The organism is Mesorhizobium sp. LNHC229A00 (genome assembly GCF_000502415.1).
Classification (GTDB): domain Bacteria; phylum Pseudomonadota; class Alphaproteobacteria; order Rhizobiales; family Rhizobiaceae; genus Mesorhizobium.
Window position 1 is genome coordinate 702501 of sequence record NZ_AYWQ01000002.1, and the last position, 112498, is coordinate 814998.

107 protein-coding genes, 1 tRNA gene, 7 pseudogenes and 1 riboswitch (2 of these 116 only partly in view) are annotated in these 112498 nt (G+C 63.5%); of the genes and pseudogenes, 56 read left to right on the forward strand and 59 right to left on the reverse strand.

Translation table 11 applies throughout. From position 1 onward, the window contains the following. Positions 1-1761, forward strand: the 3' portion of a protein-coding gene (locus X742_RS163150) for a M23 family metallopeptidase (protein ID WP_023770721.1). It extends 210 nt beyond the left edge of the window; the window shows 1761 of its 1971 coding nt (coding positions 211-1971); the start codon falls outside the window, past its left edge; it ends in the stop codon at positions 1759-1761. Between the two features lie 3 nt (positions 1762-1764). Here X742_RS163150 and X742_RS163145 read toward each other — a convergent pair whose 3' ends face one another. Next, the gene (locus tag X742_RS163145; RefSeq protein WP_023770722.1) at positions 1765-3330 is read right to left on the reverse strand and encodes an MFS transporter; all 1566 of its coding nucleotides are present in this window, start codon (positions 3328-3330) and stop codon (positions 1765-1767) included. A gap of 254 nt (positions 3331-3584) precedes the next feature. On the opposite strand from X742_RS163145, the gene X742_RS163140 reads away from it, so the two are divergent. Next, the gene (locus tag X742_RS163140; RefSeq protein WP_023770723.1) at positions 3585-4217 is read left to right on the forward strand and encodes a TMEM175 family protein; all 633 of its coding nucleotides are present in this window, start codon (positions 3585-3587) and stop codon (positions 4215-4217) included. Positions 4218-4258: 41 nt separating this feature from the next. On the opposite strand, the gene X742_RS163135 is transcribed toward X742_RS163140, so the two are convergent. The 8 genes and pseudogenes from X742_RS163135 to X742_RS01000000169715 all read right to left on the reverse strand — a co-directional run bounded on the left by X742_RS163135 (position 4259) and on the right by X742_RS01000000169715 (position 15976). After that, complete coding sequence (locus X742_RS163135; protein ID WP_023770724.1) at positions 4259-5752, reverse strand: L,D-transpeptidase family protein; 1494 nt, start codon at positions 5750-5752, stop codon at positions 4259-4261. A gap of 148 nt (positions 5753-5900) precedes the next feature. Next, positions 5901-6266: an MmcQ/YjbR family DNA-binding protein gene (locus tag X742_RS163130; protein ID WP_023770725.1), complete on the reverse strand. Its 366-nt coding sequence runs from the start codon at positions 6264-6266 to the stop codon at positions 5901-5903. 57 nt (positions 6267-6323) lie between these two features. Beyond that, positions 6324-8930: an ATP-dependent chaperone ClpB gene (clpB, locus tag X742_RS163125; protein WP_023770726.1), complete on the reverse strand. Its 2607-nt coding sequence runs from the start codon at positions 8928-8930 to the stop codon at positions 6324-6326. A 218-nt stretch (positions 8931-9148) separates the two neighbouring features. Further along, positions 9149-10201, reverse strand: a complete 1053-nt coding sequence (locus tag X742_RS163120) for a DUF4167 domain-containing protein (RefSeq protein ID WP_023770727.1) — start codon at positions 10199-10201, stop codon at positions 9149-9151. Positions 10202-10506: 305 nt separating this feature from the next. Beyond that, positions 10507-11385 carry a peptide chain release factor N(5)-glutamine methyltransferase gene (prmC, locus tag X742_RS163115; protein ID WP_023770728.1) on the reverse strand — a complete coding sequence of 293 codons (879 nt, stop codon included), beginning with the start codon at positions 11383-11385 and terminating at the stop codon, positions 10507-10509. Next, the gene (prfA, locus tag X742_RS163110; RefSeq protein WP_023770729.1) at positions 11378-12457 is read right to left on the reverse strand and encodes a peptide chain release factor 1; all 1080 of its coding nucleotides are present in this window, start codon (positions 12455-12457) and stop codon (positions 11378-11380) included. The genes prmC and prfA overlap by 8 nt, the downstream gene beginning before the upstream one ends. Continuing rightward, positions 12358-14676 (reverse strand): phosphoenolpyruvate--protein phosphotransferase, encoded by a 2319-nt coding sequence (ptsP, locus tag X742_RS0136080; RefSeq protein WP_348524166.1) that lies wholly within the window; start codon positions 14674-14676, stop codon positions 12358-12360. Before ptsP ends, prfA begins: the two co-directional genes overlap by 100 nt. An 81-nt stretch (positions 14677-14757) precedes the next feature. Next, positions 14758-15976 (reverse strand): annotated as a pseudogene (locus X742_RS01000000169715) (aspartate kinase). A 242-nt stretch (positions 15977-16218) separates the two neighbouring features. On the opposite strand from X742_RS01000000169715, the gene X742_RS163105 reads away from it, so the two are divergent. After that, entirely contained in the window at positions 16219-18057 is a 1839-nt protein-coding gene (locus tag X742_RS163105; RefSeq protein WP_023770731.1) for a CHASE3 domain-containing protein, read from the forward strand. 201 nt (positions 18058-18258) lie between these two features. Next, the gene (ubiG, locus tag X742_RS163100; protein ID WP_023770732.1) at positions 18259-19008 is read left to right on the forward strand and encodes a bifunctional 2-polyprenyl-6-hydroxyphenol methylase/3-demethylubiquinol 3-O-methyltransferase UbiG; all 750 of its coding nucleotides are present in this window, start codon (positions 18259-18261) and stop codon (positions 19006-19008) included. 75 nt (positions 19009-19083) lie between these two features. On the opposite strand, the gene X742_RS163095 is transcribed toward ubiG, so the two are convergent. Next, positions 19084-19974, reverse strand: a complete 891-nt coding sequence (locus tag X742_RS163095; protein ID WP_023770733.1) for a DMT family transporter — start codon at positions 19972-19974, stop codon at positions 19084-19086. Between the two features lie 96 nt (positions 19975-20070). Here X742_RS163095 and X742_RS163090 point away from each other — a divergent pair, with 96 nt between their 5' ends. Then, positions 20071-20556 carry a MarR family transcriptional regulator gene (locus tag X742_RS163090; protein ID WP_023770734.1) on the forward strand — a complete coding sequence of 162 codons (486 nt, stop codon included), beginning with the start codon at positions 20071-20073 and terminating at the stop codon, positions 20554-20556. Positions 20557-20560: 4 nt separating this feature from the next. Here X742_RS163090 and X742_RS163085 read toward each other — a convergent pair whose 3' ends face one another. The 4 genes from X742_RS163085 to X742_RS163070 are packed head-to-tail and all read right to left on the reverse strand — an operon-like array spanning position 20561 to position 22973. Next, the gene (locus X742_RS163085) at positions 20561-20986 is read right to left on the reverse strand and encodes a DUF1178 family protein (RefSeq protein ID WP_023770735.1); all 426 of its coding nucleotides are present in this window, start codon (positions 20984-20986) and stop codon (positions 20561-20563) included. Next, the gene (locus X742_RS163080; RefSeq protein WP_023770736.1) at positions 20983-21843 is read right to left on the reverse strand and encodes a carbon-nitrogen hydrolase family protein; all 861 of its coding nucleotides are present in this window, start codon (positions 21841-21843) and stop codon (positions 20983-20985) included. Before X742_RS163080 ends, X742_RS163085 begins: the two co-directional genes overlap by 4 nt. Positions 21844-21853: 10 nt before the next feature. Next, positions 21854-22123: a glutaredoxin 3 gene (gene grxC, locus X742_RS163075; protein ID WP_023770737.1), complete on the reverse strand. Its 270-nt coding sequence runs from the start codon at positions 22121-22123 to the stop codon at positions 21854-21856. A gap of 25 nt (positions 22124-22148) precedes the next feature. Continuing rightward, a complete protein-coding gene (locus X742_RS163070) occupies positions 22149-22973 on the reverse strand; it encodes a ComF family protein (RefSeq protein ID WP_023770738.1) in 825 nt (274 codons plus the stop codon). Between the two features lie 65 nt (positions 22974-23038). On the opposite strand from X742_RS163070, the gene X742_RS163065 reads away from it, so the two are divergent. Then, positions 23039-23911 carry a methyltransferase domain-containing protein gene (locus tag X742_RS163065; protein WP_023770739.1) on the forward strand — a complete coding sequence of 291 codons (873 nt, stop codon included), beginning with the start codon at positions 23039-23041 and terminating at the stop codon, positions 23909-23911. Between the two features lie 20 nt (positions 23912-23931). Here X742_RS163065 and X742_RS163060 read toward each other — a convergent pair whose 3' ends face one another. The 5 genes from X742_RS163060 to argJ form a co-directional block, all read right to left on the reverse strand. Next, entirely contained in the window at positions 23932-24111 is a 180-nt protein-coding gene (locus X742_RS163060; protein WP_023770740.1) for a Flp family type IVb pilin, read from the reverse strand. 109 nt (positions 24112-24220) lie between these two features. Continuing rightward, positions 24221-24535 carry a hypothetical protein gene (locus X742_RS163055; protein WP_023770741.1) on the reverse strand — a complete coding sequence of 105 codons (315 nt, stop codon included), beginning with the start codon at positions 24533-24535 and terminating at the stop codon, positions 24221-24223. A 120-nt stretch (positions 24536-24655) separates the two neighbouring features. Continuing rightward, positions 24656-25078, reverse strand: coding sequence for a (deoxy)nucleoside triphosphate pyrophosphohydrolase (locus X742_RS163050; RefSeq protein ID WP_023770742.1), 423 nt, complete (start codon positions 25076-25078; stop codon positions 24656-24658). A gap of 8 nt (positions 25079-25086) precedes the next feature. Next, a complete protein-coding gene (locus X742_RS163045; protein ID WP_031241090.1) occupies positions 25087-25839 on the reverse strand; it encodes a GNAT family N-acetyltransferase in 753 nt (250 codons plus the stop codon). Between the two features lie 29 nt (positions 25840-25868). Further along, complete coding sequence (argJ, locus tag X742_RS163040; protein ID WP_023770744.1) at positions 25869-27110, reverse strand: bifunctional glutamate N-acetyltransferase/amino-acid acetyltransferase ArgJ; 1242 nt, start codon at positions 27108-27110, stop codon at positions 25869-25871. A gap of 113 nt (positions 27111-27223) precedes the next feature. On the opposite strand from argJ, the gene X742_RS1000000176450 reads away from it, so the two are divergent. From X742_RS1000000176450 to X742_RS163035, 4 genes are all read left to right on the forward strand, one after another. After that, positions 27224-27751, forward strand: a complete 528-nt coding sequence (locus X742_RS1000000176450; protein ID WP_280800179.1) for a caspase family protein — start codon at positions 27224-27226, stop codon at positions 27749-27751. Continuing rightward, a complete protein-coding gene (locus tag X742_RS1000000176455) occupies positions 27679-27933 on the forward strand; it encodes a caspase family protein (protein WP_280790483.1) in 255 nt (84 codons plus the stop codon). The genes X742_RS1000000176450 and X742_RS1000000176455 overlap by 73 nt, the downstream gene beginning before the upstream one ends. Then, entirely contained in the window at positions 27930-28502 is a 573-nt protein-coding gene (locus X742_RS1000000175485) for a hypothetical protein (RefSeq protein ID WP_245275492.1), read from the forward strand. Before X742_RS1000000176455 ends, X742_RS1000000175485 begins: the two co-directional genes overlap by 4 nt. A gap of 106 nt (positions 28503-28608) precedes the next feature. Continuing rightward, positions 28609-29208, forward strand: a complete 600-nt coding sequence (locus tag X742_RS163035) for a TetR/AcrR family transcriptional regulator (RefSeq protein ID WP_023770745.1) — start codon at positions 28609-28611, stop codon at positions 29206-29208. 61 nt (positions 29209-29269) lie between these two features. Here the strand turns inward: X742_RS163035 and X742_RS163030 are convergent, their stop codons facing one another. Next, positions 29270-30196: a peptidylprolyl isomerase gene (locus tag X742_RS163030; RefSeq protein ID WP_023770746.1), complete on the reverse strand. Its 927-nt coding sequence runs from the start codon at positions 30194-30196 to the stop codon at positions 29270-29272. A gap of 261 nt (positions 30197-30457) precedes the next feature. On the opposite strand from X742_RS163030, the gene secA reads away from it, so the two are divergent. Beyond that, positions 30458-33190, forward strand: coding sequence for a preprotein translocase subunit SecA (secA, locus tag X742_RS163025; RefSeq protein ID WP_023770747.1), 2733 nt, complete (start codon positions 30458-30460; stop codon positions 33188-33190). 53 nt (positions 33191-33243) lie between these two features. On the opposite strand, the gene X742_RS163020 is transcribed toward secA, so the two are convergent. Further along, positions 33244-35880 (reverse strand): AAA family ATPase, encoded by a 2637-nt coding sequence (locus X742_RS163020; RefSeq protein ID WP_245275493.1) that lies wholly within the window; start codon positions 35878-35880, stop codon positions 33244-33246. A gap of 162 nt (positions 35881-36042) precedes the next feature. On the opposite strand from X742_RS163020, the gene X742_RS163015 reads away from it, so the two are divergent. The 5 genes from X742_RS163015 to X742_RS162995 all read left to right on the forward strand — a co-directional run bounded on the left by X742_RS163015 (position 36043) and on the right by X742_RS162995 (position 40363). After that, positions 36043-36315: a DUF4242 domain-containing protein gene (locus X742_RS163015; protein WP_023770749.1), complete on the forward strand. Its 273-nt coding sequence runs from the start codon at positions 36043-36045 to the stop codon at positions 36313-36315. 429 nt (positions 36316-36744) lie between these two features. Continuing rightward, entirely contained in the window at positions 36745-37242 is a 498-nt protein-coding gene (locus X742_RS163010) for a hypothetical protein (protein ID WP_023770751.1), read from the forward strand. A gap of 62 nt (positions 37243-37304) precedes the next feature. Beyond that, positions 37305-37511: a DUF1127 domain-containing protein gene (locus tag X742_RS163005; protein WP_023770752.1), complete on the forward strand. Its 207-nt coding sequence runs from the start codon at positions 37305-37307 to the stop codon at positions 37509-37511. Positions 37512-37682: 171 nt separating this feature from the next. Beyond that, positions 37683-39083: a lipopolysaccharide biosynthesis protein gene (locus tag X742_RS163000; RefSeq protein ID WP_023770753.1), complete on the forward strand. Its 1401-nt coding sequence runs from the start codon at positions 37683-37685 to the stop codon at positions 39081-39083. Beyond that, positions 39083-40363, forward strand: coding sequence for a GNAT family N-acetyltransferase (locus tag X742_RS162995; RefSeq protein ID WP_023770754.1), 1281 nt, complete (start codon positions 39083-39085; stop codon positions 40361-40363). Before X742_RS163000 ends, X742_RS162995 begins: the two co-directional genes overlap by 1 nt. A gap of 204 nt (positions 40364-40567) precedes the next feature. Here the strand turns inward: X742_RS162995 and X742_RS162990 are convergent, their stop codons facing one another. Beyond that, entirely contained in the window at positions 40568-41110 is a 543-nt protein-coding gene (locus tag X742_RS162990; protein ID WP_023770755.1) for a phosphatase PAP2 family protein, read from the reverse strand. Between the two features lie 36 nt (positions 41111-41146). Between X742_RS162990 and X742_RS162985 the strand changes: the two genes are divergently transcribed. Continuing rightward, positions 41147-41629 (forward strand): DUF2127 domain-containing protein, encoded by a 483-nt coding sequence (locus X742_RS162985; protein ID WP_031241093.1) that lies wholly within the window; start codon positions 41147-41149, stop codon positions 41627-41629. Between the two features lie 102 nt (positions 41630-41731). On the opposite strand, the gene X742_RS162980 is transcribed toward X742_RS162985, so the two are convergent. Next, positions 41732-41816 (reverse strand) — tRNA-Leu (locus tag X742_RS162980). Positions 41817-41995: 179 nt separating this feature from the next. On the opposite strand from X742_RS162980, the gene X742_RS162975 reads away from it, so the two are divergent. Both X742_RS162975 and X742_RS162970 read left to right on the forward strand, forming a co-directional pair. Beyond that, on the forward strand, positions 41996-42589 hold the full coding sequence (locus tag X742_RS162975; RefSeq protein ID WP_023770757.1) for a YqaA family protein: 594 nt from the start codon (positions 41996-41998) through the stop codon (positions 42587-42589). Positions 42590-42674: 85 nt separating this feature from the next. Continuing rightward, positions 42675-43193 carry a disulfide bond formation protein B gene (locus tag X742_RS162970; protein WP_023770758.1) on the forward strand — a complete coding sequence of 173 codons (519 nt, stop codon included), beginning with the start codon at positions 42675-42677 and terminating at the stop codon, positions 43191-43193. Between the two features lie 160 nt (positions 43194-43353). On the opposite strand, the gene X742_RS162965 is transcribed toward X742_RS162970, so the two are convergent. Together X742_RS162965 and X742_RS162960 are read right to left on the reverse strand one after the other, a co-directional pair. Then, positions 43354-43911 (reverse strand): HNH endonuclease, encoded by a 558-nt coding sequence (locus X742_RS162965; RefSeq protein WP_006328497.1) that lies wholly within the window; start codon positions 43909-43911, stop codon positions 43354-43356. A 128-nt stretch (positions 43912-44039) separates the two neighbouring features. Next, complete coding sequence (locus X742_RS162960) at positions 44040-44681, reverse strand: DNA-3-methyladenine glycosylase (protein ID WP_023770759.1); 642 nt, start codon at positions 44679-44681, stop codon at positions 44040-44042. A gap of 75 nt (positions 44682-44756) precedes the next feature. Between X742_RS162960 and gluQRS the strand changes: the two genes are divergently transcribed. Then, positions 44757-45632 (forward strand): tRNA glutamyl-Q(34) synthetase GluQRS, encoded by an 876-nt coding sequence (gene gluQRS, locus X742_RS162955; protein ID WP_023770760.1) that lies wholly within the window; start codon positions 44757-44759, stop codon positions 45630-45632. 149 nt (positions 45633-45781) lie between these two features. After that, the gene (locus X742_RS162950) at positions 45782-46684 is read left to right on the forward strand and encodes a DMT family transporter (protein WP_023770761.1); all 903 of its coding nucleotides are present in this window, start codon (positions 45782-45784) and stop codon (positions 46682-46684) included. Here the strand turns inward: X742_RS162950 and X742_RS01000000169725 are convergent. Beyond that, a pseudogene (locus X742_RS01000000169725) lies at positions 46654-47515 on the reverse strand (YihY/virulence factor BrkB family protein). The gene X742_RS162950 and the pseudogene X742_RS01000000169725 overlap by 31 nt on opposite strands. Positions 47516-47573: 58 nt before the next feature. On the opposite strand from X742_RS01000000169725, the gene X742_RS162945 reads away from it, so the two are divergent. The 7 genes from X742_RS162945 (at position 47574) to X742_RS162915 (ending at position 53106) form a co-directional block, all read left to right on the forward strand. After that, positions 47574-48440 carry an SDR family oxidoreductase gene (locus X742_RS162945; RefSeq protein WP_084569480.1) on the forward strand — a complete coding sequence of 289 codons (867 nt, stop codon included), beginning with the start codon at positions 47574-47576 and terminating at the stop codon, positions 48438-48440. Positions 48441-48466: 26 nt separating this feature from the next. Continuing rightward, positions 48467-48658 (forward strand): twin transmembrane helix small protein, encoded by a 192-nt coding sequence (locus X742_RS162940; RefSeq protein ID WP_023770763.1) that lies wholly within the window; start codon positions 48467-48469, stop codon positions 48656-48658. An 18-nt stretch (positions 48659-48676) separates the two neighbouring features. Further along, the gene (locus tag X742_RS162935; RefSeq protein ID WP_023770764.1) at positions 48677-49258 is read left to right on the forward strand and encodes a cob(I)yrinic acid a,c-diamide adenosyltransferase; all 582 of its coding nucleotides are present in this window, start codon (positions 48677-48679) and stop codon (positions 49256-49258) included. A 32-nt stretch (positions 49259-49290) separates the two neighbouring features. Then, positions 49291-50088 carry a rhomboid family intramembrane serine protease gene (locus X742_RS162930; RefSeq protein ID WP_023770765.1) on the forward strand — a complete coding sequence of 266 codons (798 nt, stop codon included), beginning with the start codon at positions 49291-49293 and terminating at the stop codon, positions 50086-50088. A gap of 233 nt (positions 50089-50321) precedes the next feature. Further along, positions 50322-51071 (forward strand): electron transfer flavoprotein subunit beta/FixA family protein, encoded by a 750-nt coding sequence (locus X742_RS162925; protein WP_023770766.1) that lies wholly within the window; start codon positions 50322-50324, stop codon positions 51069-51071. A gap of 20 nt (positions 51072-51091) precedes the next feature. Beyond that, positions 51092-52021: an electron transfer flavoprotein subunit alpha/FixB family protein gene (locus X742_RS162920; protein ID WP_023770767.1), complete on the forward strand. Its 930-nt coding sequence runs from the start codon at positions 51092-51094 to the stop codon at positions 52019-52021. A 206-nt stretch (positions 52022-52227) separates the two neighbouring features. Next, positions 52228-53106 (forward strand): 3-hydroxybutyryl-CoA dehydrogenase, encoded by an 879-nt coding sequence (locus tag X742_RS162915; RefSeq protein WP_015315562.1) that lies wholly within the window; start codon positions 52228-52230, stop codon positions 53104-53106. Positions 53107-53118: 12 nt separating this feature from the next. Here X742_RS162915 and X742_RS162910 read toward each other — a convergent pair whose 3' ends face one another. The 3 genes from X742_RS162910 to X742_RS162900 all read right to left on the reverse strand — a co-directional run bounded on the left by X742_RS162910 (position 53119) and on the right by X742_RS162900 (position 56455). Continuing rightward, positions 53119-55125: a PAS domain S-box protein gene (locus X742_RS162910; protein WP_245273884.1), complete on the reverse strand. Its 2007-nt coding sequence runs from the start codon at positions 55123-55125 to the stop codon at positions 53119-53121. 138 nt (positions 55126-55263) lie between these two features. Further along, positions 55264-55902, reverse strand: a complete 639-nt coding sequence (locus tag X742_RS162905; protein ID WP_023770769.1) for an NrsF family protein — start codon at positions 55900-55902, stop codon at positions 55264-55266. Position 55903: 1 nt separating this feature from the next. Further along, complete coding sequence (locus X742_RS162900) at positions 55904-56455, reverse strand: sigma-70 family RNA polymerase sigma factor (RefSeq protein WP_015315559.1); 552 nt, start codon at positions 56453-56455, stop codon at positions 55904-55906. A gap of 444 nt (positions 56456-56899) precedes the next feature. Between X742_RS162900 and X742_RS162895 the strand changes: the two genes are divergently transcribed. From X742_RS162895 to X742_RS162880, 5 genes are all read left to right on the forward strand, one after another. After that, positions 56900-57949: a hypothetical protein gene (locus tag X742_RS162895; RefSeq protein ID WP_023770770.1), complete on the forward strand. Its 1050-nt coding sequence runs from the start codon at positions 56900-56902 to the stop codon at positions 57947-57949. 10 nt (positions 57950-57959) lie between these two features. Further along, positions 57960-59312 (forward strand): hypothetical protein, encoded by a 1353-nt coding sequence (locus X742_RS01000000169730; RefSeq protein WP_032924732.1) that lies wholly within the window; start codon positions 57960-57962, stop codon positions 59310-59312. A gap of 118 nt (positions 59313-59430) precedes the next feature. Beyond that, entirely contained in the window at positions 59431-60438 is a 1008-nt protein-coding gene (locus X742_RS162890; RefSeq protein WP_023770772.1) for an iron ABC transporter substrate-binding protein, read from the forward strand. A 171-nt stretch (positions 60439-60609) separates the two neighbouring features. Next, positions 60610-62190, forward strand: a complete 1581-nt coding sequence (locus X742_RS162885; RefSeq protein ID WP_023770773.1) for an iron ABC transporter permease — start codon at positions 60610-60612, stop codon at positions 62188-62190. Continuing rightward, positions 62187-63269, forward strand: a complete 1083-nt coding sequence (locus tag X742_RS162880) for an ABC transporter ATP-binding protein (RefSeq protein ID WP_023770774.1) — start codon at positions 62187-62189, stop codon at positions 63267-63269. Before X742_RS162885 ends, X742_RS162880 begins: the two co-directional genes overlap by 4 nt. Before the next feature lie 37 nt (positions 63270-63306). Here X742_RS162880 and X742_RS1000000176460 read toward each other — a convergent pair whose 3' ends face one another. The 6 genes and pseudogenes from X742_RS1000000176460 to X742_RS162865 all read right to left on the reverse strand — a co-directional run bounded on the left by X742_RS1000000176460 (position 63307) and on the right by X742_RS162865 (position 68095). Beyond that, the gene (locus tag X742_RS1000000176460) at positions 63307-63435 is read right to left on the reverse strand and encodes a hypothetical protein (protein WP_280800182.1); all 129 of its coding nucleotides are present in this window, start codon (positions 63433-63435) and stop codon (positions 63307-63309) included. A 123-nt stretch (positions 63436-63558) separates the two neighbouring features. Next, positions 63559-64209, reverse strand: a pseudogene (locus tag X742_RS1000000176695) (TOBE domain-containing protein); the annotation flags it as partial. A gap of 10 nt (positions 64210-64219) precedes the next feature. Further along, positions 64220-64768: pseudogene (locus X742_RS1000000176700) on the reverse strand (ATP-binding cassette domain-containing protein); the annotation flags it as partial. 14 nt (positions 64769-64782) lie between these two features. Continuing rightward, positions 64783-65697 carry an ABC transporter permease subunit gene (locus X742_RS162875; RefSeq protein WP_023770776.1) on the reverse strand — a complete coding sequence of 305 codons (915 nt, stop codon included), beginning with the start codon at positions 65695-65697 and terminating at the stop codon, positions 64783-64785. Positions 65698-65704: 7 nt separating this feature from the next. Then, positions 65705-66589 carry a sugar ABC transporter permease gene (locus X742_RS162870; RefSeq protein WP_023770777.1) on the reverse strand — a complete coding sequence of 295 codons (885 nt, stop codon included), beginning with the start codon at positions 66587-66589 and terminating at the stop codon, positions 65705-65707. Between the two features lie 153 nt (positions 66590-66742). Beyond that, complete coding sequence (locus X742_RS162865; protein WP_023770778.1) at positions 66743-68095, reverse strand: extracellular solute-binding protein; 1353 nt, start codon at positions 68093-68095, stop codon at positions 66743-66745. Positions 68096-68589: 494 nt separating this feature from the next. Here X742_RS162865 and X742_RS01000000169735 point away from each other — a divergent pair. Beyond that, a pseudogene (locus X742_RS01000000169735) lies at positions 68590-71029 on the forward strand (EAL domain-containing protein). Positions 71030-71095: 66 nt separating this feature from the next. Here X742_RS01000000169735 and X742_RS162860 read toward each other — a convergent pair. Continuing rightward, the gene (locus X742_RS162860) at positions 71096-71776 is read right to left on the reverse strand and encodes a TlpA disulfide reductase family protein (protein ID WP_023770780.1); all 681 of its coding nucleotides are present in this window, start codon (positions 71774-71776) and stop codon (positions 71096-71098) included. 35 nt (positions 71777-71811) lie between these two features. Here X742_RS162860 and argH point away from each other — a divergent pair, with 35 nt between their 5' ends. From argH to lysA, 3 genes are all read left to right on the forward strand, one after another. Further along, positions 71812-73212, forward strand: a complete 1401-nt coding sequence (gene argH, locus X742_RS162855; RefSeq protein ID WP_023770781.1) for an argininosuccinate lyase — start codon at positions 71812-71814, stop codon at positions 73210-73212. A 93-nt stretch (positions 73213-73305) separates the two neighbouring features. Continuing rightward, positions 73306-73512: a lipoprotein gene (locus tag X742_RS162850; protein ID WP_023770782.1), complete on the forward strand. Its 207-nt coding sequence runs from the start codon at positions 73306-73308 to the stop codon at positions 73510-73512. A 69-nt stretch (positions 73513-73581) separates the two neighbouring features. Further along, positions 73582-74850 (forward strand): diaminopimelate decarboxylase, encoded by a 1269-nt coding sequence (lysA, locus tag X742_RS162845; protein ID WP_023770783.1) that lies wholly within the window; start codon positions 73582-73584, stop codon positions 74848-74850. A 17-nt stretch (positions 74851-74867) separates the two neighbouring features. Here lysA and X742_RS162840 read toward each other — a convergent pair whose 3' ends face one another. Beyond that, positions 74868-75170, reverse strand: coding sequence for a metalloregulator ArsR/SmtB family transcription factor (locus X742_RS162840; RefSeq protein ID WP_023770784.1), 303 nt, complete (start codon positions 75168-75170; stop codon positions 74868-74870). Between the two features lie 50 nt (positions 75171-75220). On the opposite strand from X742_RS162840, the gene X742_RS162835 reads away from it, so the two are divergent. Both X742_RS162835 and X742_RS162830 read left to right on the forward strand, forming a co-directional pair. After that, positions 75221-76162, forward strand: coding sequence for a threonine/serine dehydratase (locus X742_RS162835; protein ID WP_023770785.1), 942 nt, complete (start codon positions 75221-75223; stop codon positions 76160-76162). 134 nt (positions 76163-76296) lie between these two features. Then, positions 76297-78807, forward strand: a complete 2511-nt coding sequence (locus X742_RS162830; RefSeq protein ID WP_023770786.1) for a TIGR02302 family protein — start codon at positions 76297-76299, stop codon at positions 78805-78807. 41 nt (positions 78808-78848) lie between these two features. On the opposite strand, the gene X742_RS162825 is transcribed toward X742_RS162830, so the two are convergent. Then, positions 78849-79706 (reverse strand): LysR substrate-binding domain-containing protein, encoded by an 858-nt coding sequence (locus X742_RS162825; RefSeq protein WP_023770787.1) that lies wholly within the window; start codon positions 79704-79706, stop codon positions 78849-78851. A 219-nt stretch (positions 79707-79925) separates the two neighbouring features. Here X742_RS162825 and X742_RS162820 point away from each other — a divergent pair, with 219 nt between their 5' ends. Then, complete coding sequence (locus tag X742_RS162820; protein ID WP_023770788.1) at positions 79926-80873, forward strand: DMT family transporter; 948 nt, start codon at positions 79926-79928, stop codon at positions 80871-80873. On the opposite strand, the gene X742_RS162815 is transcribed toward X742_RS162820, so the two are convergent. The 3 genes from X742_RS162815 to X742_RS162805 all read right to left on the reverse strand — a co-directional run bounded on the left by X742_RS162815 (position 80874) and on the right by X742_RS162805 (position 82732). Continuing rightward, positions 80874-81245, reverse strand: coding sequence for a response regulator (locus tag X742_RS162815; protein ID WP_023770789.1), 372 nt, complete (start codon positions 81243-81245; stop codon positions 80874-80876). Positions 81246-81364: 119 nt separating this feature from the next. Then, a complete protein-coding gene (gene hpt, locus X742_RS162810) occupies positions 81365-81907 on the reverse strand; it encodes a hypoxanthine phosphoribosyltransferase (RefSeq protein WP_023770790.1) in 543 nt (180 codons plus the stop codon). 180 nt (positions 81908-82087) lie between these two features. Further along, positions 82088-82732, reverse strand: coding sequence for a hypothetical protein (locus X742_RS162805; protein ID WP_023770791.1), 645 nt, complete (start codon positions 82730-82732; stop codon positions 82088-82090). A gap of 189 nt (positions 82733-82921) precedes the next feature. On the opposite strand from X742_RS162805, the pseudogene X742_RS1000000173820 reads away from it, so the two are divergent. From X742_RS1000000173820 to X742_RS162790, 4 genes and pseudogenes are all read left to right on the forward strand, one after another. After that, positions 82922-83056 (forward strand): annotated as a pseudogene (locus X742_RS1000000173820) (cell division ATP-binding protein FtsE); the annotation flags it as partial. Between the two features lie 149 nt (positions 83057-83205). Then, positions 83206-83865: a cell division ATP-binding protein FtsE gene (ftsE, locus tag X742_RS162800; RefSeq protein ID WP_010911739.1), complete on the forward strand. Its 660-nt coding sequence runs from the start codon at positions 83206-83208 to the stop codon at positions 83863-83865. Beyond that, positions 83858-84844 carry an ABC transporter permease gene (locus X742_RS162795; RefSeq protein ID WP_023770793.1) on the forward strand — a complete coding sequence of 329 codons (987 nt, stop codon included), beginning with the start codon at positions 83858-83860 and terminating at the stop codon, positions 84842-84844. The genes ftsE and X742_RS162795 overlap by 8 nt, the downstream gene beginning before the upstream one ends. Positions 84845-84953: 109 nt before the next feature. Then, a complete protein-coding gene (locus tag X742_RS162790; protein ID WP_023770794.1) occupies positions 84954-85679 on the forward strand; it encodes a YdcF family protein in 726 nt (241 codons plus the stop codon). Positions 85680-85685: 6 nt separating this feature from the next. Here X742_RS162790 and X742_RS0136125 read toward each other — a convergent pair. The 4 genes and pseudogenes from X742_RS0136125 to X742_RS162780 all read right to left on the reverse strand — a co-directional run. Beyond that, positions 85686-86084: pseudogene (locus tag X742_RS0136125) on the reverse strand (pyridoxamine 5'-phosphate oxidase family protein); the annotation flags it as partial. Beyond that, positions 85976-86467: a pyridoxamine 5'-phosphate oxidase family protein gene (locus tag X742_RS1000000175495; protein WP_348524167.1), complete on the reverse strand. Its 492-nt coding sequence runs from the start codon at positions 86465-86467 to the stop codon at positions 85976-85978. The pseudogene X742_RS0136125 and the gene X742_RS1000000175495, both read right to left, overlap by 109 nt. Positions 86468-86491: 24 nt before the next feature. After that, complete coding sequence (locus tag X742_RS162785; RefSeq protein ID WP_023770795.1) at positions 86492-86962, reverse strand: DUF1348 family protein; 471 nt, start codon at positions 86960-86962, stop codon at positions 86492-86494. 58 nt (positions 86963-87020) lie between these two features. Further along, entirely contained in the window at positions 87021-87572 is a 552-nt protein-coding gene (locus tag X742_RS162780; RefSeq protein ID WP_023770796.1) for a carboxymuconolactone decarboxylase family protein, read from the reverse strand. A gap of 103 nt (positions 87573-87675) precedes the next feature. On the opposite strand from X742_RS162780, the gene X742_RS162775 reads away from it, so the two are divergent. After that, positions 87676-88581: a LysR family transcriptional regulator gene (locus tag X742_RS162775; protein ID WP_023770797.1), complete on the forward strand. Its 906-nt coding sequence runs from the start codon at positions 87676-87678 to the stop codon at positions 88579-88581. Between the two features lie 77 nt (positions 88582-88658). Next, positions 88659-89447: a 1-acyl-sn-glycerol-3-phosphate acyltransferase gene (locus X742_RS162770; protein ID WP_023770798.1), complete on the forward strand. Its 789-nt coding sequence runs from the start codon at positions 88659-88661 to the stop codon at positions 89445-89447. Positions 89448-89695: 248 nt separating this feature from the next. Here X742_RS162770 and X742_RS162765 read toward each other — a convergent pair whose 3' ends face one another. Both X742_RS162765 and X742_RS162760 read right to left on the reverse strand, forming a co-directional pair. Continuing rightward, positions 89696-90643, reverse strand: coding sequence for an aldo/keto reductase (locus X742_RS162765; RefSeq protein ID WP_023770799.1), 948 nt, complete (start codon positions 90641-90643; stop codon positions 89696-89698). Between the two features lie 121 nt (positions 90644-90764). Continuing rightward, entirely contained in the window at positions 90765-91286 is a 522-nt protein-coding gene (locus X742_RS162760; protein ID WP_023770800.1) for a gamma-glutamylcyclotransferase, read from the reverse strand. Positions 91287-91420: 134 nt separating this feature from the next. Between X742_RS162760 and X742_RS162755 the strand changes: the two genes are divergently transcribed. Further along, on the forward strand, positions 91421-92419 hold the full coding sequence (locus tag X742_RS162755) for a DUF2125 domain-containing protein (protein WP_023770801.1): 999 nt from the start codon (positions 91421-91423) through the stop codon (positions 92417-92419). A gap of 3 nt (positions 92420-92422) precedes the next feature. Further along, positions 92423-93355, forward strand: coding sequence for a sugar kinase (locus X742_RS162750; protein WP_023770802.1), 933 nt, complete (start codon positions 92423-92425; stop codon positions 93353-93355). Here the strand turns inward: X742_RS162750 and X742_RS162745 are convergent. Together X742_RS162745 and hisC are read right to left on the reverse strand one after the other, a co-directional pair. Further along, positions 93352-94287: a prephenate/arogenate dehydrogenase family protein gene (locus X742_RS162745; RefSeq protein WP_023770803.1), complete on the reverse strand. Its 936-nt coding sequence runs from the start codon at positions 94285-94287 to the stop codon at positions 93352-93354. The two genes, X742_RS162750 and X742_RS162745, sit on opposite strands and share 4 nt — an antisense overlap. A gap of 23 nt (positions 94288-94310) precedes the next feature. Continuing rightward, positions 94311-95420, reverse strand: coding sequence for a histidinol-phosphate transaminase (gene hisC, locus X742_RS162740; RefSeq protein WP_023770804.1), 1110 nt, complete (start codon positions 95418-95420; stop codon positions 94311-94313). Positions 95421-95557: 137 nt separating this feature from the next. Next, a riboswitch (SAM riboswitch) is annotated at positions 95558-95635 on the forward strand. A 117-nt stretch (positions 95636-95752) separates the two neighbouring features. On the opposite strand from hisC, the gene X742_RS162735 reads away from it, so the two are divergent. From X742_RS162735 to X742_RS162725, 3 genes are all read left to right on the forward strand, one after another. Beyond that, complete coding sequence (locus X742_RS162735) at positions 95753-96922, forward strand: homoserine O-acetyltransferase (RefSeq protein ID WP_023770805.1); 1170 nt, start codon at positions 95753-95755, stop codon at positions 96920-96922. A 152-nt stretch (positions 96923-97074) separates the two neighbouring features. Then, entirely contained in the window at positions 97075-97689 is a 615-nt protein-coding gene (gene metW, locus X742_RS162730) for a methionine biosynthesis protein MetW (RefSeq protein ID WP_015315519.1), read from the forward strand. 278 nt (positions 97690-97967) lie between these two features. Beyond that, positions 97968-98903 (forward strand): glycosyltransferase family A protein, encoded by a 936-nt coding sequence (locus tag X742_RS162725; protein WP_023770806.1) that lies wholly within the window; start codon positions 97968-97970, stop codon positions 98901-98903. A gap of 123 nt (positions 98904-99026) precedes the next feature. Here X742_RS162725 and X742_RS162720 read toward each other — a convergent pair whose 3' ends face one another. Both X742_RS162720 and X742_RS162715 read right to left on the reverse strand, forming a co-directional pair. Further along, positions 99027-100934, reverse strand: coding sequence for an ABC transporter ATP-binding protein/permease (locus X742_RS162720; RefSeq protein ID WP_023770808.1), 1908 nt, complete (start codon positions 100932-100934; stop codon positions 99027-99029). Between the two features lie 137 nt (positions 100935-101071). After that, the gene (locus X742_RS162715; protein WP_023770809.1) at positions 101072-101857 is read right to left on the reverse strand and encodes a methyltransferase domain-containing protein; all 786 of its coding nucleotides are present in this window, start codon (positions 101855-101857) and stop codon (positions 101072-101074) included. 189 nt (positions 101858-102046) lie between these two features. Between X742_RS162715 and gloB the strand changes: the two genes are divergently transcribed. Beyond that, a complete protein-coding gene (gene gloB, locus X742_RS162710; protein WP_023770810.1) occupies positions 102047-102814 on the forward strand; it encodes a hydroxyacylglutathione hydrolase in 768 nt (255 codons plus the stop codon). A gap of 22 nt (positions 102815-102836) precedes the next feature. Further along, the gene (locus tag X742_RS162705; RefSeq protein ID WP_023770811.1) at positions 102837-103265 is read left to right on the forward strand and encodes a cupin domain-containing protein; all 429 of its coding nucleotides are present in this window, start codon (positions 102837-102839) and stop codon (positions 103263-103265) included. Here the strand turns inward: X742_RS162705 and X742_RS162700 are convergent. From X742_RS162700 to X742_RS162690, 3 genes are read right to left on the reverse strand one after another with little or no spacing between them, the layout of a single operon-like run. Then, positions 103262-103936, reverse strand: a complete 675-nt coding sequence (locus X742_RS162700; RefSeq protein ID WP_023770812.1) for a lysoplasmalogenase family protein — start codon at positions 103934-103936, stop codon at positions 103262-103264. The genes X742_RS162705 and X742_RS162700 overlap by 4 nt on opposite strands. After that, positions 103933-104907: an EamA family transporter gene (locus tag X742_RS162695; protein ID WP_023770813.1), complete on the reverse strand. Its 975-nt coding sequence runs from the start codon at positions 104905-104907 to the stop codon at positions 103933-103935. Before X742_RS162695 ends, X742_RS162700 begins: the two co-directional genes overlap by 4 nt. A 42-nt stretch (positions 104908-104949) precedes the next feature. Further along, the gene (locus X742_RS162690) at positions 104950-105738 is read right to left on the reverse strand and encodes a DUF3108 domain-containing protein (protein ID WP_023770814.1); all 789 of its coding nucleotides are present in this window, start codon (positions 105736-105738) and stop codon (positions 104950-104952) included. 258 nt (positions 105739-105996) lie between these two features. On the opposite strand from X742_RS162690, the gene rpmB reads away from it, so the two are divergent. From rpmB to X742_RS162675, 3 genes are all read left to right on the forward strand, one after another. Beyond that, positions 105997-106293, forward strand: coding sequence for a 50S ribosomal protein L28 (gene rpmB / locus X742_RS162685; RefSeq protein ID WP_010911765.1), 297 nt, complete (start codon positions 105997-105999; stop codon positions 106291-106293). A gap of 157 nt (positions 106294-106450) precedes the next feature. Then, positions 106451-107134 (forward strand): queuosine precursor transporter, encoded by a 684-nt coding sequence (locus X742_RS162680; protein WP_023770815.1) that lies wholly within the window; start codon positions 106451-106453, stop codon positions 107132-107134. A 2-nt stretch (positions 107135-107136) separates the two neighbouring features. Continuing rightward, positions 107137-107811: a spermidine synthase gene (locus X742_RS162675; protein WP_023770816.1), complete on the forward strand. Its 675-nt coding sequence runs from the start codon at positions 107137-107139 to the stop codon at positions 107809-107811. On the opposite strand, the gene X742_RS1000000175500 is transcribed toward X742_RS162675, so the two are convergent. The 5 genes from X742_RS1000000175500 to cobS form a co-directional block, all read right to left on the reverse strand. Further along, complete coding sequence (locus X742_RS1000000175500; protein ID WP_031252107.1) at positions 107783-108127, reverse strand: SRPBCC domain-containing protein; 345 nt, start codon at positions 108125-108127, stop codon at positions 107783-107785. The two genes, X742_RS162675 and X742_RS1000000175500, sit on opposite strands and share 29 nt — an antisense overlap. Before the next feature lie 193 nt (positions 108128-108320). Then, positions 108321-108683 carry a metalloregulator ArsR/SmtB family transcription factor gene (locus X742_RS162665; protein ID WP_023770818.1) on the reverse strand — a complete coding sequence of 121 codons (363 nt, stop codon included), beginning with the start codon at positions 108681-108683 and terminating at the stop codon, positions 108321-108323. A gap of 180 nt (positions 108684-108863) precedes the next feature. Beyond that, positions 108864-109883: an esterase-like activity of phytase family protein gene (locus tag X742_RS162660; RefSeq protein ID WP_023770819.1), complete on the reverse strand. Its 1020-nt coding sequence runs from the start codon at positions 109881-109883 to the stop codon at positions 108864-108866. Next, on the reverse strand, positions 109880-111778 hold the full coding sequence (gene cobT, locus X742_RS162655) for a cobaltochelatase subunit CobT (RefSeq protein WP_023770820.1): 1899 nt from the start codon (positions 111776-111778) through the stop codon (positions 109880-109882). The genes X742_RS162660 and cobT overlap by 4 nt, the downstream gene beginning before the upstream one ends. Positions 111779-111789: 11 nt before the next feature. Next, positions 111790-112498 carry the 3' portion of a cobaltochelatase subunit CobS gene (gene cobS, locus X742_RS162650; protein ID WP_015315506.1) on the reverse strand. The gene runs 278 nt beyond the window's last position, so 709 of the gene's 987 nt are visible here — the last part of the coding sequence; the start codon falls outside the window, past its right edge; its stop codon occupies positions 111790-111792.

A 112498-nucleotide genomic window follows, 5' to 3' on the forward strand; every position in this document is an offset into this window, starting at 1 on the left:
GCCGAACTGATCGGCCTTGCCAGCAACGGCGATTCCGGCGAGGTGGCAAAGACCACCAGGCTGGTGGCGCCGCGCCAGATCGCCAAGGCCAAGGATCGCCGCCGCATGGAAGTGTCGATGGTCACCAAGGTCGGCGACCGCGATGTCATCCACACCATGCCTTTCGTTCAGATCAAGATGGCACTCGCAGCCGGCCATACCACCAGCCGGGCCTACCCCCCTTTCGACCCGATGCAGGTGTTCGGCGACGACGGCGACGATGTATCGGCACAGCCTGCGACAGCGTCGGCCGCCTCCGGCCAGATCTATGGCGCCAAGGTCGAAAGCGAAATGAGCCTGAAGACCGTCGACTTCCCAATCGCGACGGCTTCCTTCGACGAGAAGAGTGACCTGTCGGCCGACGAAGTCGAAAAAGTGGTACGCGAGGCCGGCACCGACCTCAGCGACGGCGCCGTGCAGGTGGCTTCGCTTCATTATGTCGATCCGCAGCGATTCGGCGAAGCCTTTGCCGAGAGCATGGCCGGCTCCTACGATGTGAAGATCGTGCCGGAAAATGTCTCCGTATCGCCACGCGCCAACGCGGACGACCAGGCACCGGCTTTCGCCGAGGAAATCATCCCCTTTACCAAGGACACCGACCTCACGGAGGCTTTCGCCGATTCGGGCTACACGGGCGATGATGCCACCGGCATGGCCGAAGCGATCGCCAAGTTGCTCAACGCGCCGGCGCTCAAGGCCGGAACGGTGCTGCGTGTTGGCCTCGAGGTCCACGGCGACGCCGCCAAGGTCGTGCGGACAAGCGTCTATGACAAGACCACGCATATCGTCACCATCGCGCTCGACGATCGCGGCCAGTACGTGCCGGCCCAGGAGCCCGAGCCCAATCCCGAATTGCTGACCGCGTTCGACGATTCGTCGGCACCGGTGGTTGTGCGCGGCAACCTGCCCAACGTCTATGACGGCATCTACCGCGCCGCCTATTCCTACGGCATGTCCAAGGCGATGACCCAGCGGCTGATCAAGCTCCTGGCATCCGATGTCGATTTCCAGTCCCGCCTCAATCCCTCCGACCGCCTTGAAGTGCTGTTCTCACAGCCTGATGGCGACGACCAGACCTCGGACAATTCCGAGCTTCTCTATGTCTCGGCGACCTTCGGCGGCACGACCCGCAATTTCTACCGCTTCCAGATGCAGGACGGCAGCACGGACTATTTCGACGAAGACGGCTCGAGCGCCCAGCAGTTCCTGCTGCGCAATCCGCTGCCCGCCGGAAAATTCCGCTCCGGCTTCGGCGCCCGCAAGCATCCGATCCTCGGCTATGTCCGCATGCACACAGGCGTCGACTGGGCAGCCCCGATCGGCACGCCGATCATCGCCGCCGGCAATGGCGTCATCGAGAAGGTCGGCTGGGCCGGCGGCTATGGCAAGCAGATCATCATTCGCCATGCCAATGGCTACGAGACCTCGTACAATCACCAGAGCGCCTTTGCCAAAGGTATGGAGCCGGGCATGCACGTGCGCCAGGGCCAGACCATTGGCTATCTCGGCCAGACCGGCCTCGCCACAGGCCCGCACCTGCACTACGAGGTGATCGTCAATGGCACCAAAGTCGATCCGATGCGCGTCCGTCTACCGGTCGGCAAGGTGCTGAAGGGCGACGATCTCGTCGCCTTCAAGCGCGAACGCGAGCGCATCGACGATCTGCTGAAACAGGAAGATGGCAATTCGCTGAAGGTCGCCAGCGCCAAGATCGAAGGCTGAGTCTCAGCCTTCGTCCTGCCGAGGTTCGGCGCGCCGCGACCACGGTAGCGCTTCGCCCGAAATCGTCGTCCAGGCAATGACAGCGGAAAGCAGGCATAGCAGCGCCGTCACCAACGAGACGGCGGAAAAGGCTACGTCGCTGGCGGCGATCCTCGCCGTATCGAGTGCCGGCGAAAGTCCTGCTGGTGGCGGTTCGCCGAAGCCAGGCAGGCCAGGGGTGGCATTTACCTCCAGGGCATTGGCGTAGATCCAGGCAGCCAGGGACCCCATCGCCGCCACCGCGATCAAGCCGCCGATGCGTGAGACGGCGTTGTTGATGCCGGAAGCGGCGCCGGTGTCCTTGTCTTCCACCGCCGTCATGATCGCGGTGGACAATGGCGATACGACCAACGCCATGCCGAGCCCCATCAGCGCCATCAAGGGGAAGATGCCGGTCCAGAAATGGTGAAAGCCGGCATAGGCGAGGAAGGCCAGCCCGGCGAAGGCAACCGCCACGATCAGGCTGCCGCAGGCAATGGGAAAACGCGGCCCGATCCGGTCCGACAGCTTGCCGACGGGTCCCGACAGAAGCGCGATCGCCGCCGACAACGGCAGGAAGATGAAGCCTACCTCGGCGGTGCTCAGTCCCCAGCCTGCGATCAGCAGCATCGGCAGATAAAAAAGATTGGCTGACAGTGCGAAATAGAGAAAGAACGTCGCGACGTTGGCGCCGGCGAAAGCACCGATGCGAAACAGGCTGAGATCTATCATCGGCTCGCGCTGCCGCCGCTCAAACAGGATGAAGACGACAAGCAGCACGGCGCCGGCGGCAACGCTTGGACCGGCCATGTGGCTCTCGCCGCTGGCGCTCATTGAAGTCAGCCCATAGGCGAGCCCCCCGAAGGCCACCGTCGCAAGCGCCCCGCCGGCAAGGTCAAGGCTGCGTTTCTCCGTCGGCGCATCGGCCGGAATCTTGGCGAGCAGCAGATAGATCGAGATCAGGCCGAGCGGCAGATTGACGGCAAAGATCGCCCGCCAGATGCCGCCGCCGAAAGCCGAGAGCACCAGGCCACCGAGCACGGGGCCGAGAGCGGTGGTCAGCGCCGACGCCGCCGCCCAGATGCCGATCGCCCTGCCGCGTTCCTTCTTGGGATAGGCCTTGGCGATAATGGCGAGACTGCCCGGCACCATGATCGCGGCGCCGATGCCCTGGAGCGCGCGAAATGCGATCAGCACGACAGCGTTCGGCGCCAGCGCACAGGCAAGCGAGGTCACGACGAACAGCGCAATGCCGGCCACGAAAGCATGGCGCAGCCCGAACCGATCGCCTGCGGCACCGCCGGCAAGGATCAGCGCCGAGAGTGTCAGCGCATAGGCATTGGAAATCCACTGCGCCTCGGCAAGGCTGGCGCCGAGGTCGACGCGGATCGCCGGCATGGCGATCGCCAGGATCGATCCGTCGATGAAGCCGAGCGCCGAGGCCAGGATCGCCGCGATCAAGACATAACGCCGCTGCGATTGCGGGCAGAACGTGCCATTCGCGACCGGAGCGGTCAGCGGAACGGCGGCGGCTCGATTGGGCGCATGCATGTCAGCCTCATTAGACCGTCGGCGCGGCGGCAACAACCGGCCAGCGGCTTGTTGTCCTTGAAACCAGCCATATTGCCAGGGATCGCATCTGCCCCGATGCAAACCGCGGCAGTCATGCTAATTCATGTCGCGCGGAAGTGACCTCGGTTTTGCGACAACGACATGCATCAGGCAAGATTTAAAAGCGCGTCGCACGGATCCGTTTCGACGAGACGCGCTTTAGGTTTGTCAGGACCCGCGGGCAGGAGAAATCGATGAAGCGTCCGCTCGAAGCATCGGTTGAGGGGCGCGGCCGTATTGTCGGTATCACCGATGGCGTGTTCGCCATCGCGCTCACCCTGATCGTGATCGAGATCAGGGTGCCGGCGCATGAGGTGGTCCACTCCGAACATGATCTGCTCGCCGCCATCGCGGCACTCGCGCCACGCTTCCTCACCTATGCCTTGAGCTTTCTGACCCTGACCATCTTCTGGTTCGGCCAGCAGGCCCAGCATGGTCTGGTCGCCAAATCCGACAGACGGCTGGCCACGCTGAACCTCTGCTTTCTCGCCTTCATCGCGCTCTTGCCGTTCTCGACCGACCTTCTCGCCGATTTTCTGGAATTCAGGACCGCGGTGCTGGTTTACTGGCTCAACCTCTTGATGCTTGGCATCACGCTGTTCGTCAGCTGGTGGTATGCGGAGAGGAGCGGCCTTGTCGCGGAGGACGTCGACCCGGAAACGAAACGCACGGTCTACCTGCGCATCGTCAAGGCGCAGATCCTGTGGGCCGTCGGCGCCGCACTTTGCCTGATCACCCCGTTGGCGAGCGTCGGCTTCATTCTTGTGGTGCAGTTGATCTACGCGGCAACGCCGAATGTGAAGTGGGTGCGCAGGATCATTGGTTGAGAATTCACGTCAGGCCGGCATCGCCCAAATATCGACATACCCTATTCGACGAACTCCACCGGGACACCCGGCGAGACCAGCTTGGCCAGTTCACGCGCGTCCCAATTGGTCAAGCGCACGCAGCCATGGCTCTCGGTCTTGCCTATCTTCGAGGGCTCCGGCGTCCCGTGAATGCCGTAAGTCGGCTTGTCCAGCGCGATCCACACCGATCCGACCGGGCCATTCGGCCCAGGCGGAATGGTCAGGATCTTGTTGTTCTCGCCCTGCTTGAAGTTGATGTTGGGATTATAGGTGTAGTTCGGATCGAGCGCGACACGCGACACGGCATGAATGCCGGTCGGGGATGGCGTGTCCGACGAGCCGATTGTGGCGGGGTAGGCCGCGACCAGCTTGCCCGACCCGTCATAGGCAAAGACTTCCTTCTTGCCTTTGTCGGCGACGATGCGGGTCACGGGGGTAGAAACCAGTTTGCCGAAATTCGCGACCTTGATGATCGTGCCGGGACGATTGAAGTTGGCGTCCGGATTGAGCGCCTTGAGATAGTTCTCGTCCATGTGGAAGCGCTCGGCCAGCGCCTCGGTGACGGAGGTGAAGCCCATGCGGTCGAGTTGCGCCTTCTGGCTATAATCTTCCGGGATCGACGCGACATAGGGGCCGGCCGCATCCTCCGCGGTGATGGTGTAGTTGGCGAACGGGTCGCCACCGGATTGCGACAATGCGGCCTGGATGCCGACCGAATCGGTCGATTTGAGGCTGCTGCCGTTGATCTGATTGTAGGCCGCCAGCGCCTTGTCGACATTCGAACCGAAGCGCCCGTCGATGACGCCAGGCGAAGCCCCGCCCCGGTCGAGCAGCACCTGCAGGGCCGCGACATCCTGGCGTGCCCCCAGCGAAAGCGCCGGATCGACTGACGTCTTGTCGCCGGCCTTCGGCGGCAATGCCGCCTGGTCGGAGGGCGCTGCTTGGTCCGTCGGGTCTGCCGGCCGGTCGGGGTCTATCGACGCCTCGTTCAGCGGTTGGCGCTTGATTGTACCCGGCTTTGCCGGCTGCGGCGCATCGGGATAATTGTTGTCATAACTGCCGTCGTCCTGCGGTGCCGGCGGATAGGCATCGACTGAACCACTTCCGTCAGGATCGTATTCGTCGGCGGGCGGTGGAATGACCCGGCCCTCCTCTTCCAACTGTCTGCGGCGGAAGCGGGCCATGTCCTGGGGATCGTCGAGATAGTAACGATCATCGTCGGCCGGTGCGCGGCCAAGTTCACGCATCCGGCTCTCGCGGCGCAGCACCCGCCGGTCGAGCCGTGTCTGTGGCGGCTGGATGGCGATCACCTTGCCGGTGTCCGAATCGACGATGACGCGATTGCCCCTGGCATCGTAATAAATGTCGAGATTGCCGTCCTGGGCGAGCAGAATGCCGCCGCTCCCGGACGCACGGACAGGCTGGGCGGCACCGTCATGCGTCGGCGCGGCGAACGCATTGGAAAACACCAGTCCCGCGGCAAGCGCCGAAAGGGTGAAGATAGTGCGCAGCATCGTGCGAAACTCTCCGGTCCGTATGTGCCGCCGCTCGGCATTGTTCAGGTCGGCGAACCCTTCGCCAGCAAACCAGTTACCCACCATATGGTTCCAACATGAACCGGGCATGAAGATGGCGGTTTTCCGGCGCCTCGGGGAATATTGGCTAGCTTGCGCCAAGCCCCAATTCCTTGCGCGCCTGCTTCGTCAGCTTAAGGGCAACAAGGCGGTGGCTCTCGCGCAAATAGTCCTTCAGCGCACCATCATCCATGCTCTGGCTTGTCCGACGCTGGATCCACTTCATGCCGCGGGAGGCAAGATAGGGAGCGGGGCGCAGGCCGGGCTGCTCCTTGAGCACGTCATAGGCGATGTCGGAGCATTTGAAGGTGACGAAGAGCTGCTGACCCTGATCCCAGCCACCGATCGCAAACACCTTGGTCCCGACCTTCCAGACATGGGCGCCGCCCCATTGCACAACGTGGTTCGTTGCGGGCAGCGAGGCGCAGAAGCCGTTGTAATCGTCCAGCGTCATCAATCCCCGCCAATTGCATGAAAAAGCCGCGCGTCCGGTGGACGCGCGGCTTCTGAATCAGGCCGCAACCTCGGCCGCGACGATCGCCGGCTTGGAGCGGAAATTAAGCCGGTCGGACCCGGCCGTGACCTTGACCGTCGAGCCGTCCAGGATCTCGCCGAGCAGGATCTTTTCCGCCAGCGGATCCTGCAGCTCCTTCTGCATCACCCGCTTCAGCGGCCGGGCACCATAAGCGGGGTCGTAGCCCTTGGCCGCCAGCCACTCGATCGCCTCAGGATCCAGCGACAGCGTGATCTTGCGATCGGTCAGCAGGCTCTCGAGCCGCTTGAGCTGGATCTCGACGATACGGTCCATGTCCTTGCGGCGCAGCCGGTGGAACAGGATCACCTCGTCGACGCGATTGAGGAACTCCGGCCGGAACGATGCCCTGACCACGCCCATCACTTCGTCTCGTACGGCATCGACATCCTGGTCCTCGCCGAGAGCGACGAGATATTCGGCGCCCAGATTAGACGTCATGATGATCAGTGTGTTGCGGAAGTCGACGGTACGGCCCTGCCCGTCGGTGAGCCGCCCGTCATCGAGCACCTGCAACAGCACGTTGAAGACATCCGGATGCGCCTTCTCGATCTCATCGAACAGCACGACCTGATAGGGCCGGCGCCGCACCGCTTCGGTCAGCGCACCGCCTTCCTCATAGCCGACATAGCCGGGAGGCGCGCCGATCAGCCGGGCGACAGAGTGCTTCTCCATGTATTCGGACATGTCGATGCGCGCCAGCGCCGTCTCATCGTCGAACAGGAAATTGGCCAAAGCCTTGGTCAGCTCCGTCTTGCCGACGCCGGTAGGCCCGAGGAACATGAACGAGCCGATCGGCCGGTTCGGATCCTGCAAGCCCGCACGGGCACGCCGCACTGCCTTGGAAACGGCCTGCACCGCTTCGCCCTGGCCGACGACACGCTTGCCGATCTCGTCTTCCATGCGCAACAGCTTATCACGCTCGCCCTGCAGCATCTTGTCGACCGGAATGCCGGTCCACCGCGACACGATATGGGCGACGTGGTCGGGCGTGACCACTTCCTCGACCATGCCGGCCTTGCCGTCCTGGGCTTCGGCCTCCTTCAGCTTCTTTTCCAGGTCCGGGATCTTGCCATAGGCAAGCTCGCCGGCGCGCTGGAACTCACCCTTGCGCTGGGCAATGGCAAGGTCGTTGCGCGCCTCGTCGAGCTGCTTCTTCAAGTCGGCCGCTAGCCCGAGCTTCTGCTTCTCGGCCTGCCACTTCGCGGTGATCTCTGTCGATTCCTCTTCCAGGCCGACGAGTTCCTTTTCCAGGCGGGCAAGCCGGTCCTTCGAGGCATCGTCCGTCTCGACCTTCAACGCTTCGCGTTCAATCTTGAGCTGCATGATGCGGCGGTCGATCTCGTCCAGCGCTTCGGGCTTGGAATCGACCTGCATCCTGAGCCGCGAGGCGGCTTCGTCGACGAGATCGATCGCCTTGTCCGGCAGGAAGCGGTCGGCGATGTAGCGGTTGGACAATGTCGCCGCCGCCACCAGTGCCGAATCGGAGATACGCACCTTGTGGTGCTGCTCGTACTTCTCCTTCAGGCCGCGCAGGATCGAGACCGTGTCCTCCACTGTCGGCTCGTCGACGAAGACGGGCTGGAAACGGCGGGCAAGGGCCGGATCCTTCTCGACATGCTTCCTGTATTCATCGAGCGTGGTGGCGCCGACGCAGTGCAGTTCGCCGCGCGCCAGCGCCGGCTTCAGAAGGTTCGAGGCATCCATGGCGCCATCGGCCTTGCCGGCGCCGACCAGCGTGTGCATCTCATCGATGAACAGGATGATGTTGCCACTGGCCGAAGTGACTTCCGAAAGCACGGCCTTCAGCCGCTCCTCGAATTCGCCGCGATATTTGGCACCCGCAATCAGCGCGCCCATGTCGAGCGCCATCAACTGCTTCTCCTTCAGCGATTCCGGCACGTCGCCATTGACGATGCGCAGCGCCAGGCCTTCGGCGATCGCCGTCTTGCCGACGCCCGGCTCGCCGATCAGCACCGGGTTGTTCTTGGTGCGGCGCGACAGCACCTGGATGGTGCGTCGAATCTCGTCGTCGCGGCCAATCACGGGATCGAGCTTGCCCGCGCGGGCGTCTGCGGTGAGGTCGCGGGCGTATTTCTTCAGTGCGTCATAGCCCTGTTCGGCACTCGCCGAATCGGCGGTGCGGCCCTTGCGGACGTCGTTGATGACCTGGTTCAGCGCCTGCGCGGTGACGCCGGCCTTGGCCAGGATTTCGGCGGTCTTGGCCGATTTCTCCATGGCAAGCGCCTGCAGCAGCCGCTCGACGGTGACAAAGCTGTCGCCGGCCTTCTTGGCCAGTTCTTCGGCGGTCGAGAACACCTTGGCCAGCGGCTGCGCCAGATAGAGCTGGCCATTGCCGCCCTCCACCTTGGGCATCGCCTCGAGCGCCGTCTCGACGCCGAGCTTGACATCGCGGACATTGCCGCCGGCGCGCTCGATCAACGACGCGGCCAAGCCTTCGTCATCGTCGACGAGGACTTTCAGAATGTGTTCGGGGGTGAATTGCTGGTGGTTGCGCGAGAGGGCCATGGTCTGCGCGGACTGGATAAAGCCGCGCACGCGTTCTGAGTATTTCTCAAGGTTCATATTTGTCTCCTTCCATCACCGGCCCGCTTTGCGGCACCGGATCAGATTGCGGTGACGGACCCGCTCATTCGAGCCGGATCCTGTTCAAGCCAGATATGGTGCATGGGCCCTTGCCCCTCAAGATGTCGCAATATGGCAGGTGCATAATATTCCACGTCAGTCCAAACAAAAACGGCGGAGATTTCTCTCCGCCGCTCAAGGCCTTGAATGCCGTTCGCTCAGTTGTCGATGTCGGAAACCACGGGTTCGGCACCGCCGCTGTCGACCGGAGCCGCCGCTGTCTCGGCCGCATCCTCATTTTCGCTGCCGCTCTCGACTTGATCGGCATTGGTGCGCGGACGGCGCGGACGCCGTGGACGCCGGGCAGCACCGCTTTCGGCGGCCGCCTCATTGAGTTCGGCCTGGGCGGCCAGACCTGCCGGTGAAAAATTCTCGAACCGCGGAGCCGGCTCGACCGCCGTGACGGTCTCGGGCGGTGAAGCGGCCTCTGCCTGGACTTCCGTCTGCCCCGGGGCCTCGTTGCGCTGTTGCTGGCCGCCCTGTTCGGGTGAAGCGTAGTCGCGCTGGCCGTAGCCGCCATTGGGGCGGCGATCTCGATGGCGTCCGCCACTGTTGTCGCGGCCGCCATTGTTGCGCCCGTTATTGTCGCGCCCGCTATTGTCGCGCCCGCTATTGTCGCGATTGTCGCGACCGTTTTCCCGGTTGAGCGCAACCTCCGCCGGCATGCCCTCGATCACCGGCTGCGGACCTGCGCCATGGTTGATTACGGGAAGTTGTGGATCGGAACCGGCATTGCCGCTGCTATTGCCCGCCCCACTGTTGCCCGCCCCACTGTTGCCGGCCCCACTGTTGCCGGCCCCACTGTTGGCGGCCCCACTGTTGGCGGCATTGTCGAACTCGTCGCGATCGTCATCGCCGTCCTCGTCGAACTCGTCGCGTGCCTGCTGGACGTTCTGGATCGGCATCTGCGCCTGCGCGGCGGCAATGATGCGATTGTAGTGTTCAGCGTGCTGGAGGTAGTTCTCCGCCATAACCCGGTCGCCGGAGCTGTGCGAGTCACGGGCGAGCGTGGCATATTTTTCGGCAATCTGCTGAGCCGATCCACGGATTTTCACGTCCGGGCCGTTGCTCTCGTAATTGCGCGTAAGCGGATTCGGCCCCTTGCGGTTGTTGTTATTGTTGTTGTTGTTGTTATTGTTATTGTTATTGCCACCGCCGCCGCCATTGTTGTTGCGACCGCGCATGCGCCTGTTCTGCTGTTGTGGCCTCATTCGACTCTCTTCATCTCTGAAATTTTGAAAAACTCTTCACGAACGGAGGCGCTCATGCAGCCAGCCGTTTCGTTTCTTCACCGGCGTTCGCCCGCATCGATTGCGTTGGCGCCACGTGTCATCCTGTTTCCGGTTACATCACTTGCCGGACGATTCCCGCACGAAGCTTGGGCGTCGTTTGCGCAAGAAGGCAGCTATTTCCAAGGAAAAACCGAATCGCTAAGAGCACTGCCTGCTTCGTCTCATCCGGTTAGGCGACCCTAGCCGCATTCCCCGGTATTGCCAAGCGCTTTTTTTGCACTGCGTCAAGACGTTGCCCGTTGAAAAACAAGAACCCTGTCGTTTCCGCCGAGATCGCCAAACAGCTCGCCAGCCGCGTAACCGGCTGCGCGAAATATATCGTTGACGTCGTTGCTTTGTGTGTGGCCGATCTCGACCGCAATCCTGCCTTCGGCTTCCAGAAATCTTGCCGCCTCGGCGGCGATGATCCTGTAGGGGTTCAGCCCATCCACACCGCCATCAAGGGCAAGCCGCGGGTCGAAATCGCGGACTTCGTCCTGCAGATTCCCAATCTCGTGAGTCGGTATATAGGGAGGGTTTGCGGCAATTACATGGTACCGGCCGGAAACTTTTTCGAACCAATCCGACTGAACCGCGGTGAACCGGCCGCCGAGCCCGAATTGCCCGGCATTGCGGGCCGCCGTAGCCAGAGCGCCGGCGGAGATATCGACACCGGTGGCGGTCGCGGCCGGCACGGCGCTCAGCAACGCCAGGGCGATCGCGCCCGTGCCGGTGCCGAGATCGAGGATGCGGCATGTGCCCTCCCGCGCGGCTATTGCCTTTACGAAGGGCAGCACCGCCTCGACCAGCGTTTCGGTGTCAGGTCGCGGCTCCAGCGTCTCAGGCGACAGCCGCAAGCGCAAACCGTAAAACTCGCGATACCCGAGGATGCGATGCACCGGCTCGCCGCTGGCTCGCCGTCTCAGGGCGCCATCGATCGCGGCCATGACGTCCCCGTCGATCTTGCACTCGGGGTCGGCGATGGCCTGGGTGCGCGTCAAGCCGGAATAGTGCTCGACGATCAGCCGCGCATCGAGCGCGGGATCATCGATACCGGCTGCGGCAAGCCGGGTCCGCGCTTCCCGCAGCAGCGGCCCCAGCGTCGCGGGCGGATGGTCAGCCATCGATACCGATATCGGCCAGCAGCTTCGACTGATGATCGGCGATCAGCGCGTCGACGATTTCGTCGAGTTCACCCATCATCACCCGGTCGAGTTTGTAGAGCGTCAGGTTGATGCGATGGTCGGTGACCCGGCCCTGCGGAAAATTGTAGGTGCGGATGCGCTCGGAGCGGTCGCCGGAACCGACCTGCGACTTGCGCGACTCGGAACGCTCCTCATCCGCCTTGCTGCGCTCCATGTCATAGAGCCGGGCGCGCAGGATCTGCATGGCCTTGGCCCGGTTCTGGTGCTGCGACTTCTCCGCCTGCACCACCATGATGCCGGTCGGCAGATGGGTGATGCGGACCGCGGAATCGGTGGTGTTGACGTGCTGGCCGCCGGAGCCGGAGGCACGCATCGTGTCGATGCGGATGTCCTCGGCCCTGATATCGATGTCGACCTCTTCGGCTTCCGGCAGCACCGCGACGGTGGCGGCTGACGTGTGGATGCGGCCGCTGGCCTCGGTGGCCGGCACGCGCTGGACGCGATGCACCCCGGATTCGAATTTCAGATGGGCGAACACACCTTTACCGGAGATCGTGGCGATGATTTCCTTGAAGCCGCCGGCATCGCCGTTGCTGGCCGATACCGTTTCGAACCGCCAGCCGCGTTCGGCGGCGTAGCGCTCGTACATGCGAAACAGGTCGCCGGCGAAGAGTGCCGCCTCATCGCCACCGGTGCCGGCGCGGATTTCAAGAATGGCGTTCTTGTCGTCAGCGGCATCCCTAGGCAGAAGCAGGATCTGGATGTCCTTTTGCAGCACCTCGATGCGCTCCTCGACGCCGGGCAGATCGGCCTCGGCAAGCGCCCGCATCTCGGCGTCGGTGCCCTTGTCGGCGAGCATTGCTTCGAGGTCGGCCTGCTCGTGCTCGGCCGAGCGCAATTCCCTGACCTTGGCCACCATCTCCTGCAACTCGGCATATTCCGATGCCATCCTCACATAGGCATCCGGCGCCGGCCCGGCCGACATCTGCGCTTCGAGCATCTCGAAACGCTTGACGACTTGATCCATACGATCGCGGGGCAAATTGACCATGATGAGGCTGCTACAACGGGATCGAGCGGTCGTCGGCGAAGGCCTGCAGCAACGCCCGCATCGGCAGCCCTTGCGCCGGCGCCATGAGATTGTCGTCGAAGAAAGCCTTCAGCTCCTCCAGCGGCAGNGAGGCCGATCAGCGCCATCGCCGAGATCGGCTTGCCGGCGAGTTCACCGCACAGGGTGACCGGCGTATGATTGCGGGCGCCGGCGTCGGCGATCTGCTTGAGCACGCGCAGGAACGGCGCCGACAACGTATCGAAGCGGTTCGCCAACTGCGTGTTGCCGCGGTCGACCGCCATGACGAACTGGAACAGGTCGTTCGATCCGACCGAGACGAAGTCGACCGCCTTCATCAGTTCGTCGAGTTGGAACAGCAGCGACGGCACTTCCAGCATGGCGCCCAGCTTGAGACTGGTCGGCAGATGATGGGCGAAGCGTGAGAGATGCCGCACCTCGCGGTCGATGATTTCGCGCGCCTGGGCGATTTCGCCGAGCTCGGTCACCATCGGCAGCATCAGCTTGAGCTCGCGCCCGCCGCTGGCCTTGAGCAAGGCGCGGATCTGGGTGCGCAGCAAGCCCGGCCGATCTAGCGTCAGGCGGATTGCCCGCCAGCCGAGCGCCGGATTCTCTTCCTGGATCGCACCCTTGAAATAGGGCAGCACCTTGTCGCCACCAATGTCGATGGTGCGGAAGGTGACCGGCTTGCCGCGCGCGGCCTCGAGCACGTCGCGGTAGAGTTTTTCCTGGGCTTCGGCGCGTGGAAAGGTCGAGGCGACCATGAACTGCAGTTCCGTGCGGAAAAGGCCGATGCCGGCAGCGCCCGCCTCCGCCAACTGCGGCAGGTCGACGGCAAGCCCGGCATTCATCAGCAGGTCGACCTGGACCCCGTCCCGGGTTGTCGACGGCTTCTTGCGCAGTTCGCGGTAGACCTCCTGCCGGCGCGCCCGGAACCGCACCTTCTCGGCATAGGCGGCTTCGAGATCGGATTGCGGCCGCAGATGGATCGCGCCTTCCTCGCCGTCGACGATGATGGCATCGCCGTTTTCCGCCATGGAAACGGCGCCCTTCATCTGGCCGGCGACGGGAATGCCCATGGCGCGCGCGACGATGACGACATGGCTGGTCGCCGCGCCATCCTCCAGCACCAGCCCGCGCAGCTTGTCGCGAGGATAGTCGAGCAGTTCGGCAGCGCCCATCGAGCGGGCGACGATGATGGCGTCCTTGGGCAGCGAGGCCGCGACATCCTCGGGCCCACGTCCCATCAGCTGGCGCAACAGCCGGTTGGCGAGATCGTCGAAATCGCTCATCCGCTCGCGCAGATAAGGATCGGTCATGTGCAGCATGCGGGCGCGCATGTCGCTCTGAACTTTTTCGACCGCTGCCTCGGCCGTTAGGCCGTTACGGATCGCCTCTTCCAGGCGCCGTACCCAGCCCCGGTCGTTGGCGAACATGCGGTAGGCTTCCAGCACCTGGCGATGCTCGCCCTCGAAGGCGACATCGCGGCGCTCCAGCATGTCGTCGATGGAAAGCCGCAGAGAACCAAGCGAGGCCTCGAGCCGCCGGACCTCTTCCTCGCTGTCCTCGTTGAACAAATTGGTGACGACGATACGCGGCTCGTGCAGCACGACGTGACCGAGCCCGACGCCGTCGTTGAAGGACAGGCCGGTGAAGCTGACAGGCCGGCGCAGGTCGAGTTCGAGGCCTGGCCGGGTCAGCCGCGCCAGATCGCCGGTGGCGATCATCTCGGCGATGACCATGGCCGTGGTTTCCAGCGCCTCGACCTCGTCGTCGCGGTAGTGGCGCATTGTCTTGTTCTGGACGACCAGGACGCCCAGCGTGCGCCCTGCCCTGAGCACCGGCACGCCGAGGAAGGAATTGTAGATCTCCTCCCCGGTCTCCGGCAGGTAGGCGAAGGCCGGGTGTTCTTGCGCGTTGGACAGGTTGAGCGGCCTGGCACTCGCGGCAATGGTGCCGACCAGGCCTTGCCCAAGCCGCAGCTGCGCCAGGTGGACGGCGTTCGGGTTCAGACCCTCGGTGGCGTAGAGCTCCAGCACCGAATCGGCGCGCAGCACGTAGAGCGAGCAGACTTCTGCCACCATGTTGGAGGCGATGTCGCGCACAATCCGGTCGAGCCGCTCCTGCGGCTCCAGCGGCTCCTGCATGAGCTCGCGGAGCCGTTTCAGCAAAACGCGCGGGCCAACGGCCGTGTCACGCATCGCGGCTTCTTCTCCAATAGACTTCTTGCCGAGGCAGTTTCCGCCGCGCCCGGCAAGTGCGCAACAGCTGATTCAGTCCTGCTACTGCTTATCCAGACCGTAGACGGAATGCAAAGTGCGAACCGCAAGTTCCGTATAAGGACCGTCGATCAGTATCGAAATCTTGATCTCGGATGTGGTGATGGCACGGATGTTGATCGCCTTGTCGGCCAGCGCCTTGAAGGCGGTGGCGGCGACGCCCGCATGGCTCCTCATGCCGATTCCGATGACCGAAACCTTCGACATGCCGGCTTCCGACTGCACGACATCGTAGCCGATCTCGGCTTTCAGCCGGTCGAGCACGGCCAGCGCCTTGTCGACATCGCCCGACGGCACGGTGAAGGTCATGTCGGTCAGCTTGCCGTCCTCGGAAATGTTCTGGACGATCATGTCGACATTGATGTTGGCCTCGGCCAACGGCCCAAAAATGCCGGCGGCGACGCCCGGCCGGTCGCCGACGCGGCGCAGCGAAATCTGGGCCTCGTCCTTGGCGTAGGCAATTCCGGTGACGACCTGCTGTTCCACGATCTCTTCCTCGTCGCAAATGAGCGTTCCCGGAGGATTGAGCAAATCCCCCATTCCGGGCGCATCGGGATCGTCGAAGGACGACCGCACGAAGGTACGCACCCTGTGCACCATGGCAAGTTCGACCGAACGCACCTGCAGAACCTTGGCGCCGAGCGAGGCCATTTCAAGCATTTCCTCGAACGATATCTTGGCCAGCCGCCGCGCTTTGGGCTCGATGCGCGGGTCGGTGGTGTAGACCCCGTCGACGTCGGTGTAGATGTCGCAGCGGNGTATCGGAGCCGCCACGTCCGAGCGTGGCGATGCGGTTGTCCGGCCCGATGCCTTGGAAACCGGCGATGACAGCCACCTGGCCTTCGCCGAAGCGCTTGACCAGGAAGGCGCCGTCGATGTCGAGGATGCGCGCCGCGCCATGCGCGTTGTCGGTCTTGATCGGAATCTGCCATCCCTGCCAGGAGCGCGCATGCACGCCCATGTTCTGCAAGGTGATGGCGAGAAGGCCAGCCGTGACCTGTTCGCCGGAAGCGACGACCGCGTCATATTCGCGCGCATCGTGCATCGGTGAGGCCTCGCGGGTCCAGCCGACCAGCTCGTTGGTCTTGCCGGCCATCGCCGAAACCACCACAGCCACCTCGTGACCGGCGTCGACCTCGCGTTTGACGTGACGTGCCACGTTGCGGATGCGAGCGATGTCGGCGACGGAGGTCCCGCCGAATTTCATCACGATACGCGCCATGGAAGCGAAATGCCTTTGACTGGAGCCGGCCCGCGGCCGAAAATGGAAGAAAGCGCCCGGCTGCCGCCGGCCACTGAATGCGCGGCCTCCATAGCCAAATGAGGAAGGTTTCGCAAGGCTGACGGCGGATTGCGTAGCAGCACGACATATTGCCTTCCGGCCCGGCGCCGCTTACCAAATGCTGCCTGCGGGAAATTGCTTTTGGTTCGGCATAACAGATGATTGCTCGGCTTCGGCGCGCCATGCGATTGCAATCGCTCCCGCTTGTCGCGGGCTTTGCAGTGCTGGCACTGATCGTTGGCACCCGTGCGGTGCTCGTCGAGAGCCAAAGGGCCAATCGTGCCGCCGCACGCGAGACAATCGAATACCAGGAACAGCTTTCCGGGCTGCTTTCATTGGCGCAGGAGGCCCAGAGTGGTCAGCGCGGCTACTTGCTGACCGGGGAAAAATCCTATCTGGAGCCTTACCGGAAGGCCGTCGAGGCAATTCCGGGACAATTGGCGCGGGTCGACAGCGCGACCGCTCCCGACGACCAGATCGGCCAGCAGATCGGCCACATCAAGGACGCGCTTTCGCAACAGCAGGCCGACCTGGCGGAAACCATAGCTCTCTACGAGCGAGGCGATGCGGCACAGGCCCTGCAACTGGTTCGCAGCGGCCATGGCAAGGCCGCCATGGACGAGATGCGGGGCAGCATGGACACAATCAGGCGTATCGGCGCAGCCGCGGTGGCCGCGCGCGACGAGCATACCGACCGGGTCGAGGCCTGGTTGCGCATCGGCTCACTGGCGGCGTTGCTGGCGATTTTCCTGCTTGCCGCCTACACCATCCGTCAATCCCATCGCCGCTTCCACGAGGTGGTCGTCGCCCAGCAAGAGCTGATGCGCAAGAACATCGAACTCGGCAACGAGATCCAGACGCGCGAAAAAGCCGAATCCCAGATGCGCCAGATGCAGAAGATGGAGGCTGTCGGACAGCTGACAGGCGGCATCGCCCACGACTTCAACAACATGCTGGCGGTGATCCTCAGCGCCATGAACCTTGCCCAGCGCAAGCTGAAGCGGGGCGAGCATGACATCGAAAAGCTCGTCGAGGCCGCGACCGACGCGGCCAGCCGTGCCGCCGACCTGACCTCCCGCCTGCTTGCCTTCTCCCGCCTGCAGCCTCTGGCGCCGCAGGTTGTCGACATCAACGGGCTGTTGACCGGCATGTCCGATCTTCTGCGCCGCACCTTGGGTGAAGGCATCCGCATCGAGACAGTGTTAGCGGGCGGCCTATGGAAAACCCGGGCCGATCCCAGCCAGATCGAGAACGCGATCCTCAATCTGGCCGTCAATTCCCGTGACGCCATGGACAATGAGGGCAAGCTGACCATCGAGACTGTCAACAGCCACCTCGACGACGGCTATGCATCGACGCACGCCGAAGTCACGCCTGGCCAATATGTGATGATCGCGGTAACCGACACCGGCGCGGGCATGTCGCCTGAGACCATCGCCAGGGCTTTCGAACCCTTCTTCACGACCAAGCCGGTCAACAAGGGCACGGGACTTGGGCTGAGCCAGGTGTTCGGCTTCGTCAAACAATCGGGCGGCCACGTCAAGATCTACTCCGAGCCCGGCGAAGGCACGACGATCAAGGTCTACCTGCCCCGGTTTTTCGGAGCCGAGGAGCCGGCAACGCCCGTCGGGCGGGACAAGAGCACGGCCAAGGTCACCGAGACGATCCTCGTCGTCGAGGATGACGCCCGCGTGCGGGCTTCCACGACGGATATCATGCGCGAACTCGGCTACATCGTCATCCATGCGGGGAGCGGACCGGAGGCCCTTCAGAAGCTCGCCGCGACACCAGGCATCGCTTTGCTTTTCACCGACATCGTCATGCCGGTGATGAACGGCCGCAAGCTCGCCGAGGAAGCGCTCGCGCGCCAGCCCGGGCTGAAAGTGGTCTTTACCACCGGCTTCACCAGGAACGCCGTGGTCCACAACGGCGTGCTCGATCATGACGTCCACTTCCTGGCCAAGCCGTTCACCATCGAGCAGCTGGCGGCCAAGCTGCGCGACGTGCTGGACACGAAATAAGCCGGCCTTTGATCGCCCGGCCCTTTGTCAGCAGAGGAAAATGTTGCCTTGACATTCGATGCCTCACGCCCGACTTCCTAGCGCATGACCCCGAAATGGACTTCGATTTCGGAAAGGGATCATGCGCAGAATTAAAGTGCTACAGCGTCCTTTGCGCGTCCGAAGGACGCGCGGCGCTATAGCGTCCGAGGAGACCAACCGATGCCTGAGCCCCGACGATCGACGATCGATGCCGGAGAGGTGGAACGCTTTTCCGCCCTCGCCGCCGAATGGTGGAACCCAAACGGCAAGTTTCGTCCGCTGCACAAATTCAATCCGGTCCGGCTTTCGTATATCCGCGACCAGATCGCGACGCGCTTCGGCCGCGACCCGCGGGCGGCGCGGCCGTTCGAGGGCCTGCGCATCCTCGACATCGGCTGTGGCGGTGGCCTTTTGTGCGAGCCGATGGCGCGGCTCGGTGCCGAGGTGGTCGGAGCGGACGCCTCCGAAACAAACATCGAAGTGGCGAAACTGCATGCCGCCGAGGGCAATGTCAGCGTCGACTATCGTGCCACGACGGCGGAAGATCTCGCCGAGGCCGGCGAAAAATTCGATGTCGTCCTCAATATGGAAGTGGTCGAACATGTCGCCGATATCGACCTGTTCGTCGCCAAATGCGGCGAGGTGGTCAAACCGGGCGGCATCATGTTCGTGGCCACCATCAACCGCACGCTCAAGGCGCTCGGCCTCGCCATCATCGGCGCCGAATATGTGTTGCGCTGGCTACCGCGCGGCACCCACCAATTCGGCAAGCTGGTGCGCCCGGAAGAGCTGGAAAAGGCGCTACGCGGCGCCGGTCTGACCGTCATCGACCGCACCGGCGTCACCTACAATCCGCTTGCCGACCGCTGGGCGCGGTCGAAGGACATGGATGTCAATTACATGGTGCTGGCGGAAAAGGATTCGGTCTGACAGCCAATCCTCAGCCAGCCGAGGCCGGAGCCCGGCGGTGACGCTGACGGCGGTGCGACGTGAGCCTCGAAGCCGTCAGGCTTTCTGGCTCTGCGCCTTGGTGGTGATGAACACGCCCGCGGTGATGATGACGGCGCCGACCCAGGTCAGCAGTTGATAGTGTTCACCAAGGAAGATCGTGCCGGCAAACAGCCCGACCGCTGCCGCGACATAGCCGATCTGGCTGAGATAGACCGGACCGCCAACCGCCTGCAGCCGGAAGAAGAAAGCAAACATCGCCGATGCCGAGGCCATCTGCGCCACGACGATGAGCGGCACGGCGCCAAGCTGGACGAAGGCCTTGCCTCCGAGCAAGATCAGGATGCCGACGAGCAGCATCGCCGCGGACGCCAGATGGCTGCCGACCGCGAGTTCGATCGGACCAGTTCCTTCCGGCCAGTCGATGGTGCGGTAGATGTTGCCGGCGGCAAGGCTGACCGGGATCAGCAGCCCCATCACCACCCAGAACAGATCGGCCGGCTGGCCAGCCTCGCCGCGCGTCACCGCCACCATGACGGCGCCGACGAAACCAACTGCAATGCCTGATATGCCCAGCATGTTGGGGCGCCGGACGCCGAGCAGGATCGAAAACACCAGTGTGATCACCGGCGACAGCGTGAACATGATGCCGGTGTAGCCGGCGCCCAGATGCGGAATGGCCGAAAACATCAGGAGATTGGGGACGGCATAGGACACTGCCGCGGTGACGAAGAAATAGCGCAGTTTGTGCGGGGTGAGCCGGATGCGCTGACCACGCGCCAAGAGCACGCCCAAAAGCACTCCGCCGGCGCCGAGCGAGATTACAAAGGCCCAGACCGTGGCTGGCACGCCGGCCGCAGTGGCGAGCTTGCCGAAAGGCAGCGTCAGGCCCAGCAGGCCGCCGGTGACAACCAGCAAGCCGAGCGCCGAATCCCAGAGATATTTCATGATGAACCCTATGGGTGCACAGCCTCTTGGCCGGCGTTGAATATTGAGATAAGATAATGGAAAGATTCTTAACGTCAAGATACTATGGTGAGATAGATGGACCGCGCTGGGAAAGCCATCGAGCAATGGCAGCGGGAACGGCCGGACCTGGATGTGTCGCCGATGGCCGTGATTGGGCGCTTGAATGAGGTCTCCTCGCTGATAGCACGTGATCGCCTCGCCCCGCTGTTTGCCCGTTTTGGACTGCAGGCGGGAGAGTTCGATGTGCTGGCGACGCTGCGCCGCTCCGGCTCACCGTACGCACTGACCCCGACAGCGCTCTACGAGGCCACCATGGTGACCTCCGGCGCCATGACCAACCGGCTCGACCGGTTGGAAAAGGCCGGATTGATCCTGCGTGCACCGCACCCCAACGATCGGCGCGGCATCGTCGTGCGGCTGACCGAAAAGGGGCTCGCTTTGATCGACGAGGCCGTTGCGGCACATGTGGCGAACGAGCATCAGATCCTGTCCGGCCTTACACTGGCCGAACGGGAAACGCTTTCGCAACTGCTGGAAAAGTTGATCGGCAGCGTCAGCTGATCGCTCAGTTCCGGTCGTCCGGAAACACCGGGATCGGCATGAACTCGACGCCGTCCTCGGCCAGGCCCTTGGCCTCTTCAAGCGTCGCCTCGCCATAGATGCCGCGCGCATCGGTTTCGCCGAAATGGATCTTGCGCGCTTCCTCGGCGAACTTGTCGCCGACATAGTCGGCGTTTTCGCGCACCTTCTCGGCCATCGCCTTCAGCTGCGCCAGCGCCTGCTTCTGCGCCTCGCCCATGGCAAGCGCTATGGTTTCCTGCTTGCGGGCCGTGGAAACGGCCGGGGCCATCAGCGCCTTCTCGACCTTGTGCGAGCCGCAGCTGGGGCAATCGACAAAACCGCGCTTCTTCTGCGTGTCGAAATCGTCATTGCTGCGAAACCAACCCTCGAACTCATGCTCGTTTTCGCAGATCAGGGAAAAGCGGATCAAGATGCGGCGCCCCTGAGACGCGGCGCCTCGCCGGCATTGATGGTGAAATCCCGCGCATTCCTGAGATTGGGGATTTTCTTGCGCGCGGCAAGCGACTGCGCCGGGTCGATCTCGGCGACAATCACCGCTGGCTCGTCATGCGCGGCCTCGGCGATGATGCGACCCCACGGATCGACGATCAGCGAATGTCCATAGGTCTCGCGGCCGTCCTCGTGCAGGCCGCCTTGCGCGGCGGCGACGACATAGGCGCCGTTCTCAATGGCGCGTGCCCTGAGCAGCACATGCCAATGCGCTTCGCCGGTCTGGCGGGTGAAGGCCGCGGGCACGGTCAGCACCTCGGCGCCGGACATCGCTTCGGCACGGAACAATTGCGGAAAACGCAGGTCGTAGCAGACGGCAAAGCCTAGTTTCGCATCGTTGATCGGAATAATGACGGCTTCGGTCCCCGGCTCATAGGCGGCGGATTCGCGCCAGCTTTCGCCGTTATCGAGGTCGACGTCGAACATGTGGATCTTGTCGTAGGTGGCGAGCGTCGCGCCATCGGGTCCGAACAGGAGCGCGCGGTTGGCGAGTTTGCCGTCGGCGCGCAGTATGGCGGTCGAGCCAACGTGCAGGAAGATGCCAAGCTCACTGGCGAGCTTCCGCGCGGTTGCGACAACGATGTCCTTGTCCTGCGAGGTGAAGGAGGCGGCACGCGCTTCCTTGTCGCGGATCAGCGCGCCGGTCATCTCCGGCGTCTGGATGTAGATGGCGCCCTGGGCCGCGGCCTCGCGCACCAGCCGCTCCATATCGGCCGCATTGCGCTCGGGACTCTCGCCTGAACGCATCTGCACTGCCGCCGCCCTGAAAACACTCATTGTCATCCCCTCAGTTCGACGAGCCGTTGGCGAGCAGTTTGTCCAGTCGGCCTTCTGCCTCCAGATCATGGAGGTCGTCGCAGCCGCCGACATGCGTGTCGCCTATGAAAATCTGCGGAAAGGTCGTGCGCCCGTGAGCCCGCGACATCATCTCCTGGCGCAGTTCCGGAGAGAAGGAAGCGTCGTGCTCGGTGTAGGGGACGCCTTTGCGCTCCAGCAACCGCTTGGCCGCCGTGCAGTAGCCGCACATCATGCGCGTATAGATCGTGACATCGACCATGACGAATTCCGCTTCTGTTGACGACTTATATAGTCACGGACTCGTCCGCCCGGAAGTCCCCCGGCAACACACGGGCAAAGGTCAGCACGTCGACGGCGGCCGCACCTCCCCTTTTCAGCGCCTTGGTGGCGGCACGCACGGTGGCGCCGGTGGTGTAGACATCGTCGATCAGAAGCACCCTTCGGCCGGCAATCTCGATCTCGGCCTCTGCCGGCACGCGAAAGGCGGCGCGCACGTTCTCCTCGCGCTCCTGCCGCTCCAGTCCGACCTGCTGGCGGGTGAGTTTTATACGCCGCATGGCGGAGGGCGCGAAAGGCAGCCCGCTAAGTTCGCAAACCGCGCGCGCCAGTTCCGCCGACTGGTTGAACCGCCGCCTGAAAAAACGGCGCCAATGCAGCGGCACCGGCACCACCACATGCGCGTCGGCGATCAGGTCGGCGCCCACACGGACCATCCAGCGCGCCATCCAGCGCGCCATCCAGGGTGCGAGATCCGTACGGTCCTGGTATTTCAGCCCTTGCACCATCTGGCGGGCAACGCCGGAGTAGACGACCGCGGCCCGTGCCCGTTCGAAGGGCGGCGGATCCGCGATCGCCTCCGCCGACAGAAAACCATCGCCCATGTGATGGGTGAACGGCGTGCCCATCACCGGACACCAGGGCCGCTCCAACAGCCGCAGCTTCGGCCAGCAGGCGCCGCACAACACACCAGGCTGCGAGACCTGCCGGCGGCAACCGGCGCAGACCGGCGGAAACAGGATGCGCGCCGGCCAGCCCAGAGCCGACCGGGCAGCAGACCCGGCCAGCTTGCTGATCTCGACGGACTTGATCTTGGGCATCGGATCGGCCACGTGATTGGTTCCTCGGCGCCACCATACCAATCACATCAAGGGGCCGACATACAAGGATCAATCCCTTGCAGCCGATAATGGACACCTCTCTGTGGCTGGCGCACAAGCGGCGCGCGCTCATCCATCCGGTTGACGGCGCCGACTTCCTCATGCGCCGTGCCGCCGACGATCTCGCCGACCGGCTGGGCGCCGTCGAGCGAAAGTTCGCCAAGGCGGCGGTGCTGTTTTGCCAGACATCGGCCGCGGCCGGCGTCCTTGCGCGGAGCGGCAAGGTGGAGGATATCGCCCGTGTCGAGACGGCCGCGGCTTTCCTGAATGGTGCCGCCGGCCTGATTGCACCGCCGGAGACCGTCCCGTTCGAGCCGCAAAGTCTTGATCTGGTGGTATCGCTTTTGTCGCTGCAGGCGATGAACGACATCCCGGGCATGTTGATCCAGATCCGCCGCGCGCTGCGGCCGGACGGACTTTTCCTCGGCGCGTTCGCAGGAGCAGGCACGCTCGCGGAACTGCGCGAAAGCCTGCTTGCCGCGGAGACAGAGCTCTACGGCGGCGTCAGCCCTCGCGTCATCCCCTTCACCGACGTACGTGATGCCGGTGCGTTGCTGCAGCGCGCCGGTTTCGCGCTGCCGGTCGCCGACGTCGAGACGGTGACGGTGCGCTATGCCAACCTGTTTGCCCTGATGGCGGATCTGCGTGCCATGGGCGAAACCAGCGCGCTGGCCGACCGCAGCCGGCGGCCGGGCACGCGCCAGCTGTTTGCCCGCGCCGCGGAAATCTACGCCGAACGTTTTTCCGACCCCGACGGTCGTATCAGGGCAAGCTTCTCGACGGTCTGGATGTCCGGCTGGGCGCCCGATGCATCGCAGCAAAAGCCGCTGAAACCCGGTTCAGCCAAGGTTTCGCTGAAGACTATATTGGAGGGGCCTGATGGGCATTGACCTTTTCGCAGGCACCAGCCTCATTGCGCAAAGGCGTTGGCAAGCCTGCTGGAGTTGTCGCTGAACAACCAGGTCAGCGTGTTGAAGACCTGGCTGATACCCCCGATGATCGTCAGCGACAGTACGCAGATGATCAGGGCGTATTCGACGACCGTGGTGCCGTTTTCGTCCTCCAGAAAACGCAGCAGCACTGTTTTCATGGCCTCGATCCCCGTTGCGGAAACTTTACCGCGGACGTGTTAAGAAAGGTTAACGGCAAAGGCTTAACAGGCGGTGAAGCCGCCGACCGTCGGAAAGGTCCTGGCCTTGTCAGCAGTCGCCACTGCTTTTGCCATCGGAACGGATAATGCAGACGCCACCCGGATCGGCCTGCAGCACGCTGCGGCGTACCGTATAGGTGCTGCGATGGCTGATCGAACCGGTAGCCGTCATGTCCAGGCCAGGGAAACCGTCGCGGGCCGTTTGCGAACGCGTCTGGCCGTCCAGGAAAGGCGTCGCGATCAACGCCAGCGCCACGGCGGCCGATCCGAACAGCAGCGTGAGGCGCAGGACGCCCATGCCCGCTTCGGCGGCACGAAAGCCGCGCTCGGGCCGGATCGAATCCCAATCCCTGTCCAGGCTCATTCTATCGCTCCCCAGCGAAATGACGGCTGCCGCACGAAAACGGCCATGCGTCAACTTTTTCATGATGAGATAAATCTTCCATTAACGCTGGCTGATATGGACGGTGGTCCAATCGGATCCTCAAAGGAGATCGATCAGGAAGGGGATCAATGGCGTATCGGCCGGCGGCATCGGATAATCGCGCATCTGTTTGGGCCGCACCCATTTCAGCGCCTGCCCTTCCCTCGGCTGGGCGATGCCGCGGAAGCGGCGGCAGACAAAAAGCGGCATCAGCAAGTGGAAGTCGTCATAGGAATGGCTGGCGAAGGTCAGCGGCGCCAGGCATGGGATATCGGTCTCGATACCGATCTCCTCGTGCAGTTCACGGACAAGGCATTGTTCCGGCGTCTCGCCGGCCTCGACCTTGCCGCCGGGAAACTCCCACAGGCCGGCGAGTTGCTTGCCTTGCGGCCGCTGCGCCAGCAGCACGCGGCCATCGGCATCGACCAGCGCGCAAGCGGCGACCAGAAGCAGGCGCTTGCCGGCGATCGTCACATCATTCATGCCCGATTTCACCCATGACCAGGCGGCCGGCGGTAGTGATAGCGATAGACTTCCTCGAAGCCGAGCGCGCGGTAGAGCGCCAGCGCCGGCGCGTTGCCGGCCTCGACCTGCAGCCAGGCTTCCCGTGCGCCGCGCAGCCTCGCCCATTTCAGTGCTGACAGGATCAGGTTGCGGCCGTGGCCCTTGTTGCGCGCCGCCTTGTCGGTAGCGACCTCGAACAGGCCGGCGAGATCGCCGTCATGCACACAGATCAGCGTCGCCAGCGGCTCCGTCCCATCCTCGAGCGCGAACAGCCCGGCTTCAGGCTGGATGGCTCCGATGATCTCCGACAGGCCCGGCCGCAGCGACACGTCCGAGCCGCTGACCTTGAGCAATGCGCCGATGAAGCGGCTGATGTCCTTGAGCGGGATCTGGTCCATGGCGGCGTCGAGTTGCGCATCGGCCAGCGGCAGCCGCATGACCAGCGATTCGTCGAACCGGCTCCACCCCTCCTTGTCGAGATGGCTGGCAAGATCGGGACCCGACAATGGCGACATGCGGAACGTCAGCGGCCGGCCGTACGCGTCGAAACGGCGGCTCGCGCGACCGATGCGGTCGGCGATGTGCTGGATGTCGCCGGGATCGAGCGGATTGACCGAGTTCAGCCGCTTGGCCGGATGACCGGCGGTCAGGCGCACCACCCAGGTGCCGTCATAGTGGACGGCGGCCGCGGGCCAGGCGCGAAAGCCGGCCGCCTCGTAGCGGCGCACGGTCGCGAGCATGCTTGCGGGATGACGCGAAACCAAGGCGATCAGCTCCGGTAGTCGCCATTGATGGCGACATATTCCTTGGTGAGATCGCAGGTCCACACCGTCGCCTTGCCGCGGCCGATGCCGATATCGGCGCGGATGCGGATGTCGTCGCGCTTCATATAGGCCGAGGTCTTTTCTTCCGAATAGCTGGGGTCGCGCTCACCCTCATGCGCCAGCCTGTTGTCGCCGAACCAGATCGACAGCCGGTCGCGATCCGCGGGCTCGCCGGCCTTGCCGACGGCCATGACGACGCGGCCCCAATTGGCGTCCTCGCCGGCGACCGCCGTCTTGACCAGCGGCGAATTGGCGATCGACAGCGCGATGCGTTTGGCCGAGCGGGCCGACTTGGCCCCGGTGACGGTGACCTCGACCTGCTTGCGGGCGCCCTCGCCGTCGCGAACCACCTGCAACGCCAGCGACTTCAGCACCTTGCCGAGCGCCCGGCGGAACTGACCAAGGCGGGCATCCCTGGGATCGGTGATCTCGGGCGCGCCGCGCTTTGCCGCCTTGCCGGTGGCAAACAACAGCAGCGTGTCGCTGGTCGAGGTATCGCTGTCGACGGTTACAGCATTGAACGTCTTGGCCGTGCCGCGCGACAACAGGTCCTGCAGGACAGGAGCCGCGATCGGCGCGTCGGTGGCGATGAAGGACAGCATCGTCGCCATGTCGGGCGCGATCATGCCGGCGCCCTTGGAAATGCCATTGATGGTCACATCGGCGTCGCCGAGCTTGACCGTCGCCGTCGCCACTTTCGGATATGTATCCGTGGTCATGATGGCCTTCGCCGCCTCTGTCCACAGGTCCGGTTTGCCGTCGCTGACCAGCCCGGCGAGCAGATGGCTGAACTTGGTCGTGTCGAGCGGTTCGCCGATGACGCCAGTCGATGCCAGGAAAACCTCGCCTGCCGTGCAGCCCGCGGCCTTCGCCGCCGCTTCGCCCGTCAGCGCGGTGGACTCGCGGCCCTTCTGCCCGGTGAAGGCGTTGGCGTTGCCGGAATTGACGACCAGCACCCGCGCCTTGCCGGAGCCAAGGTTCTGGCGGCAGAAATCAACCGGCGCCGAGGGACATTTCGACTTGGTGAACACGCCGGCGACCGCTGTGCCGGCATCGAACACCATGGCCAGCAGGTCGGTGCGGCCCTTGTACTTTATCCCCGCTTCGGCGGTGGCGATGCGGACCCCTTCGATGGCGGGCATTTTTGGATATTTCTTCGGCGCAAGCGGGGAAATCGTCGTGGACATGCAGACCTCGGGCGGGAAAATCGCAAGGGGAAGGCCGGTTTGCCCGATACGGCGCGCCGGTGCAAGCGCGTTTTCATCGCGCCCGCGGAGGCCAAACCCGTTGAGGATTAAGCTTGCATTTCAAATCTGTTGGCGTCGCCGGGGTGCGTGGCGCTATGATCTTCCTCATGGGCAGGCTTGCAATCCTCGCTTGGGCGTTTCTGGGACTTTTGCTGCTGGGCCCCGATGCCGGGCCGGGGCGGCGGGTGGCGCTCGTCATCGGCAACGGTACTTATGCCGAGGCCGGCACGCTGGCCAATCCGGTCAACGACGCCCTCGACATCGCCGACAATCTGCGTACCATCGGCTTCGAAGTCATTGAAGGCAACGATCTTGGCAAGCGCGAGGTTGAACGCAGCATCGGCGAGTTCTCCGATGCGCTCGAAGGCGCCGGCGTCGGGCTTTTCTACTATGCCGGCCATGGCCTGCAGGTCGAAGGCCGCAACTATATCGTGCCGGTCGACGCCAGGCTGGACGTGCCGGTAAGCTGCAGCTCGAAGCGGTGCCGATCGACGAAGTCCTCGACATCATGGAACAGCAGGCCAAGGTCAGCCTGGTGTTCCTCGACGCCTGCCGCAACAACCCGTTTGCCCGCAGCTTGAGCCGCACCGCCACCACCCGCTCGGCAACGGCGCTGGCGGGACCGGCGCAGTTCGATTCGACACGCGGCTCCTTCATTGCCTTCGCGACGGCGCCGGGCGCGGTCGCCATGGACGGATCGGGGCGCAACTCACCCTTCGCCCAGGCCCTGCTGCGCCACATCCCGAGCCCGGACAAAGCATGAACGACATGATGATAACGGTGCGCCGCGACGTGGTCTCCCAAACCCGCGAGGCCCAGCGCCCATGGGAGCAGGGATCGCTGCTCGAACGCTTCGAGTTCGTACCGGGCGCGGGACCGGTAACGGCACCGGAACCGGCGGCCGCGCCGGCGCTTTCGACGCAGGTGGCGACGCTCGAGCGTTCGGTCGGCGACGACAAAAGCGCGATCGAGAAATTCCTGCGCGACGATTACCTGTCGCCGGAGGTCAAGGACATGCGCGCCGCCGTCAAACGGCTTTATGGCCCATCGGCCACCGTCTTCGGCACGCCCTACGATGCCGAGACGCTTGTGAGAGTGAAGAGCGACTGGTTCGTGCAATGGGCCTCTTGGTCGCTTGGCCTGGAACCCGGCAGCCTGGAGGTTACCCCGCACGGCGAGAGCAGCGCTCAAGCGGTCTTTGCCATGAGCTACGACTACACGCCAAAGGACAAGTCGGCGGCGCGCGTAGCCGGCAAGGCGCGGCTGACGCTGGAATTGGTCAAGACCGAGAAGGGATCACGCATCGTGTCGGAGACGTCGCGGGCGATGTGACGACCACCGTCGGATGACGGCGCCGGCACCTCGCCAAAAAACGGGTCGTTTCGTTTCATCGCGGGATCGCTTATCATTGCCGCGAATTGAAACGGGGACGACAGGCATGGCCGAGGAGGCGGATACGGCGCGCAGATCGATCGGTGCGCGGCGCAATCCCGACAGTGCGGACGCCATTCTGGAGGCTGCCGAGGCAGTGCTGGTCGAAGGCGGCTATGCCGGCTTCTCGATCGAGGCCGTGGCGCGCCGCGCGCGCGCCGGCAAGCCGACCATCTATCGCTGGTGGCCAAGCAAGGCGGCATTGCTGCTCGAAGTCTATCAGCGCCAGAAGCGCGTCGACATTCCAGACAGCGGAAGCTTGGAAGAAGACCTCGTCGGCTTCCTGAAAAACCTGTTCGCGCATTGGCGCGACACGCCTTCGGGCAGCGTGTACAGGTCGCTGATTGCCGAGGCGCAATCGGATGAGACCGCCGGCGCGGCGCTCGCCGGCTATGCCACCGGGCGCCGGACTCACAACAGCCAGATCGTGGACCGCGCCAAGGCAAGGGGTGAGATTGCCGACGATATCGATTCAGAGGTGGTGGCCGATCTGATCGGGTCCTTCGCCTGGAAACATCTTTTGACCAACCGCCTCGATGTGGACGAAACCACGATACGAACCGCTGTTGGCTATGTCACGCGAGGCATCGTCACGCCCAAGCCCTAAAGAACGGCAAAAAAATAGGCGCGGCGAGCAATCACTCGCCGCGCCTTCGCGATTGCGTGTCCTACTTGGCGCTTTCCAGCGTGTCGACGGCCTTCTTCAGATTGGCGTCGGGGATCTCGACCTTGGCGCCGCCGCGCAGCGACTTGACCAGCGCGAAATACTTGTCGCGGATGACGGCCTGCTTGGCCTGATCCTTGACGTCGTCGAAGGCCGGCGGCTGCTTGGCGCGCTTGTCCTCGAGCTTGATGACATGCCAGCCGAACTGCGTCTGCACCGGCTCCTTGGTGTATTTGCCGACCTCGAGCGCGGAGGCCGCCTTGTCGAACTCCGGCACCATCTGGCCAGGTCCGAACCAGCCGAGATCGCCGCCATTGGACTTGCCCGAGGGATCGCTGGTGTGCTCGTTGGCGAGCTTCTGGAAATCGCCGCCGCTGTCGAGCTGCTTGATGATCGCCTCGGCCTCTTCCTTCGTCTTCACGAGGATGTGACGGGCATGCACCTCGTTGACCGGCGGCGTGTTGGCGATTTCCTGGTCGTAGCGGGCGCGAACCTCGGCGTCGGTGACCTTGTCGACCACACCCTTCTCGACCATCTCGCCATGCAGCGCGCGCTGCTGCAGGAAAGCCATGCGGCGCTGGAAGTCAGGATCCTTATCGAGACCGTCGGTGACCGCCTTGGCTGCCATGACGCGGATTTCGATGGCCGCCGAAAGTGCCGCGGCGCGGCGCTGCTCGGGCGGCAACTGCGCGAACTGCTGCGATAGCTCGCCTTCGGCAAGCACCAGATCGGCCTCGGTCAAAGGCTGGCCGTTGACGGTGGCGATCACGGTATTCGGGTCGACGGGCGCCGCGGCCGGGGCGGCCGCGTCCGCCGGGGCGGCCGGAGCGGGAGCGGTCTCCTGCGCGGTGACAGGCGACAGGCAAAGAGCCGACAGGCCGAGGGCCAGGCCAAGGCTGGCAAACGACGCACGGCTGAACAACAAGGACATAAGGATGACTCCGGTGAGGGATTGTAGGGAGGGTGGCTTCCAGATCAGCCAGATTGTGGCGGAATTTGGCGCGACCGGCAGGGCCAGCGCGGCGTTGACATCAGTTGAGCCCCCTCTTATCTGTCCATCGACTTGGCGTCCAGAACCGTTTTCCGGGCGCTTTTTGTGTTTGCCCGTATTCAGGCGGTGCGTTCACGTGGATGTGATGGGGCCGGCCGGCGCCTGTCTCAAGTTTGAGAATTCTATCGAAAGGACCATTGGATGGTCAGTCTCGGCGGTCTCGCCCGTAAGGTTTTCGGTTCCTCCAACGACCGTCGGGTCAAATCGACCCGCCCCCGTGTCGAGGCGATCAACGCCATGGAAAACGAGATGCGGGCGCTCTCCGATGCCGAGCTTGCCGGCCGCACGGAAAAATTTCGCCAGGATATCGCCAACGGCGCCAGCCTCGACGATCTGCTGGTCCCGGCCTTCGCAACCGCCCGCGAGGCCGCGCGCCGCGTGCTTGGCATGCGCCCCTTCGACGTCCAGCTGATCGGCGGCATGGTGCTGCACAATGGCGGCATCGCCGAGATGCGCACCGGCGAGGGCAAGACCCTGGTCGCGACGCTGCCGGTCTATCTCAACGCGCTCGCCGGCAACGGCGTCCATGTCGTGACCGTCAACGACTATCTCGCCACCCGCGACTCCGAATGGATGGGCCGCGTCTATAAATTCCTCGGCCTCTCGGTCGGCGTTATCGTCCACGGCCTATCGGACGAGGAGCGTCGCGTCGCCTACGCCTCCGACGTCACCTACGCCACCAACAACGAACTCGGCTTCGATTATCTGCGTGACAACATGAAGTACGAGCGCGTCCAGATGGTGCAGCGCGGTCACAATTACGCGATCGTCGACGAGGTCGATTCCATTCTGGTCGACGAAGCGCGCACGCCGCTGATCATTTCCGGTCCGCTCGAGGACCGTTCGGAAATGTACAACACCATCGACACCTTCATCATCCAGCTGCAGCCGCAGGATTATGAGATCGACGAGAAGCAGAAGACCTCGATCTTTACCGAGGAAGGCACCGAGAAGCTGGAGAACATGCTGCGCGATGCCGACCTCCTCAAGGGCGAGTCGCTCTACGACGTAGAGAACGTCGCCATCGTCCACCACGTCAACAACGCGCTGAAGGCGCACCGGCTGTTCCAGCGCGACAAGGACTACATCGTGCGCAACGGCGAGATCGTCATCATCGACGAGTTCACCGGCCGCATGATGCCCGGCCGCCGCTATTCGGAAGGCCTGCACCAGGCGCTGGAAGCCAAGGAGCACGTGGCGATCCAGCCGGAGAACCAGACGCTCGCTTCCGTCACCTTCCAGAACTACTTCCGCCTCTACAAGAAGCTTTCCGGCATGACCGGCACGGCGCTGACCGAAGCCGAGGAATTCGGCAACATCTACGGTCTCGAAGTCACCGAGATCCCGACCAACCTGCCGGTCATCCGCAAGGACGAGGACGACGAGGTCTACCGGACGGTCGAGGAGAAGTACAAGGCGATCGTCAGGGAGATCCGCGAAGCCAGCGCCAAGGGTCAACCGACACTGGTCGGCACGACCTCGATCGAAAAGTCCGAGCAGTTGGCCGAGCGCCTGCGCAAGGAAGGCTTCACGGATTTCGAGGTTCTGAACGCCCGCCATCACGAGCGGGAAGCGGCAATCGTGGCCCAGGCAGGCAAGCCCGGCGCCATCACCATCGCCACCAACATGGCCGGCCGCGGTACCGACATCAAGCTCGGCGGCAATGCCGAGATGCGCATCGCCGACGAACTGGGCGACATGCCCGAAGGCCCCGAACGCGAGGCGCGCGAAAAGGAAATCAATGCCGACATCGAGCGCCTGAAGGAAAAGGCGCTGGCCGCCGGCGGCCTATACGTGCTTGCCACCGAGCGCCATGAATCGCGCCGCATCGACAATCAGCTCAGAGGCCGCTCTGGCCGCCAGGGCGACCCCGGCCGCTCGAAATTCTTCCTGTCGCTGCAGGACGATCTGATGCGCATCTTCGGCTCCGAGCGCATGGACGGCATGCTGCAGAAGCTCGGCCTCAAGGAAGACGAGGCCATCATCCATCCATGGATCAACAAGGCGCTGGAAAAGGCGCAGAAGAAGGTCGAGGCGCGCAACTTCGACATCCGCAAGAACCTGTTGAAATATGACGACGTCTCCAACGACCAGCGCAAGGTGGTGTTCGAGCAGCGCATCGAGCTGATGGACGGCGAGGGCCTTTCGGAGACCATCGGCGAGATGCGCGCGGGCGTCATCGACGAGATCGTCGCCAAGGCCATTCCCGAAAACGCCTACGCCGAACAGTGGGATGTCGCCGGCCTGAAGGCCGAGGTCGCCGAATTCCTCAATCTCGACCTGCCGATCGAGGACTGGGTGAAGGAAGAAGGCATCGCCGAGGACGACATCCGCGAGCGCATCTCTCAAGCCGCCGACGCCGCCGCACAAGAACGCGCCGACCGTTTCGGTCCCGAGGTGATGAACTATGTCGAGCGCTCCGTGGTGCTGCAGACGCTCGACCATCTGTGGCGCGAGCATATCGTCAATCTCGACCATCTGCGTTCGGTCGTCGGCTTCCGCGGCTACGCCCAGCGCGATCCGCTGCAGGAATACAAGAGCGAGGCGTTCGAGCTGTTCCAGGCGATGCTCGGCAATCTGCGCCAGGCCGTCACCGCGCAGCTGATGCGCGTCGAACTGGTCCGCCAGGCCGCCGAAGCGCCGCCGCCGGAAGCGCCCGACATGTTCGGCACGCATATTGACGGCACCACCGGCGAGAATGATTTCGAAGATGGCGAAACGGCCCTTCTGGTACGCCAGGAAAGCACCGCCATCGTCGCTCCCGAGGATCGCGACCCAAACAACCCCGAGACCTGGGGCAAGGTCGGCCGCAACGAAGCCTGCCCCTGCGGCTCCGGCAAGAAATACAAGCACTGCCACGGGACCTTCGCGTAAAGACCGCGAGATCGGTGTTCCCGGACTTCTGATCCGGGGAGGCTTCCATATTGTCAGATCAGCCCGGAATCGCGCGCGGCGGCGGTCGCCTCGCCGCGCGAAACGGCGTCCAGCTTGCCCAGCACCGCTGAGACATGATGATCGACGGTCTTCGGTGAGATGGTTAGGTGCTCGGCGATTCTCTTGTTGGAGAAACCGCGCTCGATCAGGTGCAGAACCTCCATTTGGCGGAGCGTCAGGCCAGCGTGATTGGCGCGTGTGCTCTGCCGCGGTCCCCTGGCGATGTTATGGACGCCATTCTGCCGCATGACGGCGCGGACGTGCTGCGCCACCGGCCGGGCACCGAGCCCCTCGAATATGTCCAGGGCCAGGCGCAGCGCCGGCTCGTCGCCGTACAACAGGGCGAGCGCCCGTTCGAACGGAGCGCCCAGCCGGGCCCACAGCATCGCGGCACCACGCCAGTCGCCGGTGAGCAGCAGGCGGTAGGGCTCCGCCATGCCGGTCGTATCGCCAGGATTGCTGTCAGGTGACAAGAGCAGCCGCCAGACGGCCAACTCGGCGAACATCGCCCTCGTCGGCGACAGGCTTTCGGCCAGATCGATCAGGCGAAGTGCCTCTTCGGAGTCGCCTTGCCCTAGCCATGCCAGTTCGGCCATCGATGCCGTGTAGGGCACCAGCCGCTGCAGCTCCATTCCCTTGTCTAGGAACCGCTTCATTTCGTCCAGCACGGGCGCGGCCGGATCGCCTCGTCTTATGCGCAATTTCGCCAGCGCGACCAAGGATGGGTAACGCACCAGGGCCGTGGTCGCACTATCGTCGATGATGTCGTGAGCCATCGCGGCCGCATCGTCCCAAAGGCCGCGTCGCAAAAGCAATTGCGCCTGCACGCCCCGCATATAGTCCCGCCAGGTCGCGAGGTCATTCTCGACGCAATAGGCAATGCCCCGGTCGAGAAAGGATTGCGCCCGGACAAGGTCGAGCTGGTTCATTTCGGCGCAGGCACAATTGGTGAAGCCGCGTGCGGCGTGCTCCTGGAAGTTCTGCCCGAGCGCGATGTCAAGACTGCGGGCGAGGTGCAGCCGGCCCTTGGCCAGGTCTAGCCACTGTTCGGCGGAGCCAAGATTGTTCAGCGCATGACAGACTATCTCCGGCTTGTTCAACCGTTCGGCCAAACCGACTGCCTTGCAGCCGAGCAGCAGGGTCTCGTCGAGCTTCTCGGCCAGCATCGCCAGCTGCGAGAGATTGGAATAGGCCATGGCAAGCTCCGGACTGGCCGGCGCCTGTTCCAGCAATTCCACCGCCTGTGCCCCGAACAGGTCCGCCTGTTCTCGGTCACCCACCAGATAGGCGAAGCGCGACAGGCATCTGAGGCTGTCGCCCTCCCTGAGCGTGTCCCCCAACGCCTGCTGCAACCGCCGCGCCTGGCCCTGCGCCTCGATGGCCGTATCGATGCGGCCGATCAGATGGCATTCAAAGGCATAGCCCTCGTAAAGCCTCGCCCTGTCGCCCATGGGCAGGCTGTCGGCGTGCCGTAGGGCGACTTCGTAATAGCCGGCCGCATCGCGATGCGCGCCGACCCGGGAAGCCTCGCCCGCCGCGAGCGGGGCAAGCTCGCGTACGGCTTCCAAATTCTGGGCCTCCACCGCATGGTGCACAAGTCTTGCGGTAGCCACCTCGACGTTTTCCTGCAGTGCGGAAAGCGCGCGCTGGTTGAATTCGCGCCGATGGCTCGGCGTCAGCGCCATCTCGACGGCGCGACGGGCGATCTCGTGGCGGAAGGCATAGCCATCGCCGAGATCGTCGAGCAGGCCGTTCGATACACATTCCGCCAGCTGGCCCGCGCTGGCGACACCACAGAGGCCGCGCAGCGCCCAGACATCGGCGCGGCGCGGAAACACCGACACCGCGTCGAGCATCGAGCGCCCGCCCGGCGACAGGCGCTCGGCACGCGCCAGCACAGCGTCGCGGACGCTGGCCGGCGGGATCATCTCGCTTTCGGCAGCCAGCAACTCGGTGACGAAGAAGGCGTTGCCCGCGGTGGCGCGGTAGATTGCGCTGCCGTCGCGGATGGCTGCTTTGGCGAGCGACAACACCGCCGCTTCGGTGAGCAGCGGCACTTCGATACGCTGGACGCTGGCGGCCGGAATTTCACCGAGCACCCGACGCGCGCGCATCTGCCCTTCGCTGCGGTCGGTGCGTGCCGTGAACAGCACCAGCATATGGGTGTTGGCGATGCGTCGGCCCAGGAAACGGACGAAATCCAGGGTCGCGTCGTCGGCCCAGTGCATATCCTCGATGACCAGCAGGCCCGGACGAGACTTCGCCTCGAAAACCTCGAGAGCGTCAGAAAACAAGGGCAGCCGCTGGCCTTGCCGGTCATCGATCGCCCGGGGCAGTGCCCACTGCGCGTCCCGGGCCAAATCATAGAGGGGTCCCAGCGGATCGGGAATCGACAGATCCTCGCAGGCGCTGCGGAATATGGAAACGTGCTGCCCAACACCGCTTACGAACGCCTCCACGAGTGCCGTCTTGCCGGCGCCGGCCTCACCCAGCAATGCCGCCACGCGGCCGCGACCGAGCGCCGCCGCCGCGAGCAGTTCCTCCAAATGTTCAAGTTGCGCCTGCCGCTCCAGAAGCATCGTTACTGGCCCATGAGTATCGTCGTCAAACCCATCCCCCAAGATACCCACGCTCCGGTATCCGCAGTGTGGCTCCAAGATCAAACGTCGAAAACATAGGGAATCGTCCCGCGAAATATGGGGAAAGGCTCCGATGCGCGCTTTCGAAGGCCATGGTTCTTCTCCGACCGCGCTCACTTCGAGCGTGAATCAATCGTAAAAGGAAGCCATTCCATGCCTCGCTATCTGATCGAACGGACATTCCCCGACGGACTCAACCTTCCGATGAACGACATCGGCGCAACGGCGCTTGGCGGTATCATCATGCGCAATGCCGAGAAGGGGGTCACCTGGGTGCAGTCCTTCGTCTCGCCCGACAAGAGCAAGAGTTTCTGCATCTACGACGCCCCCTCGCCGGAAGCCATCCGCAGCACGGCGCAGAAGAATTCTCTGCCGGTGGACAAGATCACCGAGGTGAGGGTCCTGGACCCCTACTTTTATCGCTGATCCGATGGACCAAGGTTGGAGCGATGAGCGTGAAATTGTCCTGGGCAATGATAGCAGTCGGTTTTCCCTGTCGTTCCTTCCCGAAACGGCGGCCGCCGTCGTGGCGTTCGACCCCGCACCCCACCGGCGCGGTCTCGCATCGCGGATTGTCTCCGCGCTGCTATCGCCATTGCGAGGCCGGCGCAGGTGCCTGCCTCCGCAAGACGATTATTTGAGACGGGACATCGGTCAGCCGGAGCACGAGATGCGGCGGGACTACTGGGAATACTGGTGGTGGCACCAATGAGACCGCGGTCCGGTTAAACGGGATGGACGAGATCGAACCCCTCCCGCACTGCCAGTCCCATGCCGCGGGCTTCTGCAACCAGGCCTGGCCTTGATGGCCGGCCTGGGCGCCTGCCGGATCATCAACAATCAATGGAGAACAAAATGAACGTCAATTTCTGGCGCCTTGCCGCACTGTTCATCACGTCGATCGCCTCCACCGCCGCATCGGCGGGGAAGAGCAATCCGCTTGCCGACGAGGTGCGGGCGGCCAACAGCCGCTTCGCCAACGTCGCGGCGGCCACCGCCGAGGGCTATGCGCCGATACCTTGCGCCAGTGGCATCACTGGCGGCGCCATGGGCATTCATTACGTCAATGGCGCCTATCTGAAGGACGATGCGATCGACGTCGCCAAGCCGGAGGCCGTGATGTACGAGCCGATGTCCGATGGCACGCTGAAGCTGGTGGCTGTCGAATACATCACCGCGAAGGGTCCGGCCTCGCTTGAAGGCCAGTTGTTCAACTTCAACAGCGCTCCCAACCGCTATGGCCTCGGCCCTTTCTACGAACTTCATGTCTGGGCCTGGAAGCAAAACCCGACCGGCGCCTTCGCCGACATGAACCCGAACGTCTCGTGTGACGCCATGAAAAAGGCCGACTGACGGCACCCGGCCTGCCGGTCCAGGTCCCGGCAGGCCTTTCGCGCGCACCGCGAGGAGAGATCATGCCCGAAATCGATGTCGTCCTGGCGAGGCCGCGCACCCAAACTTCGCGCCTGATGGCCGTTGCCGCTTGGCTTGTGCACGGGCGGCACCTACGGCATGGCCGGCGTCGCCTTGAGACCATGCCCGATTTCATGCTGAAGGACATCGGTATCAGCCGTTGCGCGATCGACCATGTCGCAACGCGCGGAGAGACGGGCCGCCGGTAGACTCGACTGATTAAAAAACGGCGCCGCGCCTGTCTCGCCTTTGCGGCACCTTCACCCGTTCGTCATCGCTCGACTTTCGGCCATTACGCACGCCCTCCCCACCCACGCTTTCTTAAGGTGTTTTCGCTACACCAAAGCCTGAAAAGAGGCGGAAAACGGAGAGAAATCGGGGTGCGCTTTTCCGCGGCCACGACTGCCGGGCGGTTCTTGCCGCAGCGTTTGGCGCTGCGCATGGAGCCTTTGCTTGGCCGCCTCGACGCCGTGCTGTTCACCGCCGACGAGCGCGGCGAAGCCGGCCGGATGTCGGTCATCGCCTTCTCCATCCGCATCGTCAGTGCCGTCATCGCCTTTATCAGCCAGGTGCTGATGGCGCGCTGGATGGGTTCGTTCGAATACGGCATCTTCGTGCTGGTCTGGGTGACAATGGTCATTGTCGGCAACCTCGCCTGCCTCGGCTTCCACACATCGGTCATCCGCTTCATCCCCGAATACCGCGAGCGCGGCCTGATGGACGAATTGCGCGGCATCGTCGTTGCGAGCCGCCTGTTCGTGCTGATCGCCTCGACGGTCATCGCCGGGCTCGGCGCCCTCGGCGTCTGGCTGGCCGCGCCCTGGATCGAAAACTACTACGTGATACCGTTCATCCTCGGTGTCATCTGCCTGCCGATGATCGCGCTGTCGGATTTGCTGCAAGGGTTGGCGCGCGCCAATTCATGGGCGTTGTTCGCGCTGTCGCCGACCTACCTGATCCGGCCGGTGCTGATCCTGCTGTTCATGGCGCTGATGCTTTGGGCGGGCTACGCCCCCGACGCGCGGACGGCGATCTTCGCCTCGATCGCCGCTACCTACGCCACCACGCTGACCCAGCTCATCGGGGTCACCCAGCGCATGGAAAGGCAAATTCCGGCCGGCCCGATGAAAGTGCATTTCGCGCAATGGTTCGTCGTCTCACTGCCGATCTTCCTGGTTGAGAGCTTCTTCTTCCTGCTCACCAACGCCGATGTGCTGATGGTCGGCGCCTATATGGATCCCAATGATGTCGCCGTCTATTTCGCCACGGTCAAGACGCTGGCGCTGGTGCATTTCGTCTATTTCGCGGTCAAGGCCGGCGTTGCCCAACGCTACGCGCAGTTCACCCATGGCGAGCCGCAAAAGCTTGCCGCCTTCGCCCGCGAGACGGTATCGTGGACCTTCTGGCCCTCGCTGCTGATGGCGTTCCTGGTGCTGGCGCTGGGCGAACCGATGCTGGTGCTGTTCGGCCCCGAATTCACGTCGGGCTATCCGCTTCTGTTCCTGCTCGTGTTCGGGGTCGTGGCGCGCGCAGCCGTTGGCCCCTGCGAAAGCCTGCTCACCATGAGCGGCAACCAGAATGTCTGCGCCGCAGTCTATGCCATGACATTGGCCTTCAATATCGGACTCAACGTGGTGCTGATCCCGCATTTCGGCCTGTGGGGCGCGGCCATGGCCACCGCCTTTGCCATGATCTTCGAGGCCGGCGCGCTGTCCTTCACGGTCTGGCGCAAGCTCGGCATCGTCATGGCGATCTTCGCGCCAGCCAAAGGAGCCGCCTGATGGCCGCCATCCCTCTGCTCGAGGAAACCAGCGGCGGTCCCGCCGGCGCCATGGTGTCCGGCCTTGCCGGGCTGGCGCGCGACGCCGATCCCGCCCATATCGAGATCCTCGCCAACAACCGGCCCGAGCGCAAACTCGCCATCTACCCGGCGTCGGCCGGCTTCGACCTTGTCGAGGAACTGGACTATCTCTGCGCCCGCACGATCGAGCCGAACGTCTTCTTCAACCCGCGTTTCCTGGCGCCGGCCATGCCCCGGCTGGAAGACCGCGAAGTGCGCCTTGCCGTGATCCGGGACGGCGATGAATACCGCAACCGACTGCGGCTGCTGGTGCCGATCTCGGTGGAACGGCCGGTGGTGCCGCTCGGCGTACCGGTCATGCGCACCTGGTCGAGCCCGTTCGGCCCGCTCGGCACGCCGCTGATCGACCGCGACGACCCGGTCGGCGTGGTCGAGGATTTCTTCTCGATGCTGTCGCGCCCGCATTTGAAAATGCCGAAAGTCCTGATCCTGCCCGACATCAGGCTCGACGGTCCGGTGGCGAGCCTGATCGCCACCGTGGCCGAAACCCGTGGCCTGACACTGGTCACCACGGGCCAGACTTCACGCCCCGTGCTGGAGAGCGAACTCGACGGCGACGACTATCTCAAGGCTTCGCTGCGCGCGCACCATTATCGCGAATTCCGCCGCCTGAAGCGGCGCCTTGGCGATCTCGGCAAGCTCGAACACGCCGTGGCACGCGGCCCCGAGGAAATCCGCCACGCCATCGAGCACTTCCTGACGCTGGAGGCGTCCGGCTGGAAAGGCCGCGAGCGCACCGCCATGGCGATCGACCGCTTCCGCGCCGCCTTCGCCCGCGAGGCGGTGCACCGGCTCGCCGAACAGGACATGTGCCGCATCCATTCGCTGACGCTCGACGGCCGTACCGTCGCTTGCCTGATCGTCTTCGTCGAGGCCGGCGTCGCCTACACTTGGAAAACGGCCTATGACGAGACGCTGGCTGCCTATTCGCCCGGCACGCTGCTGATGATCGAGGTCACAAGACAGCATCTCGACGATCCCAACATCATGATGACCGACTCCTGCGCCGTGCCTGACCACCCGGTGATGAGCCGGCTGTGGAGCGAGCGCAAACCGGTAGGCACGCTGGTTATCGGGTTGACCAGGGATGCCGACCGCCTCGCCCGCCAGGCCGCCTCGCAGCTGCATCTCTATCGCGAGACCCGAAATATGGCGCGCCTGCTGCGCAACCGGATGAAGAGTTTGCTCAAGAGGCGGTAAGAAGGCCCCGCTTCTTTTGAAGGGCTCGTTCCGTGCCCGGGTTCCAGCCGGCGCCCGCCGGCATGAACGTCTCTCCGGGAGCCCCGGATAGGCCGCCTCACCGGGCGATACCCTCCTCACCCGAAACACCGGCGGCGAGCCCCTGGGATCCATGCCGGTTCCATGGAAGCCGTGGTCATTGTGCACTTGTTTGCTCAATCCTTCTTAGAGGATTTTTGTCACGAGATTGTCCAGCCGGGAGTTCTCACGATAGATCAGTCGCGCCACAACAGCGCCCAGGGCGCCAGTGATCGCGCCGCCGATGACATCGGTCAGGTAATGGGTCCCAATGTAGATCCTCGACCAGCAAATCAGGAATGCCACCACCAAGAGCCCAATCGTCCGGCGCGGCAGCCTCTGCATCGCAAAAGCGGCAACGATGGCAATGGTGGCTGTTGCATGGTCGGAAGGGAAGGACCAGTCGGCGCTTGGCGCAATCAGGAGATGCGTCACGCCGGCATCGTAGGGCCGCATCCGATGCACGAACAGAAGGATGAACTGGTTGATTGCGAGGCCGAGCAGGAACGACAGACCTGCAGCAAGGGCCGCGTGACGAACATGGTAGCGGTCAGTTTTGGCCCACCACTGCAGCACTATGGCCAGCACCATCAGCGGAACGCCGAATTGTGAGACGCCGATCATTGCTCTATCAAGGATAGGGCTGAGGCCGGCCTCGGCATTTACCCAATGGGTGAGGGCTGCATCCATTTGTCGTCCGTTTCGTCAGTTGGATGAGGTGGGACTTTGAAGGCCGTCGATGAGAGTCGCATTCACCAGGTCTTCGAGATCGGCGTCTGGCTCAAGGGAGCGCATGCCTTCATTGAGTGCGTTGGTGGGGTGTTGCTCTATCTCGTCACCACCGCCACCATTGCGTCTTGGGTCAATGCCCTTACCCAGGACGAGTTGACCGAAGATCCGAAGGATTTCATAGCTGGCTATCTGTCGCAGGTGGCAAGCCATTTCTCGGTCGCCAGCAAGGAGTTCTATGCCTTCTATCTCCTCAGTCACGGCCTGATAAAGCTCTTCCTGGTTATCGGACTTCTCAGGGGCAAACTATGGTCGTACCCGGCGTCTCTCCTGGCCTTGGGAGCATTCATGATCTACCAGGTCTACCGTTACTCCTACACCCATTCGGCCGGGCTGCTCGTGCTGACCGTCTTCGATGCGGTCGTCATGGTGCTGATCTGGCACGAATGGAAGATCATACGGCAGCACGGACCCGTGTGAGGCGATCATCGCCCACGCCGCTGTTTCAATCCAGTGGAGCGCCAGCGACTGAATTGTTCAACCCAGTGGAGTCAGCGATTTGTCGACTTCCCACCTGTGTTGTGGTGCCCCTAGCCGGGATCGAACCAGCACTCCTTGCGGAACTCGATTTTGAGTCGAGCGCGTCTACCAATTCCGCCATAGGGGCTCAGGCCGGGCGGCCTGGATGGGCGCGGACTATACGGTCGGAGGCCTGTTCGTCAACAGGCCAATTTGCAAACCAGCCTCTGCCGCGACCAGACGGCACCTTTCCAATTTGTAAGACCGCGGCCATTGTGCAGCGCGAAAAACCTTTCTAGACAGACGGGCCGTTCCATAGGAGAGCCGATGCTTCGCGGACTGTATGACTGGACCCTGTCGCTGGCGGCTCGCAAATCCGCCGAATGGTGGCTGGCCTTCATCGCTTTCGTCGAGAGCTCGGTCTTTCTGGTGCCGGCCGACGTGCTCTATCTGCCGATGGCGTTGTCACGGCCGGATCGCGCCTATCGCTATGCCTTGATCGCCACCGTCGCCTCGGTGCTGGGCGGCATTGCCGGCTGGTTCATCGGCCACTATGCGTATGACGCGGTGGCGCGGCCCATCCTCGAATTCTACGGCAAATATGACGAATTCGAGCAGTTGCGGTCCTCGGCGGGCGTCAGCATCGAGTTCATCGCCCTGATGCTGGTCACCTCGGGTGCCGCGCATCTGCCGCCTATCAAGGTGGTGACGATCCTGTCCGGTGCCCTGGGCGTCAACCTGGCGCTGTTCATCGTGCTGGCCATCATCGCGCGCGGCGGCCGCTTTCTGCTGTTGGCGTGGCTTTTGCGCCGCTATGGCGAGCCAATCCGCGAATTCATCGAAAAGCGCCTGGGCCTGATCGTCGGCGCTGCCGCGGTCGCCCTGATTTTGCTCTATATCCTGATCAAATACGCTCTCTAAGGTTTGATGCTTAAAACCGGGCAACGGTTTCGGCAGCGCGGCGAGCAGACTTCGCAGACGGCGAACGCAACGGACGAAAGACGCCATGACAGCGACCATGAATTCCGATACCGGCCGCCAGCGGACGCGCGCGGCCCTGTTTCTCGCCGTCGCGATGGCCGCGACCGTTGGCTCGGCGCTCGGCTTCCAGCACATTGGCGGCTACATCCCCTGCCACCTCTGCCTGGAACAGCGCACACCCTACTACATTGGCGTGCCCTTGATGGTGCTGGCGGCGATCGCATCGATGCTGCGGGCACCGGCATGGCTGACGCGCGGCCTGTTGGCCGTTGGCGGCCTCTTGATGCTGTACGGGCTCTATCTCGGCGTCTATCACTCCGGCGTCGAATGGCAGTGGTGGGCTGGCCCGACCGACTGCACGGCGGGCGCCGGCCCTGTCGACACCGGTGGCAAGGGCGTGCTCGACGCGCTCGACAAATTCGTGCCGCCCTCCTGCGACAAGGCCGCCTTGCGCATTCTCGGCCTGTCGCTGGCCGGTTGGAACGCCATCGCCAGCCTTATTCTGGCCGCCGTCGCCTTCCGTGGCGCGCTGGCTCGCGATTAATGTAGCGAACGCGCCGACTCGAGATCCTTCAAAGAATTCGGCAGGCTGAGTCAAATGAAGTGATTTTCGAGAACCGGAGCGGAGCGGCCATGAAGTCCGTGAGCCCCGGAGGCGCAGAAAATCGCTTCGGGCGGCCAGCCTCCTGAATTCTGGAACGAACTCAGGGCTCCAGTTCGACATCCCAGTAGAGATAATCCATCCAGCTTTCATGCAGATGGTTGGGCGGGAACAGGCGGCCGTTATTGTGCAGATCATGCACCGTCGGCTGAAACGGCTTCTGCAGCGGCCACATCTTGGCGTGAGCCGGCATCATGCCGCCCTTCCTCAGATTGCAGGGCGAACAGGCGGCGACGACATTCTCCCATGTCGTGGCGCCGCCACGGTGACGCGGGATGACATGGTCGAAGGTCAGGTCCTCGGGGGTACCGCAATACTGGCACTGGAAACGGTCGCGCAGGAAGACGTTGAAGCGGGTGAAGGCTGGATGCCTGGATGGCTTCACATAGGCCTTCAGGCTGACCACGCTCGGCAGCTTCATCGAGAAGGTCGGCGAGGAGACCGCGTGCTCGTATTCGGCCACGATGTTCACCCTGTCGAGGAACACTGCCTTGATCGCGTCCTGCCAGGACCAGAGCGACAAGGGGTAATAGCTGAGCGGACGGTAATCCGCATTCAGCACCAGCGCTGGAAGCCCATCCGGAGATACGGCAACCGTCACCTTGTTGACCTCCTAGTTCTAGAACCGTTCGGCGTGGATACTGTAAGCCTGACATGACAGGGATGTGAAGCGGATTGTCGCTGGCGCGAAGCGCCAAAAACGCATGATTTTTATGCTTTCTTGCGGATTCAGGCCGGCGGTGCGGCGTCCCGGCCCTTGGTTTCGCGATAATAGGACCAAAAAAGCCGCGATGCGACACCTCGCCACGGGCTCCATGATTCGGCCAGAGCGATCAGTGTTTTCTCCGCTGGACGCGGGTCGATGCCGAGCGCATGGCCAACGGCGCTCTGCAGGGCGACGTCGCGCGCCGGGAAAATGTCGGGGTGTCCGGCGGCAAACAACAGATACACTTCCGCCGTCCAGGGACCGATACCAGGCACCGCCGTCATCCTGGCGATCGCCTCCACGGCATCGAGCGAACAGAGGTGATGCAGGTCGAGCCCATCGGCCACGGCCTGGGCAACCGCGATCAGGCCGCGCTGCTTGGGCCGCGACAGGCCGGCCTCGCGAAACATGTCCTCGCCCGCGGCAAGGATCGCCTGGGGCGTCAGCGGATCGACGAGTTTCGTCAGCCGGCCGAAGATCGCATCGGCGCTCGCCCGCGAAACCTGCTGCGAGACGATGATCGAGGCCAGGCTCCTGAAGCCCGGCTCCGAAAGCCTGAGCGGCACCTCGCCGGCCATGCCGCGCACTTTGTCCAGGCGCGGGTCGATGAGGCAAAGCGCGTCCAGCCCCCGCTCAACGTCGTCCATTGTCGCAATGCGCTGCATGGTATCCTTGTCCGAAGATGTGCAGCAAGGTAGCAACCGCCAAAACCACAGCACAACCCGATTGCCGCCTGAGACATGACGCTCCTGACATTCCGCTTCGCGCCCAGCCCCAACGGGGAACTGCATCTGGGCCACGCCTATTCGGCGCTGCTCAACCAGAAGCTCGCAAATAGCAGTGGCGGCCGCCTGCTGCTGCGCATCGAGGATATCGACACGACGCGCTGCACGCCGGAGTTCGAGGCGGGCATGATCGCCGATCTGAAATGGCTGGGCCTCGACTGGAAGGAGCCGGTGCGTCGGCAATCGGAGCATTTCGCCGAATACGAGACGGTGCTCAAGCGCCTGATCCGCCAAGAACTCGTCTATCCCGCCTTCATGAGCCGCGGCGAGATACGCGCCTTCATCGCCGACAGCGAAAAGCGCGGGCGCGACTGGCCGCGCGATCCCGACGGGGTGCCGCTCTATCCCCCGGCCGACAAGGCGCTTTCGATGAAGGAACGCAACCGGCGGATTGCCGAGAATGCGCCCTTCGCCTGGCGGCTCGACGTCGGCGCCGCCATGGCGCGTGCCGGCAAGGACCTGGCATGGGCCGAATTCAGCGATGAGACGCTAGCCACGACGCGCTTCGTCGAGGCACGTCCGCAGGATTGGGGCGACGTTATCGTGGCGCGCCGCGACATCCCGACCAGCTACCACCTCGCCGTCGTCATCGACGATGCCCTGCAAGGCGTCAGCCACGTCGTGCGCGGACAGGACCTGTTTTCCGCGACCGGGGTGCAGCGCCTGCTGCAGGAGATTCTGGGATTGCAGCCACCCGCCTATTTCCATCATAGACTGATCCTCGGGCCGGATGGGCGAAAGCTGTCGAAGAGCCTCAGGGATACGGGCCTTACCGCCTTGCGCGACGCAGGCGCTTCGCCGGAAGAAATCCGAAGGATGGTAGGGCTTTGACCAGCATTATGTCAGGAGAACGCTCTCCGGGCGCGCCACCCGTTCATCCCCCTTGACGCATGGATCAATCGTTTCGTTTTGCGCGCGGGGTTGAACAGGACTAGAGCATCGTCACGGTTAATTCTCACCAGCGCGGCGATCCCCGGAAAATGTCCAGCATCAAGCGGTTCATCCCCGCCACCTTCGTTGTCCTGTGGGCGACCGGCTTCATCGGCGCGCGTTACGCCATGCCATGGGCGGAGCCGTTCACCTTCCTCGCCGCGCGTTTCGTGCTCGCCGCCATCCTGCTGGCCGTGCTGATGCTGGTGCTGGGCTCGAAACGAGCCACCCGCGAGGAGGCGCTGCATGCCACCGGCGCCGGCGTGCTGATGCATGGCATTTATCTAGGCGCCGTCTTCTGGGCCATCCATCGAGGCATGCCGGCCGGTTTTTCGGCCCTGATCGTCGGCCTGCAGCCGCTGATCACCGCGGTGCTTGCCGGCAAGTTTCTGGGCGAGGCCATCCTGCCGCGCCACTGGCTTGGCCTCGCTATCGGGCTGGTCGGCATCGTCATCGTGCTGTGGCCGAAACTCGGGGCGCTCGGTGGCGGCGTGACGGCGGCGACGCTGGCTGCCTCGCTGGTCTCGGTGCTCGGCATGAGCGCCGGCACGATCTGGCAAAAGCGTTTTGCGTCCGGCGGCGACCTCGTCGCGGCCACCATGTGGCAATATGTCGGCGGCGCTTCGCTGATGATCCTGGCTTCGCTTGCCTTCGAAACGCAAGCTGTCATCATCAATGGCGAATTGGTCTTCGCCATGGCCTGGCTGCTGCTGGTGCTGTCGCTCGGCGCCATCTTTCTTCTGATGGTGATGATCCGTGACGGCGAGATGTCGAAAGTGGCCTCGTTGTTCTATCTGGTGCCGGCGGTCACGGCTGTCATCGCCTGGGCCTTGTTCAACGAGCAGCTCAATGCGCTGCAGATCGTCGGCATGGCCATCACCACTTTCGGCGTCGGCCTGGCAACCGCCCGAACAGGCAAACTTCAGCCGACCCGGGCACGCGCCTCTAGATAACGGCTGATCGCGGCGTTGAGCTCGCCGCCGAGGATGAAGATNGATGAAGATCGCCGACAGCATATAGAGGAAAACCACGGCGATCATGATCGAGGCGAGGCCGGCATAGGTCGTCACATAGGACGAGAAATGGTCGAGATAGGTGGCGAACATGGTCGAGCCGATAAGCCATGCGGCTAGTGTGAAGATGATGCCGGGTATCAGCGAGACGAAACGGCGCTTGCCGGCCGGCAGCCAGTAATGGACGGCAAACAGTCCGCCGATGATGACGGTTGAGGCGATGACGTACCGCCATAGCGTGATCGTGCCCGTATAGGGTTTGATCCATTCGAAATGGGCTTCCGCCAGCCGCGCCAGCAACGGCGCGAACACCAGCAGCACGCTTATCGCCAGGAACCCGGCGGTAGCGATCAGCACGAAGAAGATGCTTTGCACCCGGCGATAGATGATGCCGCGCGTTTCCGTGACCCGATAGGCGCGGTTGAGCGAGGTGCGCAGCGCCTCGATGCCGTTGGAGGCAAAGTAGGCGGCAAGCAGCACGCCATAAGTCAACAGATCGCTGCGCCTGACGGTCAGCACGTTCAGCACCTCGTGCGCGATCGGCTTGGCGATCTGGTCCGGCCAGGTGTCGAAAACCAGGTGCACGGCTGTGTCGGCAAAGGCCTGGGCGCCAAGGAAGCTGCCCAGCGTCGTGGCGAAGATCAGGAATGGAAACAGCGCCATCAGCGAGGTGATCGCCAGATGGCTGGCCATCGCCCAACCGTCATCGGTGTTGAAGTGGCCGAGCGCGTCGTAGAGCACGCGGCGCAGGGCGACAATATTCCGCAGCAAGGACGCGCGCTCCCCTCGATTGTCTCGACGCCGCGAATATGGGAAATGAATGCCGCAAATGGCAACCCTTCGTCAAACCCCGAATTCTCCTGCGGCAGAGTTGCGCACCATCATCGTCACCGGCGCGTCTTCCGGCATAGGCGCCTATTGCACCCGTGCATTGAAGGCTGAGGGCTGGCGGGTGTTCGCGACGGCGCGCAAGCCGGAGGACATCGCTGCCCTCGAAGCCGACGGCATCGAGGCTTTTTACCTCGACTATAGCGAACCGGACTCCATAGCCGCCCTGGTGACGGCGGTGCTCGATCGCACCGGCGGCAGGCTCGACGCGCTGTTCAACAACGGCGCCTATGCGCAGGCAGGCGCCGTCGAGGATTTGCCCGTTGCGGCGCTCAGGGAGCAGTTCGAGGCCAATTTCTTCGGCTGGCACGACCTGACCCGCCGCCTGGTTCCAGTGATGCGCCGCCAGGGCCACGGCCGCCTCGTCCACTGCTCGTCGATCCTGGGTCTCGTGCCCGTGCGCTTCCGCGGTGCCTATTCGGCCTCCAAGCATGCCTTGGAGGCCTTGATGCTCTGCCAGCGCCAGGAACTGGCCGGCAGCGGCATCCATGTCTCGCTGATCGAGCCGGGGCCGGTGAAAACGAAGATCGCCAGCAATGGCCTGCCGTGGTTCCTCAGGAACATCGACCATGAGAATTCCGTGCATCGCGCCGATTATGCCGCGCAGTTGGAGCGCATGCGTGCCGGCGGCAGCCAATCGGCGCGGAAGCCCGGGCCTGAAGTGGTCCACAAGGCGCTTCGCCATGCACTTCTGTCGCGGCGCCCACGCCCGCACTATGTGGTAACAATGTCGGCCAGGATCGGTGCCGTGCTCAAACGCATCCTGCCGGCCTCGATGCTCCACCGCCTGCTCGCCAAGCGCGCCTGAACAAGCAAAGAACTGGAAACGCAAAAATGGCCACTGCCTTCAATATCCTTGCCATTCTGGTCATGGCCGCCGTCGTGGTCGTGCTGATCAGGGGCCTCATCAACATGATGCGCGGCGGCTCCGGTGTGACCTCCAACAAGCTGATGCAGGCCCGTGTTCTGCTGCAGGGCGTGGCGCTGGCACTGATCCTGCTGGCCGTGTATTTCACCCGCAAGTGAGGCTTTTCGGGAGGCGATATGGTCAAGCTCAACAAGATCTACACCCGCACCGGCGATGATGGCACCACGGGCCTTGGCACTGGTGAGCGGCGGCTGAAATCCGATCTCAGGGTGGACGCCTACGGCACGGTCGACGAAGCCAATGCCTGCATCGGCATGGCTCGAGTGCATACCGCCCAGAGCTACCAGGCGATCGACGCCATGCTCTCGCGCATCCAGAACGATCTCTTCGACCTCGGCGCCGATCTCGCGGTGCCTGATGACGGCAAGCCGCTTGGCTACGAGCCGTTGCGCATCGTTGCCACGCAGACCGACCGTGTCGAGCACGACATCGACGTCCTCAACAAGAAGCTCCAGCCGCTGAAATCCTTCGTGCTGAACGGCGGCACGCCGGCAGCGGCGGCGCTTCATCTCGCCCGCACGGTGGCGCGGCGCGCCGAGCGGCTGATGGTCGCCCTGGCTCAGGATCCGGCCGAACACGTCAACCGCGAAGGGCTGAAATATATCAACCGCGTCTCGGATTTCCTGTTTGTCGCCGCCCGGGCGGTCAATGACAACGGAAATGCCGACGTGCTATGGGTTCCCGGCAAGAACCGCTGAACGGACCAGAGGCGGGAGGGGGCCGGCGACCGATGTTCATCCCGCTTTACGACACCAACAGGCTGCGCCACATCAGGCTGCAATATGTGACGATCGGGCTGATTGTCGCAAACGCCGTGGTCTATTGCGCCACGGCGCTCGGCGGCGAGAACTTCACCAATGCCGCCGTGCTTGGCCTCGGCTTCATCCCCTCCGTCGTTCACGACACGGCCGAACTCGACCCCCGCTTTGTCATCATCCCCGAGAGCCTGAGCTATCTCACCTATTCCTTCCTGCATGCCGATATTTTCCATCTCGGCGGCAACATGCTGTTCCTTTGGGTGTTCGGCGACAATGTCGAGGACGCGCTCGGTCACATCCGCTACCTGATCTTCTATCTGCTGTGCGCCATCGCCGGTGCCGCCTTCCAGGGGCTGGTCGCCTGGGATTCGCAGGCGCCGCTGATCGGCGCGTCGGGTGCTATCGCCGGCGTGGTCGTCGCCTACCTGATCCTCTATCCCAGGGTGAAGGTTTGGGTGCTTGCCTTCGCCCGCATTCCTTTGCGCATTCCAGCCTTTATCCCGCTCATCCTGTGGGTGCTGTTCCAGATCGTCATGTTCGCGGCCGGCGGCGAGGATCAGATATCCTGGGCCTGCCACATCGGCGGCATCATTGCCGGCGCGGTTCTGGTGCTGGTCCTGCGCAGCCGCGGCGTGCCGCTGTTTGCCCCTGCCGACGAGGATGCCGTGCTACCGACGGCTGAACAGCCGCCGGCGGTCGGCGAACCAGCGGCGCCCCAAACGGCCGCCACGGCGCGCTGGGGACGTGGAAACCCATCTGGCCCAAACTGAACCGATTTGAGCGGCTTTCAGCGTATTGACGGCAGGGGTTGCCACAATTACGGAAACGTCTCCACTGCGGCCCAAGGCGTTCAGGAGCAGCCCAGGGCGGGCAAAGACCAGAATTTCCACCCGACCAGAATTCCGTCTGGCCGGAATTCAGTCAGGAATGTCGGCTTTCGACAACTCATAAGGGGCGCAGGCTGCTATAGCGCGCCCAACTAGCGTGAAGAGGTGACAGGCAAATGAAGATCCTTGTGCCCGTGAAGCGGGTTGTGGACGCGAACGTCAAGGTGCGCGTGAAGGCTGATGGCTCGGCGGTGGAACTGGCCAACGTCAAGATGGCGATGAACCCGTTCGACGAGATCGCGGTCGAGGAAGCGATCCGGATCAAGGAAGCCGGCAAGGCCGAAGAGATCATCGTCGTTTCGATCGGCCCGCAGCAGGCGCAGGAAACCTTGCGCACCGCGCTCGCCATGGGCGCCGACCGTGCCATCCTGGTCAAGACCGACGAGCAGACCGAGCCGCTCGGCGTCGCCAAGGTGCTGAAGGGCGTGGTCGAGGCGGAACAGCCCGGCCTTGTCATTCTCGGCAAGCAGGCGATCGACGACGATTCCAACCAGACCGGCCAGATGCTGGCTGCCCTGCTTGGCTGGGCGCAGGGCACTTTCGCCTCCAAGCTCGTGCTCGAGGGCGATCATGCCAGGGTGACGCGCGAAGTCGACGGCGGCCTGCAGACGGTGGAGTTGAAGATGCCGGTGATCGTCACCGCCGACCTTCGCCTCAACCAGCCGCGTTATGCCTCGCTGCCCAACATCATGAAGGCCAAGAAGAAGCAGCTCGACGAGAAGAGCCCGGCCGATTACGGCGCCGACGTCAAGCCACGCCTCAAGGTCATCAAGACCGAGGAGCCGAGCGGCCGCAAGGCGGGTGTCAAGGTCAAGAGCGTCGCCGAACTCGTCGACAAGCTCAAGAACGAAGCCGGCGTGCTCTGAGATCGGAAGGAACAGACAAAATGGCAATTCTCCTCATCGCTGAACACGACAACGCCACCCTTTCCGACCAGACCGCCAAGGCGCTTTCGGCCGCCCTGCAGATCGGCTCGGACGTTCATGTTCTGGTGGCCGGCAAAGGCGCCAAGGCTGCCGCCGACGCAGCCGCGAAACTGAAGGGTGTGAGCAAGGTGCTGCTCGCCGAAGCCGACGAACTCGCCGAGCGTCTGGCTGAGCCGACGGCGGCGCTTGTCGTCTCGCTGGCTGGCGCCTACGACACGGTCATCGCGCCCGCGACGTCGGCCGGCAAGAACATCGCGCCGCGCGTGGCGGCCCTGCTCGATGTCGCGCAGGTCTCCGAGATCATCGAAGTGGTCTCGCCCGATACCTTCAAGCGGCCGATCTATGCCGGCAACGCCATCCAGACGGTGCAGTCGAGCGACGCCAAGAAGGTGATCACCGTTCGCACCGCGTCCTTCCAGGCCGCGCCCGAGGGCGGCGCGGCTTCGGTCGAGACGGTCAATGCGGCGGCCAATCCCGGCCTGTCCACCTTCGTCGAGAACAAGCTGTCGGAGACTGACCGTCCGGAGTTGACCTCGGCCAAGATCATCATCTCGGGCGGCCGCGCGCTCGGTTCCTCGGAGAAATTCCAGGAAGTCATCCTGCCGGTCGCCGACAAGCTCGGTGCCGCCGTCGGCGCCTCCCGCGCCGCCGTCGATGCCGGCTACGCGCCGAACGACTGGCAGGTCGGGCAGACCGGCAAAGTCGTCGCCCCCGATCTCTACATCGCGGTCGGCATATCGGGCGCCATCCAACACCTTGCCGGCATGAAGGATTCCAAGGTCATCGTCGCCATCAACAAAGACGAGGAAGCGCCGATCTTCCAGGTTGCCGACTACGGCCTCGTCGGCGACCTCTTCGTCATCCTGCCGGAGTTGCAGAAGGCGCTTTGACGCTTCCGCGCAACCGTACTAAATTGCGAGGGGTGGGGTAGACGAAGTCGCCCCACCCTTTTAGTTTGCACCGCACAATAAGCACGCCACAAAGGCTGAGAGCAATTCCAGCAGCAGTGCGCAGGGTTTTGCGCCGGGAATTGCGGGAACAAAGAGATGGGGCGGTTCGCTATTCCAGCGAAAAACGCTCCGGACGGGATCGGGTAATGAGCAAGATCGAGACGATCGGCATCATTGGTGCGGGCCAGATGGGCGGCGGCATCGCCCACGTCTCCGCGCTTTCGGGCTATAAGGTGCTGATCTACGATATATCGCCCGACCGCATCGAGAAGGGCATTGCCACCATCAGCGGCAACATGGCCCGTCAGGTGGGGTCCGGCAAGCTCGACGAGAAGCTGCGCAATCAGGCCATGGCACGCATCGCGTCGGCACCGACGATGGCCGATCTCGCCGGCGCCGATCTGGTGATCGAAGCGGCGACCGAGGACGAGACCGTCAAGCGCAAGATTTATGCGCAGCTCTGTCCGCAGCTCAATCCCGAAGCGATCCTGGCGACCAACACCTCGTCGATTTCGATCACACGGCTGGCTGCGCAGACCGACCGGCCGGAGCGGTTCATCGGCATACATTTCATGAACCCGGTACCGCTGATGAAGCTGGTCGAACTGGTGCGCGGCATCGCCACCGAGGACCAGACCTTCGAGGCGGCCAAGACCTATGTGAAGCAGCTCGACAAGACGATCACCGTCTCGGAGGATTTTCCGGCCTTCATCGTCAACCGCATCCTTTTGCCGATGATCAACGAGGCGATCTACACGCTCTATGAGGGCGTCGGCTCGGTCGATGCTATCGACACCGCCATGCGGCTCGGCGCCAACCATCCCATGGGACCGCTGCAGCTTGCCGATTTCATCGGCCTGGATACCTGCCTGTCGATCATGCAGGTGCTGCATGACGGCCTGTCGGACTCGAAGTACCGGCCTTGTCCGCTGCTGGTCAAATATGTCGAGGCCGGCTGGCTCGGTCGCAAGACCGGGCGCGGCTTCTACGATTATCGCGGCGAGCATCCCGTTCCGACGCGCTGACGTGATTGCCACTCACGAGGCCGCGGCGAGTGGCGTGGGCGGTTCTGACCTGTCGTCGTCGCTGACCTTGCCGTCCGGCGCCACCGAAACGCATCCGCGGCCGGCGGCCTTGGCCGCATAGCAAGCGGTGTCGGCCCTTGCGATGATCTCGTCGACTTCGCCGCAATTGGCGCGGATCGCGGTCAACCCGATGCTGGCGCCGATCCCGTGCGGCCGGCCATCCCATGTGAAGTTCAGGCCGGTTATCGCATCGATGATGGAACGCGCCGCGATCCTCGCGCCGGTTGTGGAAGCCGATTTCAGGATCACGGCGAATTCGTCGCCACCCAGGCGCGCGACGATGTCTTCAGGACCAAGCACGCCGCGCACGGCGTCAGCGACACGCTTCAACAGGGCGTCTCCGGCAGCGTGACCTCCCGTGTCGTTGACCAGCTTGAAATGGTCGAGGTCGATGAACATGAACTGATGGCGGCCCCCAGCCGCGGTGCCGTCCTTGCGCGCCTGATCGACCATCCCCTCCATGGCACGGATGAAACTCGAGCGGTTGGCAAGGCCGGTCAGCGCATCATGCGCGGCGGCATGGGCAAGCTGTCGCTGCAGGGCACGCGCATCGGTGAAGTCCTGGAAGACGATCACCAGACCGCAGAATTCGGTGCGTTCGTTGAGGATCGGCGACACGACCTGACGGATGCTGCAGCGTGTGTCGTCGCGGCGGATGAGGACCGCGCGGCTGTTCTGGTCGGAGCGCGTCTCTTCGCCTGTGACCGGCCGCGTCATGCCGATCCTGTGGCCCGTCTCCTCGTCAACCGCCCAGTAGACATGGCTCAGCGTCTTGCCCAGCGCGTCGTCACTGGAAACGCCGGTCAATTTTTCGGCCACCGGGTTCATGAAGGTGACACGGTTCGCGGCGTCGGTGCAGATGACGGCATCGCCGATGGATTGCAGCGTCACCCTCAGCCGCTCCTTCTCGTCGGCCAGCATCGCCGCCGAGACGATGAGCCGTTCTTCGGCCTGCTTTCGCCGGGTGATGTCCATCAAGCTGCCGATCGCTCTGACCAGTTGTCCGTCCGCATCGCGCTCGATGGCCTTGCCACGGTCGAGGATCCAGATCCAGTGGCCGTCCTTGTGGCGCATGCGGAACTCGGCTTCGAAAAACTCCGTCTCGCCGGCGAGATGGGCGCGATCGGCCTCCGCGACCGTGGCGCGATCGTCCGGATGGATCATCGTCAGCCAGCGATCGGGGTCGCCATCGAGCTCGCCATCCCCGTAGCCCAGCATCTTGACCCAGGCGGAAGAATAGGTGGTGCCCCCCTTGCGCATGTCGAAATCCCAGACACCTTGACCGGCGCCGGCCAGCGCGAAGTTCCAGCGCGTTTCCGCCTCTGTGATGCGCGCCTCGGCCTGTTTGCGCGCGTCGATGTCCTCGATCTGCGAGACGAGATAGAGCGGCCGGCCGCTTTTCTCGTCGCGAATGACCGAGCCGGCAAGATGAGCCCAGACGGGTGTGCCGTCCTTCTTGAGATAACGCTTCTCGAAGTGGAAGGCATCGACGGTACCCGCCTTCAGGCCGGCCATCGTTTCGCTTCCGATCTGCACATCGTCGGGATGCGTGAGCTGGAAGAAGGTCAGCGCCTCGATCTCCTCGCGGCTGTAGCCAAGCATGGCGGCAAAGGCCGGATTGGTCTGGAGAATACGCCCGTCGAGACCGACGATAGCGATGCCGATCGCCGAGTCCTCCATGGCCCGGCGGAACCGCTGCTCGCTGTCCGTGATCTGTCGTCGATCCTCCGAGATTCGACCGATGAACAGATAGGCCGCGAAAAGCGCGCAGACCGTCACCGCGACCGATATTTGGAGGCAAAGTCTGAGTGCTTGCGCGCCAAGGTCCAGCCCGGACAGCACAAGCGCGGCGGCCACTACGGCCAGACCGGCCACAAGCAGCGCCAGAGCTGCATGCTTGTGCGGTCCCGGCCCGATGATACCTCGCAATGTCACGATCCGTGCCACCCCCGTGGGCAATCGCTTTTTCCCGTTAAAACCCTGAAGGATCGATTTTAAGGAAAGGTTGCGCCTGGGGCGTTGGCGACATGGAAACCCGGCAAACAATTGCCGGCATGATTAAGGATCGGTATTCACGGTGCAGGCGTGGGTATCGTGCTACCAGCGCACGAAAAACCGCCCGCCGAGCGCGCCAAGCAAAGCGAGAGCCGCGATGGCGATCGTGTACCAGGTGGCAACGAAAAGCGGCGAATCGTCGAAGCAGTGAGCCGCGTAGAAAGTCGCCGCCAGGCCGCCGGCAAGCAGCCCCGCGACCGCGCCGGCAAGCACCGGCCGTGTCGGCGCGCCATAGCGCAGCATCCACAGGAAGATGGCCAGCGGGCCGATGCCGATCAGTGGGATGAAGCCCATGCAGATCATCATGTTCGAGCCGATCAAGCGCGTGCTCCACAGGGCCTGCGGCACCATGAAGAGCTCCAGCACCACGGCCACCGCGACCAGCAGCGGCGCGGCGATCATCGCCGCCATTGCCCGGCCTGTCGCCGCACCCGGCGTCGACAGGGCACGGATCAGGGCAAAGGCGCTGATGGCGAGCACGATGGTGAAAACGAATTTGGACAGGAAACGCATCGTGTGCGCGGCCACCATGAAGTCGGGGCGCGGCCCGATCGTCATCATGAAAACAGCGGCCGCGAGGACGGCGGCCGCAACAGCCGCCAGCCACCAGGCCGATCGCAGCGGCATCGCCTTGCTGCGGGCATCGGCGTCGAGCGCCTTGATGAGATCGTCGGTCTTCATGTCATTCCCGCCCGAACCGCCCCTGCCCGAATCGCCTGGCTATGGCGGTAAGTCCCCGGTGCAGCGACACCCGCACCGCAGTCTCGCTGATGCCGAACTTCGCCGCCGTCTCGCCGATCGAGCGGCCCTCCACGGATACGGCTGAAACCACGGAACGCTGTGCCGGCGGCAGCCCGTCGAGCGCCCGGTTGATGTCGCGCTCGCTGACGGTTTCCGTTTCGGGCTCCGCGAACGTCTCGGCGATGTCGTCGACATCGATCTCTATGCGCCGTCCGCGCCGCCGGAACGCATCGATCAGCTTGAAACGGGCAATCGCATAGACCCAGGGCAGCACCGGCGCGTCCTGGCGCCAGGTGTGCCGTTTCACATGAATGGCCAGCAAGGTTTCCTGCACGACATCCTCGGGATCGACCCCGCCCTGCACGATCTTGCGCCTGACGAAACCGCGAACCAGCGCGGCAATCCGGTGCAGAAAGTCGGCATAGGCCTTTTCATCCCCCGCGATCGCGGCCCGCATCAGCCGGGAAAGCTCGGCCTCGTCCTTGCCGCTCACAAGAGTTCACTCCCCGATCTTCGCGCCTCGGCACTGATTTGTTACGTGGCCGGTGAAATAATGTCCAAGCCAAACTACGGGCAAATCACGAAACTTTGCGGGATGGCCCGCTAATTTCCCTGACGGGTTCCCTGGTTTCCAGCCCCATGCGTGAGGAGCGGCGTGGGACCAACCTTGGATTGACGTAAGGTAAACCCTTCTGTAGCGTCAAAGGATCGGAGGGCGGCCGAAATGGATTTCATTGAACGCATTTTTGGATTTTCTCCCGACAATGGCTCGGGAACTGTCGAGAGCAGCCTTGTCATTGCTGCCATAGTCCTTGTCGCCGCCGTCTACTTCTACAGAAGACAGGGATCACTGAAGAAATAGCCTCTGGACAACCGGCGGAGACAGGTCCGCCAGGAAAACATTACCGTTGCGTCCTCTCAGCGTGGGGAACACGACATGGCAGGATCTCTGGTCAACCACATCAGAACCGCGGCCTTGCTGTTGTTTGCCGCCGAATTCTGGAAGCGTCTGGCCGCCGGGCTGAAGGTGCTGTTTGCCACGATATGCAGGCTGCTGTGCCGGCTGGCCAAGGGCCAGCGGCTGCCCAGCCCGGCGCAGAACGATTGCTGCATCCAGCTACCACCCGACATCTACAAGCGCGCCGATCCTCTTCTCTATGCCCAGTACTATCTGATGGGGCAGGGCCTCGCGGTCACCTGGGACAATCCCGATATCGACATTTTCGACGGCACCTTGCCGGTCACCGGCGCGCTTCAGCCAGCACATACATATCGCGTTCGCGTGCGTGTCTGGAACGGCTCCTATGACGCCCCAGCGGTGGGCGTCGGGGTCGCACTGTCCTACCTGTCATTCGGCGCCCAGACCATTTCCCGTCCGATCGCCAACGTCGCCATCAATCTCGGAGCCAAGGGCACGATCGATTGCCCTGCCTATGCCGAGTTCAGTTGGACCACGCCCGCCACCGGCGGCCACTACTGCCTGCAGGCACAGCTTTCCTGGGGCGATGACGCCAACCCCAGCAACAACCTTGGCCAGAAGAACGTCAACATTGCCGAGATGCGCTCACCGGCGAAGTTCGTCTTCAGCGTGCGCAACGAAGCCTCGGTCGTCCGGCGTTTCCAGATCGAGGCGGACTGCTACGCTCTACCGAAGCTGCGGCCATGTGTCCCGCCACGCGGCCAAGGTCGAGACGAGCGGACGGACACCCCACAGCCGCGGCTCGCCGAGAGCAAGGCGCGCTGGGCCAAGGCCCTCGAGGAACAGGCGTATGGCCGGTTTCCCGTGCCGGACGACTGGTTGGTCAGGATCGTCCCAAGAACGCTTTTACTGCAGCCGCGCCAGCTGACCGAGATCGCCGTCGAGATCGAACCGAAGGACTCCGCCTTCCGCGGCTCAAAGACCTTCAACGTCCACGTCTTCACGGTCGGCGAGAGCGGATCGCGCACCATGACCGGCGGCGTGACGCTCACCGCCACGAAAGGCTGAGGCTGCTCCGATGGCCTACAAGCACTATACGAGCTGCTTTCTCTATCCGGCCGGTGGCAAGCCCTACAACGAGGACGATCGGCTGGCTTTCCTCGCCGGCCAGGCGCTGCAGATCATCGTGATCACCGGGCTGGCGGCTGCCTTCGGCCTGCTGCTGGGGCCGGTCGGTGCGGCACTTGCCGCGGTCATCGCATTTCTGGCGTCCGCCACTGCCACGATCGACAAGGCGGCCGGGGAATGGCTCAACCATCGCCTGGTCTGCCTCGACAAGGACAATCCGAAATGCGCCGTCGGCATCGTGTCCTACAATCCGTTCCGCAGCGATCTCGGCGCCTTCGACAACGACCAGTATTTCGACGTCATACTGATGCCGCATCCGACGACCGAAATCCTCAATGCGGAAACAAATGAGGCGGCCTTGGCGGCGGCCAATCGCTACAATGCCGACGGCACCGTCGTGGCGGAATTCGCCGCCAGCGTCGCGGCCCATCCGGCCAACGATATTCTCAATGACGGCTTTCAGGGTCATGAGCTGCTGTTGCCGCGCGATGACCTGAAGACGGATCTGGGTTACGCACCCGCCGACGATCATGCCCGCTGGGGCCTGCACTGCGAGGCCGAGGGCGACTTCTGGATCAAGATGCGCCAATGGGCACCGGCCATCGTCATCCTGCTGACGGCGGCCCTGGTCGTCACGGCGGCCGCGGCGGCGGCCGGCGCCAGTATCGGCGCGGCTGTCGGCTGCGCCATAGGATCGTTCTTCCTGGGTGCGCTGGGCTGTGCCATCGGCTCGTTCCTGGGAGGATTGCTCGGAGCGGCCATTGGCGGCGCCATCGGCGGAGCGGCGTCCTATTTCGGCGGGGTCAAGCCGGTCCTTCAGGGGTTGTTCAACTGGAGCCCCGGCAATGTCGAGGACGCCAATGTCGGCGACAAGGCGCTCGGCCCAATCAGAATGGGCGACCATATCGCCGTTCTCGGCGAACATGTCTATGACGGCTATCACAAGGGCTGGCACGAGTTTCATCCGCTGATGGCGGTGGTCAAATTCGATGTGGCCGCCGGTGCCGACGCGAAACATTATCTACAGTGGGATCCGAACTTTGCCGACACGGGCACCGTTCCGCCCAAACCGCCGGGCGAGACCACCGACCTCACCGCGCAGGATATGCGTGACGGGCTTGGCAGCGCGGCGTTCCGGTCGCGCTGCGACAATCTGCGCAGAACCTGGTGCGCCATGCTGAACGAAGCGTTCGATCCCGAGACCAAACGAACGCAGCAGGGGCTGGACCAGCGCTGGACCATTCATCCGATGGTCGATGGCTGCATCCCGCAGGAGCAGCCACCAGCCCCGCATATCGGGTGATGCCATCGGCCTCCGACACGCGAAACCGTGATGATGCCAATCGTCTTTCAATCTTGACTAGTTCATTCATGAATTGTACTCGGACGCACCCCAGTGCGGACAACCCGAGGAGTACCTTATGAAATCCCCCCTTCTTGCCCTTGCCAGCGTAGCCGCGCTTGCAATCAGCCTCGCCGCTGGTCCGGCGACGGCCGAAGATGCCGGCATCGTCGTCTATAACGCCCAGCATGAAAGCCTGGCGAAGGAATGGGCGGAAGGGTTCACCAAGGAAACGGGGATAAAGGTCACCTTGCGCAACGGCGGTGACAGCGACTTCTCCAACCAGATCGTCGCCGAAGGCGCCGCCTCGCCCGCCGACGTGTTCCTGACGGAAAATTCGCCGGCCATGGTGCTGGTCGAGAATGCCGGCCTGTTCGCGCCGGTCGCCACCGATACGCTGGCTCAAGTCCCGCAAGACTATCAGGCCACTAGCGGCAAATGGGTGGGCGTGGCCGCGCGCAGCACCGTGTTTGTCTACAACACCACCAAGCTCAAGGCAGACCAGCTGCCCAAGTCGATGCTCGATCTCGCCGACCCGAGCTGGAAGGGCCGCTGGGCGGCTTCGCCTTCCGGCGCCGATTTCCAGGCCATTGTTAGCGCTTTGCTGCAGCTCAAGGGCGAGCCCGCCACGGCCGACTGGCTGAAGGCGATGAAGGAGAACTTCACCGCCTACAAGGGCAACAGCACCGTGATGAAGGCGGTCAATGCCGGTGAGATCGAAGCCGGCGTGATCTACCACTACTACTACTTTGGCGATCAGGCCAAGACCGGCGAAAATTCCAAGAATGTCGCGCTGCACTATTTCAAGAACCAGGATCCGGGCGCTTTCGTCTCGGTTTCCGGCGGCGGCGTGCTGGCCTCGAGCAAGCATCCCAAGGAAGCCCAGGCCTTCCTGAAATGGGTGACCGGCAAGGGCGGCCAGGATGTGCTGAAGAACGGAAGCTCCTTCGAATACGCGGTCGGCAAGGGCGCGCAGTCCAATCCGAAGCTGGTGCCACTGGCCGACCTGCAGGCGCCGAAGGTCGATGCCACGACGCTGAACTCCAAGAAGGTCACCGATCTGATGACGGCAGCCGGCTTGCTTTAGTTGCCGTTCTTCCTAATAAGGACGTCAGATCGTGCTCCCGCGGGAATTCACCTTTCGCGGGAGCGTTTTGTTTCGAGATGCATTCGTCCATGACGACACGCTTCGTTCCTGACCGCTACCGTGGTCCCATGATTGCCGCTGCCGCGTCGCAACGGTATGGCGCCTGAACGGATGCAGTCCGCGGTCGATCTCGCGCGTCCCGGCCTGCCGCCCAAGATGCGTGGACGGGCGCAGCGGCGGGCGGCGCCCTGGCTTGTCGCCGCCGCCATATTTGTCTCCCTGCTGGCGCTGCTGCCGCTCGCTTTCATCTTCTGGATCGCGGTGCAGACCGGCTGGGAGACGGTCTCGGCACTGGTCTTTCGGCCGCGTGTCGGCGAACTGCTGGTCAACACCGGCCTGCTGGTGCTGCTGGCGGTGCCGATCGCCATCACCTTGTCGGTGACGCTGGCCTGGCTGACGGAACGCGGCAACCTGCCCGGTGCCCGGCTCTGGTCCTGGCTCTGCGTGGCGCCGCTCGCCATCCCCGCTTTCGTGCACTCCTATGCCTGGATCTCCCTGGTGCCCGGGCTGCACGGCCTGTGGGCTGGCGTGCTGGTTTCCGTCATCGCCTATTTCCCTTTCCTCTATTTGCCGGTGTCGGCGGCCCTGCGCCGTCTCGATCCCGCTCTCGAGGACGCGGCCGCGGCACTTGGCCATGGACCCTGGCGCGTGTTCTGGCGCGTCGTGCTGCCGCAGCTCAGGCTCGCAATATGCGGCGGCTCGCTGCTGGTCGGGCTGCATCTGCTGGCCGAATATGGCCTCTATGTCTTCATCCGCTTCGACACCTTCACGACCGCGATTGTCGATCAGTTCCAGTCGACCTTCAACGGCCCGGCCGCCAGCATGCTGGCCGGCGTGCTGGTGACCTGCTGCTTCGTGCTGCTCGGCCTCGAAGTGCTGGTCCGCGGCGAGGAGCGTTATGCCCGTGTCGGCTCGGGTGCCGCGCGATACCAGCAACGAATGAGCCTAGGCCGCGCCACTCTGCCCAGCTTACTGCTGCTCGCCGTCACCACATTGCTGGCGCTTGGCATTCCGTTCGTGACCATCGGGCGCTGGCTCGCCGCCGGCGGCGCCGAGGTTTGGCGCTTCGACGAGATCGGCCTTGCACTCGGTCAGACGCTGTTCCTGTCGTTCGCCGGGGCGCTGCTTGCCACTGTGGCGGCCATGCCGATGGCCTGGATCTCTATCCGCGCGCCAGGTCCGTTGCAGCGCCTGCTCGAGGGATGCAATTATATCGTCGGTTCGCTGCCGGGCGTCGTCATCGCGCTTGCACTAGTCACCATCACGGTGCGCATCGCACTGCCGCTCTACCAGACCCTGTTCACCATCCTGGTCGCCTATGCACTGATGTTCCTGCCGCGCTCGCTGGTCAGCCTGCGTGCATCGATTGCGCAAGCGCCGGTCGAGCTCGAACGGGCTGCGTCCAGCCTCGGCCGTCGGCCGCTCAATGCGCTGTGGTCGACGACAATCCGCCTGTCGGCGCCCGGTGCGGCGGCCGGCATGGCGCTGGTGGCGCTCGGCATCATGAACGAACTGACCGCGACCCAGATGCTGGCGCCGAACGGCACCCGCACACTGGCCATGGCGTTCTGGTCCTACAGCAGCGAGATCGATTACGCCTCGGCGGCTCCTTACGCCTTCATCATGGTGGCGATGTCGCTGCCCCTGACCTGGCTGCTCTACGTCCAGTCGAAACGGATGGCCGGACGATGAGCTTTCTCGAACTCGGCAATCTGCACAAGCACTACGGCGCGGTCGCCGCACTGGCCGGTGTCAACCTGAACGTCGCCAGCGGCAGTCGCACGGCGATCGTGGGACCTTCCGGCTGCGGCAAGACGACCTTGCTGCGGCTGATCGCCGGCTTCGAGGCGCCTGATCAGGGCAGCATCGTGCTCGACGGGCAGGTGCTGGCCAATGGCGGCGCCGCTGTCCCGGCGCATCGCCGCGGTATTGGCGTGGTGGCGCAGGACGGCGCCCTGTTCCCGCACCTGACCATCTCTGACAATATCGGCTTCGGCATGGCACGGGACGACGACAGGCGCGCCGAACGCATCGTCGAACTTGCCTACATCGTGGGACTCGACAAGGCGATCCTCAAACGCCGCCCGCACGAGCTCTCCGGCGGCCAGCAGCAGCGCGTGGCGCTGGCCCGCGCCATGGCTATGAAGCCGCGGCTGATGCTGCTCGACGAGCCGTTCTCGGCACTCGACACCGGCCTGCGCGCCTCGATGCGCAAGGCGGTGGCCGAACTTCTGGAGGCGGCCGGCATCACCACCATCCTGGTGACGCACGATCAGGCCGAGGCACTCTCCTTCGCCAGCCAGGTGGCGGTAATGCGCGATGGGAAATTTTCCCAGATCGGCACGCCGCGCGAGCTCTATCTCAAGCCGAAGGACAGGATGATCGCCGAGTTCCTCGGCGATGCCATCATCCTTCCGGCGAGCATTTCAGGCGGCTTCGCCAGTTCGCCGCTAGGTCGCATCGCCGTCGACGCGCCGGATAGCCGCGATGTCGCCCGCATCATGCTGCGGCCGGAGCAGATCGGCCTGAAACGCACCTCGCGCGAGGGCATGTCGGGCACGTCGGACATGCCGTTCGGCGAGGTGACGGAATCGGAATTCGCCGGCTCGACATGCACGATCGCCGTGCGGCTCCTGAACAATTCCGATCCGCCCGACGCTGCGGCCATCGGCGGCACGCCGCTGATCCTGCGCAAATCCGGCATGGACGCGCCGGCGGTCGGCGAGATCGTGCGGCTGACCGTATCGGGCAAGGCGCACGTCTTCGCTTGAGCCCGACGCGCCGGTCATGGTTACCCGGCGGCAGCCTCTACGGCACCGATAGCGTGGTCAGGGCAGCGCGCGGATCGGCATGGCTCTGTGGCGCACCGGTCTCTGTCAGGTCGCCGGTAAAAGACGCAAAGCGCAGCGTCGGCGTGATGTGCATTGATGTGCGCAATGCAATGATCCCGCCGCTGGTGCAGGTCGGCCCCAAAGCGGCGCTCACCTTGCCGACCGAGATGCACGTCGGTGACCTGGATGACTTTCATGTACGTCTCTATGGCTGTGCGCGTGCTGGAAATCAAAGCGCTGGCTCTGGCACCGAAGCCTTGAAGACATCGAGACGGGTGCCTGTCTCCGACGAGAAGAAGTGCATGTCGTCCGGCGAGATCTTCAGGCCGACAGTGCTGCCGGGCTCGGGGTGAACGGCCTCCGAGGTCATCACCGAGAACGGCGCGCCGTCGAGGTCGACATAGATCACCCGCCCCGCGCCCAATTCCTCCACCAGGTCGACCGTGGCATCGAGCGCGCCAGCCGTGCCTGGTGCCACCAGCCGGACCGCTTCCGGCCGGATGCCCATCGCCACTTTCGTGCCGACCGGCAGGCCAGCGCGAGCCATCGCCAGGCGCCGGCTGCCGCCGAGCAGCGACAATCCGTCGAGTTCGACGGTGCCTCCGAGGATGTTCATGGCCGGCGCGCCGACGAAGGTGGCGACGAAGCGGCTGGCTGGGCGGGTGTAGATTTCACCTGGCGTGCCGACCTGTTCGACCCGTCCCCCATTCATCACCACCAGTCGGTCGGCCAAGGTCATGGCCTCGACCTGGTCGTGGGTGACGAAGACGGAGGTGGCATTCAGCCGGCGATGCAGCTTGCGGATCTCCGAGCGCATCTGCACGCGCAGCTTGGCGTCGAGATTGGACAGCGGCTCGTCGAACAGGAACACCTTCGGCTCNGGTGGTCTTCAGCCGCTGGTGCAGTTCCTTGATCTCGGTGCGCATCTGCACGCGCAGCTTGGCGTCGAGATTGGACAGCGGCTCGTCGAACAGGAACACCTTCGGCTCGCGGATCATGGCGCGGCCCATGGCGACGCGTTGCCTCTGGCCACCCGAAAGCGCCATCGGCTTGCGGTCGAGCAGTTGCTCGAGTTCGAGCGTGCGGGCCACCGCCCGGATGCGCTGGTTGCGTTCGGCCGAGGGAACGCCGGCGACTTTCAGCGAATAGCCGATGTTCTGGGCCACGCTCATATGCGGATAAAGCGCGTAATTCTGGAACACCATGGCGCAGCCGCGCTCGCGCGGCTCGAGCTTGTTGACCACCGTGCCGTCGATGGCGATTGTGCCGTCGGAAATCTCTTCCAGCCCGGCGATCATCCTGAGCAGCGTGGACTTGCCGCATCCGGACGGCCCGAGGATGACGACGAATTCGCCCGAGGCGAAGTCGAGATCGACGCCGTGCACGACCTGCGTCTTGGCATAGTTCTTCTTGACGCCGCGTATTGCGATGGAGGCCATCTTTTGTCTCCTTGTTACTTCTCGGTGGCGATCAGGCCGCGCACGAACCAGCGCTGCATGAGCACCACCACGATCAGCGGCGGCAGCATGACGATAAGCGTTCCGGCCATGGCGATGTTCCATTCCGGAATGCCGCCGACATTGGGGATAAGTTGCTTGAGCTCGGTGACGGCGGTCGCGTGCGACTGGTCGGTGGTGATGAGCAGCGGCCACAGATACTGGTTCCACGCCCACAGGAACATGATGGTGCCGAGTGCGGCCATGTTGTTGCGCGACAACGGCAGCAAGATATCGATGAAGAAGCGCAGCGCGCCGGCACCGTCCATGCGCGCCGCCTCGGTCAGTTCGTCCGGTACGGTCAGGAAGAACTGCCGGTAGAGGAAGGTGCCGGTGGCAGTGGCGATCAGCGGCAGGATCAGCCCGGTATAGGAATTGAGCAGGCCTAGGCTGAGCGAAACCTGCACGCCCGAGATCTTCTCGATCAGCCAGCTCAGCCCGGTAATGTCGAGGATGGTCTGGTAGGGCGACAGCACATTGGCGACCACCGCATAGGTCGGCACGATGCGCACTTCCAGCGGCAGCATCAACGTGACGAAGATCAGCCAAAAGATGAAGGTGCGGCCGGGATAGCGGAAATAGACGATCGAGAAGGCGGTCAGCGCCGAGATGATTACTTTGCCGGCCGCGACGCCGGCAGCCATGATGAAACTGTTGAGCAGCTTGGGACCAAGGTCGGCCGTCGTCCACGCCGTCTTGATGTTAGTCCAGAAATCGCTGCCCGGCAGCAGCGACATCGGCACGTCGTTGACATCCTTGAGGTTGTGCGACGCGGCCACGGCCACAACCACGAACGGCGCGATGCAAAGTACAAAGCCGGCAAACAGAATCACATGGGTGAAGAAGTTGAGGAACGGGGTGCGCTCGACCATATCAGTCTCACCTGTAGTGGACGCGCCGCTCGATGAAGCGGAACTGGAAAATGGTCAGCACGATGATCAGCAACATCAGGATGATGCTCTGCGCGGCGGCACCGGAGTAATCGAGGCCTTTGAAGCCGTCGGAATAGATCTTGTAGACCATCAGATTGGTGGCATTCGCCGGCCCACCGGACGTCATGATATCGACGATGCCGAAGGAATCCTGGAAGCTTTCCGTGATGTTGATGACAAGCAGGAAGAAGATGGTCGGCGTGATCAGCGGAAACTGGATATCCCAGAAGCGCCTCATGACACCAGAGCCGTCCATCGCGGCGGCTTCGATCAGGGAACGCGGGATGGCCTGGAACGCGGCAAGGAAGAAAATGAAGTTATAGCCGACATATTTCCAGGAGAAGGCGACGATAATCGAAGCCATGGCGTCTGCGCCGTCGAGGCCGGGATCCCAGAAGCCGGGCCAGACCTGGTTGACGACGGCCATGAAGCCGGCTTCGGGGGCCAGGATGAAGCGGAACGCCATCGCCAGCGCGGGTGCGGCGATACCGTAGGGCCAGATCAGCACCACGCGATAGAGACGCGAGCCGGCTAGCTGGCGGTCGGTGAGCGCGGCGAGCACGAGCGCGACGAACATCGCAAGCCCGGTGCTGATGCCAGCAAAGACAAGACTGGCAGTGATCGAGTTCCAGTAATCGGCGTTGGCTAGGATCGAGCGGAAATTGTCGAGACCGACCCAGATGTTGCCGCCGCCCCAGGGCTGCTGCAGCGTCAGCGACCAGTATACGGCCTGGCCGGCAGGCCAGTAGAAGAAGGTGAAGATCAGGACAAGTTGCGGCACCGCGAAAAGAATGCCGACTGTCCAACTGCCGAAAGTGACGCGTTTTTCCATCGGTCCGCCGTTGCCGCAGGGTGGTCAGCTTAAAGCAAGCGAAAGATTAATAACGAAATAGCCGCCCGTCGACCCAAGCATGATCCCGAAAGTGGAGACGGTTTTCGGGATCATGCTCAAACGGGTCGGCCGGCGGCCCGGAATTTCCCTGGATCAGGGCAGGGTTTTTCCCGGATAGGTCTGCTGGAAGCGGTCGAGGATGGCGTCGCCGTTCTTGACCAGCGTGTCGAGGCCTTCCTGCACGCTGACCTTGTTGGCGAAGATCGCCTGCATCTGGGTGCCGAACTCGGCGCGGATCTGGGTGAAATTGCCCAGGCGGATGCCGCGGGTGATTTCGGTCGGCTCGGAGGCGGTCAGGCTGGCGATCGCGACTTCGCGCCCCTTGTAAGGCGCCTTGTCGTAAAAGCCCTGGCCCTTCATGTAGTCGAAGCCCGACTTGGTCACCGGGATGTAACCGGTGTTGGTCGACCAGAACAGGGCGGTCTTCGGATCGTGGATGAAGTTGAGGAACGCGGCCGCGCCCTTGTATTCAGCATCCGACTTGCCGGAGAGAACCCACAGCGATGCGCCGCCGACGAGCGAGTTCTTGCGCTCGGTGCCGGCATAGACGGGCAGTTCGGCAACGTCCCAGTTCATGCCTTCCTTCTGCGTACGGCCAACCGTACCGTGATCGCCGACCGAGGTCAGGATGACCTGGCAGGTACCGGTGGCAAAGGCCTGGACCATATCCTGGCCGAGATCCTTCGACTTGATCTTGATCAGGCCGGCGTCATACCATTTCTTGAGGTCGGTGACGTACTGCACGAATTTGGTCTTGTTGACTTCGAGACGGGCGTCGAGGCCGTCATAGCCATTGTTCTTCGTGGCGATCGGTTGGTTGTGCAGCGCCGAGAACTGCTCCATGAGCTGCCAGCTTTCATTGGCCGAGATGTTGATCGCCATCGGGCATTCATAGCCGGCGTCCTTCAACGCCTTGAGATCGGCGCCGACGTCTTCCCAGGTCTTCGGCGCCTCGCTCTTGCCGATCTTGGCGAAGGCGTCCTTGTTCCAGTACATCAGCGGGGTCGACGAATTGAACGGGAAGGACAGCATCTCGCCTTTCGACGTGGCGTAATAGCGGGCGATGCCGGGGAAATAATCGGCGTAGTCAATCTTGTAGCCGTTTTCTTCCATGAGCTTGTCGGCGGGCTTGTAGGCACCCGACAGCATCATGGTGGCGGTGCCGACGTCATAGACCTGAACGACGGCGGGCTGCTTGCCGGCGCGGAAGGCGGCAATGGTGTTCTGCAAGGTGGCGTCGTAGTTGCCCTGGCTGGTGCAGACGACTTCATAGTCCTTCTGCGAGGCGTTGAAATTCTTGCATAGCGTGTCCACGACACGTGCGAGATCGCCCGAAAGGCCGAACCAGAAATCGAATTTTGCCGGTTCCGCGAAGGCAGGCATCGCCAGCGCGGTGCTCAGCACGCCTGCGGCAAGGGCAGCAAAGCCCCGCTCGATGATCGTCATGATTTCTTCCCTCTTGAATGACTGTTGACAAGGGTCTTGCGCAAGTCCTTGCCCGCTCTCTTAGAGAAGGTATGTGACAGTCTGTTGTGGCCCTTGCGGGCCTGAACACAGCTGGTCTTTTCTCCCCTTCGGCGGCGACAGCGGCATGAAAACGTCACACCGGCGCCCTAGGTAGCTAGGGCGCCTGCCAAAGACGTAAAGACCGTCATTGTTATCCGGCAAAGGGATGATGAAATGCTGGTGAAGCGTTCGTGCAATGGCATCGACATGACGAAGCCGCTCGACGTTCCAGGCCACCACCTTCAATGCCTCGCCGACGCCGCCTGAAATAGCCGTTGCCTTCAATCGATGCGGCTGACCTGGTCTGTGCTCTTGCGGTCAGCTTGCGCCGCAAAGGCACGCTGTGGTTGCAGGCGGCTTTATCGATCCTTCAACAGCCAAGCATTAATCAGTCATGTTTCTTTCTTTATTTCCTGCGGGCTAGGGGGAATAAGATGCTGACGATCTATAATTGCATCGTGAACCAGCACGATCTGAGGCTGGTTGCTCTGGCAGCGCTGATTTGTGGAATTTCCTGTTTTTCAGCCGTCAATCTTCTTCATCACATAGGCCGCTCGACGGATCGAAATCGGCTTGCCTGGCTGACGATCGCCTCCACCTCGACCGGCTTCGGCATTTGGGCCACGCACTTCATCGCCATGCTTGCCTTCACGCCGGGAATACCCAACGCCTATGATCCCGGACTTTCAGTACTCTCGCTCGCTGGTGCGGTGGCGGTGACGGCGGTTGGCATGTGGGTCGCCACCTTGCGCGACGAGCTTGATTATCATCTGGTCGGCGGTGCCGTTCTGGGCGGCGGTATCGCGGCCATGCACTACATCGGCATGGCGGCATTCGAGGTCGAGGGCCGGATCGAATGGAACCTGCTCCTCGTCGCCGTCTCCTTGCTGGTCGGCGTGACGCTCGCGGCGCTGGCTTTGCGCGTCGTCCTGCGTGGCTCGTCAATGCCTGCGACACTTGCCGGTGCGGTCTTGCTGACGCTGGCAATCTGCGGCCTGCACTTCATAGCCATGGCTGCCGTCTCGATCTTCCCGGATTCCTCGATAGCCATATCCGAACACACCGTCGCACCGACCTCGCAGGCCTTCGCCGCCGCTGCGGCCACTCTGGTGATCCTGGTGCTTTCGGCCTCCGCGCTGTGGATCGACCTGCGCTTCCGCCGCCAAAAGCTTGAGGTCGACCGCATGCACGGCTTGGCCAACGCCGCGGTGGAAGGCCTGATCGTTTGCGACGGCAATCGCATCGTCAGTGTCAACGACAGCATGGCCAGGCTGACCGGCATGGTCGCAACGACACTGAACGGAAGGGAACTTGGCGACCTCTTTGATGAGCGCACCGCATCCGACCTGATCAACTTCCAGGGACAGCCGTGGGAGGCGGAACTGAGCAATCGCGACGGCATGAGAATCCCTGTCGAACTGATCGCCAGAAGCATCGACTATTGCGGCAAGCCCCACAATGTCGTCGCCGTCCGCGACATTCGCGAACGCAAGAAGGCGGAGCAGGAAATCCTTCGCCTCGCTCATTTCGATCCGCTGACAGGGCTCGCCAACCGCCGTAGCTTTTCCAGCCGGCTTGATACCGAAATCGCCACCACGAGCCGAGACGCAAAACCCGGCAAGGGCGCGAGGGGCGGACATCTTGCGCTTCTGCTGCTCGATCTCGATCGGTTCAAGGAAGTGAACGATCTTTATGGGCATGGCGCCGGCGACGCGATGCTTCAGAAGGTGGCGAATTGCGTCTCCGGCGTTCTTCGCCACGGACAGATGCTGGCGCGCCTTGGAGGCGACGAATTCGCCATCATCGCCCCCAACCTGCCGGACCCGCAGGCGGCGAGCCGGAAGATCGGAAGAGCACACGTCTGNCCGGCTCTCGGCGGGTGGCGGGCTGGTATCGGGGAGCATCGGCATCGCGCTCTATCCGCTGGACGCGGAAGACCAAGCCAGCCTCATCAGTCATGCGGATACCGCGCTCTATCGCGCCAAGACCGAAGGCAGGGACACCTATCGCTATTTCGAGGCGTCGATGGGCGCCGAGGCTCGCGACAAGCGCGTCATGGAGCACGAACTGCGCCAGGCAGTCGCGCGCGACGAATTCTATCTCGTCTACCAGCCGCAGAAAGAGATCAGCAGCGGCAGGATGGTCGGCTTCGAAGCCTTGATCCGTTGGCGGCATCCCGAACGCGGCGATGTTCCCCCGTCCATATTCATTCCCCTGGCGGAGGACAGCGGCGCCATCGGCCAGATCGGAGATTGGGTGCTGACGGCAGCGTGCCAGGAGGCCGCCAGTTGGGAAAATCCCCTGACGGTGGCCGTCAACGTCTCCGCGGTGCAGTTGCATAATCCGAACTTCAGCCGAAAGGTGCACGAGACCTTGCTCAAGTCCGGTCTCGAGGCGGCCAGGCTGGAACTCGAAATCACCGAGACGGCGCTGGTGAAGGACATGCCGCGCGCGCTGGCGAGTTTGCGACAGGTCAAGGCGCTTGGCGTGCGCGTGGCCATGGATGATTTCGGAACCGGCTATTCCTCCCTCTCCAACCTTCGCGCCTTCCCTTTCGACAAGATCAAGATCGACGGTTCCTTCATCAAGTCCGTCGACACCAACGGCCAGGTTGCGGCGATCGTGCGCGCCGTGCTCGGGCTGGGGCGCGGCCTGGGCCTGCCGGTGCTGGCGGAGGGCGTCGAGACGCTCGGCGAGTTGAAGTTCCTCGACGCCGAGGCCTGTGAGATCGGCCAGGGCTATTATCTCGGCAAGCCGGCGCCGATCGAGGCGTTCGGGGACCTGACCGGCCACGGCAAGCGTGTTCGGGCGCGAGGCGCCGACCGCCAGGATGGCAGCCTCGTATTGCTCAAACCGAGCGTACGCTCGGCCTAGAGCTCTTTGTTTTTACGCAATTCCGGACGGAAAACCGTTACACACTTTTCCTGGAGTTGCTCCGGCTCACGACCCGAGCGCCGTCTCGACCAGCCGCTTTGCATCGGGCCCGGCCCATTCGGCCGGACCGTTCATGTGGGCGATCAGGCAGCCTTCGCCGTCGATCAGCATGGTGACGGGCAGGCCGAGCGCCAGACCGCGCGTCTTGAGGTCGTTGAACAGCGTCATCGTCGAATCGCGGTAGTAGCCGAGCGTGTGCACACCGGTATCGGCGAGAAACTTCTTCGGTTTCACGTCGTCGCCGGCATCGACGTTGACGGCGACGACCTGAAAGGCGGCGCTGCCTTTCTCCTTCTGCAGCGCATCGAGCGCCGGCATTTCGGCACGGCAGGGCGCGCACCACGTGGCCCAGAGATTGAGCAGCACCGTCTTGCCGGCATGATCGGCGATCGTCATCGGCTTGCCGTCCGGACCGTTGAAGGCGAGGCTCCTCATTGACTGCGGCGGATCGGCCGGCAAAAGTGCCGCGACCTCGCCGGTGGCCGCGGCCGCGACCTTCTTGGCGCGATCGCTCTTGGCGGCGCAGGCGACATCGTCCTTGCTGTCGCCGGCGGCTGCTTGGGGCGCGGCGTTGTTGCCAGACCGGCTCTCGCTGACATATACCGCGACCGCGCCGGCCAGCGCTCCCGCCACCAGGGCGGCGAGGATCAGGCGCGGGGCCGGGAAAAATCTGTTTCCGTCTGCCATTTTCTCAAAACTGCTCCGAAGCACGGGTTATAGCCATGAGCGACAAGAAGACCAGCAACCAGATGTGGGGCGGACGATTTGCCTCGGGTCCGGCCGCGATCATGGAAGCGATCAACGCGTCGATCTCGTTCGACCGCAAACTCTACGCGCAGGACATAAGAGGCTCGATCGCCCATAGCGAGATGCTGGCGCAAACGGGCATTATTTCGGCGGCCGATCAAGAAAAAATCGCTCACGGTCTGAACACGATCCTGAAAGAGATCGAAGCCGGCAGCTTCGAGTTTTCGGCGCGGCTGGAAGACATCCACATGAATGTCGAGGCCCGCCTTGCCGATCTGATCGGTCCGGCGGCCGGCCGCCTGCACACCGCCCGTTCGCGCAACGACCAGGTGGCCGTCGATCTGAGGCTCTGGGTCAAGGACGAATGCTTTCGTGTCGCCGAGGCGTTGAAAGGCTTGATCATGGCCCTCCTGGCGCGAGCCGAGGAACATGCGGCGACCGTCATGCCGGGTTTCACCCACATGCAGGCGGCGCAGCCGGTCACTTTCGGCCATCATTGCATGGCCTATGTCGAGATGTTTTCGCGCGACCTGTCGCGCGTGCGCGACGCGATCGAACGGATGGACGAGAGCCCGCTCGGTGCCGCCGCCCTTGCCGGCACCAGCTTCCCGATCGACCGCCACCAGACCGCGAGCGCGCTCGGTTTCCGCGAGCCGATGCGCAATTCGCTGGACAGCGTCTCGGACCGCGATTTCGCGCTGGAGTTCCTTGCCATGGCGGCGATCTGCGCCACCCATCTGTCGCGGCTGGCCGAGGAGATCATCATCTGGTCGACGCCGCAATTCGGCTTCATCAGGCTGTCGGATAGTTTTTCCACCGGCTCCTCGATCATGCCGCAGAAGAAGAACCCCGACGCCGCCGAACTGGTTCGCGGCAAGACAGGCCGCGTCAACGGCCATCTGGTCGGCCTGCTAACGGTGATGAAGGGCATGCCTTTGACCTACGGCAAGGACATGCAGGAAGACAAGGAATCGGTGTTCGACGCGGCCGAGACGCTCGACCTGATGCTGGCCGCGATGACCGGCATGGTTGCGGACATGACGGTCAATGCCGCCGCGATGAAGAAGGCCGCCGGCTCCGGCCATGCCACCGCCACCGATCTCGCCGACTGGCTGGTGCGCACTTTGGGCATCCCGTTCCGCGAGGCCCATCATGTCACCGGCCGCGCGGTGGCGCTGGCCGAAGACAAGAAGGTTAGTCTGGAAAAGCTATCGCTGGAGGATCTGCGATCGATCAACCCGGGCATCACTTCCGACATATTCTCGGTGCTGGCGGTGCAGCGCTCGGTCAAGAGCCGCACCAGCTTCGGCGGCACCGCACCGTCGGAAGTGAGAAAGCAAATCCGCTATTGGAAAAAGCGTCTCGCCAAAGCGTAACCCCGATATCGCGATCAGCAATATCCGGGGTGCAATGCAACCAGAACTCGGCTAAAAGCAGCGGCGGACAGAGAGTTTCGGACGGATGGATCGATGACCGGAAGCAGGATTTTGGTGACGCTGACGCTGCTTGCGGCGCTTGCCTTCGTGACCGCCTGCGGCCGCAAGGCGGGCCTCGACACGCCCTACGAGGCGGCTGTCCAGGCACGCAAGGATGCCGAGAAGGCCCACCAGCCCGTGCCGCCGGAACCGGAAAAACCGGTCGTGGACAAGAAGTTCATTCTCGACCCGCTGATCTAGCTTCGATGAAGGCGGGATTGGTCTTTCCAAACCCGATCGCATCGTGCCTCAACTTCCGGAACCACTCTCGTGAACCATTTCGACTACCGCGACGGCGTGCTGCATGCCGAGGACGTGGCGATCCCTGATATCGCCGCACAGGTCGGCACGCCGTTCTACTGCTATTCGACGGCGACCCTGACCAGGCACTACCGTGTCTTCGTCCAGGCCTTTGCCGGGCTCGATACGCTGGTCTGCTACGCCATGAAGGCCAATTCCAACCAGGCGGTGCTGCGGACCTTGGCCAAGCTCGGCGCCGGTGCCGACGTGGTCTCGGAAGGCGAATTGCGCCGGGCTCTGGCCGCCGGCGTACCGGCCGGCAAGATCCTGTTCTCCGGCGTCGGCAAGACCGCGCGCGAAATGGACTTTGCGCTCGAAGCCGGCATTCTCTGCTTCAACGTCGAATCCGAGCCGGAACTCGAGCTGTTGTCGGCACGTGCCGTGGCGCTCGGCAAGGTGGCGCCGATCTCGCTGCGCATCAATCCCGACGTCGACGCCAAGACCCACAAGAAGATCTCAACCGGCAAGGCCGAGAACAAGTTCGGCATTCCCTGGCAGCGGGCGCGCCAGGTCTACGCCCGCGCGGCAACGCTTCCGGGCATCCGGATCACCGGCATCGATACCCATATCGGCAGCCAGATCACCGAGTTGCAGCCCTTCGACGACGCCTTCGCCCTGCTGGTCGACCTAGTCGGTGCGCTGCGCGGCGACGGCCACGCCATCGAGCATGTCGACCTCGGCGGCGGCCTCGGCATTCCCTACCGCGTCGACAACAACCCGCCCCCCTTGCCCGACGCCTATGCCCAGATCGTCCGCAAGCACGTCACCAAATTGGGTCTGAAGGTCATGTTCGAGCCGGGCCGGCTGATCGTTGGCAATGCCGGCATCCTGGTGTCGGAAGTGATTTTCGTGAAGGAAGGCGACGCCAAGAATTTCCTCGTAGTCGACGCGGCCATGAATGACTTGATCCGGCCGACGCTCTACGATGCCTTCCATGAGATCAAGCCGGTCGTGCAGCCGCCGGCCGACGCGCCGCGCATGATGGTCGATGTGGTCGGCCAAGTCTGCGAGACCGGCGATTATCTCGGCCTCGACCGCGACCTGCCCCGGATGATGGCGGGCGACCTCGTCGCCGTTTCCACCGCCGGCGCCTATGGCGCGGTCCAGGCCGGCACCTACAACACCCGCCTGCTGGTGCCGGAGGTGCTGGTCGACGGCGACCGTTTCCATGTCGTGCGTCCGCGCCTGACCTATGACGAGCTGATCGGGCTGGATTCGGTGCCGGACTGGCTTGCGTAAGCCGCCCTGCCGCGACGCTATAACCGGTTCTGGATGAGTGCCCTTGCGTCGGCGATCCTGTCCTCGTCACGGCGGTAGAAGGTCCATTGCTTGATGCGCTTGGTTCTGAGCAGGCCGGCCTGGATGAGCACGCGCATATGCTCGGAAAGCGTCGCCTGAGTGATGCCGAGCTTCTCGGCGATCAGCAGAGCGCAGACGCCGTCCTCGACCAGATCGCCATCCGCCTGTGCCCGGAAATGCGCACGTGGATCCTTGAGCCAGTCGAGAACCTGCAGTCTGCGCTCGTTGGCGATCGCCTTGAAGATATCAACCTCTTGCATTTAGTGATTTTGCCAAGTTACTAATTGCTGTCAATCCCAAGGAGATTTTGATGTCGCAGGGCAACGTCGTCACACGCGCACGCATCGCCGCGATGGAACCGCGCATCCGCCCCTATATCAGGCATACACCGGTTCTGCGCGTCGACATGGCCGACTTCGACCTGCCGCCTTTGGCGGTCGACCTCAAGCTCGAATGCCTGCAGCATTCGGGCTCGTTCAAAGCCCGCGGCGCTTTCACCAACCTGTTGGAGCGGCCGGTTCCCGAGGCCGGGGTCGTCGCCGCATCGGGCGGCAATCATGGCGCCGCCGTCGCCTACGCCGCCATGCGGCTTGGCCACGGAGCGACCATCTTCGTTCCCGAAGTGAGCCCGCAGGCCAAGCTGGACCGCATCCGGGGCTATGGCGCCGACCTCGTTGTCGGCGGCGCCCGCTATGCCGAGGCGCTGGCTGCCAGCGAACGATTCGCGGGGGAAACCGGCGCCTTGCGGATCCACGCCTTCAACCAGGAGGAGACGCTGATCGGCCAGGGCACGCTCGGGCTCGAAATCGAAAGCGATCTGCCTGAGATCGACACGCTGCTGGTCGCCGTCGGCGGTGGCGGCCTGATCGGGGGGATCGCCGCCTGGTATGCCGGCCGCATCCGCATCGTCGCCGTAGAGCCCGAGGGCGCGCCGACCCTCCATCGCGCCTTCGAGGCCGGCCATCCGGTTGACGCGCCCGCGGAAGGCATCGCCGCCGATTCGCTGGCGCCGAAGCGCGTCGGCGAGATGATGTTCCCGATCGCCGAAGCCTTCGTCGAACGCTCCATCCTGGTCAGCGACGACGACATCATCGCCGCCCAGAAGGCGCTCTGGAACCGCGTGCGCATCATCTCGGAGCCGGGTGGTGCCGCCGCCTTCGCCGCGATCCTGTCGGGCCGTTACGCGCCGACACCGGGCGAACGGGTCGCCGTGCTGGTCTGTGGCGCCAACGCAGACCCCGCCAATTTCTGATTGCAACCATTTCGGCAGGCTTCACGTTCTTTCAAACTGCCTCGCCTTTGCCGTGTTTGCTGGTATTCTTCGAGTCGTGAGGCTTGGGCTATCCCGCCCGCCTCGCCGCATGATCGCGAAAAGTGGAATNCTCGATGGCGATCGAGCGTGGCTGGCCGCTGCTGCTTCCGCTCATTATCGTCGTCGGCCTGTTCCTGAGCGTCTCCTGGTTCGGTATTTTCCCCCGGCTGCCCGACGTGGTGCGGATCGGCCTTACCGCCATGTTCTGCCTGGCAGGTCTGGCGGCGCTTTATCCGCTGCGCTTTTTCCGCATCCCTGGCGCGGCCGAGATCGATCGCCGCATCGAAGCCGCCAACAGACTGCTGCACAGCCCCGTACAGGTGCAGAGCGACCGGCCCAGCGGCCAGGAAAGCAGTTTCTCGCAAGCGCTCTGGCGCGAGCACCAGAAGCGAATGGCTGGAAAGCTCGACAATCTCAGCGCCGATCTGCCGCGCACGCGCGTGCCGGAGCGCGACCCGTGGGGGTTGCGCGCCGTGGCGGCGCTCCTGCTGGTCACTGCCTTTGCCTTCTCCTTTGGGCCGACCGGCGGCCGGCTGGGCGATGGGTTCAGCGCACATGGCACGCTCGACACCGTACCCCCGCGCATCGACGCATGGGTGACGCCGCCGGCCTATACCGGCAAGCCTCCGATCTTCCTGACGGCCGACGCCAACCAGGCGACGCCGACCTTTCATGTCCCCGAGGGCAGCGACGTCTCCTTGCGCGTTACCGGAGGCTCGGGCGAGGAAACGCTTGCCTATGCCGACAAGGACGGCAATGCGCGCGCCATCGACCCCGCAAGCCCGCAAGCCGCCGCCAAACCGGCAGCAAGCCCGGCGGTGCCGTCCGCCTCGAAGGTGCGCCAGTTCGCCAGCAAGCTGACCGGCGACGGGACGATGACGCTGAAATCGGGGGAGGATCAGCTTGGCCGCTGGGCTTTCGCCGTGATCGCGGACAAGCCGCCGCAGATCCGCTTCGTCGGCGAGCCCAAGCGCGCCGCCAACGGCGCCTTCGAGCTCAACTATCAGATCGACGACGACTACGGCGCCGCCACCGCCAAGGCGGCCTTCGCGCTGGCCGACCCGCAGGCGCCGGGTGCGCATCCGCTCTACGGTCCGCCCGAAATGCCGCTGACACTGCCGCGCCGCGGCGGCAAGTCGAATGCCGCCAAGACCACGAAAGACCTGACCGAGCATGTCTGGGCCGGCAGCAGCATCAAGCTGACGCTGGTCGCCACCGACGACGCCGGCCACACCGCCTCAAGCGAAACCAAGACGCTCGTGATGCCCGAACGGCCCTTCGCCAACCCGCTGGCACGCGCGCTGATCGAACAGCGCCGCCTGCTTGCGCTCGACGCCAATGCCAAGCCGCGCGTGCTCGACCTGATGGAGGCCATCACGCTGCGGCCCGAAGACACGTTCGATACCATGTCCCACTACCTCGCCATCATGAGCGCGATGAGCCGGCTGAAGCTGGCGGTGAACGACGATCAATTGCGCAGCGAGGTTGCCTACCTCTGGGAGATCGCGCTTGGTATCGAGGAGGGCAACCTCTCGGCGGCCGAAAAGCGGCTGCGCCAGGCCCAGCAGGCCCTGCAGGATGCCATCAAGAATGGCGCCAGCGATGCCGAGATCGAGAAGGCGATGAAGGAACTTCGCGAGGCGATGAACCAGTTCCTGCAGGAATTCGCCGAACGCGCCAAGCAGAACCCGAACGCGCCGCAGATGCAGCAGAACGGCCAGGAGCTGCGCCAGAGCGACATCGACCGCATGATGGACCAGATCGAAAATCTGGCGAAGTCGGGCGCTCGCGACAAGGCCCAGCAATTGCTGTCTCAGTTGCAAGACATGATGAACAACCTCCAGGCCGGTCGCCAGCAGCAGGGGGGCGAGCAGGACAGCCAGATGCGTCAGCAGATGGATAAGCTTGGCGAGATCCTGCGGCGCCAGCAGGAGATGATGAACGACACCTTCCGCATGGATCAGATGCAGCGCGGCGAGCGCCAGCGCGGCCGCAACCGCGACGAGCAGCTTGGCCAGAACGATGAGCAAGGTCAATCGGGCGAAAACGGCAAGCCCGGCGAGAATGGCGAGCCAAAGCCGATGACGCCGCAGGAATTCGCCGATGCGCTGAAGCAGCTGCAGGAAGGCCAGGGCCAGCTGAAGAGCGATCTCGAGCAGCTGAAGAAAGGCCTGGAGGGCATGGGCATGGAGCCCAATGAAGGATTTGGCGAGGCCGGCAAGTCCATGGGCAGCGCCGAGCAGGCGCTTGGCGAGGGCCAGGGCGACGAGGCCGTCGGCCACCAGGGCCGGGCGCTCGAGGCGCTGCGCAAGGGCGCCAAGGACATGATGAAACAGATGCAGGCCATGCAGGGCGACCAGGGCGGCAGCCAGGAAGGCGGCCGCCAGCAGGATGCCGACCGTGACCCGCTCGGCCGGCCGCGCGCCAGCCAGGGTCCCGATTTCGGCGATTCGGTGAAAGTGCCCGACGAGATCGACGTGCAGCGCGCGCGCCAGATCCTGGAAGCGATCCGCAAGCGGCTCGGCAATGCGCTCAGCCCCGACATCGAGCGCAGCTATCTGGAACGGCTGCTGGAGCTGAAATAGCAAGCGGCGAGAGCGGCCAGCTTCATTTCCATGAAGCCGATCTACCTGTTGACGAACGCCTCGCGGATTGCCTCCTGCATGCCGTCGATTGCTTCGCCTGACGCATTCGGGTTGCGATGCATCACCACATTGGAGGAATCGATGTCGCCGAACCCGTCCGCGGACGTCAGCTCTCGGCAGTCCGTCGGAATGTTGCTGCGTGAGATAGGCGCGATCGCCAACCCTGAGGTGACGGCAAGCTTCAGGCCGCCATTGGTATCGCTTGTATAGGCGACGCGATAGGCAAGGCCGCGCTGCTCCAGCGATTTGATGGCGAAGTCCTTGCACCAGCCGGCGCGGTTGTAGAGCGCGATCGGCACCGGGCGCTCCTCATGCATGTGATGCAGGTTCGACGTCACCCAGACCGTCGGATCGTGCATCAGCACTTCGCCGCCGGATGGGTCCTGCCATTCGAACACCACGCATAGATCCAGCTCGCCGGCGGCGAGCGCCGCGATCTGCGCCTCCGAATGCGCGTAGCGCACGGTGACCTCGACCTTGGTGTGGCGCTTCGAAAATGCGCCGAGCGCGCGAGACAGGATGGCATGGCCATATTCCTCCGGAATGCCGATGCGCACCGGCCCACCGAGCGGCGCCGCCGCCATCGACGCCGCCGTTTCATCGAGCAGCGAAACGATACGGCGGGCATTGACGATGAGTTCGCCGCCCCGCCGCGTCAGTGCGACGCCGCGTGAACCTCGCTCGAAAAGGCTGTCGCCGACCAGCTCTTCGAGCTTCTTCATCTGCATCGACACGGCCGATTGCGTGCGGCCGGCCTGCTCGGCGGCCCTCGTGAAATTGCCAGCCTCGGCGATGGCGACAAAGGTACGCAGGAGATCACTGTCGAGGGTTGGCCGCATGGCATCCATCATAAGCGGATTTGATCGCTGGCATCATTCCAATTCGTTTGCAACATGTCAAACGCCGAACGATAATCGCATCACCCATTGGATATGCAGTCGCGAAATCGGCCGCGGACCAATCAAGAGTCCTCACTCGTGCCCGCTACCCGAAAACGGTGGCGGGTTCTTTTTGATCTGGTGAGGGTCGCCGGATCGGATGCGCGGGAGCCTGAACGGATGCAGAATAGGATGGTGGGCGGCATCCTGAGCCTGTGCCTGGGCGTGCTGGTCTTCTCGCTGCAGGATCCGCTCGTCAAAGCCGTGTCGAGCGGCTACCCGGTGACCGAGGTGATGGCGATCCGCTCGATCATAGCCTTGCCGATCCTGATCGTTCTGGTTCACGTCGATGTCGGGCTGCGGGCAATCCTGTCGAAACGGTTCGGCCTCCTGACGATACGCGCCTTCATCCAGTTCACCTCCTACACGGTCTATTACCTAGCCATCGCCGCCCTGCCGCTGGCCGACGCCGTGGCGCTTTATTTCATGGCGCCGCTCTGCATCATGGCGATGGCCGGCCCCTATCTCGGCGAGCGCGTTTCCTGGCAGACGCTGTCAACCGTGCTGATCGGCATGTTTGGCGTCCTGGTGATGCTGCGGCCCGGCGCAGGGCTGTTCGACTGGGCGGCCTTGCTGTCGCTGGGCTCGGCCGTGCTCTACGCCTTCTCGCAGCTGATGGCTCGCAAGATCGGCGATACCGAATCGTCCACTGTCATGGCCTTCTACCAGAACGGCGCCTATCTCGTCGGCGCGGCCGTCGTCGCCGGCACGTTTCACATTGCGGGCATAACCCACGCTGTCCACCCGAGCCTCGAATTCCTGGTGCGACCATGGATCTGGCCGACGCTGCCGGATTTCCTCAAGATGGCCGCCTGCGGTTTCGTCGCCGCGGCCGGCATGATCCTGCTCTCGCAAGGCTACCGGCTGGCGCCGGCCAACCGCGTCGCCACCTTCGAATACACCGGCATCCTGTGGTCGCCGCTGTGGGGTTTCCTGTTCTTCGCCGAGGTGCCCAGGTCAGCAACGGTGATCGGCGCGGCGCTTATCATCGGCGCCGGCCTGCTGGCGCTCAACACCGAGCGCCGCGCCAGCCCGGCACCGGCGCTTGTCGCCAGGGATCCAGCCTGATCAGGCGAAGCAGATCAGCGCGCGTTCGACGCGAGAACGGATCTCGGCCAGCGTGAAGGGCTTTTGCACGACATCGAGGATGATGCCGTTCAATTCCTCGGCGCGCTCGCGCTGGTCGGCATAGCCGGTCATCAGCATGATCTTCATCGCGGGAAAAAGCGCGGCTGCCGCAACCGCCATCTCGATGCCGTCCATCTCGGGCATGCGTATGTCGGAGACGACGAGATCGTAACCGCCTTTTGCGGCGCGGATCAGCGAAAGCCCCTGCGCGCCATCGGCGGCGATATCGATTGAGTGGCCGGCGCGTTCGAGCGCGCGGGCTGCGAGGGTGCGGACGGACTCATCGTCCTCGACGATCAAAAGCTTTGCCATGGCCGGCATATTTGGTGGCGAAACGTTGACTTTTCCTGAAAACCCCGGCGTTCGTCCACACTAATTTTCCTGCCACCGTTAAGGCCTTTTTCAGGACTCACCGGTGCGAGGCACTCGCCTTACACGTCGCCTTTCACCACACCCACGAACGGCAATTCACGGAAGGCATGCGCCACATCCATGCCATAGCCGACGACGAAATAATCGGGGCAGTCGAAGCCGACGTAATCGGCGTTGAGCGCGGTCTGGCGGCGCATGCGCTTGTCGAGCAGCACGGTGATGGAACAGCTTTTCGCGCCACGCGACAGCATCAGGTCGCGCGTGAAGCTTAGCGTCTTGCCAGATTCCAGAATGTCGTCGATCAACAGCACGTCGCGGCCGGCGACCTCGTTGTCGATGTCGCGCAGCACCCTCACCTCGCCGCTGGTTGTGCCGGCGCCATAACTGGAGATGAAGATGAACTCGACTTCCGGCGACAGGCCGACATCATGCATGGCGCGGATCAGGTCGGCGGCGAAGATGAACGAGCCTTTCAGCACCGAAATCACCAAGAGATCGTGATAATCGTGCCCGGCGATCTCCTTGGCGAGTTCGAGATTGCGCCGCGCGATCGCCGATGCCGAAAACAGGACTTCGATGTCCTTGCCGCGCACGTTTGGCATTTCTCGCCCTCTCCAGTTTTTCCCAACGCCTTCACACCGAGCGTGTGATGGGATTCAGGTCAGGCCGAGCCGAAAGCGGTGGTTTCCGAGAACCGGAGCGGAGCGTACTTAAGTACGTGAGCACCGGAAGCGCGGGGAACCACCGTTTGCAGACCGGCTTCACCTGAATATCGACACACGCTATTCGGCGAAGGTGACCAAAACGGTCCTTACGCCGTTCTTAGGCACGTCGAGCCGGCTGGCAAAGCCGAATCTTTCGCCCGATGCCAGCGAATGGCCAGATGTCCCCAGCGTATAGCGGGTTGTTCGCCCGTCATTGCCCGTCACCCGGATTTCGAGTGGCGGCATTGTCGCCGGCCTCGTCCCATCATTGGCGGCCTCGCCGTCGACGAACAGCACCGGATTGGCGCCGGAGGCGTCGACGCGTGACGACACGCCTGAAATGGTCAGCGCCGACGCTTGCGCGCCGGGCAGGAGCGGTGCCTGGCGCACCAGCGCATGACCGCCCGAGACCCAGAAGGCAGCAAGGGCGGCACCGATGCCGGCGATCCAGAAGATCGGACCGCCGCGCGAGGCCGGCGGCCGTTCCGCCGGCGTTTCCGGCTTGCGCAGCATGTCCATGCCTTCGATAGGCGGGGTGACAATCGCACGCGGCAGCGGCGAAACATTTTCGACTGGTGAGGCCGGCTGCGGCAACACAATATAATCCGCATCGATGATATCATCCGCCGGAGCGCGCAAGATCCGGTCAACCGCGGCAACTGCCGCGGGATCGGTCATGATTTCGCCGGAAACCGGGCGCGCGGTTCGTTCGTCAGCCATCATGGCCCCAGTATTGCGCGTGTTCGCTCTTCGTTTCTTTTGCGTAAACACAAATGGTTAACGCTTCCCCACCGGAGCCCTCTTGAAGAGCCTAAACGAGCCAGGAATTAACCGCCGGTTAACCATGCCGGCCGATGGTCTTTTCACAAAACAGGCCGGTTCGCCGCGGCCGGGAAATTCAGGTCGTCGAAATTGATTCGCTTTGAAAATGTCGGCCTCCGCTATGGCATGGGTCCGGAAATCCTCCGCGACATCTCCCTGCACATACCGGAGCGCTCCTTCCAGTTCCTGAGCGGTCCTTCGGGTGCCGGCAAGACGACATTGCTGCNAAACACAAATGGTTAACGCTTCCCCACCGGAGCCCTCTTGAAGAGCCTAAACAAGCCAGGAATTAACCGCCGGTTAACCATGCCGGCCGATGGTCTTTTCACAAAACAGGCCGGTTCGCCGCGGCCAGGAAATTCAGGTCGTCGAAATTGATTCGCTTTGAAAATGTCGGCCTCCGCTATGGCATGGGTCCGGAAATCCTCCGCGACATATCCCTGCACATACCGGAGCGCTCCTTCCAGTTCCTGAGCGGTCCTTCGGGTGCCGGCAAGACGACATTGCTGCGCCTTTTGTTCATGTCGCTGAAACCGACGCGTGGACTGATCACCATCTTCGGCAAGGACCGCTCGCGCATCTCACGCACCGAACTGCCGCATCTGCGCCGCCGCATCGGCGTGGTCTTCCAGGACTTTCGCCTGCTCGACCACATGACCACCTATGAGAATGTCGCGCTGCCGCTGCGCGTGCGCGGGCGCGAGGAAGCGAGCTACCGCACCGATGTCACCGAGTTGTTGAAATGGGTGGGGCTCGGCGAGCGCATGCATGTGCTGCCGCCGGTCCTGTCCGGCGGCGAGAAGCAGCGTGCCGCGATCGCGCGCGCCCTGATCGAGCAGCCGGAGATCCTGCTCGCCGACGAGCCGACCGGCAATGTCGATCCGCCGCTGGCGCGGCGGCTGCTGCGGCTGTTCATCGAGCTCAACCGGCTTGGTACCGCCGTTGTGATCGCCACGCACGACCTGGGCCTGATGGAGCAGGTCGACGCGCGCCGCATGATCTTGGCCGGCGGAAGGCTTGATATCTATGACTGAGCAGTCGGCCGACCATTTCGAGGAGCAGGATGGCGAGGCGGTGGAGGCGAGGCCGCGCGCACAACGCAAGATGGCGCCGATCGTGCCGGCTCAGAACATTGCCGGCCGCGCGCTGGTGCTGGTCATCGCCATCATGACTTTCCTGTCCTGCCTGACCTTCGGCGCGGTGACACTGGTGCGCGACACAGCCTCGGTTTGGGAAAACCAGATCTCGCGCGAGGCGACGATCCAGATCAAGCCGGCCGACGGCCTCGACATGGAAGCGGCGCTTACCCAGGCTTCGCGGATCGCTGGCGAGTTCCCTGGCGTGAAGGCCACCCGGATCATCGACCGCGAAGCGACCGCGAGACTGCTGGAGCCCTGGCTGGGTTCGGGCCTCAACATCGACGACCTACCGGTGCCGCGCCTCATCATCGTCACCATCGATGAGAGCAGCCCGCCGGACTTCGCCGCCATGCGCGCCGCGATCACGCCGAAACTGCCGAGTGCATCGCTCGACGACCACCGCACCTGGGTCGACCGGCTGGTGGCCATGGCCCGTACCACGGTGACCATAGGCGTCGCCGTTCTGGCCCTGATGCTGTCGGCGACGGTGCTGACCGTGGTGTTCGCGACCCGTGGGGCCATGGACGGCAACGGCCACATCATCGAGGTGCTGCATTTCGTCGGCGCCGAGGCGCGGTTCATCGCACGCGAATTCCGCCGGCATTTCCTGGTCACCGGCATGAAGGGCGCGGCCGCCGGCGGGGCGGCGGCGGTGCTCGTCTTCATCGTGTTCTCCTGGTGGTCGTCACGCAACATGGCAACCCCGCAGGCCGATCAGGCAACCGCTTTGTTCGGTAACTTCGCCATCGGTTCGGCGGGTTACGCAGGTGTCGTCCTGATGGTGCTGGTGATCGGCGCGCTGACGGCGGCAACCTCGCACGTCACCGTCGTTGCCTATCTCAGCGACATCGATGTTCGCCAGCCCGATGCATGAAAGGGCCTCGTCCTGGCTTGGATGGAAACAGGGCGATCACGGATAGAGAATTCGCGTAACGCAAAGTGCGTCTTTTACCTATCAAGGGCCGCATTTGAGGATTAACTATATGATCATGGATGTGCGGGACTCGACCGGGACGGCTGGACAGCTGCCAGTGGTGGTTGACCGTTGGCGCGGCCTTGGCAGGGTTAGCCATCTAAGGACCGCCCTTCGCTTCTCCGCTCTCTCCCTGCTTGTGCTTGCAACAGTGTTCGCTGGCGGCTTTGGCTGGTTCGCCAGCAAGGTCAGTCATCTGACCACGCCCGCCAACCCGGCCAAGGCCGACGCCATCATCGTGCTGACCGGCGGCCAGTCGCGCCTCGACGCCGCGATGGAGCTGCTCGCATCCGGCAAGGGCGAGCGGCTCTTGATCAGCGGCGTGCACCCCTCGGCCAGCCGGCGCCAACTTCAGGCGGCGACCGGCGGCGACAAGAAACTGTTTTCCTGCTGCGTCGACATCGATCGCGCCGCGCTCGACACGATCGGCAATGCCGAGGAAAGCGCTAAATGGGTGGAAAACCATGCCTATGGCACGGTTATCCTGGTCACCAACAATTATCACATGCCGCGCAGCCTTTTGGAGATGGGCCGGCTGCTGCATGGCGCCAAGCTCGAACCCTACCCGGTGGTCAATTCCAACCTGGATAATGGCAGTTGGCTGACCAAGCCGCGGGCGGTGCGCGTGCTGTTCACCGAATACACCAAGTACCTGCTGGCGCTGGCTCGCGGGTTTATCCCGGTGAAACCGACGCCCGAGGGAATCGCGCTGGCCGAGACCGCCGCCGGCGGCTGAGCCGCGTCATTGCTTGGCGACAGCCCCTGAAACGCCCTTGAGGCGCGCGATCTCCTGTTCAAGGTCTTGGATGCGCCGGTCGCGCTCGCCAAGCGCGGCTGCCACGTCAGCCGCCTCGAAGCGCTGCGGTATATGTTGTGGGCAATTGGCATCCCATGCCGAGACAGTGAACAGGATGATCTGCTCGGGACGCGCCTTGTAGTCCGGCGGCATCAGCCTCGCCGTCAACTCGGCATCGTCCTCGACAACGCGCGCCGTACCCCAGATCTTGATGCGCTGGCGCATCATGTAGTCGATCAGGAACAGGAAGGCCCTCGGATTGTCGGCCAGATTTCCCTGCGTGATGAATTGCTTGTTGCCGGAGAAATCCGCGAAGCCGATCGTCTTTTCGTCGAGTACCTTGAGAANCCCCAGATCTTGATGCGCTGGCGCATCATGTAGTCGATCAGGAACAGGAAGGCCCTCGGATTGTCGGCCAGATTGCCCTGCGTGATGAATTGCTTGTTGCCGGAGAAATCCGCGAAGCCGATCGTCTTTTCGTCGAGTACCTTGAGAAAGCCAGCAGGCCCGCCGCGGTGCTGGATGTAGGGCTGGCCATCGCCATTGGCCGTCGACAGGAAGATGCTGGTCTGCATTTCGATGAACGCGGCAAGGTCCGGTGTGATCGCCGACTGCCAGCCGCCGCGCTCCTCGACGCGGGCGTAGGACTGGCGCGAGCCCTTGCGCGCCTGGATCGCCTTCACCGTCGGCGTGAAGGCGACATCGCTGGTAAAAGCGTGTGCGTTCATCGAAACCTCCTTGCATGAATGCTTCTAAAGACCGAGCTCCGACAAGGTCGGATGGTCGTCCGGCCGCCGGCCGAGCGGCCAGTGATATTTGCGCTCGGCTTCGGCGATCGGCAGGTCGTTGATGCTGGCGATGCGTAGCCGCATCAGCCCGTGCTCGTCGAACTCCCAGTTCTCGTTGCCGTAGCTGCGGAACCATGAGCCGCTGTCGTCGCGCCATTCATAGGCGAAGCGCACGGCGATGCGGTTGCCGTGGAAGGCCCAGACCTCCTTGATGAGCCGGTAGTCGAGCTCGCGGCTCCATTTGCGCGTCAGGAACGCCTGGATGGCATCGCGGCCCTGCAGGAACTCGGCGCGGTTGCGCCAGCGGCTGTCCGCCGTATAGGCGAGAGCCACCCGCGCCGGATCGCGCGAGTTCCAGGCATCCTCGGCCATGCGCGCTTTCTGGGCTGACGTCTCGGCGGTGAAAGGCGGAAGCGGCGGGCGGCTCTCAGACATGGGATTCCTCTGCGGCATGAAGGTGGGGACCGGCGGGTACCGCCACTCCTATCCGGATTCAGGCAGCATCGCGGGCGGAAACAACCGGAAAATCGATCTCGGTCTGGGCAACCTCATTGATATAGTTCGTCCAGACGTTCAGGGCGACATGCTGGACAATCTCGATGATCTCTCCGTCGTCATAGCCCGCGAGCCTGACAGCGGCGATATCGTCCTGGGCGACATGTCCGCGGCTTTGCGCAACCCGGGCCGCAAAACGCACCGCCGCGGCTGCCTTGGGATCCATGGAGCCGCCATGGCGATTGGCCATCATCTCGGCATCATCGAGGCTTGCGAGCGTCTTGCCGAGATAGGTGTGCGCGCACAGACAGTAGTTGCACCCATTGATTTCGGCGATCGCCAGCGCGATGCGCTCTCGCGTCGGCGCCGGAAGCCGGCCCTTGGCAAGCGCTCCCATCATGCCGAGATAGCCATCCAACGCCGCCGGACTGTTGGCGACCATCCGAAACAGGTTCGGCACGACACCAAGCTGTCTTTCCACCGCTTGCAGCATGGGCTGCGCGGCGGCGGGAGCGGCAGCGATAGACGAAGGCGTAGCGATGCGGGGCATGGAGATTTCCTGGTTGAGGTGTGCCCCCATTATATGCAGCCTTCCATCTTGCGGATGTAGATGCCATATCTGCAATCAACCCTTCCAGTTTCTGGAACAAATGATGGATCGCCTCGAAGCCATGTCTCTTTTCGTCGCGGCGGCGGAAGGCGGCAGCCTTTCCGCCGCCGCGCGCCGTTCGGACGTTCCCCTGGCAACAGTCAGCCGCAAGGTCTCCGACCTGGAGCGGCACCTGAAGACACGCCTGTTGAACCGCTCGACGCGGCGGCTGACACTGACCGACGCTGGCCATGCCTATCTCTCTGCCTGCCGCCGCATCCTCGACGAGGTCGGCGACGCCGAACGCGCCGCCGGCGGCGAATACAGCGCCCCGACAGGGGAATTGATCATCACCGCGCCAATCGTCTTCGGCCGTCTTCACGTGCTACCGGTCGTCACCGACTTCCTCGCCGCCTATCCCCTGGTGGATATCCGCCTGACGCTCGGCGACAGGATAAGCCAGTTGGCCGAGGATCATATCGACCTCGCCGTCCGTATCGGCAGGCTGCCGGATTCGCGCATGGTCGCCATCAGGGTCGGTTCGATCGGTCACGTTGTCTGCGCAAGCCCTGCCTATCTGGCCGGACGCGGCATTCCAGAAACTCCCGGAGATCTCGAGACGCACAGCTGCATTACCTTCGAGGGCCTTGGCTCGCTCGCCACCTGGACCTTCACCGTGGACAAGGCTGATTGTGTCGTGCCGGTCCGATCAAGGCTCCGGGTCAACACCGCCGAGGCGGCGATTGATGCGGCGATCGCCGGTGTCGGACTGACGCGGGTGCTTTCCTACCAGATCGTCGCCGCCGCACGCTCGGGAACACTGCGCCCCGTGCTCGGGGATTTCGAACCCGAGCCTTGGCCGGTAAACCTGGTGCATGCGGGCCAGGGCCGGCTGCCGGTGAAACTGCGCGCCTTCCTCGACTTCGCCGCCCCGCGCCTGAGGGAACGCCTGGCGCAGGCGACCTGGTAGGACGGGGCAGTATCGCACCGTTTCCTTTTTCTCCGCGCTTGGTGTAACCAACCACACTTTCTCACCGGACCCTCCCCATGCTCTATGTCCGATCGCTGGCCTTCAATTTCGTCTTCTACGTCAATCTGATCGTCCAGATGATCCTCTGGACCCCGTACTATTTCCTGTCGCCCCGCGACCGCGCCTGGTTCGTGCCGAAATTCTGGTCGCGCACCTCGATGTGGCTCTATGACAAGATCGCCGGCACCAAAAACGACATCACCGGGCAGGAAAACCTGCCCGAGGGTTCCTTCATCCTGGCGCCCAAGCACCAGTCGTTCTGGGACGCCATCGCCTTCTTTCCTTTCCTCCAGGACCCGCTCTACATCCTCAAGCGCGAGCTGACCTGGATCCCCTTCTTCGGCTGGTACATCTTGAAGATGCGGATGATCCCGGTGCATCGTGGCAGCCGCTCCAAGGCCTTGAAGGCCGTGGTCGCGGCGACCAAGGAAGAAATGGCGCGCAACCCGCGCCAGCTAATCATCTATCCGGAGGGCACGCGCCGGGCGCCGGGCGACGAGCCGGCCTACAAATACGGCATCGTCGAAATCTATTCGCAGCTTGGCGTTCCGGTCGTGCCGGTCGCCCATGTCGCTGGCCTCTATTGGCCGCGCCGCAAGTTCCTGCGCTATCCCGGCACCGTCAAGGCGCGCTTCCTGCGGCCTATACCGCCTGGCCTGGGCAAGGACGAGTTCATGGCGCGGCTGATCGGTGAGACCGAGGCTGCCTGCGACCAGCTTCTCCTCGAGGCATCCCGCGCATCCAACCCGCCGGTCCTGCCGCCAACGGCGGTGAAGCGGCTTCGGGAGCTCGGCGCGGAGGCCTGAAGCCTTCTGACCACGGGCCGTGAGCTGTACACCGCCAGCACCGTGGTAACGCTTATCGTCGCCGGTTCCGGGCTGCCCATGACGACAGTGGCGGCCAACAACAGCGTGAGCAATTGCCGCCAAAGCTCCGGCTGCGAGACAAACGGTCCGGCCATCTGATCCTCCGCCCTGAGCCCCATTGCGAAGGACGGTATGGCAGCAGATGAGGACCGTCTTGGACGTTCCTGCGTGCGGCGCCGGCGGTAGCCTCAGGCGCTGGCTTTGTCGAGTTCGGCCATGTCGTCCGCGGACAGCTTCAGCGACGCCGCGCGGATCAGGCTGTCCATCTGCTCAGGCTTGGTCGCACTGGCGATTGGCGCGGTGACGCCGGGCCGCGCGATAACCCACGCAAGCGCCACTTCCGCCTGTTTGGCCGAATGCCTCGCCGACACCGCGTCCAGCGCCGCCAGGATGCGCATGCCACGCGCATTGAGGTAGTCTTTTACCCCGCCGCCGCGCTCGCTTTGGCCAAGATCGGCCTCGCTGCGATACTTGCCGCTGAGAAATCCCTTGGCCAGGCTGAAATAGGTGATGACGCCGATATCCTCCGCCACGCAGAGATCGCGCAGCGGGCCATCGAAGGAGGAGCGGTCATAGAGATTGTATTCCGGCTGCAGCACCTCATAGCGCGGCAGGCCGCGCAGGCTTGCCACGTCAAGTGCCGCGCGCAACTGGCCGGCGTCGAGGTTGGAACAGCCGGCATAGCGGATCTTGCCCTTGGCGAGCAGTTTCTCATAGACGCCGAGGGTTTCCTCATAGGGCGTGGTCGGATCCGGCCAGTGCGACAGGTAAAGGTCGATGAACTCGGTCTGCAGCCGCTTCAGCGATGCATCGACCGCCTTTTCGATATAGGCGGCCGACAGGTCCTTGTGGCCCTGCCCCATGTCCGAGCCGACCTTGGTGATCACCACGACCTTGTCGCGATTGCCACGATCCTTCATCCATTTGCCGATGATGGTTTCCGATTCACCGCCCTTGTTGCCGGGAACCCAGCGCGAATAGGCGTCGGCCGTGTCGATGGCATTGAGGCCAGCCCCGACAAAGCGATCGAGCAGATCGAAAGAAGTCTTCTCATCGGCGGTCCAGCCGAAGACATTGCCACCCAGAACCAGCGGCGCGATGGAAAGGTCGGTGCGACCGAGACGGCGTTTATGCAAGACGGATCTCCGTGATGATTGGGACCGGGCGGATGCCGCCCGCTGGCTGGGTTCGGACCCTAACCTAGGTCTTGCCGCATCGACGTCAAAGGCCTGGCCACCTTTTCCGCGGAGCCAGGCTTCACAAAGTCGCTATCCGGTGCGCCACGTCCTCCAGCCAGTGATCGCGAATCTCGAGCGCTTTCAGATGCTTCAGCGTGCTCAGCACATAATCCTCGTTGTCGCCGGACCGGCCGACCGCGCCGCGCACCACGGCCGCCGCATCCGCCGCGTCCAGCGCGCCCGCATATTGCTCGTGCTTGCGATCGACGATGTAGGCCACGGCTTCCACCGCGCCACCGCCGTCGAGGCGAACCTTGAGCGTCCGCTCGAGATAGACGCTGGTAACGAGTTCGCGCTCGCGCAGATAGGCAATGACCTCGTCGCGCAATTCGCCAGGCACGCGGTACGCGAGGCCGACGCAGGAGCCGCCATGGTCGAGGCCAAGCACCAGTCCGGGCCGCTGGCGGGTGCCGCGATGGACGAAGGAATAGACGCAGAGCGAGCGGCGATAGCCATTTAGACGGGCGCGTCGTGTCTCGACATGAGCGAAACCCGGCCGCCAGATCAGCGAACCGTAGCCGAACACCCAAAAATCGCCCATATCACCGCGCCTGATTGTAAAAGAATGGCAGCACCGCACCGGTAACCGGTGTTTTTTCCATCCATCTCTGTCTACCTAGTGTTCGGAACCTGAGAATCCGTCCACACCATCCATGCGTTAATGAGAGCCAAAGCATGACGTCAAGTGACGAACGCCAACCGGGTAACCGTCGCCGGCTGTGGTGGCTTGCCACGTTCATCCTCGTGCTGTTCGCCGTTTACAGCGCCGGCTGGTTCTATCTTGCCAACAGGGTCCGGTCCGAGGCCGGCAAGGTGGTTGCCACGCTCAACAAGAGCGGGATCGAGGCCGGTTGCGCCAATCTCCAGGTCGGTGGCTATCCCCTGAGCTTCACGCTCTCCTGCGACAGTCTGGCGTATGAAGACGATGCCAAAAACATTGCCGCCTCGGCCGGCTCCTTCAACGCCGTCGCTCAGATTGTCCAGCCTTTGTCGCCTGTTGCCAATCTACGCGGTCCGCTCCGGACCTCAGTCCCCGGCATGATGCCGCTCTGGATCGACTGGGACAATCTGCAGGCCAACGTCAAATTGTGGTACCCGCTGCCGCGGCGTGTAGCGCTGCAGGCCGAGGGCCTGTCGGGCCAGACCGACCCGGCCGACGACACCGATCCGGTGGAACTGTTCAGTGCCGGCAAAGCGTCAGGCCAGTTGCAGCCCAACAACGGCGATCTCGACTATGTCGGCAGCTTTGGCGATCTCGAGATCGATGCCGACGCGATCGGCGGGCGGGTGTTGCCGGCGCTCGATGCCAGCGGCGACGTGACACTGAAGAACGGCGTGGCGCTGATCGGCACGCAGGTGAAAAGCCTGCGCGGCCAGCGGATCGAAATCCGAAACCTCGATCTGTCGTCCGGCACGGCGCGCGTGACCGTTTCCGGGCCGCTGTCGGTCGATGCCGAAGGCTTGGTCGACGCCGACCTGATGATTAGGATCAAGGATCCCAAGGCAGTGGCATCTATTCTTGCTGGCGCCATACCCGAGCAGAAGAATGCGATCGAGCAGGGTTTTGGCGCCCTGGCACTGCTTGGCAGCGAACCGTCGATGCCGCTGAAAGTGATCAAGGGCAAGGCTTCCCTTGGCTTCATTCCGCTGGGCAAGATCAAACCGGTCAACTAACGGATGGAGAGGCCGGCAAAGCTCCTGAGCGTCGGCGCACTGACGCTTGACACTATTCTTCGTGTCGAATCGCTGCCCACGCATCAAGGAAAGTTCATCGCCTCGGACGGCGTCCAGATCGCCTCGGGCATGGCCACGAGCGCGGCCTGCGCCGCGCATCGCCTGGGTGCCGAGGTGTCGCTATGGGCGAGCGCCGGCGACGATCCGGTCGGCGATCTGCTGATTGCCGGGATAGAGGCCGAAGGCGTCGATTGCAGCCATGTACGCCGCGTCAGCGGCGCCCGCTCGGCACTGGCCTCGATCCTGGTCGATGCGCAAGGCGAGCGGATCATCGTGCCTTTCTACGACGCGCGCGCTCAGGCTGATCCCGAGGTTTTGCCGTTCACCGACATAACGGCATTCGACACGGTACTGGCCGACGTGCGCTGGCCGGGCGCCGCGGCACTTGCCCTGAAGGCTGCGCGCGCCGCCGGCCGCCCAGCTATACTCGATGCCGATACCGCGCCCCTGGCGGTACTGGAGCGATTATTGCCGCTGGCCTCGCACATCGTCGCCTCCGAGCCGGCGGTCCGCATCATATGCGGCCACGCGCTGGATCTGGAGACCGCCTGCATCGATCTGGCGTCCCGCACCGATGCGTTCGTCGCGGTCACCGGCGGCGCGGCGGGTACCTGGTGGTTCGAGCGAAGCACCGGATCATCCCGCCATGTCGAGGCACCGAGGATCAAGGCGGTCGATACGCTGGCCGCCGGCGATGTCTTTCATGGCGCCTTTGCCGTCGGGCTGGCCGAAGCCATGGCGGTCGAGCACGCACTGCGCTTTGCCAGCGCGGCCGCCGCGCTCAAGTGCCTGCGCTTCGGCGGCCGGCTGGGCGCGCCCGATCGGGCGGAGACGCTAGCCATGATGGCAACGGCCTGGCCGGTTAAAATCACCTAGCTCTTTGCCGGATGCTCCACCGCCTGGCGGCCAAAATCGGGCGCGTCGATATCTTGGCCCGCCTCGATGATCGAGCGGCGCACGGCGCGTGTGCGGGTGAACAGGTCGAAGAGTTTGTCGCCGTCCCCCCAGCGGATGGCGCGCTGCAGGAACGCCAGGTCTTCCGAAAACCGCGCCAACATCTCCAGGATGGCATCCTTGTTGTGCAGGCACACGTCACGCCACATGGTCGGATCGGAGGCAGCCAGACGCGTGAAATCGCGAAAACCGGAGGCGGAATATTTGATCACTTCCGTCTTGGTCACCGATTCCAGATCGTCGGCGGTGCCGACGATGTTGTAGGCGATGATGTGCGGCAGATGCGAGACGATGGCCAGCGTCATGTCGTGATGCTGCGGGTCCATCGTGTCGATGTTGGCGCCGCAGCGGCGCCAGAATTCCGACAGCCGTTCCAGCGCATCCGGATCGGTGCCCGGCACCGGCGTGAAGATGCACCAGCGATTGTCGAACAGGTCGGCAAATCCGGCATCCGGGCCGGATTTTTCGGTGCCCGCCAGCGGATGGCCGGGAATGAAATGGACGCCTTCCGGCACATGCGGCTGCATCTGCGCGATAACCGAGGCCTTGGTCGAGCCGACATCGGTGAGGATCGCCCCCTTTTTTAGCGCCGGCGCGATTTCCTCCGCTACAGCTCCGGATGAGCCGACCGGCACCGAGACAACGACCAGATCGGCATCACGCACCGCGTCCTCGGCATCGGTGGTGTAGGAATCGCCAAGGCCCAGTTCCTCGGCTCGCTTAAGCGTTGCCGGGCTGCGCGTCGAGATGGCGACATGGCGAGCCAAACCCTCGCGTCGGATGACGCGGGCCAGAGACGAGCCGATCAGGCCAATGCCGACCAGCGCGATCTTTTCGAACATCGGTGATGCCATGGTGTTCCAGCTTTTCAGACGTTCTAGCTTTTCAGGAATGTCGTGAGCGCGGCGACAACGCCGCGATTGGCCTCTTCGGTACCGACCGTCATGCGAAGCGCGTTGGGAAAGCCGTAGCCTGAAACGCGCCGCAATATATAGCCGCGCGCGCTCAGATAATCGTCAGCCGCCGCCGCGGAATGCTTCTGATCGTCGGGAAAATGAATGAGCAGGAAATTGCCGACGCTCGGCGTCACGCGCAGCCCCAGCCCGGCCATTTCGCCGCTCAGCCAGGTGAGCCAGGTCTCGTTATGCGCCACGCTTCGCTCGACATGGGCACGGTCGCGGATCGCGGCGATGCCGGCCTCGATCGCTGTAGCATTGACGTTGAAGGGGCCGCGCACACGATTGATGGCGTCGACGATATGCAGGGGACCATACATCCAGCCGATGCGCGCGCCACCCAGCCCGATCTTGGAGAAGGTGCGGGTCATCACCACGTTCTCGGCGCTGCCGGCCAGCTCAATGCCGGCTTCGTAATCGTTGCGGCGAACATATTCGGCGTAGGCCGCGTCGAGCACCAGAAGCACGTTTCCCGGCAGTCCGGCGTGAAGGCGGCGCACCTCCTGGAACGGCACATAGGTGCCGGTCGGGTTGTTGGGATTGGCCAGGAACACGATTTTCGTGCGCGGCGTGACGGCCGCCAGCATCGCATCGATGTCGGCGCGCTGGTCGGTCTCCTTGACCACGACCGGGGTAGCGCCTGCCGACTGGATGTAGATCTTGTAGACCATGAAGGCGTGCTCGGTGAACATAGCCTCGTCGCCGGGCGCGAGATAGGTCTGCGCCAACAGGCCGAGGATTTCGTCCGACCCATTGGAGCAGATGATGTTTTGCGCGTTGAGGCCATGCACCTCGGCGATTGCCTCGCGCAACCGCCTGGCGGTACCGTCGGGATAGATGTCGAGCTTGCCGGCGACTTCGCGCGCGGCCTCGATCGCCTTCGGCGAAGGCCCAAGCGGATTCTCGTTCGACGACAGCTTGTAGACCTTGGCGACACCGGCGGGTGCCGAGCTTTTGCCGGGCACATAGGCCTCTATGTCCATGATGCCCGCGCGCGGAGTTGGACGTGCCTGATCCGGTGTCTGGTTCATATCTTGCAAATTCCGTCGAAAACGCCTCCATCCGGAGGCCGCTGCGGAAATACAAGCCATGGCACGCAATGTCGAGAGGTGGCAGTGGTGCCAGCCGCCGCCATTGACGGCGAGGCAGGCGGGTTCTAGAAAGACGATGACAGTTCCGTGGTGATTTGGCCGGTCGGCTTGCAGCCACGTTAAACAATTCGCTAAAGGGCCGTTTGCGTGACGTAACCGGCTTTGCGAAGGCAATGCCGGTTTTTTGTTGTCCGCGACCGGACGGACGGACGCATCGGCGGCGGAGATCGGCAGCGATTTCCACGAGCGCACGGTGCAGCAAGAGGGACGTGATGGCCGCTCTGCGTGCAGGAAAGACCAACAACGAGGCCGACCAACCGTCGAGCCCGGTGTTGCGGTTCGGGCCCGACAAGCCGCTCAAGCTCGACGCCGGCACGCTGCTGTCGCCGTTCCAGATCGCCTACCAGACCTATGGCACGCTGAACGATGCCCGTTCCAATGCCATCCTCGTCTGTCATGCGCTGACCGGTGACCAGCATGTCGCCAGCACCAATCCGGTAACCGGCAAGCCCGGTTGGTGGGAAGTGCTGATCGGACCGGGCAAGATCATCGATACCAGCCGTTTCTTCGTCATCTGCTCCAATGTCATCGGCGGCTGCCTGGGTTCCACCGGTCCGGCCTCTACCAATCCGGCCACGGGTAAACCCTATGGCCTCGACCTGCCGGTCATCACCATCCGTGACATGGTGCGCGCGCAGCAGATGCTGATCGACCATTTCGGCATCGAGAAACTTTTCTGCGTGCTCGGTGGCTCGATGGGCGGCATGCAGGTTCTGGAATGGGCGTCGAGCTATCCCGAGCGCGTGTTCTCGGCGCTGCCGATCGCCACCGGGGCGCGCCATTCGTCACAGAACATCGCCTTCCACGAAGTCGGGCGGCAAGCTGTGATGGCCGATCCGGACTGGCATGGCGGCAAATATTTCGAGCATGGCAAGCGTCCGGAGAAAGGGCTGGCGGTGGCGCGTATGGCCGCCCACATCACCTATCTGTCGGAAGCCGCCCTGCACCGCAAATTCGGCCGCAATTTGCAGGACCGCGAAGCGCTGACCTTCGGCTTCGATGCCGACTTCCAGATCGAGAGCTATCTGCGCCACCAGGGCATGACCTTCGTCGACCGCTTCGATGCAAACTCCTATCTCTACATGACGCGGTCGATGGATTATTTCGACCTCGCCGCCGACCATGGCGGCCGGCTGGCCGACGCCTTCGCCGGCACGAAAACCCGCTTTTGCCTGGTGTCCTTCACATCGGACTGGCTGTTCCCGACCGAAGAGAGCCGCTCCATCGTCCACGCACTCAACGCCGCCGGCGCCTCGGTATCCTTCGTCGAGATCGAGACCGATCGCGGCCACGACGCCTTCCTGCTCGACGAGCCGGAACTGTTTGCCGCCATCAACGGCTTCATCGGCTCGGCCGCGCGCGCCAGGGGGCTCAGCGCATGACCCTGAAAAGTTTCGGACTTTTCGGANATGACCCTGAAAAGTTGCGGACTTTTCGGACCAAGGTCATGCGCCAAACAGAAAGGCGAAGCCATGACCCTGAAAAGTTGCGGACTTTTCGGACCAAGGTCATGCGCCGTTCCGGAGGCGAAGCCATGAGCGTCAACGGCAGCCAGCGCGTCGACCTTGAGGTCGTCGCCAACCTCATCCCGCCGCAATCGCGTGTGCTCGACGTCGGCTCGGGCGACGGCTCGTTGCTCGAATTGCTGCAAGACACCAAGCAGGTCGACGGTCGTGGTCTCGAGCTGTCGCAGCGTGGCGTCAACGAATGCGTGGCGCGCGGTCTCAGTGTCATCCAGGGCGATGCCGACACCGATCTCGAATTCTATCCCGACAAGGGCTTTGACTTCGTCGTTCTGTCGCAGACCCTGCAGGCCACCCGCAACCCGAAGCTGGTGCTCGACGAGCTGCTCAGGATCGGCAACCGGGCGATCGTGTCCTTCCCCAATTTCGGTCACTGGCGGGTGCGCCTGTCGCTGTTCGTCAAGGGCCGCATGCCTGTGACCAGCGACCTGCCCTATTCTTGGTACGACACGCCCAACATCCACTTCTGCACGATCCGCGACTTCGTCAACTTGTGCGAAGAGCTTGGCGCGACAGTGGAGAAGGCGACCGCGCTCGACGCCAACGGCCAGAAGATCGGCCTGTCGATGCCATGGTGGTTCTGGAATTTCTTTGGCCAGCAGGCAGTGTTCCTGCTGAAGCGCTAATGAAATGGACACCGCAGGCGAGACTGCCAATCCTTTGAGGCGGCCGCGCTACTTCCTGCGGCGAGAAAGTGTTGCAGTTGAAGCGCCAGGAGCCGGAATTCATCATGCCTGGTCGGTCGAACGACGGCACGACGGGGTGACATGGCAGGTTGTTTTTTGTAGCGTCGCACCGAATCCGAGGAGGCCCATCCAGGGGGAAGTCCGATCCATTTAGCCATCCCGATGATCAAAGGACCTGGCGCGAAGGGTGTTTACGCGATGAAGGCGGCCGGCGCGATATGATCGGGAAGACCGAACAGGCGCCCCTCATCACGGTGATCACGCCGACTCACAACCGGCGCGAAACGGTGCTCCGCGCCGTCGAAAGCGTGCTCTCCCAGAGCATGCCGCGATTTGAACATATCGTCGTCGACGATGGTTCGACGGACGGGACCGAGGCGGCGCTCGCCCGCATCCATGATACCCGGCTGATCTATGTCGGCGCGAAGTGGCGCGGCGCCAATGCCGCCAGGAATGCCGGCATCGAGCTAGCCCGGGCGCCCGTGGTGACTTTTCTCGATTCGGACGATCTCTTCCTGCCGCACCGGCTCGCACGGACGCTGACATGGTTCGACGACAATCCGGCGCTCGAGGTCCTGCTCTCCTCATATGTCTCGGTGAAGGGTGGCCGTGGCACCGCCTGCGTCAACCGTGGCGCTTTCCTGAACCCGCCAATGCTGGAGCGGGCCGTGGTTGCACAGACGGCCTTCATAGCCGGATCGGCGATAACGGCCAGGCGCGAGGCTTTGCTGGCCATCGGCGGCTATGACAGCGACATTCCCCGGATGCAGGACCGCGAGCTTCTGCTGCGCTTCGCACAGCGCTTCGGCGCGCAATTGTCGGAAGATATCGACTGGACGAAGCACAATTCGCAGAATTCGATTTCAGGCCGCAGGGACGGCTATGTCGAAGCCTACGCGATCCTGATGAGCAAGCATCCGCACATCGCTCGCTCCTACCCCCATATCCCTCCCTTTATGATCGCGCGGCAGATCATCGCCGATATTCTCCGGGGGCGAATACCACAGGCATTTGCGGGATACATGGCCAACCGCTCGTCTGACGCGCTTGGTTATTCATTGCCGGAACTGATCAACGGTTATCTCCACGGCCGCCGCTGGCGGCGCGACCTCTACGACGAAGTTCGCGGTAAGTTTGGGATTCCACCGGCCTGACCGGCGACAGCTCAGCGATCGAGCGCGGCGCGTCGCAGGGCGCATTCCTTCTCGTCCGGCAGCGAGATGTCGACCGCCAGGGCCTTTGGCGGCCAGGCAACGGGCCGCAACGGGGGAAAACTGCTACTTCCTGTGGTGGAGGCTTGCCGCGGCTGGCGGCGGCTCGATGGCACCCGCCCTGACGTGGGCAGGTTTCAGCGAGGGCGCGCCGGAATCCTTAACGATCGTCAGGGAACGCGGGAAGAACTGATTGTTGTGCTGTCCGCGCCCGATGTTGAGGATCGCGGCCCCGGGCAGTCGCTTCTCCAGCAGCGACAGCACGCGCCGCAGCGAGGGTCCGTCGAACGCATCCATGGCTTCGTCGATGATCACCCATTTCGGCTGTCGCAAGGCGAGCCTGGCCACGCCCAGCAATCGCTGTTCGTCATCGCCCAACTCATGGTCCCAGCGTCCGACGCGGTCGAGCGACGACGACAGGCGTCCAAGACCGACCTCGGCAAGCACCGCTGAAATGTCGGCGTCGTTCGCCGGCGCATGCCCGTTCGGGTGATTGAGGACTTCGCGCAGCGTGCCGGCCGGCAAATAGGGGACGCGCGGCACGAAGATGATGGTTTCACCCGCGGGCAGGCCGATGCGTCCACTGCCCCACGGCCACAGCCCGGCAATGGCGCGAAAGAACAGCGTCTTTCCGGCGCCCGGCTCGCCGGTGATCATGACGCGCTCGCCGGCAAGGATTTCGACATGCTGGTCGGCGAGCTTGGTGCATCCGTCAGGCGATGCCACCTGAAGCTTCTCGAACGTCAGGCTGCCATTGGCGTTGTCGGCGAATTCGATGCGCTTCTCCTTGTCGTGCAGCACATCGGTTTCATCGAGCGCGATGCGGAAGTCGGCGACACGCATCAGCGTGGCGCGCCAGTCGGCAATGCTGCCGATGTTGTTGATGAACCAACGCAGGGAGGAGTGGACCTGGTTGAAGGCCCCGACCGCCATCATCAGCCCGCCAAAGCTGATATCCCCCGAGAAATAGACCGGCGAGGCGACCAGGATCGGCGCCACGACCGTGATCCAGCCATAGGTATCGGTTACCCAGGATAGATTGATCTGGGCGGTGTAGATGCGCCGCATGGCGCCCAGCACCGTGCCGAGGTCGAGTTGCAGCCGTCGCATGGCGTCATCCTCCCCACGGTACAGCGCGATGGCATCGACATTCTCGTTGACGCGCACCATCGAGGAGCGCAGCTCCGCTTCGCGCGTATAGCGGTCGCTGTTGAGGCTGATNATGGCATCGACATTCTCGTTGACGCGCACCATCGAGGAGCGCAGCTCCGCTTCGCGCGTATAGCGGTCGCTGTTGAGGCTGATGAGCGGCCGGCCGACCAGCCAGCTCAGCCACGAGGCGGTGCCGGCATAGAGGAACGCGGCCCAGACCATATAGCCGGGTATCGCCAGCGACCAGCCGTTGACGTGGAAGACGAAGCCCGAAGACAGTTCCCACAGCACACCGACGAAGGACACGAGCAGGATGAACGACTGCAGCAGGCCGACACCAAGATCGGTCGACAGGTCCGAGAGATGCGCGGCATCCTGTTGCATGCGCTGGTCGGGATTGACGCCGATGGCGCCGGCATTGGCCAGCCGGAAGGCGCGCGCCGGCCGCATCCACTGGTCGATCAGGTCCAGCGTCAGCGCCTCGCGCAACTTCAGCCGGATCATCTGGTTGAGCCAGGTCTGGCCGATATTGAGCACCAGCAGTCCGCCGGCGATCATGGCAAAGACCATGAGCTGATGCAGGAAGGCCGCCATGTCGCGGCGCGCGAGCGCGTCGTAGAAGGGCTGGTTCCAGCGGTTGAGCAAGACCTGGCCGATCGACGTCGCGATAATGACGCCCATGATGCCGAGCGACGTCCACAGCAACCACTTGCGAACCGGCGATCCGATCAGCGCCCGCTTGATCGTCGCCACCTGATCGCGCAGGCTGCTGGCCACGGCGACCGGCTGAACGGTGGCCTGATTGTCCAATTGATCAGCCATGGCCGAGGTCCTTGCGTTCAGTAGCGAAGCTGAAACCGGATGAAGGGAGCCGACGGCGGCAGCCCCTCAACCACTCTGCGAGCCCAGCACGACAGATAGGTCGGAAAGACGCGGCGCGATGCAAGTTTCCATCGCGATCACGAAGGTGTCACTTGCCGGGGCGATGCCACACCCCTTGCCTCGGCCCGCCGGCCGAGCCGTGTCGCGCCATGCGGCGACAGCACCGGCACGAAGACGCGGCGGGACGCACGCTGGGCCACCGGCACGCCTTGATAGAGCCGTTTCTGCGCTTCGACGACAATGACGCCGGAAAAGATCGGCCACAGCTTCCGGCCGGCGCGCTCCAGCACATTGTGGAAGCGCATCATGAAACGCCGCCGCGATGGCGGGAAAAACAGCGCATCCGACCAGGCGGCGGGCGTGAAATTCGCCTCACGCAGCAATTCGGTGAGCTGCCCGCGTGAGAAGGGCCGGCCATTGCCGAACGGCGTATGTTCGAAGCGCGCCCAGACCCCGCGCCGGTTTGGCACGACGATGACGACGCGCCCCGCCGGGGACAGCACCCGCCAGATCTCGTTCAGCGTTTCGCGCGGGTTTTCGACGTGTTCGAGCGAATGGACGAGCAGCATGCGGTCGATGCAGGAATCGACCAGCGGCAGTTCCTCGTCGAACACCAGGGCCGTCGCCGTTGGCCCGGTCGCCGGCCAGACCACGGCGCCCTGAGTCGCCGGCATGAAGGCGAAGACCCGCTCGGCGTCGGTGCCGAAGCGTTCCAGCCAGGGCAAGGTATAGCCCAGGCCGACCAGCCGCTCATTGGGCACCGCGGCCCATATCGACGACAGCGCCATGGTGATCGAGCGCTCGGCGAACCGGCCGAGCGTTGTCGAATAGAAGGAACGAAGGTCGACGATGTCGGAATGCATGTCAGGGATGTAGCCGTGATATCGGCCGGATTCAACAAAAGGCCGAAGCGGCCGGCACTACGTATGTCAATTTGACATCCCAGGATAACATTCGCTTTGCTTGCCATCCGGGATGACATTCGCTTTCTCATCCGGGATGACATTCACGCAGCGGCGCCCTATGTCTGCGGCGGTAAATGGAGAGATGCGATGCCGGTCGAAATCGAACAGTTCATGTGCCGCACCGACAATTTCGGCGTGCTGGTGCATGACCGCGAAAGCGGCCAGACCGCGATCATCGACGCGCCTGAGGAAGCGCCGATCCTGGCCGCGCTCAAGCGCACCGGCTGGACGCCGACGATGATCCTGACCACACATCATCATATGGATCACGTCGACGCGAATCTGGCGCTCAAGGAGCGCTTCAAGCTGCGCATCGTCGGCCCGGAAGCGGAAAAGGCCAAGATCCCCGGCATCGATGAAACCGTAAAAGAAGGCTCCGTCCTGCATCTCGGCAATGAGCGCATCGAAGTGATCGCCACGCCTGGGCATACCGCTGGCCATGTCTCCTACCATCTGCCGTTGTCGAAAGTGGCGTTCACCGCCGACACGTTGTTTGCGCTGGGTTGTGGGCGGCTGTTCGAATGCAAGCCGCCGGTGATGTACGACTCGCTGAAGAAGCTCGCGGCCCTTCCCGCCGAGACGACAATCTATTGCGGCCACGAATACACGCTCGCCAATGCCCGTTTCGCGCTGAGCGTCGACCCCACCAATTCGGCGTTGAAGGAGCGCGCCGCGCGGATCGAGGCGCTGCGGGTCCACAACAAGCCGACGCTGCCGACGACGATCGGCGAGGAACTGTCGACCAATCCCTTCCTGCGCTGGCACGATCCGGCAATCCGCAAGCATCTCGGCATGGAAAAGGCCGGGGATGCCGAGGTCTTCGCCGAGATCCGCAAGCGCAAGGACAATTTCTGACCACCATGCCAACTTTCTGCCGATGACCAGTTCCGCGGAAATCATAGCAACGCTCGCCCTGAAGCCGCATCCGGAAGGCGGCTGGTACGCGGAAACCTTTCGCGACGAAGCCGGCGGTGCGCGCGGCCATTCGACAGCCATCTACTTCCTGCTGGAACAGCATCAGGTTTCGGCCTGGCATCGGGTCAGGGACGCCGCCGAGGTTTGGCACTTTTATACCGGCGCGCCATTGGCATTGTCGATGTGGGAAGAAGGCGGCGCCATTATCGAGCAGGTTCTCGGCATCGAGCTCGCGGCGGGTGAACGGCCGCAGATCGTCGTGCCGGCGGGCTGGTGGCAATCGGCGCGCACACTGGGCGAATGGACGCTGGTCGGCTGCACGGTGGCGCCGGGTTTTGATTTCGCCGCCTTCGAACTGGCCGAGCCGGGCTGGCAGCCGAAGCCGATTTAACCCAGCAGGAATCCCAGCGTGATCGCCAGTTGGGCGGCATAGTACGAAACCCACACGGTCAAACCCATCCAGGCGCGAAGCGGCGAGACGGCCGCCACTAAAAATTTCTCCATGGCGAGCAGCCCGTCCGATGCCATGAACAGCACGGCGCCACCAATCACCCAGACATTGCTTGTCGTTAGCGCCGACATGCCCATAGCCAGGATCGCCATGACATAGACGGCAATCGGTATACGCAAGCCGGGACCAACGCGGCGCCAAAGCGCCGCCAGCATGACGATCGCGAACACCGCCATGGCCAGCGCGATCGCCCCGCGCCAGGGCTCGGCGCCTAGCAACTCCAATCCGGCACCGCTGCGCAGCAACAACGCGACATAGACGATGTGGGCGACGAGAAAACTGGCCAGTCCACCCAGAAAGGCTTTTTCGCCGTCGCGCGACAAGAAGGCATCGCCCATGGCGCTCAGCGCAAGGGCGGCGACCAGCAGCAGCGGCCCGCCTTGTATTGCGGCGAGTACGGCGAGCATCGCGACGGCAAGTGTCTTTGCCGCCGAGCGGGCCAGCGTCGGCGGCGTGCCAAGCGTGAAGGCATAGATCACCGCCGCCACCAGCGAAAAGATCAGCGTCGCATTGGCGTTGGCGTCGATGCCTCCGGCAAACGGCATTGTCATGCCCTGGCTCCGCCTTCGGATGCCCGGGCTCCGCCTTCGGATGCCCTGGCTCCGCCTTCGGATGCCCTGGCTCCCTCTTCGGATGCCCCGGCTCCGCTCTCCGTAGCCGGCTTGCGCAGGAACAGCGATTTTGCCGCTAGCGCCGCGCCGCCCGTGATGAGCACACAGGCGGCCAGAATGCGCAGCGACGGTTCGGCGGCGCCGGCCGCGATCAGCACCAGGGTAGACAGCAGCGGCGCCGCGTAGCTCGCGGCACCCAGCACCTGGATGTTGCCGCGCTTGACACCGATGTCCCAGGCATAGAAGGCCGCGCCCACCGGCATCAGGCCGAGCCCGAGCACGGCCAGCCACTGGCCGGCGCCGTCAGGCAGAACCGTTTGTTCCAGCGCCAGGTGGCAGACGAGCGACAGCACGGCGGTTGCCGCGCAGAACCAGGTGACGATGCTGGTCGGCACCGACGGGAAACCTCGAGAGAGCAAGGAATAGGACGACCATAGCAGGGCGCAGATGGCGGCCATGGCGTAACCGAAGGCGTAGCGCGCATCCAAGGCCAGGCCCCCGCCCTTGGTGACGATAAGCACGGTGCCGGCAAGGCCGAGCAGCGCGCCGACGACATGGTTCCAGGCCAGCTTCTCGCCCGGCATCAGCGCCGAGCCCAGCACGATCAGCAGCGGCCAGAGATAAGCAATCAGGCTCGCCTCGATCGCCGGCGCGTTGCGCAGCGCGGTGAAGTAGAAGAAGTGGTAGCCGAACAGGCCGGCAATGCCGATCGCCCAGACCTGAGGAGGAATCTTTTGGCTCCTGTCGGTGGCCGGCATGAACAGTCGCGTGACAAACCCAACGCCGGTGCCGATCGAGAAAGTGATCGCCGACAACAGGAATGGCGGCACTTTGCCGGACGCATCCGTTAGCGACGCCAGCAATGCCCACATGGCGACCGCCGAAAAGCCGATCAGTGTTGCGCGCCCCATTTTGTCTCCAGTGGCGCGCCCGTTCTGTCCCGGTGGCGTGCCTTATTGTACCGCTTCGAACCGTCTGGCGCTGATGGTCAAGGTGCCGATCTGCGTTCCGACCGTGGCGTGGATCGGCGCATATACGCCGGTTTGGCCGAGCGGTGCAAAGGTCACCATCATGCGGCTTTTGTTCTTGAGATAATTGAGCGCCTTGCGGCCCTTGCGATAGCCCGCCACCGGCTCGAAACCCATCTGGCAGGTGACGGTGTCGCCCTTGTAGCCCGGCACCGAGATCGTTCCTTTCGAGGCGTAGGTCAGCGTCAGGTCGGCGCGCATCTCGCCATCGTATAACTTGACCTTGCGGCCACAGACCTGGTCGAGGCTGTCGGCATGGATGACGGTCGCCGCCATCGGATCGAGCACCGATGCAAGGTCGCCGGCGCCGAGCGGCACCCAGGCCTTGGGATCGCGCTTGCCCGGAGCAGGGATGACCTGAGTCGAGGTCACGTTGCCATTGCTAAAGCGAATGTCGATCGAAGACGCTTTCTTGCCGGAGGTGTAGTCGGCTCGAAACGCCTGCGGCACCATTTTCTGGCCCGAAATGGTGCCTTTTGACGAGATCGTGCCCCGCGTGTCGTCGAACAGCTTGGCGAGACCCGCCGCCGAGACACTGCCTTCGATCGCGTAGGCACCGTTCTCATAATGGCTGGAAAAGGTCGATCTGGCGATCGAGAGACCAAGGAACGACACCGTGTATTCGCCCTTGAACGACTGCGGCGAGGCAGCGGACGTAGCGGTCGGCAGGGCGATGACTAGCGCGGCAACAAGCGCGTGAGACGAACGAGGCATGGCGGGATCGGATCCTTGGTTTTCGGCCGGAGGCGGGCGACTCCGGTCTGGCGTGTCCCTACGAGACCGCTTATACGGTGAAATCCGGCCTTAATATGAAAAGCCGGGCGCTTCCGTGCGGAAGCCGGAGCTTGACGCCCCGGTGAAATGCAACTATGGAACGCCAACTTTTCCATAAGGCCGCCTGACCAGAACCGCGCGCCACCCGGCGCGGGTACGAAGGTTTGGCAGGCCCCGAGAGAACTGAAGGTTAGAACCATGTCCCGCACCTGCGAACTCACTGCCAAGGCAGTCCAGACCGGCAACAATGTGAGCCACGCCAACAACAAGACCAAGCGTCGCTTCCTGCCGAACCTCGTCAATGTGACGCTCATTTCGGAAGCGCTGAACCAGAATGTACGCCTGCGCATCTCGGCCAACGCGCTGCGTTCGGTCGAACATCGCGGCGGCCTCGATGCCTTCCTGGCCAAGGCCGACGTCAAGGAACTGTCGCAGCGCGCGCGTCTCTTGAAGAAGCAGATCGCCAAGAAGCTTGCCGAGCAGGTCGCTGCGTAAGATCCAGATAAAGGCGGGGGACGACCGCCTGGCCAGCCTCTTTGCTGGCCGCTGAGCATCGGATAGATCCGCAAGGTTCGACACTCCGATGCTCAATTTCGAAGCGAGCGCTGCCTCGGCATGATGCTCCGCTGGTTCCATTACCCAGGATAAAAAAATGTCTTCTTTTTCGCGGTACCTGCCTTTCGTGGCCGCCATGGCACTTGTCGTCGTGGCATCGAACATCCTCGTGCAGTTTCCCATGCAGGGCCACCTCGGCGGCCTGTCGCTCGCCGACGTTTTGACCTGGGGCGCTTTCACCTATCCCTTCTCTTTCCTGGTCACAGACCTCGCCAACCGCCGTTACGGGCCCGCCGCGGCGCGCCGGATCGTCTTTGTCGGCTTCATGACGGCGGTGGTCTGCTCGATCCTCGTCCCGCCCTTTCTGTTCCGCCATGGCCTGATCGAATTCGAGACATCAGCCGACCGGCTGGTGCGCATCGCGGCGGCTTCCGGAGCGGCATTCCTGTCCGCGCAATTGCTCGATGTGACCGTGTTCAACCGTTTGCGCCGGCAGAGCTGGTGGCGGGCGCCGATCGTCGGCACGCTGGTTGGATCGGTGTTCGACACCCTCGTGTTCTTCGGCGTCGCCTTTTCAGCCGCCTTTGCCTTCGTCGGCCCAAGCGACGGGTTTGCGCTGGAGAGCGCCCCATTGATGGGGGTGTTTCATGTCGACGCCATGCGCTGGGTGTCCTGGGCGCTCGGCGATCTTAGTGTGAAACTGATCATCGCTGTCGTGGCTCTGATCCCTTACCGGCTGCTCGCCGCCCGCTGGAGCCAGCCGGCCGTTGCCGCGGCCTAGCAGTGATTCCCTGGATCCAGCTGGACTCCGCGAAAACGCCTGATGGCCGGCAGGAACTGCGGCTGAAACAGCGCGGTTCTGAATTCTCGATCATGCTTGGTACCAACGAGCTGATGAACAGCCGACTGAGCGGCTCCGAAGAAGCGCTGGCAAAACTGTCCTGCCAGGGGATTGCGGGTCATCGTCGGCCGAGAATCCTGATCGGCGGGCTCGGCATGGGTTTTACGCTGCGCGCTGCCCTCGCCGAATTGGGCGACAACACCGCGATCGTCGTCGCGGAACTGGTGCCGGCCGTCGTCGCCTGGGCACGCGGCCCGATGGCCGAGATTTTTGCCGGCTCGCTCGATGATCCCCGCGTCACCATCCGCGAAACCGATGTCGGCCAGCTCATACGGTCCGCACCCATTGCCTGGGACGCGATCCTGCTCGACGTCGACAATGGCCCCGAAGGCATCGTCCACAAGGGCAACGACGCGCTCTACAGCGTGGCTGGCCTCGCCGCCGCACGCACCGCCCTAAGACCGGGCGGAGTCCTGGCCGTATGGTCGCAAGGGCCGGATGCCGGCTTCACGAGGCGGTTGAAACAGGCGGGTTTCGCTGTCGAGGAAGTCAACACGCGCGCCAACGGCAAGCGCGGCGCGCGCCATGTCATCTGGATCGCCACCAACAGCTCATGATCCTAGGTCGAGGCCGTAGGCAGCCGGGGCTACTTCGGCCGCTGAAGTTCGGTGGCAAGGGCCTCCAGCAGCCCGCGGGTCCCTCTTCCCGCCCCTTGGCGGAATCGACACCGTCGAAGAAGGCGCCCTGCTCGGTGTAGGTCAGCCTTGTGCCGTCGCCCGAAGGCGTCAGCTCCACGGTGGTCAGCGATGCCGACATGGGCTGCGGCCCGACCGCCATCCTGTAGGAAAACACGATGCGCTGGTCGGCAACGATATACTGGAATTGCGCGTCGAGCCTGATCTCAGGGCCGTCGCCATAGCTGAAGCGAGACACCTCGCCGCCACCGACACGAAAGTCGAAGCTGAACTCGGCAACGCTAAAACCATCGCCTCAATGCGCCAGCGCCGCACCGTCTCCTTGTCGCCGAAGGCATGGAAGACACATGACGGCGATTGCGGATAGGTTCGCTCGACGGTGAAAGTGGAATGGATGACGGAATGCTCGTCTTTCGCGGGGGCGATCTGGTTCATTGCGGTTCGTCCTTTTCCTGATTTTTCTTGGGGAATTGGTCTGTCTCGGCCAGAATCTGGCCAAGACGGTCGAGGTGGCGTTCCGCCGGTAAGCGGCGCTCGGCAATCCAGTCGGCGAGCGGAGCGAGCCCGCCCGGTTCGATCCGGCAGGTGCGCACTCGCCCGATCTTTTCGCTGCGGATCAGCCCACAGGCCTCCAACGCCTGCAGATGCTGCAGCACGGCGGCAAACGTCATGCCGAACGGCTCCGCCAGCTGGCTGACGGTGGCCGGTCCGCTGCTCAACCTTTCCAGGATCTGTCGGCGGGTGGGCTCGACAAGCGCGCGAAGTATAACGTCGATCCCTGAATTGTTAAGCATGGACTTGAGTATTGTCGGCGCCACTTTAATTGTCAAGCCCAGACTAAAGTGTTTTTGCCTGGCGGTCGTCGCGACACTGGCCCGGATTCAGTGGCTTGTCGGGGCAAAGACTGTGGGATGGCCGGCGCATGGACAAAATCGCCGCAAGATCGCTGGTGGGGCGTCGCGAAGGGCTGCCCCTCAATCCTGAAGCAGAATGAATTCCAGATAGAGATTGCGCTGCAGGATCGAATGGTTGTCGTCGGAGATCAGCGACACCATCAGCGCGCCGTCATCCCGGCTCCAGACGTCGAGCCCTTCAATATTGTCGATTTGGTAGCCCATGTCGGCTTGCAGCAGCACCGGCCCGTCGGCGACGGCGCCCTTCTCGACGCTCTCCCCATAAATGCGCCGCAGCCGCATCTTGAGGCCGCCCGCCATGGTGAAGCTGCGCTCCAGCAGCAAGAGGTCGCCATCCGGCAGGAAGGCGCCGTCGGTGATGTCGAAATCGTCGTTGCGCTTGATGGTGAAGACGCCCCTATGCGGGCCTTCGATAATGGCGGCGTAGATGTTGCCTGATTTGTCGAGGCTCTTCTCCGACACCACGACCAGGCCGCCTTGATGCTGGCCATTGGCATTTGAATGGGTAACTGTCTCGAAGCCGCGGTTCTGCCGCAGCTCCCGCGGCGGCACCAGGAAATCCAGCTGCCTGAATGGCGCCTTCATGGTGTCCGGTTCGATCCTGAATTGGGAGACGCGGTGGTTGCGCTCGAAACCGACGCTGGCAATGCCGTCCTTGACCGCGAGGCCTTCGGCGTCGACTTCCCATTTTTCGTCGATCGGCTGCCCGCTCTGGTCGGCCATCTGCTGCATGCGAAAATTCTGGATGCCGAGGGGTCGCCTGTCGGCGTCGCGGGCCACCGAGCCGAAGAACCAGTAACCGGTGTCGGCAACACCGATGAAATCACTGCCCGCTTTCAGGAACCGAAAGGCCGACAACGCGCCGAAATCGCGTGATGGCGACGTCATTTCCAGCCCACCGACGAATTCGAGCGGACCGAATTGCTTGTCGGCGCGGCCAATGTGGAATTCGGTGATCGGGCGTGCCGAGACGGCGACAGGTTCAACTGGAGCCGAGCCGGCCGAACCTGCCGGAACACCGGCGAGCAGGACGATGGCGGCGAAAAGCGTTTGCCTAAACCCGCCTCGCGAAAAGATCATCCGGCGCGCCGCACGCCGCCGCGACGCGTATCCTTCGCGCTCTCCTCGGCGAACAGCGACGCCAGCTGCTCGGTCATCGCGCCGGCCAGTTCCTCGGCATCGACGATGGTGACAGCGCGCCTGTAGTAGCGCGTGACGTCATGGCCTATGCCGATGGCCAGCAGCTCGACCGGTGAGCGCGTCTCGATCAATTCGATGACAGCGCGCAGATGCCGCTCGAGATAATTGCCCGGATTGACCGACAGCGTGGAATCGTCGACCGGCGCGCCGTCCGAGATCATCATCAGGATCTTGCGCTGTTCAGGCCGGGCAATCAGCCGATTGTGCGCCCACAGCAGCGCCTCGCCGTCGATATTTTCCTTGAGCAGGCCTTCGCGCATCATCAGGCCAAGGTTGCGGCGTGCCCGCCGCCATGGATGATCGGCGGATTTGTAGATGATATGACGCAGATCGTTGAGGCGGCCGGGGTTCGGCGGCTTGCCGTCCTTCAGCCACTTCTCGCGCGCCTGTCCGCCCTTCCAGGCCCGCGTGGTAAAGCCGAGGATCTCGACCGAGACGCCGCAGCGCTCCAGCGTGCGCGCCAGAATATCGGCGCAGGTGGCGGCGACCGTGATCGGCCGGCCACGCATCGAGCCGGAATTGTCGAGCACCAGCGTCACCACCGTGTCGCGGAACTTGGTGTCGCGCTCCTGCTTAAACGACAGCGGCTGCATCGGATCGATGACGACGCGCACCAGTCGCGCCGGGTCGAGATAGCCCTCTTCCAGGTCGAAATCCCAGGACCGGTTCTGCTGCGCCATCAGCCGGCGCTGCAGCCGGTTGGCGAGCCGTCCGACCACGCCCGACAGATTGGCGAGTTGCTTGTCGAGGAAGGCGCGCAGCCGGTCGAGTTCTTCCTCTTCGCAGAGCTCCTCCGCGCCGACCGTCTCGTCGAAAGCTGACGTGTAAACCTTGTAGTCGATTTCCTTCGGCAGATTGGTGAAGGGATTGTCGTTGCGCCTAGCCTCGCCGGGCGTCTCGGCATCGGCATCGTCGTCGTCGGACAAATCGTCAGCGGTGGCGTCGGAGGCTTCCGTCTCCGCCGATTGCTCGTCGTCGGCCGATGCCTCGGCGTCCTCGGACTGGGACTGCTCGGAGCCTGAATCGTCCTCGCCGCCTTCCTCGCTTTGTTCCTCGCCTTGCGGCTGGTTGTCGTCATTGTCCTCGGAGTCTTCGGTCTCCTGGTCGTCGCCGAGTTCCTCGGCCATTTCCATGGAGGCAAGCATCTCGCGCACGACGCGGGCGAAGGCCTGCTGGTCCTCGAGCTTTTCCGACAGGCCGTCGAGGTCGGCCTTGGCCTTCTCCTCGACCCAGGGCCGCCAGAGTTCGACCAGCCGCTCGCCGCTCTTCGGCACCGGCCGGCCGGTCAGCTTTTCGCGCACCATCAGCGCCAGCGCCTCCTCGATGGGCGCGTCCGCCTTATCCTTGACGTCGACGAGGTTGGCCTTGGTGTATTTGTCCTCCAGCATCGAGCCTATATTGTCGGCGACGCCCTGCATGGCGCGGCTGCCGATCGCCTCGACGCGGGCCTGTTCGACCGCGTCGTAGATGGCGCGGGCGGCCTTGCCTTCCGGCGCCAGCTTGCTGTGGATGCGCACATCATGGCAGGCGCGCTTCAACGCCATGGAATCGCCGAGCCCGCGGGTAATCGCGATGTCGGACTTCGATGCCTTCTTGGGCAGTTCGGGCAGCCGCGCACGGCTGCCCGCCAGCGCCGGCCTGTCCTTGGCGAAGCCGACTTCCATTTCCTTGTCGCCGGCAATGGCGCGCATGCAGACGGTGACGGCGCGCTTGAAGCTGTCGGCTTCAGACCCCGTCTTGGACTTGTTGCGCGTATTGTCGCCCGGACCCGCCATAGAGGCTCTGCTTAGCCCAGCACCACATTGGCCGCGCTCTCGGGCAGATCCTGGCCGAAGGCGCGCTGGTAGAACTCGGCAACCACCGAACGCTCCAGCTCGTCGCACTTGTTGAGGAAGGTCAGCCGGAACGCCATGCCGACATCGCCGAAGATCTCGGCATTCTCGGCCCAGGTGATGACGGTACGCGGGCTCATCACCGTCGACAGGTCGCCATTGATGAAGGCCGAGCGCGTCATGTCGGCGACGCGCACCATCTTGTTGACGATGTCCTTGCCCTTGGTGTCGCGATAATGCTTGGCCTTGGCCAGCACGATGTTCACTTCATTGTCGTGCGGCAGATAATTCAGCGTGGTAACGATCGACCAGCGGTCCATCTGCGCCTGGTTGATCTGCTGGGTGCCGTGATAAAGGCCAGTGGTGTCGCCTAGACCAACCGTATTTGCGGTCGAAAACAGCCGGAACGCCGGATGCGGGCGGATGACCCGGCTCTGGTCGAGCAGCGTCAGTCGGCCGGACGATTCCAGCACGCGCTGGATGACGAACATCACGTCCGGACGGCCGGCGTCATACTCGTCGAAGCAGAGCGCCACATTGTGCTGGTAGGCCCAGGGCAGGATGCCGTCGCGGAATTCAGTGATCTGCAGGCCGTCCTTGACCACGATCGCGTCCTTGCCGACGAGATCGATACGGCTGACATGGCTGTCGAGATTGACGCGC

Excerpts from the sequence above, each read along its gene's own strand:
- X742_RS162790 (WP_023770794.1), top strand. The coding sequence starts at position 84,954 with ATGATCATGGATGTGCGGGACTCGACCGGGACGGCTGGACAGCTGCCA.
- X742_RS163030 (WP_023770746.1), bottom strand. The coding sequence starts at position 30,196 with ATGTCCTTGTTGTTCAGCCGTGCGTCGTTTGCCAGCCTTGGCCTGGCC.
- metW (WP_015315519.1), top strand. The coding sequence starts at position 97,075 with ATGAGCGTCAACGGCAGCCAGCGCGTCGACCTTGAGGTCGTCGCCAAC.
- clpB (WP_023770726.1), bottom strand. The coding sequence starts at position 8,930 with ATGAACCTTGAGAAATACTCAGAACGCGTGCGCGGCTTTATCCAGTCC.
- gloB (WP_023770810.1), top strand. The coding sequence starts at position 102,047 with ATGCCGGTCGAAATCGAACAGTTCATGTGCCGCACCGACAATTTCGGC.
- X742_RS163130 (WP_023770725.1), bottom strand. The coding sequence starts at position 6,266 with ATGACGCTGGACGATTACAACGGCTTCTGCGCCTCGCTGCCCGCAACG.
- X742_RS162915 (WP_015315562.1), top strand. The coding sequence starts at position 52,228 with ATGAGCAAGATCGAGACGATCGGCATCATTGGTGCGGGCCAGATGGGC.
- ubiG (WP_023770732.1), top strand. The coding sequence starts at position 18,259 with ATGCCTGAGCCCCGACGATCGACGATCGATGCCGGAGAGGTGGAACGC.
- X742_RS162945 (WP_084569480.1), top strand. The coding sequence starts at position 47,574 with ATGGCAACCCTTCGTCAAACCCCGAATTCTCCTGCGGCAGAGTTGCGC.
- X742_RS162940 (WP_023770763.1), top strand. The coding sequence starts at position 48,467 with ATGGCCACTGCCTTCAATATCCTTGCCATTCTGGTCATGGCCGCCGTC.
- grxC (WP_023770737.1), bottom strand. The coding sequence starts at position 22,123 with ATGGTCGATGTCACGATCTATACGCGCATGATGTGCGGCTACTGCACG.
- X742_RS162970 (WP_023770758.1), top strand. The coding sequence starts at position 42,675 with ATGACAGCGACCATGAATTCCGATACCGGCCGCCAGCGGACGCGCGCG.
- X742_RS162875 (WP_023770776.1), bottom strand. The coding sequence starts at position 65,697 with ATGGTCGAGCGCACCCCGTTCCTCAACTTCTTCACCCATGTGATTCTG.
- X742_RS163045 (WP_031241090.1), bottom strand. The coding sequence starts at position 25,839 with ATGCTCGCGACCGTGCGCCGCTACGAGGCGGCCGGCTTTCGCGCCTGG.
- X742_RS162735 (WP_023770805.1), top strand. The coding sequence starts at position 95,753 with ATGGCCGCTCTGCGTGCAGGAAAGACCAACAACGAGGCCGACCAACCG.
- prmC (WP_023770728.1), bottom strand. The coding sequence starts at position 11,385 with ATGGCTGACCATCCGCCCGCGACGCTGGGGCCGCTGCTGCGGGAAGCG.
- X742_RS162825 (WP_023770787.1), bottom strand. The coding sequence starts at position 79,706 with ATGCGGCCAACCCTCGACAGTGATCTCCTGCGTACCTTTGTCGCCATC.
- X742_RS162795 (WP_023770793.1), top strand. The coding sequence starts at position 83,858 with ATGACTGAGCAGTCGGCCGACCATTTCGAGGAGCAGGATGGCGAGGCG.
- X742_RS162680 (WP_023770815.1), top strand. The coding sequence starts at position 106,451 with ATGTCTTCTTTTTCGCGGTACCTGCCTTTCGTGGCCGCCATGGCACTT.
- X742_RS162905 (WP_023770769.1), bottom strand. The coding sequence starts at position 55,902 with ATGAAGACCGACGATCTCATCAAGGCGCTCGACGCCGATGCCCGCAGC.
- secA (WP_023770747.1), top strand. The coding sequence starts at position 30,458 with ATGGTCAGTCTCGGCGGTCTCGCCCGTAAGGTTTTCGGTTCCTCCAAC.
- X742_RS162895 (WP_023770770.1), top strand. The coding sequence starts at position 56,900 with ATGGCAGGATCTCTGGTCAACCACATCAGAACCGCGGCCTTGCTGTTG.
- X742_RS162770 (WP_023770798.1), top strand. The coding sequence starts at position 88,659 with ATGCTCTATGTCCGATCGCTGGCCTTCAATTTCGTCTTCTACGTCAAT.
- X742_RS162840 (WP_023770784.1), bottom strand. The coding sequence starts at position 75,170 with ATGCAAGAGGTTGATATCTTCAAGGCGATCGCCAACGAGCGCAGACTG.
- X742_RS162750 (WP_023770802.1), top strand. The coding sequence starts at position 92,423 with ATGGAGAGGCCGGCAAAGCTCCTGAGCGTCGGCGCACTGACGCTTGAC.
- X742_RS163120 (WP_023770727.1), bottom strand. The coding sequence starts at position 10,201 with ATGAGGCCACAACAGCAGAACAGGCGCATGCGCGGTCGCAACAACAAT.
- X742_RS163005 (WP_023770752.1), top strand. The coding sequence starts at position 37,305 with ATGCCCGAAATCGATGTCGTCCTGGCGAGGCCGCGCACCCAAACTTCG.
- X742_RS162880 (WP_023770774.1), top strand. The coding sequence starts at position 62,187 with ATGAGCTTTCTCGAACTCGGCAATCTGCACAAGCACTACGGCGCGGTC.
- X742_RS163140 (WP_023770723.1), top strand. The coding sequence starts at position 3,585 with ATGAAGCGTCCGCTCGAAGCATCGGTTGAGGGGCGCGGCCGTATTGTC.
- X742_RS162870 (WP_023770777.1), bottom strand. The coding sequence starts at position 66,589 with ATGGAAAAACGCGTCACTTTCGGCAGTTGGACAGTCGGCATTCTTTTC.
- X742_RS162715 (WP_023770809.1), bottom strand. The coding sequence starts at position 101,857 with ATGCATTCCGACATCGTCGACCTTCGTTCCTTCTATTCGACAACGCTC.
- X742_RS01000000169730 (WP_032924732.1), top strand. The coding sequence starts at position 57,960 with ATGGCCTACAAGCACTATACGAGCTGCTTTCTCTATCCGGCCGGTGGC.
- X742_RS162785 (WP_023770795.1), bottom strand. The coding sequence starts at position 86,962 with ATGTCTGAGAGCCGCCCGCCGCTTCCGCCTTTCACCGCCGAGACGTCA.
- X742_RS162815 (WP_023770789.1), bottom strand. The coding sequence starts at position 81,245 with ATGGCAAAGCTTTTGATCGTCGAGGACGATGAGTCCGTCCGCACCCTC.
- X742_RS162925 (WP_023770766.1), top strand. The coding sequence starts at position 50,322 with ATGAAGATCCTTGTGCCCGTGAAGCGGGTTGTGGACGCGAACGTCAAG.
- cobT (WP_023770820.1), bottom strand. The coding sequence starts at position 111,778 with ATGGCGGGTCCGGGCGACAATACGCGCAACAAGTCCAAGACGGGGTCT.
- X742_RS162660 (WP_023770819.1), bottom strand. The coding sequence starts at position 109,883 with ATGATCTTTTCGCGAGGCGGGTTTAGGCAAACGCTTTTCGCCGCCATC.
- X742_RS163080 (WP_023770736.1), bottom strand. The coding sequence starts at position 21,843 with ATGAGTGTTTTCAGGGCGGCGGCAGTGCAGATGCGTTCAGGCGAGAGT.
- X742_RS162850 (WP_023770782.1), top strand. The coding sequence starts at position 73,306 with ATGACCGGAAGCAGGATTTTGGTGACGCTGACGCTGCTTGCGGCGCTT.
- X742_RS162995 (WP_023770754.1), top strand. The coding sequence starts at position 39,083 with ATGGCCGCCATCCCTCTGCTCGAGGAAACCAGCGGCGGTCCCGCCGGC.
- hisC (WP_023770804.1), bottom strand. The coding sequence starts at position 95,420 with ATGAACCAGACACCGGATCAGGCACGTCCAACTCCGCGCGCGGGCATC.
- X742_RS162835 (WP_023770785.1), top strand. The coding sequence starts at position 75,221 with ATGTCGCAGGGCAACGTCGTCACACGCGCACGCATCGCCGCGATGGAA.
- gluQRS (WP_023770760.1), top strand. The coding sequence starts at position 44,757 with ATGACGCTCCTGACATTCCGCTTCGCGCCCAGCCCCAACGGGGAACTG.
- X742_RS162805 (WP_023770791.1), bottom strand. The coding sequence starts at position 82,732 with ATGATGGCTGACGAACGAACCGCGCGCCCGGTTTCCGGCGAAATCATG.
- argH (WP_023770781.1), top strand. The coding sequence starts at position 71,812 with ATGAGCGACAAGAAGACCAGCAACCAGATGTGGGGCGGACGATTTGCC.
- X742_RS162885 (WP_023770773.1), top strand. The coding sequence starts at position 60,610 with ATGCAGTCCGCGGTCGATCTCGCGCGTCCCGGCCTGCCGCCCAAGATG.
- X742_RS163050 (WP_023770742.1), bottom strand. The coding sequence starts at position 25,078 with ATGAATGATGTGACGATCGCCGGCAAGCGCCTGCTTCTGGTCGCCGCT.
- X742_RS162960 (WP_023770759.1), bottom strand. The coding sequence starts at position 44,681 with ATGCAGCGCATTGCGACAATGGACGACGTTGAGCGGGGGCTGGACGCG.
- X742_RS162975 (WP_023770757.1), top strand. The coding sequence starts at position 41,996 with ATGCTTCGCGGACTGTATGACTGGACCCTGTCGCTGGCGGCTCGCAAA.
- X742_RS163095 (WP_023770733.1), bottom strand. The coding sequence starts at position 19,974 with ATGAAATATCTCTGGGATTCGGCGCTCGGCTTGCTGGTTGTCACCGGC.
- X742_RS162690 (WP_023770814.1), bottom strand. The coding sequence starts at position 105,738 with ATGCCTCGTTCGTCTCACGCGCTTGTTGCCGCGCTAGTCATCGCCCTG.
- X742_RS162695 (WP_023770813.1), bottom strand. The coding sequence starts at position 104,907 with ATGGGGCGCGCAACACTGATCGGCTTTTCGGCGGTCGCCATGTGGGCA.
- X742_RS162700 (WP_023770812.1), bottom strand. The coding sequence starts at position 103,936 with ATGACAATGCCGTTTGCCGGAGGCATCGACGCCAACGCCAATGCGACG.
- X742_RS163010 (WP_023770751.1), top strand. The coding sequence starts at position 36,745 with ATGAACGTCAATTTCTGGCGCCTTGCCGCACTGTTCATCACGTCGATC.
- X742_RS162705 (WP_023770811.1), top strand. The coding sequence starts at position 102,837 with ATGACCAGTTCCGCGGAAATCATAGCAACGCTCGCCCTGAAGCCGCAT.
- X742_RS162935 (WP_023770764.1), top strand. The coding sequence starts at position 48,677 with ATGGTCAAGCTCAACAAGATCTACACCCGCACCGGCGATGATGGCACC.
- X742_RS163145 (WP_023770722.1), bottom strand. The coding sequence starts at position 3,330 with ATGCATGCGCCCAATCGAGCCGCCGCCGTTCCGCTGACCGCTCCGGTC.
- X742_RS1000000176455 (WP_280790483.1), top strand. The coding sequence starts at position 27,679 with ATGGAACAGCAGGCCAAGGTCAGCCTGGTGTTCCTCGACGCCTGCCGC.
- hpt (WP_023770790.1), bottom strand. The coding sequence starts at position 81,907 with ATGCCAAACGTGCGCGGCAAGGACATCGAAGTCCTGTTTTCGGCATCG.
- X742_RS163055 (WP_023770741.1), bottom strand. The coding sequence starts at position 24,535 with ATGAGCCTGGACAGGGATTGGGATTCGATCCGGCCCGAGCGCGGCTTT.
- X742_RS162745 (WP_023770803.1), bottom strand. The coding sequence starts at position 94,287 with ATGGCATCACCGATGTTCGAAAAGATCGCGCTGGTCGGCATTGGCCTG.
- X742_RS162760 (WP_023770800.1), bottom strand. The coding sequence starts at position 91,286 with ATGGGCGATTTTTGGGTGTTCGGCTACGGTTCGCTGATCTGGCGGCCG.
- X742_RS162920 (WP_023770767.1), top strand. The coding sequence starts at position 51,092 with ATGGCAATTCTCCTCATCGCTGAACACGACAACGCCACCCTTTCCGAC.
- X742_RS162990 (WP_023770755.1), bottom strand. The coding sequence starts at position 41,110 with ATGGATGCAGCCCTCACCCATTGGGTAAATGCCGAGGCCGGCCTCAGC.
- X742_RS163090 (WP_023770734.1), top strand. The coding sequence starts at position 20,071 with ATGGACCGCGCTGGGAAAGCCATCGAGCAATGGCAGCGGGAACGGCCG.
- X742_RS162865 (WP_023770778.1), bottom strand. The coding sequence starts at position 68,095 with ATGACGATCATCGAGCGGGGCTTTGCTGCCCTTGCCGCAGGCGTGCTG.
- X742_RS162755 (WP_023770801.1), top strand. The coding sequence starts at position 91,421 with ATGACGTCAAGTGACGAACGCCAACCGGGTAACCGTCGCCGGCTGTGG.
- X742_RS162930 (WP_023770765.1), top strand. The coding sequence starts at position 49,291 with ATGTTCATCCCGCTTTACGACACCAACAGGCTGCGCCACATCAGGCTG.
- X742_RS162775 (WP_023770797.1), top strand. The coding sequence starts at position 87,676 with ATGGATCGCCTCGAAGCCATGTCTCTTTTCGTCGCGGCGGCGGAAGGC.
- X742_RS162860 (WP_023770780.1), bottom strand. The coding sequence starts at position 71,776 with ATGGCAGACGGAAACAGATTTTTCCCGGCCCCGCGCCTGATCCTCGCC.
- X742_RS162830 (WP_023770786.1), top strand. The coding sequence starts at position 76,297 with ATGGCGATCGAGCGTGGCTGGCCGCTGCTGCTTCCGCTCATTATCGTC.
- X742_RS162780 (WP_023770796.1), bottom strand. The coding sequence starts at position 87,572 with ATGCCCCGCATCGCTACGCCTTCGTCTATCGCTGCCGCTCCCGCCGCC.
- rpmB (WP_010911765.1), top strand. The coding sequence starts at position 105,997 with ATGTCCCGCACCTGCGAACTCACTGCCAAGGCAGTCCAGACCGGCAAC.
- X742_RS163135 (WP_023770724.1), bottom strand. The coding sequence starts at position 5,752 with ATGCTGCGCACTATCTTCACCCTTTCGGCGCTTGCCGCGGGACTGGTG.
- X742_RS163060 (WP_023770740.1), bottom strand. The coding sequence starts at position 24,111 with ATGAAAACAGTGCTGCTGCGTTTTCTGGAGGACGAAAACGGCACCACG.
- X742_RS162820 (WP_023770788.1), top strand. The coding sequence starts at position 79,926 with ATGCAGAATAGGATGGTGGGCGGCATCCTGAGCCTGTGCCTGGGCGTG.
- prfA (WP_023770729.1), bottom strand. The coding sequence starts at position 12,457 with ATGGTCAATTTGCCCCGCGATCGTATGGATCAAGTCGTCAAGCGTTTC.
- X742_RS163105 (WP_023770731.1), top strand. The coding sequence starts at position 16,219 with ATGCGATTGCAATCGCTCCCGCTTGTCGCGGGCTTTGCAGTGCTGGCA.
- X742_RS162950 (WP_023770761.1), top strand. The coding sequence starts at position 45,782 with ATGTCCAGCATCAAGCGGTTCATCCCCGCCACCTTCGTTGTCCTGTGG.
- X742_RS163035 (WP_023770745.1), top strand. The coding sequence starts at position 28,609 with ATGGCCGAGGAGGCGGATACGGCGCGCAGATCGATCGGTGCGCGGCGC.
- X742_RS162890 (WP_023770772.1), top strand. The coding sequence starts at position 59,431 with ATGAAATCCCCCCTTCTTGCCCTTGCCAGCGTAGCCGCGCTTGCAATC.
- X742_RS163015 (WP_023770749.1), top strand. The coding sequence starts at position 36,043 with ATGCCTCGCTATCTGATCGAACGGACATTCCCCGACGGACTCAACCTT.
- X742_RS1000000175485 (WP_245275492.1), top strand. The coding sequence starts at position 27,930 with ATGAACGACATGATGATAACGGTGCGCCGCGACGTGGTCTCCCAAACC.
- X742_RS162665 (WP_023770818.1), bottom strand. The coding sequence starts at position 108,683 with ATGCTTAACAATTCAGGGATCGACGTTATACTTCGCGCGCTTGTCGAG.
- argJ (WP_023770744.1), bottom strand. The coding sequence starts at position 27,110 with ATGTCCACGACGATTTCCCCGCTTGCGCCGAAGAAATATCCAAAAATG.
- X742_RS162725 (WP_023770806.1), top strand. The coding sequence starts at position 97,968 with ATGATCGGGAAGACCGAACAGGCGCCCCTCATCACGGTGATCACGCCG.